Annotated in this window: 89 protein-coding genes and 1 pseudogene (1 of these 90 running past the window's edge); 23 read left to right on the top strand and 67 right to left on the bottom strand. The window is 40.1% G+C overall.

All coding sequences use genetic code 11. The features are described from left to right. Together ACH8E3_RS08515 and ACH8E3_RS08510 are read left to right on the top strand one after the other, a co-directional pair. Positions 1-837, top strand: the 3' portion of a protein-coding gene (locus ACH8E3_RS08515) for an FAD-dependent oxidoreductase (protein ID WP_458632196.1). Its footprint begins 705 nt before the window's first position; only the last 837 of its 1,542 coding nucleotides appear in the window; its start codon lies off the left edge, out of view; its stop codon occupies positions 835-837. Positions 838-914: 77 nt separating this feature from the next. Next, positions 915-1,079, top strand: a complete 165-nt coding sequence (locus ACH8E3_RS08510) for a hypothetical protein (RefSeq protein WP_458632203.1) — start codon at positions 915-917, stop codon at positions 1,077-1,079. A gap of 123 nt (positions 1,080-1,202) precedes the next feature. Here the strand turns inward: ACH8E3_RS08510 and ACH8E3_RS08505 are convergent, their stop codons facing one another. The 4 genes from ACH8E3_RS08505 to cidR all read right to left on the bottom strand — a co-directional run bounded on the left by ACH8E3_RS08505 (position 1,203) and on the right by cidR (position 6,326). Beyond that, a complete protein-coding gene (locus ACH8E3_RS08505; protein ID WP_458632195.1) occupies positions 1,203-3,092 on the bottom strand; it encodes an ABC transporter ATP-binding protein in 1,890 nt (629 codons plus the stop codon). Then, positions 3,089-4,816 (bottom strand): ABC transporter ATP-binding protein, encoded by a 1,728-nt coding sequence (locus ACH8E3_RS08500; RefSeq protein ID WP_458632194.1) that lies wholly within the window; start codon positions 4,814-4,816, stop codon positions 3,089-3,091. Before ACH8E3_RS08500 ends, ACH8E3_RS08505 begins: the two co-directional genes overlap by 4 nt. Then, positions 4,810-5,283 carry a MarR family winged helix-turn-helix transcriptional regulator gene (locus tag ACH8E3_RS08495; RefSeq protein ID WP_458632193.1) on the bottom strand — a complete coding sequence of 158 codons (474 nt, stop codon included), beginning with the start codon at positions 5,281-5,283 and terminating at the stop codon, positions 4,810-4,812. Before ACH8E3_RS08495 ends, ACH8E3_RS08500 begins: the two co-directional genes overlap by 7 nt. A gap of 137 nt (positions 5,284-5,420) precedes the next feature. Continuing rightward, on the bottom strand, positions 5,421-6,326 hold the full coding sequence (gene cidR / locus ACH8E3_RS08490; RefSeq protein ID WP_458632192.1) for a cidABC operon transcriptional activator CidR: 906 nt from the start codon (positions 6,324-6,326) through the stop codon (positions 5,421-5,423). A gap of 118 nt (positions 6,327-6,444) precedes the next feature. Between cidR and ACH8E3_RS08485 the strand changes: the two genes are divergently transcribed. Beyond that, positions 6,445-6,873, top strand: a complete 429-nt coding sequence (locus ACH8E3_RS08485) for a CidA/LrgA family protein (protein WP_458632191.1) — start codon at positions 6,445-6,447, stop codon at positions 6,871-6,873. Beyond that, a complete protein-coding gene (locus tag ACH8E3_RS08480) occupies positions 6,870-7,556 on the top strand; it encodes a CidB/LrgB family autolysis modulator (protein ID WP_458632190.1) in 687 nt (228 codons plus the stop codon). The genes ACH8E3_RS08485 and ACH8E3_RS08480 overlap by 4 nt, the downstream gene beginning before the upstream one ends. Here ACH8E3_RS08480 and ACH8E3_RS08475 read toward each other — a convergent pair. Further along, positions 7,553-8,530 carry a Gfo/Idh/MocA family protein gene (locus ACH8E3_RS08475; protein WP_458632189.1) on the bottom strand — a complete coding sequence of 326 codons (978 nt, stop codon included), beginning with the start codon at positions 8,528-8,530 and terminating at the stop codon, positions 7,553-7,555. The two genes, ACH8E3_RS08480 and ACH8E3_RS08475, sit on opposite strands and share 4 nt — an antisense overlap. 411 nt (positions 8,531-8,941) lie before the next feature. Here ACH8E3_RS08475 and gdhA point away from each other — a divergent pair, with 411 nt between their 5' ends. Next, positions 8,942-10,321 carry an NADP-specific glutamate dehydrogenase gene (gdhA, locus tag ACH8E3_RS08470; protein ID WP_458632188.1) on the top strand — a complete coding sequence of 460 codons (1,380 nt, stop codon included), beginning with the start codon at positions 8,942-8,944 and terminating at the stop codon, positions 10,319-10,321. Between the two features lie 162 nt (positions 10,322-10,483). Next, positions 10,484-12,340, top strand: a complete 1,857-nt coding sequence (locus ACH8E3_RS08465; RefSeq protein WP_458632187.1) for an LTA synthase family protein — start codon at positions 10,484-10,486, stop codon at positions 12,338-12,340. A gap of 181 nt (positions 12,341-12,521) precedes the next feature. Here the strand turns inward: ACH8E3_RS08465 and ACH8E3_RS08460 are convergent. After that, positions 12,522-13,408 (bottom strand): annotated as a pseudogene (locus tag ACH8E3_RS08460) (IS256 family transposase). Between the two features lie 161 nt (positions 13,409-13,569). Here ACH8E3_RS08460 and ACH8E3_RS08455 point away from each other — a divergent pair. The 3 genes from ACH8E3_RS08455 to ACH8E3_RS08445 all read left to right on the top strand — a co-directional run bounded on the left by ACH8E3_RS08455 (position 13,570) and on the right by ACH8E3_RS08445 (position 15,259). Next, positions 13,570-13,875, top strand: a complete 306-nt coding sequence (locus ACH8E3_RS08455) for a hypothetical protein (RefSeq protein ID WP_458632186.1) — start codon at positions 13,570-13,572, stop codon at positions 13,873-13,875. Between the two features lie 16 nt (positions 13,876-13,891). Further along, complete coding sequence (locus tag ACH8E3_RS08450) at positions 13,892-14,632, top strand: hypothetical protein (protein ID WP_458632185.1); 741 nt, start codon at positions 13,892-13,894, stop codon at positions 14,630-14,632. A 69-nt stretch (positions 14,633-14,701) separates the two neighbouring features. After that, on the top strand, positions 14,702-15,259 hold the full coding sequence (locus ACH8E3_RS08445) for a hypothetical protein (RefSeq protein ID WP_458632184.1): 558 nt from the start codon (positions 14,702-14,704) through the stop codon (positions 15,257-15,259). Positions 15,260-15,395: 136 nt separating this feature from the next. Here ACH8E3_RS08445 and ACH8E3_RS08440 read toward each other — a convergent pair whose 3' ends face one another. Further along, positions 15,396-16,328, bottom strand: a complete 933-nt coding sequence (locus ACH8E3_RS08440; RefSeq protein ID WP_458632183.1) for an alpha/beta hydrolase — start codon at positions 16,326-16,328, stop codon at positions 15,396-15,398. Positions 16,329-16,484: 156 nt separating this feature from the next. Here ACH8E3_RS08440 and fumC point away from each other — a divergent pair, with 156 nt between their 5' ends. Beyond that, positions 16,485-17,873 (top strand): class II fumarate hydratase, encoded by a 1,389-nt coding sequence (fumC, locus tag ACH8E3_RS08435; protein WP_458632182.1) that lies wholly within the window; start codon positions 16,485-16,487, stop codon positions 17,871-17,873. Positions 17,874-18,427: 554 nt separating this feature from the next. On the opposite strand, the gene cydC is transcribed toward fumC, so the two are convergent. From cydC to ACH8E3_RS08405, 6 genes are all read right to left on the bottom strand, one after another. Then, positions 18,428-20,227 carry a thiol reductant ABC exporter subunit CydC gene (gene cydC / locus ACH8E3_RS08430; RefSeq protein WP_458632181.1) on the bottom strand — a complete coding sequence of 600 codons (1,800 nt, stop codon included), beginning with the start codon at positions 20,225-20,227 and terminating at the stop codon, positions 18,428-18,430. Next, the gene (gene cydD / locus ACH8E3_RS08425) at positions 20,224-21,954 is read right to left on the bottom strand and encodes a thiol reductant ABC exporter subunit CydD (RefSeq protein WP_458632180.1); all 1,731 of its coding nucleotides are present in this window, start codon (positions 21,952-21,954) and stop codon (positions 20,224-20,226) included. The genes cydC and cydD overlap by 4 nt, the downstream gene beginning before the upstream one ends. Further along, on the bottom strand, positions 21,954-22,970 hold the full coding sequence (gene cydB / locus ACH8E3_RS08420; protein WP_458632202.1) for a cytochrome d ubiquinol oxidase subunit II: 1,017 nt from the start codon (positions 22,968-22,970) through the stop codon (positions 21,954-21,956). Before cydB ends, cydD begins: the two co-directional genes overlap by 1 nt. Further along, complete coding sequence (locus ACH8E3_RS08415) at positions 22,957-24,357, bottom strand: cytochrome ubiquinol oxidase subunit I (protein WP_458632179.1); 1,401 nt, start codon at positions 24,355-24,357, stop codon at positions 22,957-22,959. The genes cydB and ACH8E3_RS08415 overlap by 14 nt, the downstream gene beginning before the upstream one ends. A 313-nt stretch (positions 24,358-24,670) precedes the next feature. Then, the gene (locus tag ACH8E3_RS08410) at positions 24,671-25,153 is read right to left on the bottom strand and encodes a hypothetical protein (protein WP_458632178.1); all 483 of its coding nucleotides are present in this window, start codon (positions 25,151-25,153) and stop codon (positions 24,671-24,673) included. A gap of 334 nt (positions 25,154-25,487) precedes the next feature. Next, complete coding sequence (locus ACH8E3_RS08405; protein WP_458632177.1) at positions 25,488-26,243, bottom strand: YheC/YheD family protein; 756 nt, start codon at positions 26,241-26,243, stop codon at positions 25,488-25,490. Between the two features lie 227 nt (positions 26,244-26,470). Here ACH8E3_RS08405 and ACH8E3_RS08400 point away from each other — a divergent pair, with 227 nt between their 5' ends. Then, complete coding sequence (locus ACH8E3_RS08400; RefSeq protein ID WP_458632176.1) at positions 26,471-27,562, top strand: glycosyltransferase family 4 protein; 1,092 nt, start codon at positions 26,471-26,473, stop codon at positions 27,560-27,562. A gap of 123 nt (positions 27,563-27,685) precedes the next feature. On the opposite strand, the gene ACH8E3_RS08395 is transcribed toward ACH8E3_RS08400, so the two are convergent. The 4 genes from ACH8E3_RS08395 to ACH8E3_RS08380 all read right to left on the bottom strand — a co-directional run bounded on the left by ACH8E3_RS08395 (position 27,686) and on the right by ACH8E3_RS08380 (position 31,459). Then, positions 27,686-28,672, bottom strand: a complete 987-nt coding sequence (locus ACH8E3_RS08395) for a siderophore ABC transporter substrate-binding protein (protein ID WP_458632175.1) — start codon at positions 28,670-28,672, stop codon at positions 27,686-27,688. A 137-nt stretch (positions 28,673-28,809) separates the two neighbouring features. Then, a complete protein-coding gene (locus tag ACH8E3_RS08390) occupies positions 28,810-29,568 on the bottom strand; it encodes an iron ABC transporter ATP-binding protein (protein WP_458632174.1) in 759 nt (252 codons plus the stop codon). After that, positions 29,565-30,509 (bottom strand): iron chelate uptake ABC transporter family permease subunit, encoded by a 945-nt coding sequence (locus tag ACH8E3_RS08385; RefSeq protein ID WP_458632173.1) that lies wholly within the window; start codon positions 30,507-30,509, stop codon positions 29,565-29,567. The genes ACH8E3_RS08390 and ACH8E3_RS08385 overlap by 4 nt, the downstream gene beginning before the upstream one ends. Further along, on the bottom strand, positions 30,509-31,459 hold the full coding sequence (locus ACH8E3_RS08380; RefSeq protein ID WP_458632172.1) for an ABC transporter permease: 951 nt from the start codon (positions 31,457-31,459) through the stop codon (positions 30,509-30,511). Before ACH8E3_RS08380 ends, ACH8E3_RS08385 begins: the two co-directional genes overlap by 1 nt. Before the next feature lie 179 nt (positions 31,460-31,638). Here ACH8E3_RS08380 and ACH8E3_RS08375 point away from each other — a divergent pair, with 179 nt between their 5' ends. Continuing rightward, on the top strand, positions 31,639-32,622 hold the full coding sequence (locus ACH8E3_RS08375) for a C40 family peptidase (protein ID WP_458632171.1): 984 nt from the start codon (positions 31,639-31,641) through the stop codon (positions 32,620-32,622). A gap of 95 nt (positions 32,623-32,717) precedes the next feature. Here ACH8E3_RS08375 and ACH8E3_RS08370 read toward each other — a convergent pair whose 3' ends face one another. Both ACH8E3_RS08370 and ACH8E3_RS08365 read right to left on the bottom strand, forming a co-directional pair. Further along, entirely contained in the window at positions 32,718-32,960 is a 243-nt protein-coding gene (locus ACH8E3_RS08370; protein WP_458632170.1) for a Spo0E family sporulation regulatory protein-aspartic acid phosphatase, read from the bottom strand. 283 nt (positions 32,961-33,243) lie between these two features. Continuing rightward, positions 33,244-34,668, bottom strand: a complete 1,425-nt coding sequence (locus tag ACH8E3_RS08365; RefSeq protein ID WP_458632169.1) for a DNA-binding protein — start codon at positions 34,666-34,668, stop codon at positions 33,244-33,246. 260 nt (positions 34,669-34,928) lie between these two features. On the opposite strand from ACH8E3_RS08365, the gene ald reads away from it, so the two are divergent. After that, the gene (ald, locus tag ACH8E3_RS08360; protein ID WP_458632168.1) at positions 34,929-36,056 is read left to right on the top strand and encodes an alanine dehydrogenase; all 1,128 of its coding nucleotides are present in this window, start codon (positions 34,929-34,931) and stop codon (positions 36,054-36,056) included. Positions 36,057-36,076: 20 nt separating this feature from the next. Here ald and ACH8E3_RS08355 read toward each other — a convergent pair whose 3' ends face one another. The 3 genes from ACH8E3_RS08355 to ACH8E3_RS08345 form a co-directional block, all read right to left on the bottom strand. Then, positions 36,077-37,024 carry a 1,4-dihydroxy-2-naphthoate polyprenyltransferase gene (locus ACH8E3_RS08355; protein WP_458632167.1) on the bottom strand — a complete coding sequence of 316 codons (948 nt, stop codon included), beginning with the start codon at positions 37,022-37,024 and terminating at the stop codon, positions 36,077-36,079. A 56-nt stretch (positions 37,025-37,080) separates the two neighbouring features. After that, on the bottom strand, positions 37,081-38,082 hold the full coding sequence (locus ACH8E3_RS08350; RefSeq protein ID WP_458632166.1) for a glycosyltransferase: 1,002 nt from the start codon (positions 38,080-38,082) through the stop codon (positions 37,081-37,083). 64 nt (positions 38,083-38,146) lie between these two features. Further along, on the bottom strand, positions 38,147-38,761 hold the full coding sequence (locus tag ACH8E3_RS08345) for a TVP38/TMEM64 family protein (RefSeq protein ID WP_458632165.1): 615 nt from the start codon (positions 38,759-38,761) through the stop codon (positions 38,147-38,149). Positions 38,762-38,991: 230 nt separating this feature from the next. Here ACH8E3_RS08345 and ACH8E3_RS08340 point away from each other — a divergent pair, with 230 nt between their 5' ends. Further along, positions 38,992-39,834: a lipoate--protein ligase family protein gene (locus ACH8E3_RS08340; protein WP_458632164.1), complete on the top strand. Its 843-nt coding sequence runs from the start codon at positions 38,992-38,994 to the stop codon at positions 39,832-39,834. Positions 39,835-39,907: 73 nt separating this feature from the next. On the opposite strand, the gene ACH8E3_RS08335 is transcribed toward ACH8E3_RS08340, so the two are convergent. The 6 genes from ACH8E3_RS08335 to ACH8E3_RS08310 all read right to left on the bottom strand — a co-directional run bounded on the left by ACH8E3_RS08335 (position 39,908) and on the right by ACH8E3_RS08310 (position 48,896). Next, the gene (locus ACH8E3_RS08335) at positions 39,908-41,881 is read right to left on the bottom strand and encodes a beta-galactosidase (RefSeq protein ID WP_458632163.1); all 1,974 of its coding nucleotides are present in this window, start codon (positions 41,879-41,881) and stop codon (positions 39,908-39,910) included. 13 nt (positions 41,882-41,894) lie between these two features. Continuing rightward, positions 41,895-42,773, bottom strand: a complete 879-nt coding sequence (locus ACH8E3_RS08330; protein ID WP_458632162.1) for a carbohydrate ABC transporter permease — start codon at positions 42,771-42,773, stop codon at positions 41,895-41,897. 27 nt (positions 42,774-42,800) lie between these two features. Next, a complete protein-coding gene (locus ACH8E3_RS08325) occupies positions 42,801-43,730 on the bottom strand; it encodes an ABC transporter permease (protein WP_458632201.1) in 930 nt (309 codons plus the stop codon). Between the two features lie 276 nt (positions 43,731-44,006). Then, positions 44,007-45,683 carry a type 2 periplasmic-binding domain-containing protein gene (locus ACH8E3_RS08320; RefSeq protein WP_458632161.1) on the bottom strand — a complete coding sequence of 559 codons (1,677 nt, stop codon included), beginning with the start codon at positions 45,681-45,683 and terminating at the stop codon, positions 44,007-44,009. 299 nt (positions 45,684-45,982) lie between these two features. After that, the gene (locus ACH8E3_RS08315) at positions 45,983-47,929 is read right to left on the bottom strand and encodes a carbohydrate binding domain-containing protein (RefSeq protein WP_458632160.1); all 1,947 of its coding nucleotides are present in this window, start codon (positions 47,927-47,929) and stop codon (positions 45,983-45,985) included. Positions 47,930-47,933: 4 nt separating this feature from the next. After that, positions 47,934-48,896, bottom strand: a complete 963-nt coding sequence (locus ACH8E3_RS08310; RefSeq protein ID WP_458632159.1) for a peptidylprolyl isomerase — start codon at positions 48,894-48,896, stop codon at positions 47,934-47,936. Positions 48,897-49,134: 238 nt separating this feature from the next. On the opposite strand from ACH8E3_RS08310, the gene ACH8E3_RS08305 reads away from it, so the two are divergent. From ACH8E3_RS08305 to ACH8E3_RS08295, 3 genes are all read left to right on the top strand, one after another. Next, positions 49,135-50,898 carry a sensor histidine kinase gene (locus tag ACH8E3_RS08305; RefSeq protein WP_458632158.1) on the top strand — a complete coding sequence of 588 codons (1,764 nt, stop codon included), beginning with the start codon at positions 49,135-49,137 and terminating at the stop codon, positions 50,896-50,898. Between the two features lie 22 nt (positions 50,899-50,920). Next, positions 50,921-52,567 carry a response regulator transcription factor gene (locus tag ACH8E3_RS08300; protein ID WP_458632157.1) on the top strand — a complete coding sequence of 549 codons (1,647 nt, stop codon included), beginning with the start codon at positions 50,921-50,923 and terminating at the stop codon, positions 52,565-52,567. Positions 52,568-52,668: 101 nt separating this feature from the next. Beyond that, entirely contained in the window at positions 52,669-53,079 is a 411-nt protein-coding gene (locus ACH8E3_RS08295) for an exosporium protein C (protein WP_458632156.1), read from the top strand. A gap of 104 nt (positions 53,080-53,183) precedes the next feature. Here the strand turns inward: ACH8E3_RS08295 and ACH8E3_RS08290 are convergent, their stop codons facing one another. From ACH8E3_RS08290 to ACH8E3_RS08275, 4 genes are all read right to left on the bottom strand, one after another. Continuing rightward, a complete protein-coding gene (locus tag ACH8E3_RS08290; protein WP_458632155.1) occupies positions 53,184-54,305 on the bottom strand; it encodes an NADH-dependent flavin oxidoreductase in 1,122 nt (373 codons plus the stop codon). A gap of 128 nt (positions 54,306-54,433) precedes the next feature. Continuing rightward, positions 54,434-55,345: a glycine betaine ABC transporter substrate-binding protein gene (locus ACH8E3_RS08285; RefSeq protein ID WP_458632154.1), complete on the bottom strand. Its 912-nt coding sequence runs from the start codon at positions 55,343-55,345 to the stop codon at positions 54,434-54,436. Positions 55,346-55,354: 9 nt separating this feature from the next. Beyond that, the gene (locus ACH8E3_RS08280) at positions 55,355-56,191 is read right to left on the bottom strand and encodes an ABC transporter permease (protein ID WP_458632153.1); all 837 of its coding nucleotides are present in this window, start codon (positions 56,189-56,191) and stop codon (positions 55,355-55,357) included. Continuing rightward, on the bottom strand, positions 56,188-57,387 hold the full coding sequence (locus ACH8E3_RS08275; protein ID WP_458632152.1) for a quaternary amine ABC transporter ATP-binding protein: 1,200 nt from the start codon (positions 57,385-57,387) through the stop codon (positions 56,188-56,190). The genes ACH8E3_RS08280 and ACH8E3_RS08275 overlap by 4 nt, the downstream gene beginning before the upstream one ends. A gap of 265 nt (positions 57,388-57,652) precedes the next feature. On the opposite strand from ACH8E3_RS08275, the gene ACH8E3_RS08270 reads away from it, so the two are divergent. Then, positions 57,653-58,213 (top strand): GbsR/MarR family transcriptional regulator, encoded by a 561-nt coding sequence (locus ACH8E3_RS08270; protein ID WP_458632151.1) that lies wholly within the window; start codon positions 57,653-57,655, stop codon positions 58,211-58,213. 192 nt (positions 58,214-58,405) lie between these two features. Here the strand turns inward: ACH8E3_RS08270 and ACH8E3_RS08265 are convergent, their stop codons facing one another. From ACH8E3_RS08265 to ACH8E3_RS08230, 8 genes are read right to left on the bottom strand one after another with little or no spacing between them, the layout of a single operon-like run. Beyond that, entirely contained in the window at positions 58,406-59,086 is a 681-nt protein-coding gene (locus ACH8E3_RS08265) for a DUF4956 domain-containing protein (protein WP_458632150.1), read from the bottom strand. 23 nt (positions 59,087-59,109) lie between these two features. Continuing rightward, positions 59,110-59,817 carry a polyphosphate polymerase domain-containing protein gene (locus tag ACH8E3_RS08260; protein ID WP_458632149.1) on the bottom strand — a complete coding sequence of 236 codons (708 nt, stop codon included), beginning with the start codon at positions 59,815-59,817 and terminating at the stop codon, positions 59,110-59,112. 31 nt (positions 59,818-59,848) lie between these two features. Continuing rightward, positions 59,849-61,567 (bottom strand): CotH kinase family protein, encoded by a 1,719-nt coding sequence (locus tag ACH8E3_RS08255; protein WP_458632148.1) that lies wholly within the window; start codon positions 61,565-61,567, stop codon positions 59,849-59,851. A gap of 24 nt (positions 61,568-61,591) precedes the next feature. Then, entirely contained in the window at positions 61,592-63,028 is a 1,437-nt protein-coding gene (gene pelG, locus ACH8E3_RS08250) for an exopolysaccharide Pel transporter PelG (protein WP_458632147.1), read from the bottom strand. A gap of 2 nt (positions 63,029-63,030) precedes the next feature. Then, positions 63,031-64,443 carry a GT4 family glycosyltransferase PelF gene (pelF, locus tag ACH8E3_RS08245; RefSeq protein WP_458632146.1) on the bottom strand — a complete coding sequence of 471 codons (1,413 nt, stop codon included), beginning with the start codon at positions 64,441-64,443 and terminating at the stop codon, positions 63,031-63,033. 3 nt (positions 64,444-64,446) lie between these two features. Then, a complete protein-coding gene (locus tag ACH8E3_RS08240) occupies positions 64,447-66,294 on the bottom strand; it encodes a DUF2194 domain-containing protein (RefSeq protein ID WP_458632145.1) in 1,848 nt (615 codons plus the stop codon). Positions 66,295-66,296: 2 nt separating this feature from the next. After that, positions 66,297-67,190 (bottom strand): hypothetical protein, encoded by an 894-nt coding sequence (locus ACH8E3_RS08235; RefSeq protein WP_458632144.1) that lies wholly within the window; start codon positions 67,188-67,190, stop codon positions 66,297-66,299. Beyond that, positions 67,183-69,360 carry an NAD-dependent epimerase/dehydratase family protein gene (locus ACH8E3_RS08230; RefSeq protein ID WP_458632143.1) on the bottom strand — a complete coding sequence of 726 codons (2,178 nt, stop codon included), beginning with the start codon at positions 69,358-69,360 and terminating at the stop codon, positions 67,183-67,185. Before ACH8E3_RS08230 ends, ACH8E3_RS08235 begins: the two co-directional genes overlap by 8 nt. Before the next feature lie 449 nt (positions 69,361-69,809). Here ACH8E3_RS08230 and ACH8E3_RS08225 point away from each other — a divergent pair, with 449 nt between their 5' ends. From ACH8E3_RS08225 to ACH8E3_RS08215, 3 genes are all read left to right on the top strand, one after another. Further along, positions 69,810-70,835 carry a hypothetical protein gene (locus tag ACH8E3_RS08225; RefSeq protein ID WP_458632142.1) on the top strand — a complete coding sequence of 342 codons (1,026 nt, stop codon included), beginning with the start codon at positions 69,810-69,812 and terminating at the stop codon, positions 70,833-70,835. Between the two features lie 954 nt (positions 70,836-71,789). Further along, on the top strand, positions 71,790-73,256 hold the full coding sequence (locus ACH8E3_RS08220; protein WP_458632141.1) for an alpha-amylase: 1,467 nt from the start codon (positions 71,790-71,792) through the stop codon (positions 73,254-73,256). A 207-nt stretch (positions 73,257-73,463) separates the two neighbouring features. After that, on the top strand, positions 73,464-74,951 hold the full coding sequence (locus ACH8E3_RS08215; RefSeq protein ID WP_458632140.1) for a DHA2 family efflux MFS transporter permease subunit: 1,488 nt from the start codon (positions 73,464-73,466) through the stop codon (positions 74,949-74,951). Between the two features lie 76 nt (positions 74,952-75,027). Here the strand turns inward: ACH8E3_RS08215 and ACH8E3_RS08210 are convergent, their stop codons facing one another. Then, positions 75,028-75,351, bottom strand: coding sequence for a hypothetical protein (locus ACH8E3_RS08210; protein WP_458632139.1), 324 nt, complete (start codon positions 75,349-75,351; stop codon positions 75,028-75,030). A gap of 137 nt (positions 75,352-75,488) precedes the next feature. On the opposite strand from ACH8E3_RS08210, the gene ACH8E3_RS08205 reads away from it, so the two are divergent. Next, positions 75,489-76,442, top strand: a complete 954-nt coding sequence (locus tag ACH8E3_RS08205; RefSeq protein ID WP_458632138.1) for a TRM11 family SAM-dependent methyltransferase — start codon at positions 75,489-75,491, stop codon at positions 76,440-76,442. Here ACH8E3_RS08205 and ACH8E3_RS08200 read toward each other — a convergent pair. The 24 genes from ACH8E3_RS08200 to ACH8E3_RS08085 form a co-directional block, all read right to left on the bottom strand. After that, entirely contained in the window at positions 76,439-77,548 is a 1,110-nt protein-coding gene (locus tag ACH8E3_RS08200) for an MBL fold metallo-hydrolase (protein WP_458632137.1), read from the bottom strand. The genes ACH8E3_RS08205 and ACH8E3_RS08200 overlap by 4 nt on opposite strands. Before the next feature lie 22 nt (positions 77,549-77,570). After that, on the bottom strand, positions 77,571-79,748 hold the full coding sequence (locus tag ACH8E3_RS08195; protein ID WP_458632200.1) for a sensor domain-containing protein: 2,178 nt from the start codon (positions 79,746-79,748) through the stop codon (positions 77,571-77,573). A 218-nt stretch (positions 79,749-79,966) separates the two neighbouring features. Then, entirely contained in the window at positions 79,967-80,518 is a 552-nt protein-coding gene (locus ACH8E3_RS08190; protein WP_458632136.1) for a class I SAM-dependent methyltransferase, read from the bottom strand. Positions 80,519-80,761: 243 nt separating this feature from the next. Continuing rightward, positions 80,762-81,160: a hypothetical protein gene (locus ACH8E3_RS08185; protein ID WP_458632135.1), complete on the bottom strand. Its 399-nt coding sequence runs from the start codon at positions 81,158-81,160 to the stop codon at positions 80,762-80,764. A 79-nt stretch (positions 81,161-81,239) separates the two neighbouring features. Next, positions 81,240-82,595: a sodium-dependent transporter gene (locus ACH8E3_RS08180; RefSeq protein ID WP_458632134.1), complete on the bottom strand. Its 1,356-nt coding sequence runs from the start codon at positions 82,593-82,595 to the stop codon at positions 81,240-81,242. A 106-nt stretch (positions 82,596-82,701) separates the two neighbouring features. Next, positions 82,702-83,904 carry a DUF3999 family protein gene (locus tag ACH8E3_RS08175; RefSeq protein WP_458632133.1) on the bottom strand — a complete coding sequence of 401 codons (1,203 nt, stop codon included), beginning with the start codon at positions 83,902-83,904 and terminating at the stop codon, positions 82,702-82,704. 49 nt (positions 83,905-83,953) lie between these two features. After that, complete coding sequence (locus tag ACH8E3_RS08170; protein WP_458632132.1) at positions 83,954-86,509, bottom strand: DUF2339 domain-containing protein; 2,556 nt, start codon at positions 86,507-86,509, stop codon at positions 83,954-83,956. Between the two features lie 64 nt (positions 86,510-86,573). Continuing rightward, a complete protein-coding gene (locus tag ACH8E3_RS08165) occupies positions 86,574-87,113 on the bottom strand; it encodes a thermonuclease family protein (RefSeq protein ID WP_458632131.1) in 540 nt (179 codons plus the stop codon). Positions 87,114-87,129: 16 nt separating this feature from the next. Continuing rightward, positions 87,130-88,575, bottom strand: coding sequence for a DEAD/DEAH box helicase (locus ACH8E3_RS08160; protein ID WP_458632130.1), 1,446 nt, complete (start codon positions 88,573-88,575; stop codon positions 87,130-87,132). Between the two features lie 190 nt (positions 88,576-88,765). Next, positions 88,766-90,670, bottom strand: coding sequence for a family 20 glycosylhydrolase (locus tag ACH8E3_RS08155; protein WP_458632129.1), 1,905 nt, complete (start codon positions 90,668-90,670; stop codon positions 88,766-88,768). 82 nt (positions 90,671-90,752) lie between these two features. After that, the gene (locus ACH8E3_RS08150) at positions 90,753-93,488 is read right to left on the bottom strand and encodes an alpha-mannosidase (RefSeq protein WP_458632128.1); all 2,736 of its coding nucleotides are present in this window, start codon (positions 93,486-93,488) and stop codon (positions 90,753-90,755) included. 99 nt (positions 93,489-93,587) lie between these two features. After that, the gene (locus ACH8E3_RS08145) at positions 93,588-94,586 is read right to left on the bottom strand and encodes a glycoside hydrolase family 130 protein (protein ID WP_458632127.1); all 999 of its coding nucleotides are present in this window, start codon (positions 94,584-94,586) and stop codon (positions 93,588-93,590) included. Positions 94,587-94,657: 71 nt separating this feature from the next. After that, positions 94,658-95,977, bottom strand: coding sequence for a glycoside hydrolase family 125 protein (locus tag ACH8E3_RS08140; protein WP_458632126.1), 1,320 nt, complete (start codon positions 95,975-95,977; stop codon positions 94,658-94,660). Positions 95,978-96,009: 32 nt separating this feature from the next. After that, entirely contained in the window at positions 96,010-99,135 is a 3,126-nt protein-coding gene (locus ACH8E3_RS08135) for an alpha-mannosidase (protein ID WP_458632125.1), read from the bottom strand. Positions 99,136-99,140: 5 nt separating this feature from the next. Beyond that, entirely contained in the window at positions 99,141-101,438 is a 2,298-nt protein-coding gene (locus ACH8E3_RS08130; protein WP_458632124.1) for a glycoside hydrolase family 3 N-terminal domain-containing protein, read from the bottom strand. A gap of 28 nt (positions 101,439-101,466) precedes the next feature. Then, positions 101,467-102,384 (bottom strand): carbohydrate ABC transporter permease, encoded by a 918-nt coding sequence (locus ACH8E3_RS08125; RefSeq protein ID WP_458632123.1) that lies wholly within the window; start codon positions 102,382-102,384, stop codon positions 101,467-101,469. A gap of 23 nt (positions 102,385-102,407) precedes the next feature. Beyond that, positions 102,408-103,346, bottom strand: coding sequence for an ABC transporter permease (locus ACH8E3_RS08120; protein WP_458632122.1), 939 nt, complete (start codon positions 103,344-103,346; stop codon positions 102,408-102,410). 147 nt (positions 103,347-103,493) lie between these two features. Then, positions 103,494-104,969, bottom strand: a complete 1,476-nt coding sequence (locus tag ACH8E3_RS08115) for an ABC transporter substrate-binding protein (RefSeq protein ID WP_458632121.1) — start codon at positions 104,967-104,969, stop codon at positions 103,494-103,496. Between the two features lie 156 nt (positions 104,970-105,125). Beyond that, the gene (locus ACH8E3_RS08110) at positions 105,126-106,643 is read right to left on the bottom strand and encodes a response regulator transcription factor (protein WP_458632120.1); all 1,518 of its coding nucleotides are present in this window, start codon (positions 106,641-106,643) and stop codon (positions 105,126-105,128) included. After that, entirely contained in the window at positions 106,636-108,456 is a 1,821-nt protein-coding gene (locus ACH8E3_RS08105; RefSeq protein ID WP_458632119.1) for a sensor histidine kinase, read from the bottom strand. Before ACH8E3_RS08105 ends, ACH8E3_RS08110 begins: the two co-directional genes overlap by 8 nt. Before the next feature lie 10 nt (positions 108,457-108,466). Further along, positions 108,467-108,946 (bottom strand): transcription elongation factor GreA, encoded by a 480-nt coding sequence (gene greA, locus ACH8E3_RS08100; protein ID WP_458632118.1) that lies wholly within the window; start codon positions 108,944-108,946, stop codon positions 108,467-108,469. A 167-nt stretch (positions 108,947-109,113) separates the two neighbouring features. Continuing rightward, positions 109,114-110,292: an NAD(P)/FAD-dependent oxidoreductase gene (locus ACH8E3_RS08095; protein ID WP_458632117.1), complete on the bottom strand. Its 1,179-nt coding sequence runs from the start codon at positions 110,290-110,292 to the stop codon at positions 109,114-109,116. Between the two features lie 38 nt (positions 110,293-110,330). After that, entirely contained in the window at positions 110,331-110,747 is a 417-nt protein-coding gene (locus ACH8E3_RS08090; protein WP_458632116.1) for a helical membrane plugin domain-containing protein, read from the bottom strand. A 73-nt stretch (positions 110,748-110,820) separates the two neighbouring features. Next, a complete protein-coding gene (locus tag ACH8E3_RS08085) occupies positions 110,821-111,573 on the bottom strand; it encodes an SDR family NAD(P)-dependent oxidoreductase (RefSeq protein ID WP_458632115.1) in 753 nt (250 codons plus the stop codon). Positions 111,574-111,880: 307 nt separating this feature from the next. Between ACH8E3_RS08085 and ACH8E3_RS08080 the strand changes: the two genes are divergently transcribed. After that, positions 111,881-112,975 (top strand): PRK06851 family protein, encoded by a 1,095-nt coding sequence (locus ACH8E3_RS08080; protein ID WP_458632199.1) that lies wholly within the window; start codon positions 111,881-111,883, stop codon positions 112,973-112,975. 422 nt (positions 112,976-113,397) lie between these two features. Here ACH8E3_RS08080 and rlmN read toward each other — a convergent pair whose 3' ends face one another. Then, the gene (rlmN, locus tag ACH8E3_RS08075) at positions 113,398-114,495 is read right to left on the bottom strand and encodes a 23S rRNA (adenine(2503)-C(2))-methyltransferase RlmN (RefSeq protein ID WP_458632114.1); all 1,098 of its coding nucleotides are present in this window, start codon (positions 114,493-114,495) and stop codon (positions 113,398-113,400) included. A gap of 118 nt (positions 114,496-114,613) precedes the next feature. After that, positions 114,614-115,270, bottom strand: a complete 657-nt coding sequence (locus ACH8E3_RS08070) for a glycosyltransferase (RefSeq protein WP_458632113.1) — start codon at positions 115,268-115,270, stop codon at positions 114,614-114,616. Positions 115,271-115,343 lie beyond the last annotated feature (73 nt).

Below are 115,343 nucleotides of genomic sequence, written 5' to 3'. Positions count from 1 at the left end.
CATTTGGTGTCGGCTTCTCATTTCCCCTTCAGTGATGGGGGCGGATTCTTCTTCTCACGTCTGCATGCTGAGCGATCCTATGTGCTCGCTATGAAACCAGAGACGCCTTTTGCAGGTGGGATGTATATTAGCGTCGATGAGCCTACACGTTCTTTAAGATCTGCATCATTACATGGAGAACAGGTCGTTCTCATTGGTGGAGAAAGCCATAAGACGGGGCAGGGGATTTGCACCTACCGACATTATGAGAATCTAGAGGCGTTCGGCACGAAATTGTTAGGGAATCAAGGCATACCCTATCGTTGGTCGACGCAAGATCTAGTTACGCTCGATAAAGTTCCCTACATCGGTCAGATGACTTCCAAAGACGAAGGTATTTATGTCGCAACAGGATTTGCCAAGTGGGGTATGACAACGAGTGCAGTCGCTGGGAGATTAATTACGGATCACATTCAAAGCCGAGACAACCTTTACTCCGACCTTTTCGATCCATCACGCTTCAATGCCGATCCAAGCATTAAGAATTTTGTCGTTCAGAATGCCAATGTAGCCAAAGAAATGATTACGGGTAAGATTGGCATTGTATACACTACCGCAGATGAACTTGAGAAGGATGTTGGAGCTGTGGTGACACATCAGGGTAAAAGAGCTGGTGCTTACCGTGACACCGACGGCCATCTTCATATGGTTGATACGACCTGCACACATCTAGGATGCGAAGTAGAATGGAACGACGCGGAGCGTACTTGGGATTGCCCATGTCACGGTTCAAGATTCGGTTATGATGGAAGTGTTATGGAGGGGCCGGCACAAGAACCGTTAAAGAAACTAGTCTAGTATGATAACGGGATGAATGGGTTATTCTAACCATGTCATAACCGACAATATCGAGTGTTGGCAAAGGAGGAACCCTATTGGAACATCAAACCGATGATCAAGTCCGTAATCAGATGAATAAAGATGGTGATTCTCTTGCGGAGAGAAAGAAAATGGAGAATGGCGTGGATATTGAACCACAAGCAGATGAGTGGATCGCCAAGCCGATAGCTTATAGCGATACGGAATCCAAGAAAGTCTAAGATCAGAGTTATTTCACACAAAGAGACACCCCGAGCTTGGATGTTCCCCTCTGTAGTACAGAGGGACATTCCGGGCGGGGTGTCTTTCATTTATACCGTATAATATTCATTCATTTGGATGATTCATCCTACGTCTTGTTGAATGCCTTTGGAGAATTGGCTGTTATATAAATCTGCATAGAAGCCACCTTGATGGAGCAAGTCAATGTGGTTCCCCTTCTCAATCACACTACCATGATTCATAACGAGAATAAGATCCGCGTCCTTTATCGTAGATAATCTGTGGGCAATAACAAAGCTCGTTCTACCCTTCATCAATTCATTCATCGCCTTCTGAATGTGGATCTCTGTACGCGTATCCACACTGCTCGTCGCTTCATCCAGAATAAGAATAGACGGATTGGCAAGAATGGCTCTCGCAATCGTTAGAAGTTGCTTCTGACCTTGAGATATATTGGAGGCTTCTTCATTCAGTATCGTATTATAACCTTCTGGCAGTGTACGAATAAAATGATCTGCGTGTGCTGCCTTCGAAGATTGGATGATTTCCTCTTCTGTGGCACCTTCACGACCATACGCAATATTGTCCTTTATCGTTCCATTAAAGAGCCAAGTATCTTGTAGCACCATCCCGAACTTACTGCGGAGATCACCGCGCTTCATATCTGCAATATTGATCCCGTCAATCTTAATTGCTCCATCATTTAACTCATAGAAACGCATGAGCAGGTTAATAAGTGTTGTCTTTCCTGCACCTGTAGGTCCAACAATGGCAATCGTCTGACCTGGTCTTACATCAATATTCATATCCTCAATCAGGATGGCATCTTCCTTATATCCGAATTTCACATGTTCGAATTGGACTGCACCTTGTGGATACTGAATCGTCTTGGCATTCTGAAGTTCTGGAACTTCTTCTTCTTCATCCAACAATTCAAATACACGCTCAGCAGATGCAATTGTAGATTGGATGACATTGGCAATATTGGCTGTTTGAGCAATCGGTTGTGAGAACTGTCTTGTGTATTGAATGAATGCCTGAACATCACCAATTGTGATTGTCTTATTGGTAACGAATATTCCACCTACGACACTGACTAATACATAACCCAGATTACTAACCAGACCCATCAAAGGCATAATCATACCCGATAGAAATTGCGCCTTCCAACCCGATTCATACAGCTTTTCGTTGATCGTATCGAACTCTTTCATCGATTGTTCTTCCCTACCAAAAGCTTTGACAATGTTATGTCCTGTGTACATTTCCTCAACATGACCATTTAAATCACCTAAGGCCTTTTGTTGGCCCTTGAAGAATTTCTGTGATCTTGATGCAACACCTTTTACTACTAACACACTAAGTGGCAACGTTACGATGGTGATCAATGTTAACCATGGACTAATCGACAGCATCATGACAATAACACCAATAATAGTGACTACGGATGTAATCAGTTGGGTTAAACTTTGTTGTAACGTTGTACTGATGTTATCCACATCATTTGTAGCGCGGCTAAGGATCTCTCCATGTGTCTTGGAGTCAAAATATTTAAGCGGTAGGCGCGACAACTTACTATTAATCTGTGTACGCATATCCAGAACGACCTTCTGAGCTACCCCAGCCATCAAGTACTGTTGTATATAACTAAATATCGAACTGATAATATATAACCCAGCTAACAGCATCAATATATGAGTAATGAAATCGAAATCAATCTCCGCTCCGGGTACCATGATACCTTCGAACAACTTCGTTGTTGCCTCACCAAGTATCTTAGGGCTTACGATACTAAATAAGGTACTGAGAATAGCCATTAAAAGAATAAATGCTAAGACGACTTTCCGAGGTTCTAAATAACGGATCAATCTTCGTAAAGAACCTTTAAAGTTTTTTGCTTTCTCACCGGGTATGACCATGCCAGGTGGTCCACCAGGATGACCGCCACCAGGTCTTGGTCCGCCTCGTCTATTTCCATGTGAAGATTGGTTATTTCCATGATGATCACTCATGCACTTTCCTCCTCTGATAGCTGTGAGGATACAATTTCACGATAAACATCACAGGTATTCATCAATTCGCTATGTGTACCTATTCCGACAATCGTTCCTTCATCCAATACAATAATACGATCCGCATCCATTACTGTACTCACCCTTTGAGCCACTAATAGCACTGTAGCATCTGTCGTGATTTCTTTCAGTCCAGCACGAAGCTTAGCGTCCGTCTTGAAATCAAGTGCAGAGAAGCTATCATCAAACACGTAGACTTCTGGCTTACGTACAAGTGCACGAGCAATGGATAGTCTTTGCTTCTGTCCACCAGATACGTTACTGCCCCCTTGGGCAATCTCAGACAAGAAGCCATCCTTCATACTTGTTATAAATTCTGTTGCCTGTGCAATATCAGCGGCAAATTGAATCTCAGCATCGCTAGCATCTTGCTTACCGTAGCGTATATTATCCGCAATTGTTCCTGTAAAAAGAACCGATTTCTGTGGAACATATCCGATCTTAGCTCGTAATTGTTCTTGGGATAGCTCTCGAACATCTACGCCATCAATAAGCACTCTACCACTACTCACATCATAGAAACGTGGGATCATACTAAGTAATGTGGACTTACCTGAACCCGTACCCCCAATAATCGCTGTTGTCTCACCGGGCCCCGCTTCAAATGAAATGTGATGAATAGCCGGTTGTTCCGCTCCTGGATAGTGAAAAGTGACGTCCTCGAATTTCAAGAATCCATGTTCACGATTCGCTTGCTTAGGTTGTGCTGGATCATTGATTTCTGGAGCCATATCCAACACTTCGTTAATCCGTGTTGCTGAAGCAGACGCACGAGGGACAATAACGAAGATAACAGATAACATAATAAGCGAGAACATAATTTGCATGGCATATTGTATGAATGCCATCAACGAACCGACCTGCATCTCACCATTACTGATACGAATTCCGCCGAACCAAACGATAGCAATTGTTGCAAAGTTCATGACAAGCATCATAATTGGCATCATCGCCGCCATGATTTTATTTACTTTGATGGCTGTATTCGTTAAATCAACATTCGCTTCATTAAATCGCTTCGTTTCATAATTCGTACGATTGAACGAGCGAATCACTCGCATCCCGGTAAGATTCTCACGTAGAACACGGTTCAATGTATCTAATTTGACCTGCATCGCTTTGAATAAAGGTAGCCCTTTAAGTGCGATAATAGCGATTGACCCAAGCAACACTGGTATAACGAATACAATAACAAGAGATAGCTTAGCATCTCTATTGACCGCCATAATAATACCACCAATACACATCAGCGGTGCACTAACCATCATACGTAGCAACATGATTAGTACTTGTTGCACTTGGTTGATGTCGTTCGTAGTTCGAGTAATCAATGATGCCGTTCCAATCTTATCGAATTCCTGCAAGGAGAAATTCTGGACATGACGGAATACCTTACTACGTAATTTCTGCCCGAAGCCCACGGCTACTCGCGAAGAGAAATAACTTGCCGCAACAGACGATATGGCACCAACTGCTGTGACTAACAACATGATTCCACCAATCTTCCAAATATACGGGATATTCTCATGCACAATCCCTTTATCCACAATATCCGCCATCAATGTTGGTAAATATAGATCGGATAATGATTGAATGAAGACAAGTAGTAGTACAAGTGCAATCGGAAGCCGATAGGGACTTAAATTTTTAAATATTTTTAGCATAAATGTTCATCCCCGCTCTGGTTCAAGTTGGTATCTTTCTGCTCATAGAATTGGTAAGCCTTCGTTAAAAGCTCTATAAGTTGCTCACTATCATCTTGCCCAAGATACTGAATTAACTCATTCATAGATACTTCAGTCACTTGTATCGCATTCTGGATAACATCCTCACCCTCAGCTGTAAGCTTAATCCTAACCGCTCTACGATCTTTCTGATCCATAGTTCGTTCAATCCAGCCTTTGGTCTCTAACGAATTCAGTAACTGGGTCACGGTAGGTGAGGTCACCCCCAATAATCCGCTAATCTCGGACACTCTTATGCCAACATCATTTGCCTTTGCCGTCTTCTTAACATAGAACATTAGAATCATCTCGCTATGCTTAACACCTGAGATTGAACGGTTTCTATATTCCGCCTTGTTCAACCTCTTCATTGCTACAAACAACTTTTGAGCCGTTGATATTTCCATAATGAGAAGTCATAATCCTCCTTATATATAAATTAGATAGGTAACCAAACAATTAGGTTGCCTACGTATTATAAATCCATCCGAAATCCGATGTCAAGTTTAAGTTCTCATCTCAAATATAGAGCACGTGACTTCCACTACTCTTCCTTAGTATCACGATTGCCCGTCAGAATACTCTGTGTGAAATTTATCCATTCCTGTGCTGCAAAAGACTGATAACGTTCCTTACGCCAGATCATCCCCAATTGCCATGGGATTGTTGGATTCACAAGTGGGATGATGCGGATACGAGATTGATCTACTTCATCACAGATCGTCTCTGGAAGCAGGGCGATGCCTAGATTGGCAGCAACCATACCACTTATTAAATCCCACTGCGAGCTCTCATAGACAACATGTGGTTGAAATCCCAATCGAACACATTCAGTAATAATGCGATCGTGCATCGCAAAGTCTTCCCTGAATAATACGAATGGTTCGCCTTCGAGTGCCTTTAGTGAAACGGTATCTTGTTGTGCTAAAGCATGTGTTGGATGGACTAGCAGCATTAACTTTTCCTCCACAAAAGTAAACGAATGGAAGAGATCGAGGTTCGTCGGCAATACCGTCACACCTATATCTAACAATCCGCTCTCTACATCAACTTCTACTTTTTTAGCCCCATCCTCAAAGATTTGAATGGTGACATCGGGGTATTGTTCATGGAACTGTCCAATCACTTCTGGGAAGAAGCTAGAACCTACCATGGGGGGCAAGCCAATTCGGATATGTCCCTTTTTCAAGTTCTGTAAATCTTGTAGTTCAGATGAAAGGTTCTGGAAGGACTTCACAATCTGACGGCCTTGTTCATACATAATCTTTCCGGCGTCCGTCAATGCGATCTTTTTATTGGAACGATCAAATAATACGATATCGAATTCTTCTTCCATATTCTTAATCGTCTTGCTGATCGTTGGCTGCGTGATGTACAGTACTTCTGCCGCTTTCGTAAAACTCTTGTGGTGTGCTACTTCCATGAAATATTGGAGTTGCCGTATATCCATTGGTGGTTTCGCTCCTTATGTACATTCCATATTGGAATGATAGTCATTCTATATATTCATTTTACCTATGAAAGAATGTCATGTAAAATTTTCATTATAAATGAAAGGGGAGATTCACATGAGAAATATGCTAAAAGGAATCGTGCAGGTAGCAGCTTTAATGTGCTTCTCCATGCTGATGAATCAATTAACACACTGGCTAGGATGGAACATACCTGGAAGCATAGTGGGTATCCTAGTGATCTTCATATTGCTCGAGACACATATCGTGCGTTTAGAATGGATCGATATCGGAGCGACATGGCTACTAGCAGAATTACTTCTATTCTTCATTCCGGCAGCCGTTGGCGTGATGAAATATATTCCAATGCTTAAGAGTGATGGCCTTCAGATCTTACTTGTTGTCATCATGAGTACGTTTATTGTCATGGTCAGCACTGGCCTCATGGCAAGTAGAATTTCAAAGATTAGAAGTTCAAAAAAACAAGTGTCTACCACGAATAAAGTAGTATTCAACAAGAGCATTCGAAATGGAAGTGCTTCATGATGACTGCCGTACTATACCTTATCTTAACGCTTAGTGTTTATTATTCCGTTAAATATATTTATAAGAAATGGCCTAAAGTGTATCTGTCACCTTTATTGATTACTCCTTTAGTTCTTGTTATCTTCCTTCTCTCCGTAGGATTACCCTATGAATCCTATAATACCGGGGGACAATGGCTTACCAAATTGTTGCAACCTGCGACCGTCGCATTTGCTGTTCCTTTGTATAAGCATTTTAAAGTATTAAAAAAGCACGCCGTCGAGATTATCGTCAGCGTACTCGTTGGTTCTATTACAGCTATGATCTCATCTATCTTTCTTGCAAAATGGATGCATCTCAGCAATTCACTTGTCACCAGCCTCGTTCCACGTTCCATTACAACACCAATTGCGATCAACGTATCAGAGGTTATCGGGGGCGTTCCTAATATAACAGCCGTATTCGTCATCATGACTGGACTGCTTGGGACAATGATGGGGCCGTCTGTTGTAAGATGGTTTCATTTTGACAATGAAGTGGCTAGAGGGATCTTACTTGGTACAAGTGCTCATGGCATGGGAACATCACAAGCATTTGAGCTTAGTTCACTGAGTGGTACGATTTCAAGCATCTCTATGATTCTAGCTGCCTTAATCACCTTAGGTATAGCACCATCGCTCATGTCGATGTTACTAATACATTAATACTGAATTTTTACAGGTAAGCCTGTACTCGCAGATTCGAATGCTGCATGGGTAACCAATTGCGTCTTGAATGCATCGGCATAATTAGAACGTATGCCGGAGCAATCGCCTGATCGTAATGCTTCAATGAATGCGCTGCTCTCCACTTGATACGGATTACTCCTATTGCTATATGTCGTAGTCTTATTCTGTGTCGTAACCTTCAATTCGCCCACATTCCAATCTAGTATTCCCTCATCTGTGTAGAATGTGATTCCGGAGTTACCCACCTGAGGTGGGAGAACACATGTATTAGATACATTAGCAATGATTCCGCTCCTTAGTTTAAGCGTTACTGTTCCGACATCTGGTACACCCACATGATCATGTTGCTCATGTATCACACGATTACCATACATCGCATACACTTCTTCAACATCACCTAGACAATATCGCAGCATATCTACAATATGTGTTGTCTGTTCAATGAATTGTCCACCTGATCCCTCTTGACGTCTCCACCATGCCACACCTGGCATGCTATCCATCCATTGCCCTAAGGCCATACCGACCTTCTGCTCACGAAGTAATTGTCTCATCTGATCGACAGTATCATGGTACCGAAGATGATAGCCTACGGAGGTCATAAGTGATTTAGCTTCAATCTGTGTTAATAGATGACGAGGTAGTTCAGCATTAATTCCAATGGGCTTCTCCACTAGAAAGGGAATTCCCCTCTTAATTAATTCTTCTTCGATCACACCATGTGCCATCGGTGGAACACAGATATATACAGCATCCAGTTGTTCGGATTCCAACATCATCGTAAGGTCCCCGTATCCAATCGCTCCATATTTGCTGGCCATTTGTATCCCCTTGTCCACATGACTGCCACATATAGCTTGAAGCTTTACACCTTCCATAGCCATTAAGTGATCCGCATGAACTTGGGAGAACCATCCCGTGCCAATTATACCTATTCGCAATTGTTTCATATGATATCTTCCTTTCGACATTCATTGATATATTCATTTCATTCATTCTCTTTTTTAACGGCATAAACAGCATAAGTCACATCACTTTTATCATATAAATTATACAATTGAACTTACCTTGGGGATTTACATATTCATTCACTCACAGCATCACCTCGGGAATTTATACACATAATTATGTATTAATATACTCGGTCTCAACTTATTACTTATTACTATTGATAGCGCTATTATATCACGAAATTCCCTTGTATACCTTACGTTATTCAGGTTGCATAAAAGAAACCGTTACATGCCAATAAAAAAATCAAATGGCTAAATATCAAGTAATAGTGTTGTAGTACCCCTTAAAAAGTGTATAATTTCACTAACAAATAGAGAAAATAAAACGTATTGAGGAGAGATGCTATTATGACTTTTTTAAGGGTAAACGAACCATCTGAGGTAGTGGCTAAGCAATATGTGAATCACATGTTTGAAACGGTACAAATGAGAAATCCACATGAATTGGAATTTCATCAAGCGGTAAAGGAAATATTGGATTCTCTTGTTCCAGTGTTAGCGAGACATCCGAAGTATATCACAGGCGGCATTTTAGAAAGACTAGTTGAGCCCGAAAGACTTATCTCGTTTAGAGTACCTTGGGTAAATGATGTAGGTAAAGTAAGAGTTAGCCGTGGTTACCGAGTTCAGTTCAATAGTGCTATCGGACCTTACAAAGGTGGACTTCGCTTCCATCCATCCGTGAACTCAAGTATTATCAAATTTCTAGGATTTGAACAGACATTCAAAAACTCACTTACAGGTCAACCTATTGGTGGAGGTAAGGGTGGATCGGATTTCAATCCTAAAGGAAAATCAGATGGTGAAATCATGAGATTCACTCAAAGCTTCATGACAGAACTTTATAAATATATTGGTCCAGATACAGACGTCCCAGCTGGTGATATCGGTGTCGGAGCTAGAGAAATCGGATACATGTTCGGACAATACAAGAGAATCCATGGCGGTAACCAAGCTGGTGTTCTAACAGGTAAAGGAATTACTTACGGCGGTAGCTTAGCTCGTCCAGAAGCAACAGGTTACGGTACGGTATATTTCGTAAATGAAATGCTACAAGCTCAATCACTAACGATGGAAGGTAGCACGGTTGTCGTATCTGGTTCAGGAAATGTGGCCATTTATGCCATTGAAAAAGCGACTCAATTCGGTGCGAAAGTAGTTGCATGTAGTGACTCTGACGGTTATGTATATGATCCAGATGGGATCAACTTAGAAACCGTTCAAAGAATTAAAGAAGTCGATCGTGAACGTATCAGCGAATATATCAAAGAGCATCCAAACGCTACCTTCCATCCGGGGTGTGAAGGCATCTGGACGATTCCTTGCGATATTGCCCTTCCTTGTGCGACTCAGAATGAAATTGACGAGGAAGCAGCTAAATTACTTGTGAAGAATGGTGTAAAAGCTGTAGCTGAAGGTGCAAACATGCCATCTACATTAGCTGCCATTGATGTATTCCTTGAGAATGGTATTCTCTTTGGACCTGCTAAAGCAGCGAATGCTGGTGGAGTTGCCGTATCCGCACTTGAGATGTCTCAGAATAGTATGAGATTGGCTTGGACCTTTGAACAAGTGGATAACAAACTACATGAGATCATGATCGATATTTATAAGAACTGTGCTGAAGCAGCTGAAGCCTACGGATATGAAGGTAACCTTGTCGTAGGTGCCAACATTGCTGGATTCACTAAAGTTGCCGACGCTATGTTAGCTCAAGGTGTCATTTAATCATTTCTTAACCAAAGAAAGGCATTCCACAATCAGCACACATGCTGGTTGGTGGGATGCCTTTTTTGACTTCTTGAATTTGAGCGAGCATAATCATATGGGGGGTCTTTTTCTAAATTCCCTTTTGTTCTATTTATTAACCTTTGGAAGGAAGTTATGAATATGTCTTCTCCCATCTTATCTAAACCATTGTTAAGAAAACCTTTTGTATTATTCTCCATTATTCTATTGCTTAAGGGCTATTTGACGTGGGTTGTAACTTTTGGAGATCCACTTCCGTGGAAGCTATTTGTCACTGAACTTCCATTCATTTGGATCTTGTTCAGTCTAGTCGAATGGTTCGCTAGCAAGCGTAAGCTGAACTATTATATGATCATCAATCTATTGGTCACATCCATATTCTTTGCGGTTATTATGTATTATAAATATTATGGTGTCATCGCCACTTATCATGCGTTAGAACAAGTTAATCAGGTTACGGCAGTAAGTAATAGCGTCTTTTCCTTACTTGCTCCTTATTACTTATTTATCTTTACAGATATTATCTTGTTCTTTGGATTGTCCTTACGTAACAAGAAATTCAAAACCTGGAAGTCGCACATATCCATCCCTCGTAAAAATAAATGGATATCTATTGTATTTATAGCCTCATTCGTAGTATGCCTATTTAACGTTCTTCCTAATCGTGCAAGCATGAATGAAATTACACAAGCGCAAGAGATGGGCATTCTAAGCTATGAGGCATATACGATTCTATCGAAAGACGATACGCAGTGGACACCAAGGGATGAGATTACTCAAGAATCGATTGATCAGCTAAAAGAATCGACTTACGCTGTAGCCCCAGCCTACTGGCAGGTGGCACAAGGTAAGAATATCATTATTATTCAAATGGAATCCTTTCAGAACTTCCTAATGAATCTCACAATTGATGGACAAGAAATTACACCAACTATGAATCGCCTTGCTCAAGATGGCCTCTACTTCCCTAACTTCTATCAACAGGTCGGCCAAGGAAACACATCTGACGCAGAGTTTGTTGTGAACACTTCCTTCTATATTCCACCTAAGGGTGCTGCTACCCAGAACTATGCCAACAAAGAATTACCGAGCCTACCTAAATTATTGAAAGAGCTTGGATATGAGAGTGCCACATTTCATACGAATAATGTAGAGTTCTGGAATCGTAGAGAGTTATATGCGGCACTTGGATTCGATCATTATTATGCACAAGAATTCTTCGAGGGTGAAGATGTTGTGTTCTTCGGTGCTTCCGATGAAGTGTTATATAACAAAACCGCTGCTAAACTTCAAGAGATGGATGAAGCAGACGCACCATTCTATGCGCAAGTCATTTCGATGACGGCTCATCACCCTTTTACCATCCCAGAGGACAAATACCAAATGACATTGCCAGAGCGGTATGAAGATACATTCGTTGGGGATTATATCCGTTCACAGAATTACGCGGATTACGCACTGGGCCTGTTCATCGAAGATTTGAAGAAGAGCGGTGTTTGGGATAATAGCTTAATCGTAACTTATGGCGATCATATGGGTCTGCCTATGTATTCCTTAGAGCGTAAGGATAAAGAATTAATGCAAGAAATCTACGGACACGAATACAATTATGTAGATATGTTAAATATCCCACTAATGATTAACGGTACTGGTGTTGTTACACCTACCATTGTACCGTCATTAGGTGGGCAAGTGGATGTGATGCCAACTATCGCTAATCTGGTTGGCGCATCATTGGAAGATCAGATTCACTTCGGTGAAGATTTACTTAACCACAACGATAACCTACTACCCCAGAGATACTATCTTCCGTCCGGTTCCTTCATCAGTGACAATGCCTTGTTCCTTCCAGGTAACGGGTACGCCGATGGAACCCACTACCCTTTTGCCAGCGAAAAGGGCAATCCGCAAGATGCAACAGAAGCTGAATATGAACGAGCCTTGAAGCTTCTTCACTTATCAGATAGCTATGTTAGCCAGTTACCGGATCGGAAGTAGGATATATTGATAAAAGAGTGTTCGTATTTCATGACATCCGTCATGAATCACGAACACTCTTTTGTTCAGAATACATACCGATCTACAAATGATGTATAAATTATTATTAATTTCATGTGATTAGGAGGGAGCGTCAAGAAGTTTGTGTAAATGAAAATATACCTCTCTTGTAAAAGTTGGCTTAGTTTTTGTTAGAGAACATTGCTAGAAGTTCCGATCGAGCTTGATCAAAGCCAATGTGGCAACGGGTAGCAAAGCGTTGGTTGTAGCCCTCAAACTGTGAAACCAAGAACTTCTCTAAAGCTTCTTCATGTGGGAACTGTTCTTTACGCTTCGTATATTTCTTAATCTGTTTGTTAAACGATTCGATTAAATTGGTCGAATAAATACTTCTCCAGATGGGCTTAGGAAAGCTGTAGAACGTGAAGATATAGGGGTTGTCTTGTAGGGACTTAACAACCTTAGGATACATTGCATTCCACTTGTCACAGAAGGCTGTGAGAGCTAACTTACCAGCTTCATCATCTGATCGATAGACGGATTTGAAGTCTTCACAGATTCCTGCTCGATCGCACACGCGAACTTTATGAGCGATATTACGAGCTAAATGAACACAGCACGTTTGGTACTTGGCTTGCGGATAGCTCTCCTGAATCGCATTCGCAATACCTGTCGGTCCATCGGAGATAAACAGAAGGATTTGGTCCGTACCACGCTGTTTCACGTCCTGGAGAAGTTCTTTCCAGATGTAAGCTGATTCGGTTGGTGCGACAGCATACGTGAGTATTTCTTTGGAGCCATCCTCACGAATTCGCACGGCAATGTAGACGGCTTCCTTAGTGTGTGATTGGAACGCTTATATGTCACAACAGTCTGCTGCTTAAACTCTCCATTGTGATCTCGAGGAATGTTTAGCTGCAAGTCTCCATATTCGGTGTGAAGCGTACGAGGGTAGCCAACATTACGAGAGTTGCCTGAATTCGCACCAGTTCGGTCATATTTTTCATGGTCTAGAAATGCTGTAAGTTCGGTCTCTAGCAAATGGTTCATAGGGAAGACCTCTTTCATTGCGAATTTTGTGTGGTAACTCAATTCTATAAGAAAAGGTCTTCCTTTTTCTATTTATCTATTTACACATAATATTTTACGCTCTCAACTTTTCTTTACAACATATTAATAGAGTGATAACTTTAATACGTTTCCAATTACAATTATTAGGAGGAGTTTTAATGAAAAGGTATTTAGCTCTTGCCACTCTAGTTTTAGTGTTAGGAATTAGCCCATTAAGTATGACAGTGAAAGCGGAAGAAGGTCCCCTCCCTCTAGACAAAGATGCTATTAGACAACAAATTAACGAGGAACGTATTAACCAGGTGAATTATCATGTAAATGAATTTGAAAAATTAAATACTGAAGAACAAGCTACTTATTTAAATGAGTATGATATTAACATGAACAACGAACTATTAAGTAGGATCGATTCTCAAGACATTAAAGATGGGGTTAAAGCATTATTTGAAGGCTTAGTTAGATAATGCTTATATTTATACAATGGATGATAATGGTTTCGTTTATGATAAGAATGGTGAAGTTGTCAATACGTTGGACTTAAATCAATATCCAGCCACTTCAAATAAAAGTATCGGAATTCAAGCAGTGGATGGAACTATTCTTGGTTCTAATACCGGTGCTTTTGCTAGACAGGTAACTCCTGTTGGTTATAAAGGTATTCGAACAACTATTGCTTTACCGAGCTCACCGGATGGTTACAAAATTGAGGGAGGCGTACAATACAGCAATGCTAACAATAATTATACGGCAATTATTCGTCCCAAAGGCCTGGTGAAAAATGCCATTCCTGAAAATACTGGTGGAGTTCTTCCAGCAAGATATCTTGCAGGAACATCTCTTATAAGTAACCTTTTATACGATGCTACATCCTCACAATTTAAATATTTCGTTAATGGAACAACCGCTGGTGGAAGCCAATATATCTACTTCTATTATACAAAATCCCTAACTAGTACAGAACAGTCCTACATGTGTGTTAAGAGAGTTACGGCTTTAGCAAAAGAGAATTATACTGGTACGAATATAGAAAAAGTAACCGTAACTTATTCAGGAACGGAGGTAACACAAACCAACGGCACTACGGCTAATTTAGCTACCCTAAGCAGTCATGTTTATAACGGAAAAACATTTGGCACTTCTGATACACCTGCTTCCACCATAACCAAGTCGGGTAGTTTGCCAACTCAAACAATTAAAATAGACACCACTAATCTACAATAATAAATATAACCTTTGTAATCATTTGACGTTATATAATATAATCACGTTAAATAATGAGGAGAGATTAAAATGAGAAAGTCCCTATCAACTTTATCTTTACTTTTTTTAATGTTAATTTTCATAACTAACTCCGCAACTGCAGCGACTAGTAATGATTCCATTGTCAAAAGAGCAGAGAGTCTCTATAAGCCAACGCTCACGAAATTAAGCTTGGATATTATACAAGGTACAAATCATAAAAAACACACTTATAACTCCAAGTATATTCCACTAAAGGATTTGTTTAATGGTTACGTTGATTCATTATCATGGGATGGTAAGAAGAAAACTGTGGTAGTTAAGAATGAAGGGTCTGAATTAATATTTAATTTTTCCAACAATAAAATGACTGAATCAAGTAATCAAATTGTCATCCCATCCGATTGGATTCGCTTAACAAATGGCACTTCTGAAATTAATGCATCTGTCATCACCTATATCTTTGATAGATATGGCGAACCAGGAAAAGACCTAGAGAGGGATGACTGGAAAGAAAAACTGAACTTTTTAGATATAAAAGAAATGGATGGACTTTCAGGTATATCCGATGGATACCTTCATGTTGGAGTCGCGTATAACAAAAAGTAACTATCAGTATAGCTAACTCATAACTTTGTTCGTATAACATCGCTCATTTGCATCTTTTACAACTATATATAACCTTTATGATAAAAGAGTGTTCGTATTTCATGACATCCGTCATGAATCACGAACACTCTTTTGTTCAGAATACATACCGATCTACAAATGATGTTAACTTGTTACCATATCCTTCTTTATCTGCAAAATAGGCATTCCCATGCTGTGCATTAGGGACGGATAGCAATTCCTTATCATTCCCTGCGGCCGCATACAAGCGATGTACCATATCATAGGGAACGAATGTATCTTCATCACCATGAATGAATAGAATCGGAAGCTTCGATCGACTGACCTGATCCAAGGCAGATGCCTCGCCAAAGAAATAACCTGCTCTCAATCTACATACTAAGCTCGTTATCGGTATCAACGGAAATGCAGGTAGCTTATACATTGTCTTTAATTGGTAGGTTAGAATATCCTTCACCGATGTATAGGCACAATCAGAAACAATACACTTCACTTGCTCTGGCAGAGGTTCGCCACTAGCCATCAGTACAGTTGATCCACCCATGGAGATTCCGTGCAGAATAATCTGTGAATCTTGCCCTTGGCTGTCGATAATATAATCAATCCATTGCAGATAATCTTTACGATCATGCCAACCGAAGCCAATATAATGCCCCTCGCTCTGACCGTGTCCTCTATCATCTGGCATTAAGACATGATAACCTAACCCCTGATACATTTTGGCGAAGTTCGACATGTCCCTACCCTGTCCTGAATATCCATGTGCTAGAATCACGACCTTATTGGTATCTGACTGTGCTGGAACATAATAACCTGTTAGTTGCAAACCGTCATTCGATTGCATTCGAATCGTCTGCATAGGTTGCTCCTGCAACCAGTCTGTTGACGTTTCCCATGGATGGGCAGTCTTGATCAAGTTCGGATCAGCGCTGAGGAATTCCTTCTTCGTTCGTAATATACTTAGTTTGTATAGGTATAGGCTAGCTAATATCAGAATGATCATTAGAACCATTACGACAGCCATCGTAACCATAATTGCAGTCTTCATTTGGTTATGCTCTCTCCTTTTCCATTCAGTAACCTTATTATATAGTACCTATTATTATTTTCTTCATTCTATGATGAATAGCTTTTCCACTTCACCCCACAATTATGTTATATTGCCTATGTAGGTATGATTATGTTGGAGGAGGACGATGTGCAGATGGAATACAGAATTGAGAAAGATACAATTGGAGAAATAAAAGTGCCTGCGGACAAGTTATGGGCCGCTCAAACTCAAAGAAGTTTTGAGAACTTTCAAATTGGTACTGAGAAGATGCCAATGAATCTTATCCGCGTATTCTCTATTCTAAAGAAAAGTGCAGCCATAGCCAATGGCAAATTAGGTACAATGGATCCCATTAAGGTGGATGCCATCGTTGAGGCCGCTAACGAAATTATTGATGGTAAGCTGGATGAACACTTCCCACTGGCTGTATGGCAGACCGGTAGTGGTACTCAGTCCAATATGAACGTCAATGAAGTCATTGCCAACCGTGCCAATCAACTTCTAGCTCTGAGAGACAGTCCACTGCGCATTCATCCTAATGATGATGTCAACAAATCACAAAGTTCAAATGATACATTCCCAACAGCCATGCATATGGCTGCGCTCATTGCCGTAGAAGATCAATTACTACCATCTCTAGCACGGCTCAAACAGACATTCCACTCGCAAGTGGAGCAATTCCAAGACATCATTAAGATTGGAAGAACACATCTACAAGATGCCACTCCGATTACATTAGGTCAGGAAGTTAGTGGTTGGTATCGTATGCTTGAGAAGACGGAGACCATGATTCAGCAAAGTGTTGAATATGTGCGAGAACTTGCCATTGGTGGTACAGCCGTTGGAACGGGAATTAACGCCCACCCTAAATTCGGTGACATGGTCGCTGAAGAAATTAGTACAATTACGGGTAAGACGTTCACTTCAGCAAGCAACAAATTCCATTCGCTCACAAGCCATGATGAACTCGTCTATGTTCACGGCGCAGTGAAAGCGCTTGCCGCTGATCTTATGAAGATTGCCAACGATGTCAGATGGTTAGCCAGTGGTCCTCGTTGCGGCATTGGTGAGCTGATTATTCCAGCCAATGAACCCGGAAGCTCCATTATGCCCGGCAAAGTGAATCCAACACAAAGTGAAGCCTTAACAATGGTCGTATGCCAAGTAATGGGTAACGATGCGGCAATTGGATTCGCAGCAAGTCAAGGTAACTTCGAACTCAATGTGTTTAAACCAGTCATTATTTATAATTTCCTTCAATCCGTGGAACTCTTAAGCGATGCTATAAGATCATTCAATGATAATTGTGCCATTGGGATTGAACCAAATCATGCCATCATACAGCGTAATCTAGAGCAATCGCTTATGCTTGTTACAGCTCTTAACCCACATATTGGATATGAGAATGCAGCATCGGTTGCCAAGTTAGCACATCAAGAGGGTCTAACCCTGAAGGAAGCGACTTTACGAAGCAATCTATTAACAGAAGCTCAGTTCGATGAGATTGTAAGACCAGAGTACATGATTCATCCGAAGGAATAGTCATCGTATAGATCCCTAGTATTCAAAAGACCGTCCAGCAATGCTGGACGGTCTTCGTGTTGCTAATGCAATTAATGAACCCATATTGTAAAGCATTGAGCTGGTCCACTCCACCTGTTATGCGGCAACTAGCAAGCTATATTAACCCGCAATCCACCGCATTGTCAGTACATTAGTTGTAAAAAATGCACTTATTCGCGGGGAATGACGCCATTCACGATAAATAGTTGCATAAAGTGATGCTAAAATTCTCAAAACTGACAACTATGGTGGAATTCCAAAAATTAGATGCGCTCTATGCAACTAATATCTACTATTGTTAGGTTACCCTCAAATTAACTGTCCTTTTTGCAACTAAAGCGAGCACTAGCCAGATAGGACTTCTCGAGGTCAATGTTGGACATCATCGACCATATCGATGTCATCACTGAGCGTATTATCCATCACTGAGCGCCTTTATCCATCGTTCAGCACCATTGAGCACCATTGAGCACCATTGAGCACCATTGAGCACCATTGTCCACCGTTGATCATTGTCACTCATCGCAATACCCCTAAGCTTCAAAGAAAGACTTCGGTCGATCGAGATGATAAAGATTACGGTAACGAGGATAGTTCTCCATCAGTTCTGCATGCGTACCTCTCATCTCAATCTTCCCATGCTCCATAAAGATGATCTCATCCATATGTTCTGCGCCTACTAGATGATGTGTTACCCAAATCAGCGATTTGCCCTTAAGCGTCTCAAAGATCGTTGAGAGGAGTTCATTCTCCGTTCGTGGGTCAAGCCCAACGGTAGGTTCATCTAATATGACAACAGGCGTATCTTGAAGCAGAACACGCGCTAACGCGATACGTTGTCGTTCTCCACCTGAGAATCGTTGCCCTGTCTCATGCATAGCTGTCTTGTACCCTTTGGGAAGCGATTCAATCAGTTGATCCATTCTTACTTTCTTAGCTACTTCACGTATTTCCTCGTCAGACGCATCCATTTTACCCAATCGTATATTATTCGTTACGGATGTATCGAATAAATGCGGGCTTTGGTTCAGTACAGCAATGAGACTTGGTATATGCTCCCCAAATCGACTCGCATCGTTCCCCTGAATGGTTGCACTACCCTCTTGCGCAACGACCGCGCCTTGGATCAACTTCAACAACGTAGACTTCCCAGCACCGCTACGCCCTATGATAGCCACTCTCTTGCCTTGTGGAACATCTAGTGTGATGTCTTGGAAAGACCAGTCTAAAGCTTCACCATACCGATAAGAGGCATGGTCGATCTTGATATGTGTATCCATTCTAGCTTGTAACATAGCTTCTTCACTAATCGCTACCATAGAAGAAGGATTCCCAGTTGAATCAGCAACATCATGTTGAACATTTCCCGTATGCTGTTCACCTGCATCTCCAATCTCTGTCAAACGGTCGAAGGACCCCTGGTAACGCGGGATTTTCTCAACAGCATCGGATATGGGAAGAAAGGCATCCATTAATGGGAACGTCACAAGCACAAAGGCTGCAATCAAGGTTGAAGCAATCAACCCATCTTCATATTGCTGACCTGACCAGTAGAGAATACTCACTACAGCGATGCCCACGGTAGCCTGTCCTAACAAGTTCCGCCATCTCGACCAAGTACTCAACTTACGATCTATATCCGCTACTTCTAATTCATCGCCTTCGTATAGTTCTACGAATTGAGCTGGTCTACCGCTAATCACCCAATCACTCATACCCAATACAGCATCTGTCAGCGTCTGGTACAATCGACCACGCTTATGTTGTGATTGCTTGTTCTTCTTCTTAGTTAGCCACAATGAGATCCATGGTAGTACTAGAATAAGAATGAGAAGGTAAAGTGCCATAAACAATGCGAATTGCACATCAAATTGCCCCAGAGCGATAATAGATACGCTATACAAGACTAGAGCAACTAAAATGGGAAAGATCGTACGTAAGTATACATCCTGTAGCTTCTCAATATCCTCAGCAAGAATACCGAGAATATCGCCAGTACGGAATCGAGATGAAATAAATAACGCTTGAGGTTCTAGAATACGATATAACTGTACACGCATCTTCGATAGAATTCTTAGGATGGTATCATGTCCAACCAATCGCTCCACATAATGAACGACAGAACGACTCGTTCCAAACGTTCTAACGATAACGATCTGTACATAAACCATCAAGATATTCTCTGGCCGTAGGGCTGCTTTTGAGATGAGATAACCCGATGAGAACATTAGGCTACTCGCCGTGAGTAACGTCAAGGCACCCAAGGCTACAATGATTACAAACCGCCAGAAGTGCGAAGTAATATAAGGCTTCAACCATTCTTCACGTCTCATTGCACACCCTCCAACTGTGTCGTAATTAATGAATAATACACACCTTTAGTAGTTAGTAGTTCTTCATGTGTTCCGATCTCAGCGACCCTACCTTGATCCATAACAATAATCTGATCCATGTCTGGCATCCAGTGTAGACGATGCGTAGCTAAGAATACGAGCTTCCCTTCAAAAAGAGACAACATCGTCTCCTTCAGTTCATATTCGGTCTCAATGTCTAAATGTGCTGTCGGCTCATCTAACAAAATAACTGGACGATCGCTTAGGAAGGCGCGTGCGAGCGCTACCCTTTGGGCTTGCCCACCACTCAATGCTCGACCCCCACCACCAATCATTTCGGCATAACCGTTAGGTAATGATTTCACAAGATCGGCTAATCCAGCATTCATAATCGCTTGCTCCACTTGGTGCTGACTTGCCTCAGGTGTATAGAACTTCACATTATCCGATAGACTGCTGCTAAATAGATATGGACTTTGTGGAATATACGTCATTTGATTCTGCCACGCGATATCTGTCAGTGCAGAAAGCTCTTGTCCATTCAACTTGATGTTGCCTGAAGTTGGTCTTAGGAATCCACTTAGCACATCAATTAACGTTGATTTACCCGCTCCGCTCTCACCGATAATACCAATCTTCTTCATGCCATGAACGTGCATGGTCACATCTTGTAAAGAATGTGGACCATCCGCTTCATGCTGCACTTGAACTTTAGATAATGATAATTGACTGTTCTCATCCCAGGCATACGTAAATCCCACCGGTAAAGTGAGATCTGATTGTTCAATCGGCATATCGATGATAGCTTGAATAGCTTCTCCAGCCTCTTTCCCATTCAATGTAGCATGATAATCAGCTCCAACCATTCGAATCGGCATGAAATATTCTGGTGCTAACACAAGAATTGTTAACCCTGTTACAAGCATCATATCGCCATTGACCAGACGTAATCCTAGACTCACGGCAACTGAAGCTACCGATAACATCGTGAAGAAGTCTAATGCGAATGAGGATAAGAATGCCACACGCAAGGTCCGCATTGTGGCTTTTCTATAATCATCACTAACGGTCGCAATTGTACTGATATGAGATTTGCTTCGTCCTAAATATTTCAATGTCTCTAACCCACGTAGTGAATCCACGAAGTGGTTCGCTAAATTACGATAAGAGTGCATCTGACTATCCACTTGCTTACGTGATGACAGCCCGATAAGAATCATAAATACAATAAGAATAGGCATCGTTACTAATAGAATAATAGCCGACTGAACATCCTGCGTGAATACATATACGAAGATGACTGCCGGTATGATTCCCGTTGCAACCGTTCGAGGAATAATCAATTCTAAGTACACTCTAAACTTAGATGTCCCGTCTAACACTAACGTTACAATCTTGCCTGTACCTTGTGTCTTAGCGAACCGTGGCCCAAGTTGAAATAACTTGTCCATCAGTTGTTTACGCAATAACGTACCGGTATGCTCAGCATACCGGTACGTTATTTTGGTTTGCACAAAGTTAATAACATGTCGGAGGATAAATGCAAGCAGAAACATGCCTATTCTCTTATGTTGGTCCTGTAATGCCCCTCCGGCAAAGAGGGCAGATACCACTTCTGATAACGCCCTTGCCATCCACAGTATTGATATACTTTGCACTAAGGTCAGCAGTGCCACCGCCATTAGGACGGGTTTGATGCCTTTGAATCCTAATAGGTCACGACCCATTAGTATTCCATATGATCTTTCGCATTTACTCGTTTACTGAATACGTAGTAACTCCAAATCTGGTATCCAAGTACAAACGGTAGTAACGTCAGTGCAACAATGGACATGACCTTTAATGAATATTGTCCAGAAGCAGCATTGGTTATCGTCAAGCTAAATGCATCACTAATCGAGCTAACCATAACACGTGGGAACAATCCGATGAATATGGAAGCGAATAGCACAATGATCACAGCACCCGTCATACTGAAAGCCCAACCGTCTCTTTTGCGAGAAATAAAATATCCTGCTAAGAAATACACGATCACGCCTACAATAGAAGTCACACTAAGAATAGCACCACGTACTTCGAATAGATCTGTTACGTAATACGTCATTACAGCAAATCCAACCAAAAGAATAGCAAGTGGAATTAGTAGCTTCTTAGCCATGTCGCGTGCTCTATCTTGTAAGTCCCCTATGACTCTCAAGGTAGTGAACATTAATCCATGCACTAGACATAGAACGACTACTGTTACTCCTCCAAGCAAGGTATAACTATTCACGATATCTGTAAATCCTGCATTCATATTCATATCTTCTCCAATAGGAACCCCTTGAATAAGACAAGCGAATACAACACCGAATAATAAAGGTGGCAATAAGCTACCGAAGAAGATCACGACATCCCAAGTCTTCTTCCAAGTAACAGAATCTACTTTACCTCTAAATTCAAAGGCTACGCCACGGCCAATTAAGGCCAATAACACAAACACAAGTGCAGTATAGAACCCACTAAATAATGTCGCATACCAATGTGGGAAGGCTGCGAACATCGCACCCCCTGCAGTAATCAACCATACTTCGTTCGCATCCCAGAAGGGACCGATCGAGTTAATTAATACGCGACGTTCAGAATCATTCTTAGCTAATATGGCTGTAGACATGCCTACACCAAAGTCAAATCCTTCTAAGAAGAAGAAACCAATAAACAATACGGCAATCAACAAGAACCACAACTCATTAAGAGACATAATTAACCTCCTTATCAAATGGGTCGTGAGATTCTTCCACATGGGAATCCGAATCATTCGGACCTTTCTTAATGACACGAATGAACAAGTAAACCAATAGAATAGCTAACACCGTGTAAGCTAATGAGAATGTAATTAATGAGAACAAAATTTGACCAGCAGATACATTAGGAGAAATACTATCTTCCGTCTTAAACAATCCAAATACTGTCCATGGCTGACGTCCAATCTCGGTCATAATCCAACCTGCTGAATTCGCAATAAATGGTAATGATATAGACCATATCATGATACGTAGAAACCACTTATTCGTTTGATCTAGCTTTTTACGAGCAACGAGATATGCACCATACATACTTAAAAGGATAAGAACTGATCCCGCTGCTACCATAATGCGGAAACTCCAGAATGTTGTTCGAACGGGTGGAATATAATCCCCTGGACCGTACTTCTGTTCATACTCGGCTTGTAACTGATTCATCCCAATGACTTCACCAGAGAACTTACTATAGGACAAGAAACTTAGCAAATACGGAATTTGGAGCATCTTCCCATTCTCTTTCTCCTTCGGATCTATCGTTGCAAAGACGGTCCAAGGAGCAGGATCGGAGCTAGTGTCCCAAAGCGCTTCTGAAGCAGCCATTTTCATCGGTTGAGTCTCTACTAGATATTGTGCTTGACTATGTCCTACTAGAGCAACACCGATAGAGGACACAAGTCCTACAACAATAGCAATAATGAATGATTTCTTGAAGAACTCATAATCTTGACGTTTCAGCATTTTGTATGCACTAACACCTGTAACAAAGAAAGCCCCTGTCATAAATGCAGCTAGAACGGTATGTGGAATCTCCACTAATGCCTGCCCGTTCGTAATCAATGCAAAGAAGTCGTTCATCTCGGCTCGACCATTATTGATCTCAAATCCAACGGGTCTTTGCATAAAGGAGTTCGCGATTAGAATAAATACAGCAGACATAATCGTTCCTAATGATACTAACCAAATACATAACAAGTGAAGCTTCTTAGATAAACGTTCCCATCCGAAGATCCATATTCCCAAAAAGGTAGACTCTAGGAAAAAGGCTAGCAATGCTTCAATGGCTAGTGGAGCCCCGAATACGTCTCCTACGAATCTAGAGTAATCTGACCAGTTCATTCCGAACTGAAACTCTTGAAGTATTCCTGTTACAATACCTACAGCAAAGTTGATGAGAAACAAATGTCCCCAGAACTTAGCCATTTTCTTGTACACTTCTTTACCTTTGATTACATACATGGTTTCCATAATTGCGATCAATAATGCCAATCCAATAGATAATGGCACAAAAAGAAAATGAAACAGCGTTGTCGACGCGAATTGGATACGTGAGAGCATGACTGGATCCATATAATTATCCCTCTTTCTTATTTCAAATTTTCCATTATCTTATCACTCATGATTAATGATAATGATATTTTTCATATCTTTATATTTTGTCAGAGACTCAGAAAAGGTCATGTGATATTTATCACAGTTAGGGGTGAAAAATAGCCTGAATGTGAAGTTTGTCACACAATATTTAAAAATGACTTGTTACTATTAAAATATCTGGACATTTGTCCAACAAGTAACATGACATTATTTAGAAAGACAATAAAAAGGATCAGCTACTCTATTTTTGTAAAGTAACTGTTCCTATTATCTTTATTAATCTATCTGTTTAGGATTCGCGTTCCACAAAATATTTATTCGTCATATACCAAGCCTCGCCTTTATCCGTAGGGACCTTGCCTTTCTTCTTATCCATGAACACGATCTCTTTACACTTCGAACAGAACCACTTCGTCGTATAGTATTGCGAATAGGTGGTGTATGTCGTTCCACACTTACAATCCACTTTAAAGAACACCAAGTTCTCTTCATAGGCTTGAGATAGCTCATCATTCTTCTCTTGATCAGTCACAGTTATAGGTCTGATCATCTCGACATAATTGGAGAAACGATTCTGTACTTTGAAATCTGCTACAAGGTCTGGATTGAGTCCAAAAAACTCTTTACCTATCGCTGTTATAAATTTAGCATTCAATCTGTAGCATTCTAACCATTCTTGAATCTGTTTATTCGATAAAGGAACCGTTCCTTTGATACCGCTATTCAATGTATATGTCATGATAGTCAGATTCTCGTTGTCTTCGTAATACATTATATCTCGAACCTCCTAACTAATATCTAACTAAATGTACTACTTCTTGCATAGATAATCAAAAGGCTGAAAGAGGGTTGCGACCCTATTTATTCCTAAAAGACTTTAATAACTATGTACTAAGATAGAATAGACGAGAATATAGGTTGTGTTGCTACAGTAGATTCATATCTATAGTTCCTCAAATTATACGTCTAATATATCCTACTAATCAATACTTAAATATCATTATGATTTCAAAAAAAAGGAGTGTATCCCTCTTCTGATGATACAAAGGTAAGTTTACACTCTTCGTTATGGGTAGAATGCATCGCTGATTCATGTCTGATCTACATTAGGTATACATTCGTCTATAACTCATGACCTTTCGATACACTGATTTATCTGATAACTTGTTAAAAATATAGGGGTCGGGGCTCGTATTCACTTCTATAATCCATGGCTTCATAGATACATCAAGCCCTACATCGACACCAATCTGATACAGGCTAGGATATTGTTTTTGTAGACGCTTCGCAATCGTAACACCCAACTTCCTCATCTTTTCAAGGATAGCTTGTTGTTCCTTTAGCGTTAAGTGTGGCGATAGCAATTTCTCAATGGCAACGATCTTACCGCCACTATGATAGTTGGTTACAATTTTACCAGGATGCGCTACTCTCCCAATAATACCTGTTGTCTCCCAAGCTCCTTTACTATTACGTTGAACCATCACTCGAACATCAAATCTACGCTTATGATATCTCAGTAGATGTATACCCATCTGAACTAAATAACTTCGCTTCTTAGTGACCTTCAGCAATGAGTTATAGAAAGCATCAAAATCTTTAAAGTTCTTAGCATTCGTTTCAATCTGGTACGTGAATAAGGTCGTACCCTCCCTTTTCATTTCGGCACGAATCACTCCATTTCCATAAGTGCCCCGTTCTGGCTTAATATAAACCATGCCATGTTTCGTGATCATATTCCAAAGGGTCTTCTTCGTTAATTTAAGTGTTGTTGGGATATACCGTCGTATTTCTGGTTGCTGGATCAGCACATTCGTTTTGGTCCACTTACTTGTTACTGTCCTCACTTGTTGTCCTTTCATCGTGATCTCTCCCTTTCGGATATATAGATATATGGATAAGGTAACGATAACAATACTCACCTCATTTACCATTCTATTCATCCGTAAAAGGATTGGTATAGGTCGTTAATATGCCCGTACTTAAATATAATTTGAAGCTCATAGGATGCAGACTATACCTTTCACAACTAGAAACGCATATGTTAGTACAACAAAGTGGTTATTCATAATCGATTGGAGGAGAAGCTATGCATATTCTGATTGTCGCCCCGGAACAGATACCTGTACCTGGTAATGGTTCTGTGGAAATATGTATTCTAGCTATTGCGCGACAACTCGCTAGACATCATCAAGTGACCATCCTTAGTAGATCGTCATCTCATTTGCCCAAATATAGCAAGATAGGTTCCATCTCCATTGTGCGGGTGAATGCCACAAGCCAGTCCTCTTACATCTCTTCTGTATTACGTTATCTTCATGGGAAGAAATATGATGTTATTCAAGTTGATAACCGTCCTCATTATATGGCAAGAATTAAACAAGCTTTTCCACGTACTCCAGTGACACTAGTCCTTCATTCCTTAACTTTTGTTCCTCATCGTGCAGACATTACAAATTGTCTTCATAAGGCCGATCTCATTATTGCCAACAGTCAATCCCTACACCAGAAATTGGCTCACAACTTTCCTCAATCAGCTCACAAGATTCGTACGATACCTTTAGGTGTCGACGTCTCTCGGTTTCGCATGGTGAATGCATCACAGAAAATAAGCACGAAGAAAAAACACCATATCCCTAACCAGTTCACGATACTATTCGTCGGAAGAGTGATTCCGCGAAAGGGCGTACCTATTCTCATCGATGCGACATACCATGTACGCAAACAGATCCCTGCTCATTTGGTGATCGTAGGAAAGGGAACGACTTCTTATGTCAATCGACTTCGTTCGCAGGCTAGAAGATTAGGCATACCCATTAGCTTCTTAGGCAAGAAATCGCATAAAGCTATCCATTCTGTATACCATTTAGCCGATTGTTTCGTATGTCCCTCTCAAGAGCACGAAGCCTTCGGTTTAGTCAATGTAGAGGCTATGGCTTCTGGTGTCCCTGTTATTGCATCACGAAATGGAGGAATTCAAGAAATCGTGAAGCATGGCCATAATGGCTATCTTGTTGATTCTTACCATCACCCACAGGAGTTCGCTAACTATCTACTTAAATTGGCAAAGGATAAAGATCTACGCACACGTCTGGGTACCAATGGACGAAGTGATGTGCTTCAACATTTCACATGGGGCCAGACTGCACGTAAGCTTGCTTCTCAATACAGCCATTTATAGAAGTAACCATAGATCTCACAATTACAATATATAGAGAAAGGAGCTGTCCCTGGGTAGAATAATCTACCCAGGGACAGCTCCTTTTATGAACATCGAATCGCTCTTAAACATTATAGATCATACTTATTGAATGGCTTCACCAATTTGCTTAATCATTTCTTCCATAGATACAAGTCCACCACCGGATAAATACCAGTAGTTCGCATCAAGATAGACGATACGTCCATCTTTAAAGGCATTGGTATTCTTGACTAAATCATTCTCAACAGTCTCTTTAGCGGAAGTTGATGCTGCATCCGTCGTAGCTAATGCACTATCTCTATCCACAACGAATAGGTAGTCTGGATTCTTATCTTCAATAAACTCTGATGTGATCTTATCTCCATGTGTTGAGACCTTGATATTCGTGTCTGCTGGCGTAAATCCAAGTACATCATGAATAATTCCAAATCTTGAACCTGGTCCATAGGCACTTAGTTTGCCTTCATTAGACAATACAATTAATGCATTCTTTCCTGTTGCCGTTACTTTGTCGTGAATCTCAAGAATCGAAGCATCAATCTTTGCAATTTCCTCATCAATCTTTGCTTGTTTATCAAAAATCTGACCTAAATTATTCATATTTTCTTTGAATGATTCCACTAATCTCGTATTATCTACGCCTAAATAAACCGTTGGTGCAATCTTAGATAACTCTTTATAAGCATCTCTTTGTCTGGCTGAGATAATAATAACATCAGGAGAAAGAGCATTAATCTTATCGAATGCTGGTTCTTTCAGACTACCTACATTCGTGTATTTCGTATCTTCATATTTCTTAAGGTATGGCGGAATGTTTGCTTGTGGCACACCCGTCACTTCAACACCCAATCTATCTAGTGAATCCAGAATTCCAAAGTCAAATACAACAACCTTCTCTGGATTCGTCTTCAGTACAGTCTCCCCTAATTCATGCTTAATCGTTACTTCCTTGCTCTCTGCTACTTCTGTTGTTGGGGAATTCGTTGGTGCTTTTGAACTCCCTTGATTTGTATCATTATTGTTACCGCATGCCGCCACTAATACTGCCAGCATAACAGTCATCATTATCATCCATAACCCTTTTTTCAATTCAATCACTCCTATTATTTAATGGCCATGCTATTAAAATCATTGATGTTCACACCCTACTGGCGCCTTTACATAGGGTATGTCACATTATAATTCCCAAAGTTAATACAACTAATCAAGTTGAATGCTCCTATATACTAAGAAAAATACACGCATATCCTATGTTCATTGATGCACTCAATAGGAATATCCATCCCATATACGTCTTTGAGAACATCAGAATTGATGATGTCATGTGTAGCACCCTCTTTAACAATTCGGCCATTCTTAAGTGCAACGATATAGTCCGAATAGACAGAGGCGAAGTTAATATCATGAATAACGATAACGACCGTTTTCCCAAGTTCATGAACCATCCGTCTAAGCACTTTCATGATCTGTACGGAATGTTTCATATCCAAGTTGTTTAGCGGTTCATCCAATAGAATATAATCGGTGTCCTGCGCGATAACCATGGCAATATATGCTCTTTGATTCTGCCCGCCACTAAGTTGATCCAAATATTTATCTTGAATATCCTGTAGACCCATGTACTCAATGGCTTCATTAATAAATTTCCAATCTTCCGTGGTAAGGTTACCTTGTGAGTATGGAAATCTCCCGAAGCTTACCAATTCCTTGATCGTCAATCGGATATTGATATGATTCGACTGTTTGAGAATGGAGATCCGTTTCGCTAGGTCATTACTCTTCAGCTTACCTATATCATCCCCATCGATGAGTACTTCTCCCTGATCTCTCGTAATTAATCGACTAATCATAGACAATAATGTACTCTTGCCTGCACCATTAGGACCGATAAATGACGTAATTGCTCCCTTTGGAATCTGTACGGATACTTGATCAACGACCGGGATACCATCATAGTTCTTCGAAGCATTTCTGATCTCTATCACGATTTATTCTCCTTTAACAGAAGGTATATAAAGTACGATCCCCCAACAAAGTTAATAATGACGCTGAGCGTGGTGGAGAATGTAAATACCTTCTCAACAATGAACTGTCCCCCAATTAAAGCGATAATGCTAATTAGAATGGATCCCCAGATAAGATACTTATGGCGGTATGTCTTCAGAAATTGGTGTGATACATTCACAACTAATAGGCCTAAAAAGGTGATCGGTCCCACCAAAGCTGTCGCAACCGACATCAGTATCGCGATGACAACGAGTAGTCTTTTGACAACATAATCATAATTGACCCCTAGATTAACCGCATGATCTCTTCCTAAGGATATGACATCTAGATATTTAATGAATCTTAAAAAATAAAGGCTAACACCAGCAATCGCAATGATCGATATGATTAATACGTCTGTATTAATATTGTTAAAGCTTGCAAACATTTTATCTTGTAACATTAAGAATTCATTCGGGTCAATCAGTACTTCCATAAAAGATGAGACGCTTCCAAAGAAAGTTCCTAGAATTATACCAATGAGTAATAGAAAGTAAATATTCCTCTGGCCTTCCTTACGGAAGAGAATCTTGTAGAACACCCCTGAGAATCCAACCATTAACAATACGGATATGATAAAGTTTATATTTCGATCTGATGACGTGATATTTGCAGACCCAAAGGCGTAAATGATAAAGGTCTGAAACAACATATATAAGGAGTCTAACCCTAAGATGCTTGGTGTTAAAATACGGTTATTCGTAATGGTCTGGAACACAACCGTGGAGAATGCAATGGCGCCACCCGTTAAGATAATGGCTAATATCTTCTTACCTCTTCTTGGAAGAACATAATCCCAGTGTCCTCCTGCGTCATACATCAAGAATAATGCAATAAGTGCGATAACAATAACGAATAGAACGCTTAACTTCACCTTCATTATGCATATGCCTTTCTTCTAATAAGTAAGTAGATAAAGATCCCGCTTCCTAACACACCCACAGTAAGTCCGATAGATATTTCATAAGGATATATAATGAGACGACTTAGAATGTCACACAATAGAAGAAAGACCGCGCCCAAGAGTGCTGTATGAGGTAGAATTTTCTTCAAATGGTCGCCATGATAGATCGTCACAATATTCGGAATGATAAGTCCAAGAAAAGGAATAATACCAACCGTTAGTATCACGATAGAAGATATTGCGGCTACAATAACAAGTCCAATGTTTACAACTTGCTTATAATTCAAACCTAAATTCTTCGCGAAGTCTTCACCCATTCCAGCGATAGTAAAACGATTGGCAAATATGTACGCAATGATTACGAGCGGAATGCTAATATATAGCATTTCATACCGCCCTTTCAGAATGACTGAGAAATCTCCTTGGAGCCAAGATGACATATTCTGAATCAGATCGTTCTTATAAGCAAAAAAGGTCGTGATCGATCCTACAACATTTCCGAACATAATCCCAACTAACGGAATGAAAATAGCATCCTTATATTTCACTTTATCTAGAATTTTCATGAAGATAAAGGTACCAAGAAGTGCAAATAGGAATGAAACTAACATCTTCTCTAATGATGTAGCATTAGGGAACACCATCATAGCAATGAGGATACCGAACCTTGCCGAATCCATGGTTCCTGCCGTAGTTGGTGATACGAATTTGTTGCGTGTCAACTGTTGCATGATTAAACCTGCAATACTCATACTTACACCCGCTATAATAATGCTGATTAAGCGTGGTATTCGGCTAATAATCAAGGTTTCATATTGTCGTTCAGTTAGGTGAAATATTTCCATTGGCGATATGTCCTTCACACCAATAAAGATCGATATAACAGAACAAACAAATAGTATTAGAAGTAAATATCTCTTTTTCATATCAGTTCCTAACTCATCCTATCCTTTAGGGCTTTGTTATATCATGATGACGATAATGATATTCATTATCAACTGTGATGTCCATTTTAATTATACGATTTTACTGGGGATTGTCAAATATCAGAATATCAAAATTTAAAATTTATCGAATTCATTCATAAAACAAAGGTCACTTACACATGATACATTCATGGACGACACCGGTTGGATCCATCCGTAAATACTTCTGTGTCTCTACTACATTAGAATTGGAGCGTATATTTATGAAGCAACGAGCTACTATCATTCGCTATCTACTCACAATATTGATCTCTATCATGATTGTAGTGGTGTGCGTATCCTGTAATACGACCAAGAAGTACAGCGTTATGTCCGCAGACGAAGCTGTTACGTTAACAGACAAAGATCTGTATATTGATACGTTAGGAGTCACTTGGGTACCCCTACAATCTGTCGTTCAATCTCTAGGGCTACATATGAAGGATTCCAATCATGCCGTGACATTCGGTTACACAGACCCTATGTATGAGATTAATATAGGCAAAAGACAGGCTCTCTCGTTGGGTTCTTCTACCATGTTAGATGAAGCACCAACGCGTTGGAAGGGACAACCTTATATGTCACTCAACTCCCTTGCTGTCTTGCTTAATACGTCCGTCACATGGGATCAAGCTAATCATAAGATAGCAATATCTTCTCTACAGGATACACCCACTACCACATCTTCATCTGATCCTATTCAAGAGGATTCTATACGCATGCTAAGCACAACTATTGATAAGAATGCGTTTATCGCATATGCCAAAAAGTATCTATCCGTTCCCTATGAATTCGGAGCGCAACCTTATGATCAATCCAAAACGTTCGATTGTTCTTCATTTACCCAACATGTGTTCAATAAATTCAACGTTGATTTACCTAGACTAGCCAGAGATCAGGGACATGTCGGCGTAAGTACAACGAGAGATAAGCTAAAGCCTGGTGATCTTATATTCTTTACCGTTCCGGGCCGATTCAAAAGCAATTCAATTCCTGGTCATGTAGGCATCTACATTGGAAATGGACAATTTATTCATACTTGGGGACAACCTGGGGTGCAAATTAGTAGCGTGGATAACGGCTATTGGAGTAATGTCATTCTTTACATGCGTAGTGTAATCTGAGGTAAAAGGAAACAACCAACAAGAATAAAACAACCATCTCATAACGGTGTCGTGTCTAATCAACTAAAGGCGACACCGTTACACAATCATTAGATCTAATAATGCACTAGATTCATACGAAATGTATTGCGTGTGTGGGCTTTGGGATTGGAATACGTATCGAATGGTCTTGCTAATTTTTGTTGCGACTCTTTATTACGTATATATATATTCATGATGTGATCAAGTTGAACTGACTTTTTGATCACACGAACATCTTGGGTTCCATACATAGCAGCTAGTTTATTTAACTCCATACGTCTAAGTTCTATCAATCTATCTATTTTCTCCATGTCCATGTTACTCCCTCCATTCAACAGTTGTAAATTATAGATCACTAATAGATTACTATAGGTTACCAAATGTCGACTTTATTTTTATTACCCAATTATGTTCATTTGATAACAGGTTTGATTCTACTTATCACTATATATAAATAAAACCCTTCGAAAGGTATCTCGAAAGGTTCTACTAGGTTCACTATTATTATGTTAGAAAGCAAGTATCAAGTATCATGAGCCAGGTCCATGTGTTAAGGGTGTTACAATACTAGGATCGATAGGTTGTGCAATAAATATGATACTACATAAACCAATAATCAGTACTAACGAAGTCACCACTTTTTTCATGATTATATCCTCCTTTGATAATCTTCTCATACTCACTTATTTCTTCTGTTGTCGCAAAGCTTCTGAATGTCTCAAATAATGTCATAGAATCAACAATTTCACCATTCTTGCTCATACTAGCATAAAATGTAATAGATTGTAAAGTGTTCCTCATACCTTCTCTATAATTCTCGTTATTAAAATAGTATATGCCTAGTTGATAGCATAGATTCGCATAGCTCACACGATTAAAGACATGAGAATATCCATTAGTCAGAATTGGAAAGGGTCTCTTCTCGAATTCGTTTATAGCATCTTTAAAATCTTCCAAGGTGTCCTCTATCGTGTAGCTGTGTTGGTTGGCAGATTGTACTATTGTTAATAGTCCGGGAAGAATCTCCTTCGGATTATCTCGTAATAATTGACTATACTCTGCGACCATCTTCACATTACCCATACGGATCTCTAATGTGAATGTATTAGCAATCGACCAAAGACGGTATTGCTCCACAACCTGCAGCTCTGCCTCATCCAGCCCTTCAATATAACTCAAATCTGCATATAGACGGACATATTCCAGCGCTTCTTGGTATCGACCCTGATGCTCTAATGCTGCACCCTTCATCAATAGACCATATGCATAGTAGATCAATAAGGGCTTCTCGGTTAACAACGAATTGTAATCTCTCTTCTTAAGGCTTCTGTTCTTCTCGTTCTGTAATACGATGTTAGAGAGAATAATCATTTCGTCCGCATACTGCTGCACCTTCTTATAATTATCTATGTTGTAGTAAATATTCATGAGCTGATACAATGCATCCAACTGATAATTCTCAGCCAATCTTTTCCGGTAAGGAACAAACTGAAGTGTAGCTTCCATATTAATCTCTAAATCCAGTCCAAGAGAGGCTCTAAATATACGGTATTGACTAAGCGCTAGTCTCTCCGAATGTTGATATTTCTCATTCTCAGCAACACATTTGTAGAAGATGATAGACTCTTGCTTCTTCTCGGACATATATAATCTTTCTGCAATCGAGAAGATCAACGTCACGTAGGTAATGTTCTCCATTAATTTAGACAATACTTCTGTTATATAATCTTCCTTACCAAGTTCTGCACACCGTATAAGGAATGCACTAACCCTTCTGCCATTCGGTTTGCCGTTTACGAAGCACTCTTCCAGAAATAAGTCATATAATGCTCCCTCTTCATAACCAAGCGCCTTGGTTATTAAGTCAAATTGTCTTACCGATATAGGTTTGGGAGGATTATTATTTAGGATGGCACTAATCACACCCTTATTAATCCCTGACACTTGTCCAAAACTACTAAATGTATGTCCGTTACATGCTATGTAATTTAATAATTCCGTTCGAATCGTAGTTGAATGACTCACTCCATCACCCCCATTACCGATAGGTCACCTTCACACAAGAAATACTAATTAAGTATCATCTACTATATACTTACAATTATACGCAAGAATTGATGTATGGTCAATTAATAACTTACTGATTCTACCAAAGGAATTTATTATATATCCAAACCGTGAACAATCCTCACCATTCCTTTGTCATTAATCACCATACATTTATAATGATTAAACCATCATTTGCTTGTACAATATAATGATACCAACAGGAGAGGTGATCTATTGTGAGAATTGGAATTCCTAAAGAAATAAAGAACAATGAGAATCGAGTTGCCATCACACCCGCAGGTGTAACAGAATTTCTAAGACACGGCCATAGCATATCTATAGAACAAGGAGCAGGCTTAGAGAGTGGCTTCACTGATCAAGATTATGAAACAGCGGGCGCTACAATCATGGTAGTAGCGAAAGATCTATGGGATCAATCTGATATGATCATGAAAGTGAAGGAGCCTGTCTCCCTTGAATTTGATTATTTTCGTAAAGGACTACTTCTGTTCACATATCTTCATCTTGCGAATGAACCATCGCTTGCGAAGGCTCTTATGGATTCGGGTGTAACGGCAATCGCTTATGAGACGGTTACTGCTGCGGGCACCTTACCCTTACTTACACCCATGAGTGAGGTAGCTGGACGTATGGCGGTACAGATTGGAGCCCAACTCCTTGAACGTCATCGTAGCGGTAAAGGCATTCTTTTATCTGGCGTACCTGGGGTGACACGTGGGAAAGTAACGATTATTGGTGGAGGTATTGTTGGGACAAATGCTGCCAAAATAGCTATTGGGTTAGGTGCAGATGTCTCTATCTTGGATCTAAGCATAGGAAGACTACGACAACTAGACGACATATTTGGCAATCAGATTACGACGCTCGTATCCAATACTGCTAACATCGCTAACGCCGTAGCAGCAGCCGACTTACTTATCGGTGCTGTCCTTATCCCTGGTGCCAGAGCACCTAAATTAGTCAGTGAAGATATCGTCAAGACGATGGGCGCAGGTTCTGTTATCGTGGATGTAGCTATCGACCAAGGTGGCATTGTAGAAACGATGGACCGCATCACCACACATGATAATCCCACTTATATTAAACATCATGTCATTCATTATGCTGTAGCAAATATGCCTGCAGCTGTGCCACAGACATCTACTATTGCCTTGACCAATGCAACGCTTCCGTTTGCGTTACAAATTGCAAATCATGATATTCGTGAACTCTGTCTGGATCACCCTTCGATTGAAAGTGGCATTAATGTGATGAACGGCTTCATTACTCATCAAGCTGTCGCACAAGATCTTGGTCATGAATATATTCCAGCTAAGCGTGCTTTGGATAGTGCTTTAACATAAAGTAGTATCGATTGTAATGGCTATTTAGCCATTACAATCGCTATACCCAAAATAACAATACGAGCCATATTCATCATCAAAAAGTTCTGAACCGCTAATCCAAACGTATGCTTCTTGGTCTGTCTTTTCATAAACAATGCTATATTCTTCTTCAAAGGAATAAATGTGATTACAATCAATAGAACAATCCATGGACTGACTCCTAAGAAAATCAAGACGAACATATCCACAAACGAAACATAATAGATATAACGAAATAAGATCAAAGCGTATTCTTTACCAATATACACCGGTAACGTATATCTCTTGTTCTCAACGTCCTCTTCCATGTCACATATATTGTTAGCAAGCATAATATTGGAGATACCCAGAATAGCTGGAATCGAGATGAGAAAGATCAGTATGACTTCTAATATATTAATATCAAGACGTACAAATGGGTACTCCAAGGTCAATAACACAAGCCGATCACCCACATGAATATAGGTAGATACGAATATAATCACAAAGCCCATGAACAGACCAGAGAACAACTCACCTAATGGCATTCTAGAAATAGGGATGGGACCGAATGAATATAATATACCTACGCAGAAGGAAAGACCTCCCACTAGAAAAATAACGATCCCCGTATGAAATACCAACCACATTCCTGTACTTACCGCCGTTACAAATAACGTAATAATGACCGTTACTACTGTCGATTCTTTCAATCCGAACTTCACAATCGCATTGTGCTCTTGATATCCATATCCTTCACGTTTCTGCGCTTTCTTGAAATCATAATAATTGTTCATCGCTGTTGTGAATAGATCAAAGGTTAATAAGGATATAAACATCAATATGAAATTCGCAATTTGAAATTGTTCGAAGCGAAATACAACATACACACTCCCTAGAAAAAAGGGAATCATACTGGCTAGCTTCGTCTTAATCTCAACCAAGCTTAGGAAACTTTTTAATGTCATTAGATTAGGACCATCCTTTTAGTAAAATATCATATGAGCGACAGGATACTTCTCGCTTAGTGGCTTAACCATGTGTCGAAGAATTTACGATATCCTTCTTTCATAACACGATTTGAGAATTTCTCAAATCCATATGCACGATTCTCAAATGAGACTTTATGTGGGGAAGCTGCAGCCATATTCACCAACTCGAACCAATTCTGCTCATGACCAGAAAAGGCATGTTGAGAACTGATATGGTTATAGCAGGGATGTTCGGGTTTAACAATAATCTTACCCATCGCCAACGCTTCGGTTAGAGGCATAGCAAAGGTATCGAACTTAGAACAGCTCCAGTACACTTTCGAAGAATTCATAAGCATAAATATTTCGGATTGCGACAATGCGAACTGTAGCTTCACATTCGATGGAATGTGATATTTCTTCATACTTTCTTTATAACGGATGCCACCAAATACCATGATGACCTCCTTGTCTGGGTTCCTTCTTGCATATTCCAGAACAAGATCAGGGCGTCTGTTCTCTTCATCTCTTCCAATCCATAGAATGCGGTTATCGACAACTTGGCTTGGATCGAAATACCGTTTCGCTAAGGTCTCATCGAAGCCTATTGGAATAACATCCACATCCGTCACATCATATTGACGAGCGAACTCCTGTTTTAAGAAATCGGTCTGTACAATGGCCTTATCTACCATTTGATAGAAAGGCTTCATCATTTCATATCCTGTTAATGCGGGATCTGGAAAACTATGTGGAAACAGCACGCTGTTCTTTATGAACATTTTCAAATATGTAAATCCGGATACCGTATAAATAACATGATCGATCTGTTGCGAATGAATCTGATCTAGCACAATATCATAATTCACCAGATCACCCTTCTCATGTTCATATCCAGCAATCCAATCATAACTACTCACATGTCGTTCAGGAGAGATAAATACAATTTCCACACCCAATTCTTCACCTATACGCTTCAATCGATCGGCAAAAACGCGAGGACCTTGAGACTCCGCAAATTGTATCTTTCTCATCACTAATCCAACTTTTGTCATCTGCTGTTCATCCTATCTCCATTTAGAGTATATAGTAGTTATAGTGAAGTATATCAACCTATTATCACTTCGTTGACACGATTCTATTCTTAGTAAAGTAACCTTCGATCTTCTTGATAATTAGAAAAGATAATGCAATAAATAGTAGAACATATAACAACTGAATGGGATGATCAACGAAGCTCTGCAGATCATGTCCGATATAAGATACATAGAATATCATAATCCCTTTGCCTAATGAAACAGCCAACAAGAACAACCATATACGCATACGAGCCACACCAGATACAATATTCACGACTACAAATGGTCCTACAGGGAATATCCCTAGAAGAAATACATAACTAAATGCATTGCGCTGAATCCATATCATGCTCTTTGCGACATGAGGCTTCTGTGCCCATTTTTGGAAATAAGGAAGATAGGAAATACGTCTTACGATCAGGAAGGTCAACATACAACCACTAATCATTCCGATCCACGAATATAGAAATCCAAGCCACAATCCATACACAGCAGCATTCACACCTACAATAAGAAGTGTTGGTAATGGTGGGATAAAGGACTTCATAAATGTTAAAAGTATACCTGGAAGTGCCCCAAATTCTCGGTATCTTTCCAGAAATGCTGTTATATTCTCTTCTGACAATATCGACATGATATCTATTGCAGCTATCATTATATACACCTACCTATCTCACATATGTAGCTCTAACCTCTTGCTTAACTCGTCTCCATATCATAGCACATCTTATGTTAACCCATCATGGAAGATCACAACCTTTGCAACAACAATATGTTCAGATCGAATGCAACATTCAAACTATTTGTATGAAGGAAAGATCATCTGCTAGAATTAGACGAATGCATTATTTTTACCACACAGAACATAATAGGGGGGCTCTCATTGTGAATGAAAGCAACATTTCCATGCTAGATCACATGCTTATTCTAGATCGAATGAATGATATGACACAACTTGATCCATTATATCCATTTGCTCTGGATGAACTCCTCTGTAAACATACAGGTCAAGGTGGTCCTCCTATCTGTCATCTTTGGAGACACCCGAGGTCATTTATTATTGGAATGAGAGATAGCCGTCTAGAAGATGCCAACAAAGGACGAGAGTGGATAGCCTCGCAAGATTATCAAGTAGCTATAAGGAATTCTGGCGGAGCCGCAGTCCCACTCGATCTTGGTGTTGTTAATATTTCTCTGATATTACCGAAGGATAACGAAGCAGACCAACACTTTCACAAGGATTTCGAACTGATGTACACACTTATACAGAATGCTCTATTACATACAGGGATGAATGTAGATAAAGGGGAAATCGCAGGTGCTTATTGCCCAGGAGAGTTCGATCTAAGTATTGAGGGGCGAAAGTTCTGTGGTATAGCACAACGCAGACAAGCACATGCTTATATCATCCAAGCCTTCATTATTGCTGAAGGTTCAGGTCATAAGCGTTCTGAACTCGTAAGGGGCTTCTACGACCGGGCGGCAGGGGGATCACCAACTGCCAATTATCCATTCGTAACCGCAGATGCTACAGCAAGTCTTGAGGAACTAACTGGGATGGGTGCTAACACAGCTACAACATTTGCAGAATTGGTAAAGCATGTGATTACAGACTATCAGACGATACAAGGTATATCCCCTTTGACGGATGTATATCTACCCGAGGTGGAGCAGATCAGGGTTATGGTAGGAAACCTGCGCAATAGATATGAAATAAGTGACAATTAAAAAACACCCCCTAGATTGGCATTGGATGTACCTAATGGTTATCCAATGTCTATTCTAAGGGGTGCACTTATATCTAGAATCCGGTCTTAGGGATCTCCTTCGGTGCATCGCAGAACGGTTCCTGGCTTCCGCTTCGCACAGCATACATGTTATCATGTGCCGTTATCATCTCATGAACGAAAGGCACATAAGGTTGCTGGCACACATCATGCACACCAATCTGATAATTCTCGCCATCAAAACGGCCAAGAACAGACTGATCATTTAATTGGAAATAGTGTACGCCTACAATATTAGGATTGGCCGCTGACTGTTCCAGATAATAGCGATACGCTAATCCACGTTCCTCTTGTGTTGCTAAAGACCTTATACCAGTCGCAAGCATCCCCACATCGGCCGCACCGAAGTGAAATTCACCAATGATGATTGGCATATTGAGCTTATCCGCAATCATGCTCACAAGTTCCTCATCAGGCTTCATTTGGTATGCATTCAATGAGAATACATCGAAATGTTCACAACCCTCTAGTAATTCAGGTCTGGATATAAACGCATAACGCATCCCCATATTCAAATGATTTGGTGCAGCTTGACGGCATGCTTTAGCTGGAAGTTCGACATAACGTCGAATGAGTACTCGATCAAATCCTCTTAAATCCTCAAGGATCGTAACATTCTCATCTAGCCCCTTGGGAGGATCGACCAACAACTGTGCAAACATCTCGTAGGACGTATTCCAAGCTGTGTTCAATGCAGAAATATGATTATATTTCTGCTGTAACCATTCTATTAAATACTTCTTACTAATGAGTGACGAAGGACTCTTAAGGAGCATCACGCTTAGACATAACTCATCGACGAAAGCCCAATGAGGCTCATTCCTCATGAAATACCCCATCATTAAGCTGTTATCTTTGAATGCAACTAATTGTTGGGCGAATTCTATAGATCTCTGTTCAAAGGATTCATGAAACACATCCGGGAAATCCCGATATACGAGTTCTTCTGTACTTGGATAATTGTCCATAGGATACACAAAAGGCATTTGTGAATATTCAATGAACTCAGGGCAAGACCAATTCCCAATACTATTAATTCCCCAATCCAATAGACGTTGCTTCGTAATCACAGACCAACTATCTCGCCATTGCGGTCCAAACGCCTTAATTAGATTAGCAATATTGAAGTCATATCCATTCTCTGATAACGCATCTACAAATACTCCATCCGTAGGCAATGAATCCGGTAATAAGTGACTCATCTGACTAAGGGAGGTTTCACTTTCTGGTCTTATGCAGTCGATACCTGCGCTAAATAACGCATATCCAGCTGGATCAACTAACCACCATCGCTTCCCATCATGATGTGTACGAAAGAAACCCGTTGCCTCGAACTGTAATCCACTCCAGCCCCAATGCTCTGGCTTCACAGAGACATCTGCTGCTCTCAACTCATCCGTTAAGGAAGCAATCATCTCTTCTTCCGATGCCATCTTGCCTGACCAATCCTTATGTTTACATTGACCCATAGAATCAATATAAGGTGAGTTTATTAGATCGGATGCGATTGGCTCTCCACTCAGGATAATGTCACCCATCGTCCATTCTCTCTCACACACCGATGGAATCGTGCTAATGGTAACACCAGAGATATGGTTACGATCGATAGACTCATCTCCACGCAGAACGCATTGCATCATACCTGGGAATCTCTTCAGGAACAACTTCTCACCATTCACGACAGATAAGGGTACACAAATGGTTGTCTTAACATACGGCAATATACCGATATGCACTTCAATATATTTACGATTATGTTGGAAGGCGTTCTCCTCGAACGTTAGCAGAATGACAAGTACATCATGCGATTCATGATACACATCAAATTGGATGTATTCATACTTGTTCCACTCTATATCTGCAACAGAATTTAGTCTTAAACTTCCGCCATTCTTTGCCGCTTGTATCTTGCAACCATCCTCAATCTTCGTTATTGTCATGTCATCCGACTCCGGCAATAATCGTTCCGATATCGTTATATTCAACAACTATCCATCCCTCCTATTCTTTCACAGCACCCATGACGATCCCACCAACGAAGTACTTTTGTAAGAAAGGATACACCGCCAAAATAGGAAATGCCGTAATGAAGATTTGTGCTGCTTTCACTGACCTTTGCGACAAATTCTCTAAATCCTTAGGGTCCAAGCTGATTTTACTGAAATCTTGTTGTACTACGATCGTTTGAAGATAGGTAGCCAACGGGTATTTCTTCGAATCTGTCATGTAGATAAGTCCATCGAACCAAGAGTTCCAATGCCATACTAGCGTAAATAAACCGATGGTCGCGATGGCTGGTAATGACACAGGGAGATATACTTTCCATAATGTCTTAAAGAGCCCTGCACCATCTAGATATGCAGCTTCTTCAAGTTCGCGCGGGATTGCTTTGAAGAAGTTCATCATTAGAATCATATTAAATACACCAACGGCTCCTGGTAGTACTAGTGCCCATATTGTATTAATCATATTAAGATTAGAGATCATAAGATACGTAGGTACTAATCCTCCATTAAACATCATCGTAAAGACAAATACCCATATATATATATTTCTTCCTTTAAAATAAGAGTATTCCTTCGATAACGCATAACCCGCTGCTAAGATCAATGACATTCCGATCCCTGTACCTAGAATAGTACGGTAGACAGCTACCCACAAAGATCGCAAGAAATTGCTACTATTTAATGTCTTCTCGTAGGACTCAAGTGTGAAGTCTATCGGCCACAATCCAATAATGTTCGCATTCGCCGGTCCACGACCACTGAAGGACACTGCAAGAATATGAACCATTGGAAGAATACACAATAATGACAGAGCGATTAGAAAAATGGAGTTAAAAATATTGAAAACTTTATAACCCTTACTTTTGTGATACATGAGCGTCCCCTCCCTCGACTTTATAGATTACCACACGCGATAATTCGCATATTTATAGGCTAAACGATAAGAAAATACAACCATTCCGAAGCTGATCACTGATTTGAACAATCCAATCGCTGTAGCGAAACTAAAGTTACCTTCTAATAAAGCGTTACGATAGACAAACGTATCAATGATATCGCCTTCTCTATAGACCAACGGATTGTATAAGTTAAAGACTTGGTCAAATCCAGCATTCAGGATATTTCCCAGCTGAAGTGTTCCAACCACTATGATAATCGGCAACATACCAGGAAGTGTTATATTGAGGATTTGCTTCATTCTAGAAGCCCCGTCCACCTCCGCAGCCTCGTACAGCGATGGATTAATACCCGCAATGGCTGCTAAGTAGACGATTGCGCTGAATCCGAATTCCTTCCATATATCACTGACTACTAACGTCGTTCGGAACCAACTGCCTGTACCCAGGAAGAAGATAGGTTCTATTCCAAAGACAGAGGTTATGACGCGATTGACCAATCCTCCGTTAATGGACAATACATCAATTAGAATACCGCCTAAGATAACCCATGATAAAAAGTGAGGTAAATACACTAATGTTTGAACTGATCTTTTAAGTCCTATGTTGCGAATTTCATTCAACAATAATGCAAATATGACGGGTACCGATACGCCAAATGATATCTTTAGCACAGAAATGATCAGTGTGTTCCAGATAACATTCACGGAATCCTCAAATAGAAATAAATTACGAAAGTGAGTTAATCCTACCCATTCTGAATTCATAATACCAAGCCAAGGCTTATAATCTTGAAATGCAATAACCAATCCAAACATAGGAACATAGTTAAACAGAATAATTAGTATAAAAGCTGGTAAAATCAACATATGTAATGGCCACGTTCTCTTGATCCCCTTCTTGAACCTACCGAACCGACTTTCTGGTGCAGACATCTGAACAGGGATACCTTCATCCTTTTTTCCTGAAAATACAACTGACATGGTGTTCCTCCTTCCGACTATAAAGCACATTCATCCCATGATTTATCTCCTAACATTATTATAACGAGAGGCTATCTATCTTCCCATGTCCCAAATTTAACATCCATATGCTCGCTCTCAACTTCTTCTACACCAATGCAAATGACCCTGAAATAAGAAAGCTGCCAAGGAATATTACATTTCCCTGACAGCCCCCTTCATTAGAAATCATGACATCTAATGACTTGATTACTTTACACTATCGTACCAAGCATTCACTTCATCTTCGATTTCCTGTCCACCTTTGCTATACCAATCCTTCACAAGCGTGTCGAAATCTTCAATAGACTTATCCGTAAAGACAATTCGTGCGTACGTCTCAAGGACCATCTTATCTAAGCTTTCACCTTTACTTCTCATCGTCTTCGTTGGTGCACCTAAGAAAGCAGTAGGCGAATTTGATTCTCTTAAATCATAGTTAATGGAACCTGCTTTCAAAGTAACTTCATTTTGTGTAGCTGCCTTTTTCTCACCCACTGTAGTTGGAGTAGCCCCATTATGAAGTTTATTAGCAATAGCTGATCCTTTTAGTGGAATATCTGGTGTGTGCCAGAACAAGCTATATTTAGCTGGCGTAGGTCCCTTTTCAATAGGTGTAGGGAACTTCTTGGAGTCATATTCAGGTTCACCATTCACTAAAGCATAATCATACCCTTCAAAGTAACCATACTGGAAGTCGCCTGTCTCATAGACAACATCATAGATCTTATCGAAGTATTCGAAGAAACGATCCATATCCTTAAAGTTCTTGTTGAATACAACAACTTTATTCTCATTCAGTGTATTCATGAATCTTGCAGACTTCCCATCAGGTCCAACAGGTAGTGGATACACATCAATTTTGGCTTTATCATTCGTGCTGTACAAGCCATTAAGAGGCCATCCTTCTGACCAACTTGGTGCAGCAATCATACCTGCTCTACCTTGAATGAAACTTTCCGTAGCTTTGATAGGATCAAGTATTGGAGATTCCGCATCTAAGTAACCTTTGGAAGCCCATTCCTTCATTTTGGCTAGACCTTGTTTCATCTCAGGCTGAACGGAACCTAACTTCAGCTTCCCATCGATCTCTGTCCAAGATCCTGGGATTGCCTGTCCGGAATAAGCACCGAAGATAAAGCTGGCATCGGACATCCAGTTGGAGAAGTTCTCACGTGCTGAGAATGCAAATCCAATGGTATCTTTCTTTCCGTTGCCGTCTGGATCGCCATTCGTGAATGCGTCCATTACCTTCTCAAAGTCTTCTATTGTTTTTGGAGCTTCTAAATTTAGTGTATCTAACCAGTCTTGGCGAACCCATAATACTGGGTTGGTACCATCACCTGATGTGAAGATTGGCAAGCCATACAACCCATCTTCCGTCTTCAGCTGGTTCAATGCTTCGCTAAATTCTCCGTATAAACCTTTCATACGCTCAGTTGCATATTTCTCATAAGCTTCAGAGATGTCCATTACTTTACCAGAAGCAATGAGATCCGATACTAAAGATCTGTCCTGAACTATAAATACATCTGGTAATTCCTCATTTGTAGAAAGTGCAAGTCTAAGCTTTGTATGATAAGCAGTATTATCCGCCGTTGTCCATAGATCTTTAATGTCAATTCCAAGCGTTTCCTTCGCCCATTTGTTATGAACGTTGTTTGTGATATCTTCTCCATCAACGAATATAACATCACTGCCAATAGGTCTTGCCGTAGTGATCGTGATCGGTTGCTTCTCAGCCTCTTTATCTACCGATTCCGATGGTGCGTTAGTAGAACCATTTGAAGCTTGATTGTTGTTACCGCTTCCATTCCCACACCCTACAAATAGACTTAGCGCCATAATAACAATCGATGATCTAATGATACCCTTTTTATAATTCAATTTTCATTCCCCTCTCTGTGATTGGTTACATGTTAAGTATAGGAATTCGATGGTGCCTCTGTATATGCCAAAGAATAAACATCTATACATGAAAGAAAACTATTCTATCCTCAACACTGTACTAGTGATTGTACGAAAAGGGAATATCCCTGAATAAAAATGACTCCAGTTGTTATAAGCGAAGAAGGTTCGCTACGTGCGACCACAAATCCAAAAAGGCAGGTCAAGGATAAATCATCTTGACCTGCCTTTTTGGCACTTATTTATATCTTTTATCGAAATGAAATAGTAGTCCGATCTTATTGGACAATCACAAAGTCATCACCATAAGCATTTCCCGATCCTGCAGGCTTATAAAGATATATTGTAGCTGTCGTGTTACTTGAACCTGTTGTAAATGTTACACTTCCTAGTGTATAGCCTGTACTCGTGATAGTTACATACTTCTCTACCCCACCGTAATTTTTCACACCAATCCGTACAGGCTGAGCAGAGTTCGCTGTCTTGGCATATCCTGAGAATGTATACGTCGTATTTGGTGCTAGATTGACTATCTGCTCAGCTGAACCTTGACCACTGGATAATTGCAATGCGTATGCTCCACTTCTAGCATTATTGTTAACAACACTGGCTGTATTCCAATTGGTCCATGGTGACATATTTCCTGATTCAAGACCATCATTGGCAACAATATTCACTGTACCTGCTACACCAGATCCATTATAAGCCCCACGGTTTGGTGCAGTTGATGTAGACACTGCATTACCCCAATAATCCTTGCCGCCATTACTTGCTACTACAACACCAGAACCAATATCCGGTGATCCCGTTGCTAACTTGTAACCATCTACGGAATCACGTCCTACTCCACCAGTTCCCGGTTGTACCAGCATTGGATTGGCAATCGATTTATTCGCATCAGAAGGTTCACCAGCTGTATGTTGACCAAAGATAGTATTATGACTAAATTCGAAATTAGCTACATTATTTAATCCTTTCCAAGTCTCTGCTCCTTGAAGCATCCATATATTATTGCGGAACGAAATAGACTTGGTATAGCCATCCCAGCTTCCCACATCAATAGGCGTTGTGGTACTGCCCGCAGGAAGATAAATCGTATTATTGTACACTTGAGTATTCGTTGTCGGTCCAATTAAATGGAATACTCTCGCATAATCGTTCTGACTTATGTTGTATCTGATAATACCTCCATCATTCTTGGCTGATCCAGATTGACAGACTAGAATAAATCCACCATCATTGTCGTGGCTGTAATTGTATTGCACGATGGTGCGAGATTGACCATAATCAATATCGAAGCCCTGTCCATCTTTGGTTGTATGCCCATTAAAGGCCTCATTATACTGAATAATGGTATCATCCGCGTTCCATGCCCAGATGCCTGCATTTGGCGTTCCGGATCTCATATTGAATCCATTAACCGTGTTATATTGCACTATGGCACCTTGTGTGGACATCGGAACGATTCCGTCTCCACCAACATCGGATACATAGTTATTCTCTATAATCACATTCGTGCTTGCATACCAGTTATACGCTCCCGTACAACCGCTATCTGGACGACACCAATAATCCGAATTCACATCGATTCCAGTGCGATCGACACGAGGACCTACCGTATTACCATCGATACGCACATCATTGAACTTGGATTGCACACTACCTCCAATGGTTCGAATCTTAATTCCTCCGCTACCTCCACCATCCTTGACGTTGTTGCCGTACACGTCATGAACATTATTGCCAATCAAATAAATATGATTGAGTGTGCCACTGTCCTGATTAACGACATATATACCCATTCTTCTGGACGTTGCACCGTTGTTATTCGTGATTTCTAAATTGTTGATCTCCCAATATTGCTGATTGTATAAGTGAACAGCGGATTCATTCCCATTCCCATTGATGAATGGCAAATTGCCTGTTCCATAGGTGTTAATAATAATGGGCGCATTCTGTGTTCCACTACCCTTGGGCCATAGTCTTCCTGTCCAAGCTTGACCGCGTTTGAATAGGATCTGATCTCCCGGCTGAAATGTAATACTATTGACTTTATCCAGCGTTTTCCATGCTGTTGTTGTCTGCGTTCCTGAATTGCTATCATTCCCACCAGCTTGATCGACATAATATGTTGCTGCTGAGGCAGCAACAGCGAAGAAGATAACACCACATACGAACATGAATGCAGTTAATAATAAGCTTCTTAGTATATTTGAAATCCTCATCTTGTTAATCCTCCTCTATTAAATTGATTACTATATGTGATGCGATTTGTTTGATGTGAGCGTCGAACGAATCATCCTTATATCGCTGGATCACCTCCTCACGTACTTCTTCGAACATTCGATAACCTGTTACCTGTCTATCTGAAACCATGAGTATGAACAATGAATCGTTCTCTTCCATCACGTCGCTAATCTCTCCAACCTTCATTTCTGTGATTAAGCTATAGTAGCTATTTCGATATTTAGAAATATCTCTATAATTATTATCATCGATGATCTCTATTTCTGTTAAACCCATAGTTGATCGTTTGCGATTAAATTCTGTATTGAATGCGCTTACATTTATAGTCTTATGAATAATTCCACTCATTTCCCTTTCTGCTTCCGCACGGTTTCCTTGAATAGGTTGAATGATCTTATGGATTGTTATAGTATCTTGTTTACTCGCCAATACTCCACGATTCTTTAGATAGTATTCGAGAAGTGCATCTTCTGTAATCTCTAGTTCCTGTGCAATCCAAGCCAGTTTAAGTTCATTCATCATCATGGCATACCGGTAGTCATAATAGGTCTGCTCTGAATACTCCTTCGGACCGTATATGACTTGCTTGTCTCTTAGTGCAGTTGCTCTTCTATCGTTCTCAAGATCTAGCTCCTTCACAAATACCTTGTAAGAGTTGTCTTTCATAATGCCATAATCCATCGCTACCTGTTGGGTAGCCTTTACCATTCGTACCTTGTTCATCACCTCTCCATTGCGGACGTCCAAGTCTCCTTGTGTTGTCGAGTAGAGCTGTGAAATTAATTGCACTTCATTAGCTTCCACTGCAACTTCTTTGATAGAAGAGCTAATGTTATTATTCGCACCACTGCTGAGTGCCTTGATATCTCCTATACTAAGTAAAGTTGCTGTCACGATAATACCCACAATCACAATAGAAGCCATGGTGATTATCACCCTTTGCATAAAAGATATACCCTCCTTCCACTATGTGTTGTACTGTCCTCTGTCTATTTACAATTTGAACTATTTAAAAGATACCTGTCTGATCACTATATGTAAATGCCATAATATCAACATTTATACCCTCCATCATAACTAATACACGTCCTAAAAATTAATTATCAAATACGTTCCATTTTCTGATATTCTAATAGTGTCCATGCATAAAATGTCGTATGTTGTCCTGGTTCATATTTTACAAATGATAACGTTTATATCATGCTCGTTCAAAGGATGTGCAGAGCCGATCGTTAAATTCACCTTATTTCGCAAGTTACTCTTATTCTTTATTTCTGTGTTAGTTATCATCAGCATCTTGTTTACCATCATAGAGAAGGTCAGCCACAATGTTCTTCAGAGAACACTTCAAACGACTTCCCACAATCAATTGGAGTATTCCATGCAAGAGATGGAGCAGACTCTAAAGCAACTTGAGATCCTAATGGTTCTTCTATCAAATGATAGCAGTATTAAATCATATGGAAATTCCAAAGACTTCTCGCCTTATTTGAATAGCTTATTGCTGCGAAAAACGATTGAAGAGAAATTACTTACTCAAAGTTATGCAAATATAGTACAAAGTAATATCTCTGTGTATTGGCCTTCTCTTAATGAGGTTCTCTCGTCTCTAACGTATAGTCCTAAGAAAATCTACGACAAAGAACATTGGCAGGAACTTCCGAAGTTCAAATGGTTCATCAGTCGAGAGAATGGATTTGAATTACGCTATATTCTAGTTGATCCTTACACAAACGTTCCAGAATTAAAGAATGTTAACTATACGATCGAAACATCGCTAACGGTGAACTTTCTTAAGAATGTTCTTCGTAGTGTAGAAGCAACTGGGAATGGGTCATCCTTTTTCTATAATCCATCATCAGAACCTATATATGCTGATCATTTCAATGAAGCAGTGTACCAAGAAGTAAGGGCTTTATATGCTAGTGATCATTTCAAGGATGGAGATCTGAATCATCAAACGATCAAAATAGATAATAAAAGCTACCTTCTTCAAGCTGTATCTAGTACTTCTCTGGGCTGGAGCTTGGTTCAATATATTCCACTAGATGATTATCTGAAACCTCTTAATCTAACAAAAAAGATTAGCAAAGCGAGCCTATTATTCTTGATCGTCATTGGTAGCATTATGTATGTTATTCTATATCGAAATATTAAGAGACCGATTACCTATCTTGTCAGAAAGCTAGAGGCACTTGGCCGTGGTGAATACGATAGTCGTGTTCATTTGAGAGTGAATAACGAGTTCGATTACTTATTTGATCAATTCAACGATATGGCATCTCGTATTCAAATTCTTATAGAGGATGTCTATGAGGAGAAGCTTCGTTCTAGGGAAGCTGTCTATAAACAGTTGCAATCTCAAATCAATCCGCACTTTCTATACAACTGTCTGTTCTATATCGTTAGTATGGCCAAGAAGAATCCAGATGCGGTTACAGAGATGGCCCAAAACTTAGCCTATTACTATCGCTTTATAACAAAAAATAACTCTTATGAAATCCCGTTGAGTGAAGAACTGAAGTTGATTACAAGCTACTTATCTGTACAGACTTTACGGAATCCAAATATACATTATCAAATCGATATGGAAGAGTGCATGAAGCACTTATTAATACCACCGCTTATTCTGCAACCCATCGTGGAGAACTGCGTTGTGCATGGTATCGATAATAAGTTGGGATCTGGCATAATCACGATTAAGGGCTTAACTATTCAAGATGTTCATCACATCATCGTCGAGGATGATGGTTACGGTCTAACCCCTGAACAGATACACCATTTACAAGGTCAGCTTGAGAATAAATATAGAGATAATGAGATTGGATGCGGATTATGGAACATCGATCAAAGAATGAAACATCGATATGATCAAACCTCCGGTCTGACATTTGAAGTCTCCGAACTAGGTGGTCTTAAAGTTACTTTAAGTTGGACACGAATATAGATAAAGAAAGGGGAACTACACGATGCTGAACATACTTTTAGTTGATGATGAGGAATTCGTACTGGACTACCTTACTGATAATATCGATCAATCTACATTCGGAATAGATCGCATTTATAGGGCCAGCTCCGTCGACGATGCATTGAGAATTCTAGAAGAGACGCGTCTGCATCTGATCATCACGGATATTCGTATGCCCGAGAAAAGCGGTATCGACTTGTTAGCACATATTCGTTCACAACAGCAAGACATTAAAGTGATTATGTTATCTGGATATTCCGATTTCGATTATGCCAAGGAAGCTATTAGGCATGGCGCTTTCGATTATCTCCTCAAACCTGCTTCTCCTGAAGAAATAAACAGCAGCATTCATAGAGCTTTTGAAGCTATTCATAAAGAAGGACATCACGAGAACCAGTTAAGTCTAGCTAAACGAGCAATTGCGATGAATCATGATATTCAAAAAGAAAGACTATTGTTAGATTTCCTTCTTGGCAGAAAATTTACAACAAGCTCATTAAAAGATCGAATGACGGCATTAGGCATGCCCGATTTATCAAACACGCGTACAAAGTTGGCTATTCTACGCTTGGAGTCGGAGAACTCAAATGATACGCAAGAGGATATTGAATTGCTATCTTATGCGTTGTTAAATATGACTGAGGAGATTCTATTGGATGGGAATAGCGCCGGTTCCTCTCTTTGGTATTGTAGAGACCCTCATCAATATGTCGTTATCTTACTGACAGAGAGCATGTGGGAAGATGAAGAATGGCTTCGGAATAAATTCATGGTTCTTCAGCAGCAAGTAGATGTCTACCTTCATCGAAATGTATCTATACTGATAAGTACACCACAACCATTTACTATGCAAATGGATCATCTATATCGGGAGTCATTGAAACACTTTTGGAATACCATTGGATTCCATGTAAGAGCACTACAATTTATGGATGATAGTGCCCATACCGTAGATTATCAACCACTACAACAATTATATAAGCCACCATCCCTGTTAAACTTGATGCAATCTGGACAATGGCAGGAAGTAGAGACCAAGCTAGATCATATCTTTGAAGAATTAGATACGACCTCATTTCGAACACAAGATCATTTATTAGAGGTCTATTACTATATTTGTAATGCTTTCTCCTATATTTCGCATAAACAGGGCATCCGTCTCGCAGATCTAGTAGAGAAACCTGAGTATCTACGTAATGGCTATTATTTCCGCACAGCTACGCAATTAAAGAATTGGACGTTATCTTTGATTGTACAATTTCAGGGCAACATTGAAGATTCCCCTACCAAGGGACATTCGCATATTATTAGACAGGTGCATGCTTATATCAGTCAGAATCTTAATTCGGATGTTACCCTCAATACGATATCTAATCACGTGTATCTTCATCCCGTATACTTATCCAGATTATATAAGAAAGAGACGGGTATCAGTCTATCCGCCTATATTAGCCGCGTTCGCATGGAGAAGGCGATGTATTTACTTACGCATACGAATAAAAAAATATTAGAAATCTCTAAGGAGATTGGCTACAATAAGCCGCAATACTTCATTAGTTTGTTTAAAGAGCAATACCTTCTTACACCTAAAGAATTTAGAGATAGCCAATCTGAATATATGGAACTTGATCCTGATGACGAGCTGTAATATATTCTCTAGCATATATTTAAATATTTTACTATTGGTCTAATCTATTTGTTTCTCTTTTCATAGAATATAGTATCCCCTAAGAAAAGAGTTGATGATGTATGGCTAACATTTATGATTATAACGCAAACGTAGTAACTCCGATTACCAATGGTATGAACGTCAATGTACCACAGACACCTGCAGGAGTAGGACTCGCCGAGACTAGAGTATCCATTCCTAATAAAACGCCTAATTTCGTAGAGTTAAAGGCAACCATTGGTGTGGAGGCTACGGTATCAACAGGAAATATTCTATTTCGTATTTTCAGAGATAACGTACAAATATACTATGGATTGAAGTCGATTGGACTCACTACGGAGCCGTATTCCTTAATCACCCTACAAGCCATTGATAAAAATGTAGCCGCAGGTTCTTATGGATATACATTATCTATTGAGAAGTTCACTGCTGGTCTAACCGCTAAAGTCATTGGACCTTTAAACCTTGATGCTACTGTAATTACGTTGTAATCATATTTGAATAACTGAATAACTGAATAACTGAATAAGTAGACAATAAAAAGCACAGACATGGTTAACACCATATCTGTGCTTTTGTATTGATATGCAATGTATTAAACAACGGGAAACCAACCGGGTCTACCGACGATTCCCTTCCATAATGGATCAGGAACAACAAGTTGTTGTTGTGCACTTGTACTCACGGTTGTAGCAATATTGGCTTCATCGCCTGATTGAACTTTCTCTACCCAATGGGGTTCTACGATAATTTCTCTTCCTAGCGCAATCAAAGGTATACCTGTCTCCAAGGCCTTTATAGCATCATCTGCTGTATGGATAGATCCAACACCAATAACCGGAACTCTACCAGCCATACGATCTCTAATAAACGCCATACGTGATCGGCCATCTAACTCAACACCACGTCTTGGTTCAGCCCAGAAATCTAATGTAGAAATATGAATATAGTCTAACCCTTTCTCCGCAAGAGCATCGAGCAATACGAATGTATCCGCCATTGTGAAACCTAATTCCTCAGGCTCTTCTGGAGATAGGCGATATCCTACCAAAAATGGTCTGTCTGCATACTTTTCCACCGCTTGCTTCACAGCGTCAACCACAGCCAATGGGAAATTCAAACGCTTCTCTATCGTTCCACCCCAACTATCCTCACGCCGATTCGTATGTGCGGAGAAGAACTGATGAATCAAATAATTGTTAGCACCATGAATCTCTACACCATCATAACCTGCTTCAATCGCTCGACGAGTCGTTTCACCGAAATGATGAATAATCTCTATAATCTCTTCTTCATTAAGAGCTCGTGGAGTCACTTGGCCATCGTCCGTAGTTACTGCGCTTGCGCTAACGACATCGCGATTAGGTACAAGCTCAGGAGGACATAGGCGTCCACCATGGAATATTTGGAGTATAGCCTTAGAGCCCTCGTTCTGTATCGTGGTAGCTACTCTACGTAGGCTCGGGATCATCTCATCTCTATCCCCTGCGAACTGACCATGAAATCCCTGTCCGTTCGGAGATACATGTGTACATGCCGTAACGACCATACCCACACCAGCCGATCTATTCCTATAATAGTCAATCTCTGCATCAGAGATAGTTCCATCTATATTGGATGACCAAGTCGTCATCGGTGCCATAACTACACGATTCTTAACTTCCACTCCACTATCAAATGTATAAGATTCAAAAAGCGGTTCATACTTCGTTTTCATCACAATACCTCCATGATCGTTATTATTGATTACTGTAACTATTATAGTTACAATTCATGCAATAAGCAAATGTATCTCTTTCCACACAAAAAGGAGCGAATAAATTCGCTCCTACCTGTATTTGTGAATTACTCGATTCCAGCGATCCATTCATTGACCTTTGCTTCATTCGCAGCGATCCACTTCTTAGCAGCTTCTTGCTCGGACATACCCTCAGATATATCTACCATGACAGTCTCCATATCCGCTGGTGTCCATTCGAATTGATCTAAGAAACGATAAGCTTCTGGATGATCTTCTTTTAGACCCAGACGTACAAGGGTATGAATCTGTTCACTACCACCATAAGTGCCCTTAGGATCATCAAGATATTTCAAATCCATATCAGCGAACATCCAATGCGGCGTCCATCCTGTGATAATAATTGGTTCCTTTTTAGCATAAGCATCTTGTAGAACCTTTACCATTGCAGCAGAGGAACTCTCTAGAAGATTCCACTTGTCCAACTCATATTCCTTAATCGTTTTTTCTGTTTGTGTCATTAGACCTGCACCAGGTTCGATTCCCGTAATCGTATAATTAAGGGATTTCCCTATGTCTTCTTTTTTCAAATCTTCAATGGTTGTAATATCCATGTAACTTGGAACAACTAGTCCATTCTTCGTTCCATCAAGATTAGCACCTAGATCTTCAAATTTATCTTTATTCGGTTCGTAGTATATCTCACCATGCGTGCTTGGAATCCAGGCAGCCACCATAGCGTCTGCACTACCATCTGCAATTCCTATATACATAGGACCTGCATCAACCTGTAACATATTCACTTTATAATTCAATTTACTCTCAAGTACTTCCTTTACGACATTCGTACTGGCAATTTCAGAATCCCATGCAACATACGCTACGGTAATCTTCTTATCCTTCTTACCCTCGGTTGTATTACCATTCGTATTACTATTGCCATTCGTAGAACAACCTGCAAGCACCAACGTAATGGCCATAAACGCCATCAACAACATACTCATTTTTTTCTTCATCATATTTTACAATCACTCCTTCTTATTTTTCTTTGCTAATTTCTGCGTCATACGATCTAACATAATGGCAAGAACAACAACGGCTAATCCCGCTTCTGTACCAACACCTGTCTTCGCCTGCGTTACCGCTCTGTAGACATCGGATCCAACACCCTGTGCCCCGATCATGGATGCAATGACGACCATGGAAAGCGAGAGCATAATCGTCTGATTAATTCCTGCCATGATGGTTGGAATAGCAATTGGCAACTGAACTTTAATTAATTTCTGCATTGGCGTTGAACCAAAGGCGTCTGCAGCTTCTACCAAGTCCTCAGGAACTTGACGGATTCCCAAACTCGTCAACCTAATCGTAGGTGGAATAGAGAATATGACGGATGCAACCACACCAGGCACAACACCCAGGGAGAAGAATGCAACGGCAGGCAATAAATATACAAATGCCGGCATCGTCTGCATCAAATCTAGTATCGGCGTAAGCACACTCTGTACTCTTTTACTCCCAGCACATAAAATCCCTATCGGTACACCTAATGCGATGGAGATAAAGGATGCGGTTAATACTAAAGCTAGCGTATCCATCGTATGTTCCCAGTAACCCAGGTTAAGCACTAGTAATAATCCTAATAGGGTAAATGCACCCAGTCTAATTTTTCCAAGCCAATAGGCAAGGATCGTAAACAGAGCAATGACGACAAGTGGTGGTAAATAGTTGAACCCATCTGCTAGACCACTTACGACACCCCCAACTACCAACTTCACACCGTCAAAGAACGGTTCGAAATTGGTCTCTAACCAAGCTTCTAACGTTTCTACCCATTCACCAATGGGAATCTTGGGTATATTCATTGAGGGTCACCTGCTTCCAGCTCGTTATTTCCACTTAGAGCTGCCAGAACAGCACCTCTGATGACAATCCCAACTAAACGATGACGTTCATCAATAACGGCTACCGGGATTTTTGCACTACTTACAACATCAAATAGTTCCACTAAATGAACATCTGGAGACACGATTGGCGAATCTTTGATGATGATGTCCTCTAGCTTCTGACCTAAGCGAATCGCTGTTGAAGCATCTTCAGCTGTCACAACCCCTATGAGTTGACGACTCTTGTCTACAATATAAATATTCGATATTCCTCGCTCACGCATGAGTTGTAATGCTACCCTAGGGCCACGATCGATAGTAATCGTCTCTGCACGAATCATGACATGTGCCGCTGTAAGTACTTTTGATAAATCCACATTCTCCACAAAACGTTCAACATAAGAATTTGCTGGATTCATGAGGATTTCTTCCGGAGTTCCAATCTGTACAATGGCCCCATCCCGCATCAGTGCAATGCGATCGCCAAGACGTAAAGCTTCATCTAAATCATGCGTGATAAAGATGATGGTCTTCTTCATATTTGCTTGTAACTCTAGCAGTTCATCCTGCATGTCTTTACGTATCAATGGATCTAAGGCACTGAAGGACTCATCCATCAATAGAATCTCTGGATCATTAGCTAGACCACGTGCAAGACCGACACGTTGTTGCATTCCGCCACTAAGTTCGTCCGGTCGTCTATCTTCTAGTCCACCCAATCCCACCAAAGCTAGAGATTCCATAGCTTTCTTGCGCCGTTCTTCTTTCTTAACCCCTTGTACCTCTAGACCATATTCGACATTCTCTAGTATCGTTCGGTGTGGAAATAATGCAAATTTCTGAAAAATCATACTCATCGTTTTACGTCTAACTTGACGTAATTCTTCACGATTCATTTTCACGATATCTTTTCCATTAATAAGAACTTGCCCTGCTGTCGGTTCGATTAGACGATTTAACAATCGTACAACCGTTGATTTCCCACTACCAGATAGACCCATAATGACAAAGATCTCTCCAGGTTCAATGGAAAAGTTAACTCGGTTAACGCCTACTGTTAATTTCGTGTCCTTCGCTATACGCTCTTTGGACAACCCCTGTTCTAGTAAAGGAAAGGCTCTCTTCGGATCATTTCCGAACACCTTCGTTAATGCTTTCACTTCTATAATCGACATCTATCTTCCCCCGTTCCAAATCATCCGTAGCTGATTTATGCAACTACTATAGTGTAGGCTTCATAAAAAAATGGGTCAAAATGCAAATTTGGGCATATAGAGTGTACAGTTAAAACTTTACAAGCTTTAAGAACTGTATTCTCTGTTATTCTTACATTTCCTCCACAAGCTAGTACTTTACTTTTTAGATATTCTTTTCTACAATGGGTGCTGTGGATATTGTTTCCGCTTATCGTAGGTGTTATTCAAGGGAGAAGAGTACAACATGGCAACATTCGATGGATTAAATGAAGATCAGACTAAAATCATAGAGAAATCTCGTCAACGCGTTATGGATTCTATTGGAACAAACATGGATCTATACGGTATTACCATGTCCATTGGCCATTTGTATGGGAATATGTATTTCCATGATGGTCCCGTTACATTAGATGAAATGGGTGGAGAAATGGGCATGAGCAAGACGAGTATGAGTACGGGAATGCGTACTTTATTAGATTTGAAAATGATTAATAAAGTCTGGGGTAAGGGCTCACGGAAGGATTTATATGATGTAGAAAGGGATTGGCATCAGAATTTCGTGGATTACTTCTCCATTAAATGGCGTAAATCTACTGAAATGAACATCCATTCGCTAAACAAGTCATTATCAGAACTTAACAAGATGCGTGAAGAGAACATCGATAACGAACAACTACTATTACATCTCGATAAGGATATTGAGAAAATGAATCATGCTGTCCACTATTACAAATGGTTAGGTCGGTTCATTGATGCTTTAGAGACGGGTAAAATATATGATCTGATTCCACAAGAAGAGGAATAGTCACGACAACATAAATAGCCACTAACAAAAGGATCCCTCCCAAGTTAGCGGCTATTTATGTTGTCATTAAAATTGATTATAACGCATAAAATCATCTATTTTAAATGTATGATACTTACATGATGCTATATGCACTCGCATCCAATTCCCTACCATTCCAGTAATCCTATGTTAATAAAAAGATAGGTATCCTTATGGGGCATAGTCTCCGTTGTAACTAACCAATACGACATCTTTCACTCCCTCAAGTGAAGACAATTCGTTAACAAAGTTAGTATTGTCATCTCGTATCCTAAGCTCGACCGTCATTTCAGTCATATCTTTTCTTACCGTCTTCGATTTAAGCACATGCTTGGTTTTACGAAGCGCTATTTTTACTTGCTCACCCACATTTTCATTATATTGAATTATAAGCAGATAGGGAGCATCCTTCACTTTTCTACGTGATAGTAGAAATAATACTAAACAGATGGCAATAGATCCAAACACAGCAATTTGGTATATCTTAGCACCCGTAGAAATACCCACAGTAACTGCCCAAAATGTATACATGATATCCATCGGGTCCTTGACGGCTGTTCTAAACCTAATAATACTTAGTGCCCCTACCATCCCCAGCGAGAGGACGATATTCGTACTAATCGTCATAATAATTAAGGTTGTAAGCATCGTCATAATGACAAACGTTACATTATAATTATGACTATACACGACACCACGAAATGTTTTTTGATAAGTCCAATAAATCAACATACCTAATACAAATGAAATGATTATTCCATACATTAGTTCTACAATTGAAACCTGCTTAAATGCATCAAACTCAAGAACACTTTTCTTAATAATATCTGAAAAATTGATTACATCCCCCATATTAAAGAACTCCCTCCGTACGACTAATCTGCGTACATCTTTCTCTTTTCTTTGCAAATAACATACTTTGAAATGGTTGAACGATTATGTGACGACATTTGCAAAAGACCGTATACAAAATCGGGTAAAAATTGATTGTATTTGACCTCTAGGATGGTTTTTGGACCTTCTATTGATTCTACCGTCACAAGATCGCGATCAAATATATCAAAGGACTGCATACTCCCAGACAGGCACTTATCAAACGTAATACGCACATCGCCAATTGGATATATATACGCTTCTCGGATGTAATCAACAACGACGGCTGGTTTCATGTATCCATGCTTCATATCGAAATAAAAATCTTTCATAAGCTGGATGTCCGATTGGTTCAAGAACTCGATATCACCGTTCATTATTTGGTCGTATTGACTTCTAGAAAGACTAGCCGATTCCTTAGCAATATAATCATGGTACTTACTCTTGCGTTCAAGCTTGATCACTTTATCACTTTTATTGTAGATACGAATTCTATATTTTTTGCGTTGAAAGACCCCATTATTTTTATCGATTAAGGCTGCTTCAAGCACGTTATCAAAATATAAGCTGCGAATATGGTAACCTTCCTTGCCAATCGAGTTATTGTCCATCGCAAGCACTGAGCTTATACGACTTTGAAGTCCATTATACTCATGATTATGAATATAGTATTTCATTTCGTGACGCAGTTTTTTCCCTGCAAATTGCATAGTTTACTTGTCCCTTCCTCTATAGCATCCTTTAATCCACATAGAATTGTCTTACACCAAAAAATTTATTGCCTTCTATATCCTCATACACATCAAACCCTACACCCTCATTACCTTTGGCATCCTCAACTGTAACCTTCCAAAAATATTTGCCTTCAGAAAGATCCTGTACCGATACAGACAAATCCTTTGTCTTAACGTCCTTAATCAAGTTCGTAAAAGAAGGATTCCGTGAAATCTGAAAATGATATACCAAATCATCTTCCTGAAGATCATATGAAGCATCCCAATTGAAGATAGTCGTTGTGTTATCCTGTAAGACATCCCCCATATAAAAAGGTTGTGGATTCTCAAGTATCTCCTTAAATTTAATTTCAGATATTTCCGGTAAGTTCTTCATCAACTCCAAATCTTTCTTGAATTCTTTGATTGGACTTGATAGTTCTTCCAAATCCGGCTGACGATGAACAAACTCGGAGACAATTGGCGTGTACGAATCAATGAATGCAGAAGTTCGCTCTTTATTGATAATGAGCTTTAATGCCTTCATTTTATCTATCAATTGTTGCACATTATCTGGGTTTTTAAAGAATCGTTTTTGTAATGTATTTCCCCAATAATTAGAGATCCCTCTTTGCCATGGTGCTCGTCTTTTGGAGGATTCTTCATCGGAGTCAGAATCGCCCCAACCGCCATCATAGTCCCATGGAAGGAAGAACCACTTATTGGAATTCAAAGGAGAATACAGTAAAAAGTTCTGATTAATCGTATCATAATTATCCATGAGAATATTAACAGCCATCCATGTTAGGAAATTATCACGATCGAAGTGTTTGTCAAAGACCTCATCAAAAGGAAGAGATACGTTATTGATATCCTGAAGCATCTTAAGTAGCTTCTCATGATCATGACTTCCTTTCACTTCTAGAATTTGATTAAACTTATCCTCATCAAACGTAGGATCATCTGTTTTCTTCAAGGCATCCTGATACAAGAGAAATTCAAAACTAGTCGCTTTGTATAAATGTCCTTTTGAATCTAAGCCATGTGATGCCAAAAATGTTTTGTTAGGTTGTTCAATCTGCGTATATAGACCATAATCCACAAATTTAGCATTTTTTCCACTCGTCTGATCCTTTACATATAAATGAACAAACTGCGTCCTTAAGCTTGTGAAATCAGGTACTAATTTGAAATAATCAAAGCTTAGTTTATTTCGCATTCGTGTAGAATCAAAAGCATGTTTCACTAGATTGATCGTTTTTTGATCGCGCCACAATCCTGCATCATCATATAATTTTATTTTGAATGACTTTTGTTTAGCTCTAATTGTTGATTTACCTCTTATTGATATTACACCGTTAGCATGTGTATCCGTGTAACCAAAAAGCCCACTAGCTGGACCTTCCTCTGTCCCCTGCTGTAAAATGACGTCCAATACTTTTTCCTCTGTATTTTGTTCAACACGATTAATGCTATTGAACTCATTCCACGAAAGTGGCTTCTCCGCAGTAAGATTATCTTTCGTTACTGTTAAATAAAATTTAGTGACTTCCTCCTCACTGTCATTAAGATATACGCTGCGATCCTCTACCAATTTCGTACTAGACGCAGCCGCGAATTCAGTTTCGCTCAAAGACTCCTTAACTGGCATAGTATCCTCTTCACCTACTGCCGTACAACCGATAACCATTATTAAACCAATGGCAATTGAGCACGTTAGCGAACATGCTCTTATATACTTGTTCATAGTTACCCCCTTAAAGAAATACATTTATTCCACCTTCTCACTCTGTTTCAACAGCCTAGTGTATTTATTATCATCCTCTATCACAACAAGCGGTTGTGAACTAAAGGTAAAGTAACTTAGATTACGAAGTAAATAGATAAGTCTTCCTAATGCAAGTAATAAGGTAAGGAATGAGGCGCTGAAGAAGGAGAATCCTTGCTCTCCGATGGCTACAGAGATCAATGTCAATCCGGTATTTAACACTAGGAACACTACCGCAAGCCAAACTGCTCCTTTTCGATCATCAAAGTAGAGTAAAACAAGGGTCACAATACTGAAAATGATATAAGCGAAAAAACCCAGAACAAGAATATTAAATATGTCAACTTGAGTAGATGTAAATCCGATGAAAGGTAGAAAACGAATCCCCAGTGCAATGGCAATTATAGAGAAGATAAGCTGAACACCCATAATCATAGATAACTGTTGCATAAGAATCTGGTACATTCCATGCATCGCTCGTTTAATATCAGTAATAGATCCCTGATTCAAAATTGCATTATAATAACTCCGAAATTTAGGGTAAAAGATAGTCTCTAGCGATACTACAAACATAATGAGTGTAGGAATAGCCGATATGAATGCATAATATACAGCAATATCATATTCCGGAGCCATTAGAAAAGCACCTCCTACTGTTCTCCCCTTTGGTCCAAACCATTGTACGAATTGATGTGAATATAATCCGATAGCCGTTAAGGTCCCTATGGCAATAAGCGAAGGATACTTGCGAATATAGGCGAAGAAAGAAAAACTGGGAAGTTGCTTATCTGTCTTAAAAAATTGTTCGATTTGAATCATTAACATACCCGCAGTAACAAAAAAGCCTGTGTCAATCGCAAAAATTATGTGAGCGATATTATAGCTATCAAACCATCTCAGAACAACAATGACTAGTAGTAATGAAATACACGTACCAGTAACAAAAGAGATTACAATTTTACGAATTTCCTTCATTGCCGTTATAAATATAGTCTGAGTCCAGATTGTAATAAGTATTATATACATCACAAAAGATGATACCTTTTCCATAAAAGGCAAATCAGCTAGAATTAGAAATAGAAGTGCCGGTATAATCCCAATCAGATAATTAAGTTTCAAGCTACCACGAAAGGAAGCTAATAATGCTCCGTAATATCCCTGATAAATAAAATCGGAGATCGCCCTCGTAATAAACATAGAGAATAGATTGGTTATAATGTAAGAGAATGTGAAAGCATACACAACATAAGCCATGAAAAGCTCACGATCAGTAAAAGAAGCGTCATTCCTGACCAAAAGCCACTGTACGATTGTAATGAGAAGAATACAGGAGAGCATAGGACCCACTGTTACAAGAGAAGAATAAGTGAATGCCTTCGCATTGTTAACTAATCCGCGTTTGTCAAAAAGTTTCTTTAGTTCAAACCCAATACCAGCCATGTTTACACCTCCCCATGCTTATCATATAACTCAGTATAATAGTTAATAAATGCTTCATTCGTATACCTTTCACGAACTCTTCTAAGCCCGTTATCCCCATACTCACTGCGCATCCGTTCGTTACGACATAATGTTATTAGTGCTTGTCCAATTTGTTCATAGTTCATTACAGGAACAACAATACCCGCTTTGCCATAATCGTCATCCACACCATATAAAAGTTCCTTGCAACTTCCTACATCAGTCGTAACAAAGGGCTTACCAGCCGCCATACCTTCAAGAATTGCCAGTGGCTGACCTTCGCTAATACTTGTCAATGTAAGAATATCCATTTTTCCGATATAATCCTTAATATTAATACTTCCTGTAAACACGACATCCTGTAACTGAAGCGAATCTACTAAACTTATACATTCTTCGTAATACTCTTGGTCTTCTTCATGTGGTCCCATGATATAAAACATAGCTTCTGGAATTTCATATTTGACGATTTGAAAACTATGAATCATCGTCTTGATATCCTTAATAGGCACTACGCGTACGAAGCCTCCTATCCATATCGGTTCCTCTTTAGGTTTAGTTGGGATATCTATGAAGCGCTCTACTTGAACCCCATTCGGTGTAATCGTGATCTTACTCTCGTCACAGCCAAGTTCAATCTGAATTTCCTTATTTCGTTGGAACAGCGTAATCACGTTATCCGCATATTGATATGCACATGATGATAAAGAGTAGAAATATTCAATCCATATATTCTTGAAATATCCTTTTACCCAATCAGCCTTAATGATTTCTTCTTCTCGCTCCCTAGAATAAATACCATGTTCCGTCAACACCATCGGCTTATCATATAAATACTTCCCAAGACTGGCTATAACACCGGCGTAACCAGTCGAAACTGCATGGTATATATCCGCCTCTGGAACCGAATCACGCACAGTAAGAAGCAATGGTAACACCATTGATCGTACCGTCCAGAACATTTCCGTAAACGGTATTTGTTCATATTTATCTTCACAAACTTCACTAATAAGATCAAAAAAATCTTTGCTCATTAGAAAATCAGCCGCATTGTTTAAGCTATCATCCCGAAGTATATCAAACAACGATTTCCAATTTATGTTATTATCTCCACCTAGCAATGATTTGAGTGAGGCCTTATGCGTATCATTAAGCTTAATATGTTGACCCCACTCGCCTTTCACTCTTAGATAATCGTCCAAGAATACTTCCTTAACCTCAATAACATTTGTGGGTAGTTCATATTTAAACATTCCTTCTTGCTTTCTTTCAGCACATATCGCGTAAATAATGAATTGATGCTGTGGCATATTGTTAATGAGAGAATGAATCCAGCTCGATACTCCGCCCATAACATAAGGATAAGAACCTTCTGCTACCATACAAATTTTCAAATTTCACCCTCCTAATCCAATCAAGAAATGCTCATTTTCAACTTCAACTAGATATGTTTCATCATCTATTCTCTTAACATTGCAATACTGCTCACGCGTGATCTTCTTGTCTGTTCGGAGATAGTAATATAATTTCCCACCAATGTAATGGTTGATATATCCCTTGATTTGATCTTCGCTATATTCAAAATGTGGTTCACTCACAATATAACGTTCTACTGCAATACTGGCTTCCGTAGCCGTCGTATTTCTAAGCCAACCGTATTTGTCCTCCGAAATATCGAGGAATTGAGTGAACATTTCGTATAACTGATCCCACGTAAAAGGATAGCTCCGTTCTCGATCCAATATATCATCTGGGTGAATAAAGTGAGAGAATACCCCAATAGAAGAAGTTGCATTGACCATTGCCCATAAATTAAATTCATCTTCTCTAAATCCTGAAGTAATACGAGGTAACTCTACAATGCCATCCTCTGCAACCTCAAATTCCTGCACATAAGAAATATTACGCGGATCCTCGCTATATACAGATGATATCGACTTCAATTCTGGCCAAGCCGCTTTTAACGCTTCCCTACCGTCATTACTCAAGGTATTGGATGGTGGTACATAATTATGAACACTGTAATTTGGTAATGAATCACTTACAAACTTTAATACCGTTCGAATAGATTCCTCCATATTCGAGGTTGAAGGCCATACTTTGTAACCAAATTCCTTACTCACCCTTGGGTTATTAGTGAATGATTGATGATTATAACCATGAATCCCAATTTCTCCACCCCGTTTTATGAGTTCTCTTCCAAAGGTAATCAAGTTGATATTATCGGAATTTGAATGGATTTCAAAAGGAGGATCTACCTTGTCAGTGTAGCTTTGAATCACAAGACCAGTGTATTTCAAGCCAAATTGGCTACCTGCTCGAACCATGTCTGGCCACCAAACCTCTTTAAAGAATCTCACCATGCTCCTCTTGTAGGTTCCATAAATATCTTTGTTGAATCCCAACGGCATTGGGGCTGGAAAATCATCAATATACATTAGCTTGACATTTATAACAGGATAAATATTATCTTCCTTTAACATACTAATGGCTCCTGACAAAAAACCACGGCTAGTCTTTTCTTGAAGCATCGTACCATTAAAAACGATAAATCTACCTTTGCCGTAATCGATATCCCATAATAGGGGCTGCTCATCTTCCGCACTGGCGTGGACTCGGCTCTCAGCGTTAAGTTGGATCTGTAACGAAGTATTCTCAATAAGATTGGGCGAGAATTCGCCACCCTTATAGTTAATAAGCACATTGCTTTTCAGCACCAACCCATTGGTTAACGCATAATCCCCTACCTCATCAATCCCAAGCTTACGGTGTATTCGATAGAAAGAGCCATCCGCATTCGGCGTGGTCGTAAACAGCATTCGACCTCCCTTTTCCACAAACGTTTCGATCCATTCATTATTATGAAGACTATTTAACTCTTTAAATGCCATAATAACGCTGTCGTAACCTTCACCAGTGCCGCTATATTGTTCAATGCTTGCTACATCATGCTGCTTCTTCATATAAATTAGCATTTGATCCGTATTATCCTTTATTCTGACACTAAAAGGGTCTTGAGGATTATAAAGAACTAATATATTTTCTTCATTTAACAAGCTAACTTCTTCCTTGGATAATCCATTAACTTCCCCATTTGAACTGGGAGATACCCACCTATTAATCTCCCCTCCGTAATTAAGTAATGGTTGTGAACGAGTTGCTTGAATGACCATGGCCATAAGAAGTACAAACACTAAAACAAAATATATTTCCTTCGTAAATTTAAACTTTGATTGCTGCTTCATCTTTATGCACCTTTAACTGACCAATACCGGATAACATTCAAGCCAGTATTGGATACACGTATTTTTGATACTTTCAACTCTTCCAGCGTTTCATAGAAGGAATCTTTCATTCTCAAGGAGTAGTATAAGTTCAGGGTTGCTAAATAGGCGTCTTCATTATCCGGATAGCTTTGACGAAATAACTTACTATAACGTAGTCCCTCATCATAGCGCCCTAGCTCAATTTCACTTAATATTAACTCAGCAAATACATTTTCACTCTTTAATTCCGTATTTAACAGATGATCTAACAATTTAACGTAAGTAAGGCGATGCGACATTTGCATGCGTGAGTCCATAAATCCACTCAACATATATAACTGAATCGCATTGGCATAATGCAACATAATGTGAGGGTCATTACTCTCTCGTTCATATTGCACCGACCATTTCTGAATCTCTAATAACATCTTGCGTTTTATTTCCATCAAAGCCGTTACGGCATAGTGAGATGTTTCCGTGTCCTCGTTGCTTGCAGCATGTTGTAACAATGGCGTAATCGTATCGTCCATATCCTCTTTTAATACATCAAGTAGTAACCTTCTTCTTGTTGCAAGATCATTAATGAGAAGGACCTCTTCTAGAGGTGCCCTATTCGTTTCCCTTTTTACATTTATCTTCTCAAACGTGTTGTCTTCTCTCTGATTTCTTTCAATTAAATCAGAAAAACGGCTAGTCTCCGAAGAATTCTCCATTTTTCCTGCCATCTCACGCAACAGTGATAGAAGGAGTCCAAAGAATGGAATGAAGAGGACCATCAATGCAATTAATATTAGATCACGATCATCTCTTCTCCATTGTACGACCATATAAATTAAGGCAACTATATAGTATCCAATTAGTGTGATCTCAAGCATATATTTCTACCTCACTAATTACTCTTGTCACAATTCCGTTCTCGATCAAACGCTGCACAACAATATCAGCTTCTTTAATATTAGAATTCGATAATAGCAATACCAAGTTGTTTTCCATCATTCCAAGATAATCGGAATCACGCAGTACGGTTGTAATTTGCTCTGATAGAATTTTAATAGGAAGTCCGTCATGTATGACCTGTAGCAATACAAAATCACTATTATACTGCTGTTTGGCACTAGATTTCGATTCTAGTACCTGGAGAAAAACAGATGATTTAAGAACTGATGTATCTTCCACAAAACGTTCATTTCGTGTTATAACAGCATGTTTGAATGCTCGAGATAGCGATCCCGAAATCAACTCGACAGACACTTTAAATACGTTCTCAAAGCTTAGATTAAGCTTTGAGAATGACGGATCATATACCGACACAACAGCTACAACCTTCTCTTCATGCAGAATAGGCGCTACGAGCATTGGCTCATCTGGGTTCATGCTACGATTAACAAATAGTCTTTCTTTACTCAGAACTTCTTGTATATATGTGTGATCGGACACTCTCATTGTTTTGGGTAAGTTAAATCCCGAAACGTTCGAACTAATCATTAACCGCAGGAAGTCAGAATCATTTACTGAATATATTGATATTCGTTCAACATCCAGCAAGTTCGACAGTACGTTAACAGATGAAGTAACAACTTCCTCTGGCTCTAAGCTCTCCAACGTTTTAATGATGCCATAAATACGACCTATACTATCCTTACTATTAATCAATTGATGCTGAAGCTCATCTTTTACCGCACGTGTATCTGTATAGACTTCTTTCAAAAAGGCATATTTCTCATTCACCATTTCAAGTTCACTATTATGACGCACATGATCTCGGCGACTCTTATCCGAAACGAACCCGACGATAAGACCGAAGAATAAATAGATAGCTATCATAAATAGTACTTCTGGATCATAAAAGAGCGATATCCATTCTCGACCTTTACTTATACTCTCAAATATAAATAATCCGGAGGCTAAAACGGCTGACAGTGCTGATTGTCTGGTGCCATATATAATTCCAAGTAAAATAATATAAATCAGCTTAATATCTATGCTCGTATACATAAGAATTTCTGTACCAAACAGCGTTATACTTGCAATGACTGCAAATGCCAATAAGTTCTCCACATACGGTTTTATTGTAGATATCAAACCAGTCATATTCATTTTTTTATCTTCCAAAAGCTTTGGTTGTGAGGCTTGTTGTGATTGCTTGAACCAATCGTGTGTCTTACTAAGCCCTTCTTCCAAACTGTAGATCGGTACCCAATCCAAATCTTGTTTAATTCGAGTGTTATCTAAACTAGACTTGTAAATATCACCTTCACGTGGCTGCAAGTAATTCACTTTACTGACTTGTTTCAAACTTCCCAACACTTCTATAAGTTGATTGATACTTGTCTGATTATTGGTAGATAGATTATATACTCCAGTTACATCGCTCTTAGTTCCTCGATAAATACCATCAACCACATCCTCAACATAAATAAAGTCCCTTGTCTGACCGCCGTCTCCATACACATTTATGTCTTTGCCATCACGCAAACGATCCATAAAAATAGAGACAACTCCGCCTTCCCCAAGACTTCCTTGTCGAGGTCCATAGACGTTGGAGAAACGAAGACACAACGTTTTCAACCCATATAACTCATTCCATTTCTCACAATAGTATTCTCCTAATTTCTTATTAATCCCATAGGGTGACACGGGATTTCCCTCATGTTTTTCCGAGAGAGAGACCTGATCATACGGCCCATATATCGCTGCAGATGAAGCAAATATAAACTTGGAGACATCCGCTTTATGAGCCAAATGAAGCATATTCACAAGACCGAGAATATTAGACTGTGTATCCAGTTGAGGTCTTTTTAAAGATGTAACAACATCCACTTGAGCAGCAAGATGTACGACAATATCAGGCGATATACTTCGAAAAATCTCTTCGCATTTTTTATCTTCAACACTTAGTTGATAAAATTTATGCGGTACTGTCACATTTGATCTTTGACCTGTAATTAAATTATCAATAATGTATATGTTATACCCTTCCTTGTAAAATCGCTCTGCAACAAATGAACCGATGAAACCACAACCACCTGTAATTAATACATTCAATGATTACTCCTCCTTCAAAGTAGACAATCCAAAAAAAGGTTGCGCTATCTTAACAAAAAATAAACACTACTTAGCGTAAGTACCACTTTATTCTAGGTTGTTAATGAAATAGGATATGGTAATGGAAAACATAACCAATGAAAATCATATTCTTGATTTGGACTTGGAATAGAAAGGGTTTCCTTTTACGTAGATTTAGTAGTCTTGTACAGCGTATGAGGGTTCTAGCGAAGTAATTTAATTGCAGTCAAAGATAATTTCCCTAAAATCGACACTATGTAATATCAATTTACATATTATAGTATTACTCTAATTCAAAAGACCTATTATATGCAACCCTTTTTATAAATTAACCCAAAGTTTAATTAACACTTCCCCGAATCTTTGGTAAAACGTGGTATAGTATTCATTATAATCAAATATTATCATTAGTTTTTTGGAGGTCTTACATGAAAAAAAATAAAAAGGTGAGTACATTAATTATATTTATAGCTATTTTTGTATTACTCGGATCGTCGTCAACAGATTCAAAAAAAATATCTCCTGGGTACCGATTAGTTGTTTATTATGGAATACCAGAAGGCGTTAATAATCTATGGGATATTGATAAAGCTGCGAAGGTTTTCAGTGAGTATGATTACGTCGTATTTGGAGATAAACTCCAATTGTCAGATAATGTCCATTTCCAATCAACTAAAGAAATTATAAGCAAAATCAACAAAGACAAACCATCCGCAATTATATTTGGCTACGTTGATTTGGGTGTTACTACGGACAACTTATCCATGAATGTCATTAAAGAAAGAATTGATCAATGGAAGTCCATTGGGATTAAAGGTATCTTCTTTGATGATGCCGGATATGATTACAAAGTCAGTCGAGCTAGGTTTAATGAAGCGGTCAAATATGTGCATAGTGTTCAATTATCCGCCTTTATCAATGCTTGGCATCCTGATCAGGTCATGGGGAGTGCTATTCATCCCACATATAATCCGAGTGGGGAGAAAACCGCGCTTGGGCGTAACGATTATTATTTGCTTGAGGACTTTCTTCAATCAACTGATATTACTAAAGCAAATAGTCCTAGCGTATTCACGCCTACTTTTAGACAAAAAATAGATAAAGTTCTTCATTATAGAAAAACTATGGGTGTACGTCTGTTGAGTGTCAGTGTAATGGATTACACTTCTTTTTCTTCAACAGCGGTTAGGAAATTTTTCCGAATGAATGAATCTGCCGCAGGAATTTTCTCATTAGACGGTTACGGTATCGCCCCCTTAGATTATAGTTCTTCAGAAGTCAGTGAGGATAAAGTGACTAGTCATCCGTATATTTCTAACTTTATGGAATATTACAATGTGAATGTACAATATATTTCTAAATATGGAGATAAGGATTTTGCAAGCAAACACTTTAGGCTTCATTCAGTAAAAGGTAAACACTTTTACAATTATCCAGCTACTGCGGAATATTAAACACTGGCATTTTAAGATAATAGCTTACCAATATCCAATATTTAAACAATGGATGTAGGTATAAGAATGCCACCGCAAAACTTGTGATTTCAATTTTATAAAATTAATTTTAAAAAATAAGGATGAATTCCATTCAATTCCAAATGGAAATTATCCTTATTTACGTTTTTATCGGTCTATTTAACTTCATAAACGTCAATATTCTTTTGCGGTTGATAGCAAATATGGCTGCTGTCTCTCGCAAGTGCATGCCAACATCACCCAAGTTAGATGAAACTTCGTTCCCTTGTCAATGTTTTAATTCTCTATCCTTCGCTTCACTTTATAGCTCCTTTTGAAATACCTCTTTTTCTTTATGTGTGTTGATTTGATGATTACAGAATAGATTTTATCTTCATTAACAGTATCTATTCTCATATCTGTTTGGACTCTTCTACCGTCATATCTAAGAATTAATAGAACATACCAATAGAAAACAGTACGTTGCAAAGGTTATCGTGACAATATTTATTCTGCAATACTTTTTTTAAAAGAAATCCACGAGATCATTGATTTGGAATCATGATGAATACCCACTGAATCTGATACCTTTATCATACGAAAAACAGGCATCTTTCGCATCAATATATTGTATGAAGGAAGCCTCTGAGACGAGATCTATACATGCAGAAAATAAAGCTTTCTGCACGAAGTAGCGAAGGTAACGCGATTCTCCTATAGAAGGCGGAGCGTTCCGAAAGGCAATCCATGATCAAAGCAGCATCCTTTATTTAATATAGAAAAAATCATTAGTCTTTGCCAATTGTTAACTAAATAATCTAATAATACTAATGGAGACGTTATGGTTAATTACCATAGATTTTGGGGCAACCTCTACTATATACAAAGCAAATATTTCTTGCCATTCAAATAATATCCTACAAGTTAATATCAGTGACAAAGGAGATACTATTCATGAAACGTAACCAAACGATGATGCAGTTCTTTGAATGGCATATTGATCACGATGGAACACACTGGAACGCACTTCAAGAAGTCGCTCCGCAATTAGAATCAAAAGGCATTACTGCAATTTGGATTCCGCCTGTTACGAAGGGGCTATCCGTTCATGATACAGGTTATGGGGCTTATGATCTCTATGATCTAGGCGAATTTGATCAAAAGGGATCGGTTAGAACCAAGTATGGTACAAAAGAAGAACTGATGAATGCGATCTCGGCTTGTCATGAACACGGTCTTGTCGTTTACATAGACTTGGTCATGAATCATAAAGCGGGAGCGGATGAAAAGGAGACTTTCCAGGTCGTTGAAGTGGATGCTAACAATCGCACACAAGAAATATCAACACCATTTGATATCGAAGGCTGGACCAAATTTACATTTCCAGGCCGACATGAACACTACTCATCATTTCAGTGGAACTTTGAACATTTCAATGGCACAGATTATGATGCACGTACAGAACGTGTTGGCATCTTCAGAATATTAGGTGACCATAAGCACTGGAATGATCAAGTAGATCATGAATTGGGCAACTATGATTACTTAATGTTTGCGGATATTGATTATAATCATCCACAAGTCACATCTGAAATGATAACGTGGGGCAAGTGGCTTGCAACAACATTGTCTTGTAACGGTTACCGCCTTGATGCTATCAAACATATAAACTATGAATTTATCAAACAATTTGCACAACAAATGGTACAAGAACGAGGAGATGACTTTTATATCGTTGGCGAGTTCTGGAATCCAGATCTTGCGGAATGTCAGCAGTTCCTAGATACGATCGATTACGCCATCGACTTGTTTGACGTATCTCTTCACTATCGATTTCAAGCAGCCTCTCAAGCGGGAAGAGACTTCGATCTTAGAACTATTTTTGATCATACACTCGTTCAGTCCCATCCTATGAATGCTGTTACTTTTGTAGATAATCATGATTCACAACCTAATCAAGCTCTTGAATCGTGGGTTCAAGATGCGTTCAAACCGTGTGCTTATGCTCTTATTCTATTAAGAAAAGATGGATTTCCCGTGATATTCTATGGGGATTACTATGGGATTGGTGGGGACAATCCTCTGGATGGGAAACAATCCATCATCGATCCGCTACTATATGTTCGTTACCATAAAGCGTATGGGGAGCAACATGATTACTTCGATCACCCAAATACGATAGGGTGGGTTCGTCTTGGCATACCTGAAATTACAGCCTCCGGGTGTGCCGTTGTCATATCGAATGGTGATCCTGGAGAGAAACGGATGTCTGTTGGCGAGCAACGTGCCGGAGAAGTCTGGATCGATTATACACGCAATAGACAGGATAACATTACTATAGAACGGGACGGTTACGCTACATTCCCTGTTCATAGTGGTAGTATTTCTGTATGGATTAATTCAGAACAGGATACTCTTTAATCTCTTCTATCTATCTTGATCCAACACACTCCTTATACTTTACCATTCAAAAATAGTTTGACATTGGTTCAAATTTAAGTAGAATAAATTAGGCGCTGACTGTATGGTTCTTCAAAGTACCCAGTAGTCATTAGCGTCTGTTTATGGATTTCTTTACGATCATAGTCCGTGAATCAATCAAAATTAGAAACGGAGAGTGATCATTACATGTCTAAATCACATGTCGCAACAACCCCACCGGAGTTCTCAATCAAAACCATCATTGCTCCGCTTATGGCAGTTATTTTAGGAATGATTATGGTTATTCTGGATAGCACAGTTATCAATGTAGCTATACCTAACCTACAGCATTATTTCAATGCTAATCTAAAAACAATACAGTGGAGTATTACTGGATACACATTAGCATTAGCTGCAGTTATCCCATTGGCTGGTTGGCTGACGGATCGATTCGGTACGAAGCGAATATTTCTCATAACCATAACATTATTCACGCTCGGATCTGCGCTTTGTTCGTTAGCTCAGACGTCGGAGCAACTGATTCTATTTCGAATTATTCAAGGCGTTGGAGGCGGCATGGTCGCCCCCATTGGAATGGCTATGGTCTTTAGACTTGCACCGCCCGACAAACGTGGATCAGTCATGGGTGTGCTTGGTATTCCGATGCTACTTGCTCCTGCAGCTGGACCTATATTATCAGGATGGCTAATTGATATTGCCTCCTGGCATTGGATATTCATAATTAACGTACCGATTGGCATCGCAGCTATTATCGTAGGATTGAAATATTTACCTCAATTTGAGAGCAAGAAGGCCCCCTCTCTTGATATTCTCGGCATGATTCTTGCTCCAATCGCCTTTGCTATGCTAGCTTATGGTGTCAATGAAGGTGCTGCCGATTGGTCATCCCCAAACACCAAAATCGGATTGATCGTTGGTGGCGTTGCTCTTATTCTCTTCATTATCGTGGAACTAAGACTGAAAGAACCTTTATTAGAACTTCGTGTCTTTGGCTCTTCTGACTTCACACGAGGTGTGCTCCTATCTTGGATTATTCAGGTAGCGATGTTCGGTGCCATACTTATGATTCCCCTATATCTACAGAACGTAAGAGGATTTACCCCTCTACAAAGTGGGTATACCACACTTGCTCAGGCCATGGCTTCGATGGTATTCATGCCTATCGGGGGAAGGTTATTTGATAAATGGGGAGCTCGCCCGCTCGCTATAACCGGTATCACTATGGTATCTACAGCGTTGTTCCTACTATCCCAGATTAACTTAAACACTTCGATTAGTATGATTGTTATCCCGCTTGTTCTCATGGGTGGTGGCATGGGTCTAACGATGATGCCTTTAAATACGCATATCTTGAACTCTGCACCACGAAGACTTGTGCATCGTGTTACACCATTAACATCGGCAACTCAACAAGTCGTTACATCCTTTGCTATTGCTGGGTTGTCCGGGTATCTTACTTCACAGATTCAACATTATAATTCCACGCCGGGGACACCTCAAGAGATGCTAACTGGATCGACATCTGCATTTGCTGACGTATTCTTCTTAACAGCCTGTATCGCCGTTGTTGGTTTACTATTGAGTACTATTCTACGCAAACCACGAGTGAAACAAGATGATGTGATGGAAGATCACAGCGATATGCCTAATGCCAAGACAATGATTTCACATTAAATATATAACATAAGAGGATATCCTACATACCAACACAAATGGTAGTAAGACATCCTCTTTATTGATTACACACTACCTATTTATTGAGAATAGACACTGTATAATGAATCGCTTCAAGCACTTCTTTTACAAAAGGGATATTCTCCTTCTCCCACTCCTGCGGACTATCCATACCATATTCATCAACATATTCTAATAACTGTGAGGCAACTCCCTGAAGAGATTTACCTTTCATATCCGATTTCCCTCTTAACACTTGGATAGCAAGCTTCATCGCTGTAGATGTATCTTTGATAAAGGGATATTCATCCCTCTCCCATGCCTTGGCATTATCCATATCATATACTGAAATCCACTTCTCTATTAATTGGGCTGCTTGTTTCTCGTTCATTTGACTCATATTAGGTCACTCCACTCTTATAATCTATTCATTTTAACATGCTCGTACCTATTGTTCTATTTTTTTTGCTTTTCTAAGCTTTTATAGATATGGTGTAAAGGCAGTACAATTTCACGTACATAAAGGATGGGTTATTATTGATTACTGAGAGCCAAGATTCAACTTATATATATACCTTTGCATGTAGTAAAGATGAACATTCCTTATGGGAGTTGGAGATGCGCTCTTTGTTCAGTCAGGAGACGTCGTCATTCATTATAAAGAGTACTATTTGTATAGATGTCAATCGTAGCCCCTTTGTAAAAGAGAAGGTAGAAGTCATGTATGAAGGAAACAACCTGCAGGATATCTTGAAGCAAGTAGAGGCTATCGTACTGGATGAGGAAACCTTCAAAGTGATCTATGTTAAGATCAACGACCTAACACAAGAAAATAAGATATCCTATGAGGACAGACGACTTATTGAGAGAGACCTTGGGTTACATATCGATGGAGAGGCTGATGTCCACCATCCCGATCATACGTTTGGAATTGTGACATTTGAGGGCCGATGGTACTTCGGAAGGTATCACAAGAATGATGCAGTATGGTTTCATCATATGAAAAAACCACGTAATTATTCTATTGCACTTGGGACGCGACTTGCACGAGCGCTAGTAAATATCGCTATTCCCAATCCAACAGGAATTCGATCGATTGATCCATGCTGTGGAATAGGTACGGTATTGGTTGAGGCACTTTCCATGGGCATCGATATCATAGGACGTGATTTCAATCCACAAATTGTCCAGGGTGCCCGTGAGAATATCAATCACTTTGGATATCCTTGTGAGATTACTTATGGGAATATCGCTGACATTTCTCAATCTTACGATGTCGCCATCATTGATATGCCATACAATCTATTCTCATCAACCACACCAGAGGAACAACTATTCATCCTCCAACATGCTCGTCGTATTGCAAGAAGAGTAATTATTATTACAATAGAGACGATAGATGACATGATCATAGATGCAGGATTTATGATTACCGATCGTTGCGTAGCTAAAAAACGGGCGTTCACTAGACAAGTTATTGTATGCTCTTAATTTCTCCACCAAGTAGATGTTGGATAATCCGATGATCCAATCCTTACCTGTTCTCCAATTCTAGGCGTAGAGATTGCGATACGCTTATCTTTGGCAGCCTTTAATGCGCGTTCTGCTGGGTCAGTCCAGTCATGAAATGCCAAGGTGAACGCACCCCAATGGATTGGAATCATCAGTTTCCCTCTCACATCTATTTGCGCCTGGACCGTTTCCTCTGGTGTCATATGAATTCCTGCCCAACGTTCATTATATTGGCCACACTCCATCATTGTGACATCAAATGGCCCATACCTTTCCCCGATGTCCTTGAAATGAGGGGCATAGCCCGAATCTCCACTGAAAAATATCTTCTGCGATTCACCTTGGATCACCCAAGAACACCACAGTGTCTTATCATTGCCCAGTGGTCTCCTTCCAGAGAAATGTCTGGCAGGTGTACTTACCAAGGTAAGCCCTTCGTACAATGCATGTTCCCACCAATTCAATTCTGTAATCTGCTCAAGAGGTATACCCCATCTAACTAAATGAGCACCTACACCAAGGGGAACGAAGAAATGTTTGACTCTATCCTTAATTGTTAGAATACTACCATAATCTAAGTGGTCATAATGGTCATGGGATAACAGAACTGCATCAATAACGGGTATATTCTCCAACTCAATCGGTAACACGGTCTCATATCTTTTCCCACCTATCCATGGGAAAGGTGAAGGGGCCCTACCAAACATGGGATCTAGTAATAACGTGCTTCCATTCAATGTAATGAACAACGTCGAATGACCGAACCATGTAATCGTAGCATCCTCTTCTGCCTGTAGCCTGAGGGGATATTGACTATCAATGGGTAGTGGCTTGTCTGGCCTTCCATTTGGGTTCCCTCTGAGAAAGTCCACAAGCATAGACAGGAATCCTGCAAAGCTTGTATCCATAGAAGTTGGTATCGGATTGATAAATTTACCTTTAGCGTAATTGGGTAAAGAATTATCCTTATCATACATTTCCTTAGAAGACAGCGCACCTAATGACGGGTAATATCTGAGTACAACGTACACTACTATAGATACCACCGCCACAATACTTACTAAGATGATTATGCTGGTCTGCATGATGAATTACCTCGATTCCTATCTATTTCACTTGATGTTCAATCCATTGCGGTACATCCTGCACAGGGATTGGCTTACTGATGAGATATCCCTGAATCCGATCACAGCCTAATTGTTTCAATACAGAACGTTGATCCTCTGTCTCCACACCTTCACCAACGATCTCTAATCCCATTTCATGTCCAATCGCAATAATAGCGTTGGTAATGGATACATCTCTTTTATGATCCGGCACACCATCGATAAACAACTTATCAATTTTCAATGTCGTTATAGGGAGTTGTTTCAAATAACTTAATGAAGAGTACCCTGTGCCAAAGTCATCTAAGGCAATTGCGATTCCTTTAGCCCTTAGATACGCTAATTGGGCATTGTTCTTATCAAAAGATTCCATGATCCTCGATTCTGTTATTTCTATTTCTAGATACTGAGGACTAAGGCCTGTCTCATCTAATATATTTAATACCATATCAGTGAAATCCTCTTGTAACAGCTGAACGACTGAAATATTAACAGATACACGATATCCCTCATATCCTTGATTGTGTAAGTTCTTCATCGCGTAACATGCCGTTCTGAGAACCCATTGCCCAATGGGAATGATTAAGCGGCAATCCTCAGCAATGTTTATGAACGTTAAGGGAGACACGAATCCAAGCACCGAACTATTCCATCGTAATAACGCCTCGAATCCCCATATCTCCCCTGTGCGAATATCGAGTTGTGGTTGATAATAAAGTGATAACTCTTCATTATCGATAGCCATCCTCAGATGTTTCTCTATGACGATTCTATGATTGAAGGAGTCTTGTATTTGTTGATTGTAGATCACATATTTTCCTTTTCGAATCTCTTTAGCCTTATACATAGCCACATCTGCATTCTTAAGAAGCTCATCTTCATTTAATCCATGTTCTGGATACTGTGCGACACCCATACTCAATGAAATATGTACTTTACTGTCACCAATTAGAAATCCAAGGTTAAATTGTTCCATACAGCACTCTGCATAATGAATGATATCTTGATCCATTTGAATATTGGTAAGAAGGATCACGAATTCATCTCCGCCGAAGCGATAATGGGATGCGTTACCGTCTGTTATACTACTTAGCCGCTTACCCACTTCGATCAACACTTGATCTCCAAATGCATATCCCATCGTATCATTAATTGCCTTGAAATTATCAATATTCAAGAAGAAGAGCGCTGCTTTACCGTTCTTGTTCTGATCCATATAAGTGCGGAACACATCACTTAGCGATAATCGGTTCGGTAATGCTGTTAATGCATCTTTATAGACTAATTCAACCATTTTCTTCTGGGATTGCTTCAAGAGTTCAATATCCGAGATTGACCCCGTCATTCGATAAATCTCTCCGTTATCATCCCATAGAACCTTACCTCTCAAAAGGAAGCATTTATAAGTACCATCAGAGAGTAAAAGTCTCACTTCACACTGGTAAAAATCACTTTTACTTATTTGATGCTCTTTCACAGCATCCATATATACTTCAATATCATCTGGATGTATGTGATCTGTTTTAATCTTATTATTATCGCATTCCTCCGCATTGATTAATAATAATTCGTGCCACCGTTGTGAATAATAATATTCATTGTTACGATAGTCGATATCCCAAATCCCATCATTCGTTGCATTGGTGATAAGAAGATATCGTTCTATATTCTTCGTGATGTCTCGTTGGCTTTCGATCAATTTATGTTCCGTATCCATTTGCTCGCTTACATCTATCATCGATCCAACTAATCTTGAATTCATGCTATTAGGATCTCGTACCACTGTACCTCTAACGCGAAACCACTTATAATCTCCTATTTTAGTCTTCAAACGATATTTACTATCATAATTTTGCGTCATACCCTCTAAACACAGCGTTCTATACACATGTTCAGCTTCAATATTGTCCGGATGAAGAATGTCCATCCAACCGCCACGAGATTCGTTAAGTTCATCCTTGTCGTAACCTAATATCTCATACCAATGATCTGAGAAGTAATATTCATGGCTCATCAAATCGAAGTGCCACACAACAACACCAGAACTTTTCGTCGCCAGAATGAAATCGTCATTTATCTGTGCTAGTCTATTCCTTGTCCTCTTCACTTGTTCAACATAATATACAAGCATTCCTATGAAGCTAACTAAGATTATAAAAATAATATATAGGGTCTCCATTATTCTCACTCAACTCTCTCCTGCTATAATCCCATGCTGTCATTCTCGGGTGCTAAATCACTTGATGTATAACAAGTTAGAACAATTTAAGTCAATTAAAATATATATTCGACATGCTCTATTATTGTTTCGTTAACATATCATCATCTTCCTGCTTTACAAATGAAAAAGTCGCCTGAATCAATTGACTCAGACGAACACTACAACCTATTCACTTTTCATGTCTTTCGATATACATAAATTTTCGTTCGATAGAAATCACGGCATGTGATTACGCGTTCAGGTTGCCAGTCAGGAATTGCAAAACATACACTGATAACTACAGCATCATGCCGCAGTTGATCCTTAAATAGTTGACTTAATCTCATCATTGCTCCTGGATATAAGTAACATAACACCACTTGTGCATCGTCATAGGAATAATGATATAGATCTCCACGTATAAAGGAAACATTATCTACTTTTTTCAGCCTTATTATCGCTCTGGATATCCATAATGGAATAGAGGAGTTCTCTATCCCAATCACCTGAGAGCCAAGCTTCCTTCGTGCTATATCGAGTGCAAGTGTTCCCCAGCCTGAACCAGCTTCTACAATTAGCCCTCGTTCATCCAATCGGTTGATCTCAGCAATAACGGCTCGTCTAACTACACTTGATGAAGGCATCGGTGATATGCCATTCTTCCAGCTAGCATAGACAATAGACATCACTGCCCCTAGTACAGCCAACATGAGTAGACCCGTGATGACTTGGGATAGCGTTCCCGCCATGTATGATATCCCCCAATATGTTAATTATTATAGACTTATCGATATTTATCATAATGTTCTTGCGTGACCATCTTCTTTTCCAATGCTCTCTTAGGATGGATTAGAAACATTGGACTGAGGACCAAAAAAAAAATGAGAATAGATAAAAGAAGATTGCCATTTCCATGGCTGCACCTGGCGTCTTTGCAGCTTGTAGCATCCATATGCCCAGGGCAACTAATGCAAACATTAAGATCACATAGGCTATAATGAAATAGGACTTTTTATACTCACCTTTAGAATCGGATTGATCTTCATAACCATGTTCTCTCTAACCACAAAGCTCATTATAAAAACAAGAATATATAAGGCCATGGATTGCCACCCAAGTGGCGTATCCCAAGTTAAATAGAGAAAAGGTATGTACGTATACATCGTTAACATCACCAACATAATAAAGACATTAATACTGTTCACTCTGATCCCATTATCGCCAAATTTCAACCATATGGCATACAGTAGCAAACATATGACGAGTACAGAAGATACACTAGCTAAGAACCATGTTAAATTTTCTGTTGCCGCTCCAAAGAGGATGGAGAATACAACAGCAAGTCCTACCACATTAGGGATATTTGTTTTCCCAATCGGCTTTCGATCCATTGTAAGGTCCCCCCTTTGTATGATATATGTCAGATTGATAGGTCTTAACCTTTTATATATGAATTGAAACCACATGTGTTCAGTTGAACTTAATAACGCCTGATGAATGTAGGAATACGAATATGATTAGGATCGGAGCTACGTATCGCAATATGAACAACCAGATGCGGAACCATCTTGCGGTAAGACCCGCTTCCTCAGCAACACCCTTATAGTAATATCCTACAAATATTGTGACAATCAATCCGCCAAGTGGCAACAACACATTCGATGCGAAGAAATCCATCCAATCAAAAATCGCTATTCCACCAAATGTTAAGTTTGGCGTGACCCCTAGAGACAGTGCCGCAGGCACACCTAATATGAACGTTCCCATGGCGATCATCCATACTGACCGCTTTCTACTCCATCCAAAACGATCCATGGTATAGGTTACCGGCACTTCCAACAAGGATACCGTTGAGGTTAATGCGGCAATGGCCAGTAGAATAAAGAACATTCCTCCGAAGAAGGATCCAAATGGCATCGCAGAGAAGGCGGCTGGCAGGGCAACAAAGACGAGACTTGGTCCTTCGTCTGGAGCTATTCCAAAGGAGAAGGTCGTAGGAAATATAATTAATCCAGCAATGAGGGCATAAATTAGATCACCCGCACCGATAGCAAGCGTAGCTGCCCCGAGTGACTGACCCTTCCTAACGTAAGTACCATATGTAATCATTGTTCCCATCCCAAGAGATAGCGAGAAGAATGCATGACCTAGCGCAACGAGTGTAGACTCCGCATTCAACTTAGAGAAATCAGGGTTTAAGAAGAATGATACGCCTTCACTAGCACCTGGCAAGGTTAAGGAACGTACCATTAATATGATTAATAGAATGAGCATCCCTGGAATAAGGAATTTATTAAACTTCTCAATCCCTCCGGAGATTCCCTTGACTACGACAATCCCAACAAGCACCAATACAGCGAATTGCCATGCAATTGGTGTATATCCTGACATGAACTCACTAAATTGAAATGAAAAATCTGAACCTGATGTGAATTTACCGCTAAATGATAATACGGCATAATGAAGCGTCCAGCCTGCCACGATCGCATAGAAGGACATAATGATAAAGGGTGCAATGACGGAGATCATGCCAAGTCTACCCCACATTTTACTTCCACTTAGATTGACAAAGGATGATGATGCACTTCCCCTACCGCCTCGCCCAATCGCAAGCTCTGCTAGAAGAACGGGTAATCCAATTACAACTAGACAGACGATAAAGAGGATGAAAAATGCAGCTCCGCCATATTGTCCTGTAATATACGGGAATTTCCACATATTCCCTAGGCCCACTGAACTTCCGATTGCCGTAAGTATAAATCCAGATGATGAGAACCGCTCATCATTTGCTGTAGACAAACTATGTTTGTTAGATTTCAAACTCATGACTTCCTCCCAATGATGTAAAACCTTGCGCTCAAGGCTAAACCTTCTCTATTTAATCTCAACATTATACTAGACGCTGACATATACGTATAGTTGTAATGTATTCTTACTTGGACGGAGTTATTTTCTTCACTAGCAAGACAATCAGCATTAGTGATACTAAGATAATCACCACATTGAACCATATCTTCGCTTGCATCCACCAAGGTGCTGGTCCTTCGCTTGTTGGAGCGTCTTGTACAATCTGTTGTGCTTGGAACTTACCCACCCTTACATCCTCATGCTCGATATACGTTTTGAAATTCACAATATCATATTCAGGCTGGATCGCATCAGATTTGCCATACCATAACTGATAAGGACCCGCTCCTATATCCTCAAATACTATTTTGTCCACAATGTAGCCCATTTCAAACGCTGTAATATCCAAAGGCAAGTTATCGTGATTGTTTAGTTCTATAGTGATATTTGAGCTTCTAGTCGGTGTTTCAAGCATGATTGTATTGTTTGTAATCTGTTTATCTTTGAAATTCAATTGATAAATATCTTGTGAACCAGCTGTTGTCATCCTTACATCTTGATCATCGTATACCTTGTAAGATCTCTTATAATTATTACTCTTAGTCGATAACTGCAATTGGGTTACTTGAAGTCGGCTCTCATTCTTTACGATAATATGAGTAACCTTATCTACCTGTTTCATTTCATAAGACGGTTTACCTAACTTCTTATAGTCAATCCATTGTCTTTCTTGCGTGTTATGGATTAATTGTAGAGTCGGAAATATCAGTTTCTCTACATTGTTAAGAACATTCAGGCGATAATATTCATACTTATACTCCGAACCGAGTTCGATCGTATTCTTCACCAACTGATCCGTTCGGTACAGATCACCCTGATCAATGAATTGCCATTGGTGTCCGTCATAACTTCCGTACACTTTAATGCGTTTCAGGAATGTTTCCTCTGGTAACTCTACAGATAGAAGATTACCGCGAATATCCTTATGTTCTGCCTCTGGGGTAATCTGATAATCCAATAACATATTGCCATCTTTCATAGCGGTATGAACTAAGGAAGAGGTATACTTCTTGGTCATGTCCTTCGCCAGCCCATAACCGCTATCAATATAATAAGGTACGAACTGCCCTTTTTTATCAACAATTCGAAGGTCACTTAAATCTCCATTTGCTCCTGCATATACCTCTTCATCTAAGAATAGTCCATGATATGGGTCGGTACCCTGTAAATCGATGCCCTTTGAGAACTGCCAACCTTGTTGCTCTACCGGGGAGTCTGCAACAATCACATTTCCCCCTATACACCCCCACATTAAGAACATGATCACAACAAGCGCACTAGTCCTTCGAATCCACACGTATCTGCACATCGTCATTGTTCTCCCCCATTCTGCTTGATACTGTCTGATAACCATAAGAGATACCAAGTAGTACAAGCCCAAATGTGAAATACGCAATAATTGTGCTTCCCGTCGATAAGAAACTTAAATCATATAAGATTAGTTTCCCGGTAGCGACAAGCGTCAGACCCAATCCTAAGCGTCTAATATATACGTAACGATAACGGAACCCAAATGCAATATAGACAATAGCAAGTAATAAATACAGCAAGCTAAATAGTAAACCTATCTCCTCCAATTGGAATTGAACGACCAGAAAAGATGTTAATAACCCCAGTAAGTAAACACCCATAATCATCGGATATAGCTCGATACTCTTATATTGCTGACGAATCAATGCAATCAGCACATCTCGGATACTGAAGAACACCAATAGGTTAATGCCAACTAATATACCTAACGCTATATATTCGGTTGCCGTATTATAGCCATAATTAGAATGTAGCACTGGCGTGCTTAATGTAATGATGAGACAGAATAAGTATCCGATTACGTATAGCGCTAGCGTGTAATACTTCACGACACGATCATACAACACTGTAGCTTTGGACAGCGCATAGGCAAGTCCAATGGTTATCGTTGCAATAAGTAACAGTCTATAGAAGTCGTAATGGCTGAATTCCCACGGTACCCAATGTTGATATAGATTTCCCATCTCGTACATCAGATAGAACCAGACGTTTAGTAATGTAATATATTTAAACACGGTGACGAGTTGGGCTTCTATAGGACGACTATAGAGATTGGCTACTTTTGTATGCTGCTGTATAGCGTAATACCATGTCACTAACAGCATGCCAACCGTAACAAAGCTATATTTCAGATCAAAGTAATCACCAGCGTAGCCAATGACATTGATGAATATGTCAAAGATAAAGAATGATCCTAAACATAACGCTAGAATCCCCCAGCCCGCTCTTTCCAACGTCTTAAATCGATTAAGACTTCCATAGATCGTTAATAACACACCTTCTATAAGCCAACCGATAGATACCCACTCGGCTCCGAACTGGAACGGAATCATAAGCACGGCAAAAGTGAGTGACGTGGCGTAGAACAGCAGGATCGTCTGCTTCTCTTGTTGCATATACTTCTCCATAAACCTGCCCAATCCAAAATAGACCAAGCAGAAGACTAATGCCAGTAGACCATGGTAATTATCCCACTCGGCTGCAACAAACAAGATATATAATGCAGAACAACTAATGAACGTATTTAAAGCTAATAAGGAGAAATCCCACCATGATAACTTGGATAATTGCTTCAGCGGATAACCCAGTGTGATGCCTAGGTACATCATAAACGTCACCACGACATACAACATGCTTATAGATTGGCTATTAGATAGCCCGATTAAAGCGATCATACAAGGAACGTTGAATAAGAAACTGATGTAATTGACAATGACCCAACGCTTACGAAAAGAAACGAGCAATATCGATACATTCAATAGGATCAAGTAACACATCGCTATATAAACAGCCTTGCCCTCAAGTCCGAACGCTCCCATGTAGGAGAATAGCGGTAGATAACCACCCACCAGACCGAGTGAAATAATGGTCTTTGAATGATACCTTAATGCCAACAGTACGGCTGTGAGCGACACTAGAACAGATAGTCCCAATCCCGCATATATATTTATAATATCTAGTAAAAAGTAGCTATAAAAGATCGATCCGTACAGGACGGATATTCCGCCACCCAGTAAGCCCAACGCAAAGGTTTGTTTCTTCTTACGGAATAACCATTCTCCACCTACGAGCATCAGCACACCTAATAAGAAGAAGGTGCTTGCCTTCATGTATCCGTTAAACCAACCCGAATACATCATTTTGAAGCTGGTTCCGACGGCTAAAATGATCAGTAGTATAGCTACCTTATTCAACCAATTTAATCCAATTTTCATCTCAAATTGATTCTGTTTTATTCTTCTTTGCATGACTTCTTCCGTCACTTCTTCTGAAGCAAGTTGGTCGAGACCACTCTTCACTTGTTGTTGTAGTCTTTTCTCGTCAGCAATCAATCGCTCACGCTGGATCATCATCTTATGTTGTAATTCATTTGAGATTTGGGCAATCTTCCCGGTCATTTCTTCCTTATCTTCATTCAAATGATGTGTTGCTCTCTCATACATACGGTGAACGCCTGTCTTCGCTTGATGCTCAAATGCATTCAACCGATTCACATGCTCACCTGAATTACGCGCAAAGTATGTATCTAGCTTCTCTTGGGTTACATGGATGATATTTAGCTTTTCGTTCATGATTTGCTCGGATAGAGCCGTTCGAATCTTTACATTCTCTGTCTCTAAACGTCCCGCCTTTTCCTGCAATGTCGTTAGGCGAAGCTGATATTCCTTCGTTTTCTCTCGAAGTTTCTCATTCTCAATCATGACATCTTGCGACTCATATTCACGAACTAAGGCCTGAACCTCTTTGCTCAATTTGTTCTGGCTATCTTGTATATGGAATAAGCGATCTTTGAACTCCTTCATATCATCCCTCCGATGGTTCTAACGGGTAATATTTACATTTTACTATAGATCATCGGTAAATAGATTAATAATTAGAAATCACATTATTCCATAATCCAATTTGATTATTCTGTGCTTCACGCTTCAGATGTGAGAACTTCTCTGAATATAAGATGTCTGGGGGAATGGACATCGTATTCGCATAACCTTCCATAATCAATGTTTCATTGAACATGACTGGGTCATCTTCAACAAATACAAAGCGTAACCATCGGTCATATTTATCTGTCTCACGCACATCTTTAAATAAATACACGGTCTTCCCCTCAAGATGTTGTGTGCTAAAGTCACTTGCCTCTTGCCCATAATACCCGACTTCACCAAATACTTCAGGTGTGTTGATCCCAATCAATCGCACTTTATGTCCAGAGACGGTCACGAAGGTATCGCCATCAACAACACGTTTGACCACTTCCATCTCGTACTCCTTATCTAACAATTCAGGGTAATCCCTATCCATTTGCATAGCAAACGGGGACTGACCTATAACGTCTTCAGTCCCCGTGTTCATACATCCTGATATGATAATTGAGAGTGCTAGAACGATATACAGATAAATTCTCATCGTTATCCCTCGTTTACTACTTATTCGCCACATGCACTTTTAACAGTTTACCCTTGATCGTCGTATCCTTCATCACTTGAAGAACAAGTGGTCCCTTGCCGTTCAATATTTCAACATACGATACATTATCTTGAATCGTAATAATACCAATGTCGTCTGATGTAACACCTTCAATTTTGGCTAGCGTGCCTACAAAGTCTACAGCTCTTATCTTCTTTTTCTTTCCACCGTTGAAATATAGCTTCGTGATATCCTTGTTTAATTGCTTATTCTTTTCCTGTTTGAGGGTTGGCTCAATCCCGATCTTCGTTTGGAAAGCTTCTCTGTTCTGTTCAACAGCCTCTTTAGCAGGAGGATTCATTTTTGAGATCGCAAATCCAATATATCCTTCAATTTCACTAAGGAACTTCTCTTCATAAGGCGTTACGAATGTGATCGCTTTACCTGTCTTCCCTGCACGACCGGTTCTACCTGTACGATGTACATAACTTTCCTTCTCCATCGGTAGATCATAGTTGATCACATGGGTGATATTATCAATATCGATTCCTCTAGCAGCTACATCCGTAGCAACAAGATAGCGGAATTGCCCTCTTCTAAAGTCATTCATGACTTCAAAGCGATCCTCTTGGAGCATGCCCCCATGGATTTTGGCACATGTATAGTTGGCATTGGTTAATTGTTCGTTGACTTGATTCACATGCTCTTGTGTGCGACAGAAGATAATACAGCTATCGGGATTCTCAACCACCGTGATATCTTTAAGCAGCGAGAACTTCTCGGATTCCCTTACTTCATATAAGGAATGCTTGATCGTATCTGTCGTGATACCCGTAGATTTAATCTCAATGACCGCAGGGTTATTCATATATTTATAGCACAGTTTCTCTACATCATGCGGTAACGTTGCGGAGAATAACATCGTCATTCGTTGCGTAGGTAGCTTTTCAATAATAGACTCTACCTGCTGAATGAATCCCATGTTCAACATCTCATCGGCCTCATCAATGACTAGATATTCTATACGATCAAGGACAAATGTTCCTCTCTCGATATGGTCTAATACACGCCCAGGAGTACCCACAACGACATGACTCTTCTGCTTCAACTCTGCTGATTGTTTCGCATAAGGTGATTTTCCATAAAGGGGTGTTGCCTTGATCCGTTTATATCGTCCGATGTTCGTAATATCCTCGTTCACTTGGACAGCCAATTCACGCGTAGGTGTAAGGATAAGCGCCTGAGGCTTATTCTCCTTCCAATCCACCATGTCACAGATCGGAATACCGAAGGATGCCGTCTTTCCGCTTCCTGTCTGAGACTTCACGACAAGATCCTGTCTCTTCAATGCCATCGGGATGACTTCATGTTGTACTTCTGTGGGTTCATTATAACCAAGACCTTCAAGCGCTCTTGTAATTTCTTCACTAAGTGTATATTCTGTAAAACCTTGGTTGCTCATGTTTCGACCTCTTCTATTATAGATTATTTACCGTATGGACATATGTTTCCACGAATCAACTAACACATATACTCTATTATACTCGAAAAGAGGAGATTATTTCAGTCTAGTTATATTTATGCACATAGACAAATAATCGACCTACACTTATAGGTCGATTATTTGTATGATTTATTAAGGACAGCAACACTTAGATTAGCATAGATGCCGTTACAATCGTCTGATATGTTGCATTCACATGAAGCGGTGCCGTTGGTACGCCATTCAGGTCAAAGATCAAACGCTCTACTTCTAGCTCTTCCAGGACAGGAACATGTCCTTGTACATAATCCATCAGGCGATCGCCTGTAGATTGGATACGAGCCTTTAATCCGCCATAACGGATATCGAGCACTTCCCAACCAAATGGCTTATAAGTGAGCATCCACATGCTACGATTAGCTAATCGTAATGCTTCCACTCGGGCAATCAATTCTGGCAATTCCGTATTCACAATTGCCTTCAACTCGTCTAGCTGTTTCGCATCATAACTTCGCTTGATCCGTATGCCAAGGGTTGATTTCAATGATAGAACGCTAGCCAATTTCTCATAGCTATCGAATAGCTCATGATACGGAGATGGCATAGTCTCTTTGGTAGCTTGCCATTTATTCGCCATATTATCATAATAGCCAGGAAGCTCCGCTTCGATGTCTGCATCCATATGTCCATCGAATAATCCCATCAATAAGTCTTGCCATAGCAGATACTTCGATGGGTTAGCCATCCAATGGTTACCTTCTTCTACGGTCGGAACTTCATCCATATATTTCAGAGAGATCAACGGTTCAAATAAGTCTAACCCCGTACAAGCCTTCAAACGTCTGGCTAGATGTTCGTCATCCACTTCATCTCCATAGCCATGTTCCGCAAATAATTGTAGACCGGCTAAGATGACATAGTGGTTCGTCTCATTCCCGTTGTCTCCCCAAGCAGTTGAGAATACTTCTTTGAGTCCTTTATTCTTAGCTGCACGTAGTGCTGGATGGCTGGTCTTCCACGTCTTCCCGTAGTTGGGAGCGATCGAGTTCCACATGTGAATACCGCCTGCGAAGATCGGTTGTGATCCAAACTTCTCGTGCATATCATAAATCTTCTCATAACCTTGTTCATCACCCCGACCATAATCCCAATAGACGAACTGAACACCATCTGGAATCTTGCTCATATTGTCATCAGAGAAGTCTGCATTCACGTTATATAAATGTCCCTGATAATCGTTGGCCAGTAGGTTGAAATACATGTCACTCCATATCATCGGCTGCAGATCGTATTTACGAGTAATCCCTAATACTTGTTGCACATGCTCGTTCATAATTTCGAACCGGTCACGGAAACCATGCTGTCTTAGATAACGTCCTAACCCGACTTGGAAAGCTTCATCCATACCGATATGTATTCGCTTCGAACGGAATGTCGCCGCTGCTGTCTTGATCATTTGTTCAATAAATTCATAGGTTTTCGGCTCACCAGGTAATAGTGTATCGTTATGATCTTTGATCTGTTCAGCATAATGCCATTTCAGTGCATGAGGGAGGTGACTTAGTGTCTGTATGCAAGCAATCATCTCGATACCGAATAGATCGGCGTAATCGTCGCATTCACGTAGTTCCTCTACTGTATAGCGACCACGCATATAACCGAAGTATGGAAGTTCTTCTATCTCATAGGTATCTTCGGTGTACATCATCAAGCCATTCAGACCCATTACTGCCATATAACGAATGAATTGCTTCACGGTCTCTACACGCATGACGCCATTGCGGGATACATCTAACATCGTGCCATTGAAGTCAAATCTCGGCTGTTCCGTGATATCAAAGTTATCCGATTCCTTGGCATGTTCTGCGAATAAACCTAGCGCACGATAAAAGTGAATCTTATTCTCATATTGAATGCGCCCTTTGCCATCCTTAAGGGAAACAGTCAGCGGTCCTTCAGCTTGAATCACATCTATACTTATACCGTCTGACTGAAGTTGTAAACCTAACATATCTACTAGCTGCGCTACACCATCCGTCAATTCCTTGCTTAATCCGTTAAAAGACACTTGCATGGTTCATACCTCCCTTGGAAAAAAGGCTCTTCTCCTTAGCCTGATTAGCTAAGGAGAAAGCCTAGTATATATCCTGATTGAATTAGCGTTTGATACCTATGGTTACAATCTCACAAGGCCCAGTCGATACGGAAACTTCTCCCGCAGCCTGACCTGCGATTGGCTCTTGCGACTCTTCAAGAATCGTTGTTTTATAGAAGTGCTGATGTGGAACTTCTGATCTGAAGTTCAATTGTGACTTATCGTTACTCATATTGTACCAACGGAAGAGCACATCGCCTGTATCCTTATTCATCTTCATGGATGAGAAGGCCAATGCCTTGGACTCCCACTTATAAGGTGTGTACGTTGGTGTGATTGATCCTGTGTGAACACCTGTCTGACATAATGTCCAAGGAATCTGGAACTGATAAGCCTCAGCATAAGCACCCGATGTCAGTCCGTCACCCTGATGTGGAATCAATTCCATGTGTACTGTATGTTCACCAATACATTGGGCCTCTGGTGTTGGGAACAAGCCCCAGTCACCAAGCTCGCCCACGCTGCGTAATAGTGTGATTGCAATCGTATTGCGTCCATCACGCAATACTTCATATTCGTTCAAGCCCAGGTTAGCTACTGTCAATCCAGCTGTATCATCGGATAGATCAACGAATGCTTGCTGGTGCTGTGTATTGCTCGGATTGCTCCATTCTGGTGCTGGCTCGTTATCACGAACTGGAACCTCAAACATCGAATCCACATGATGTATAGCCGTAGTTATATCGGTTGGGAACAATGCCCGAACCCGATGATCTTTGGCTTGGTTATTCAGGTTAGTCTCGATGTGTACACCTTTACCATCACGCTCTAGGGAGATGATTGTACGAATCTTCAAGGTAACCATTTCACTTGAACGTTGCGCCTTACGCTCTGGATAGTAGACAAGTGCGCGCTGCTCTTCATCCAATTTCTCATCCGCAGATACTGGAATCTCCCAATCATGTGAGATCTGGATAGAAGCGCGATACGGTGTATCTTCTACGACAGTGATCTGAGCCGGAAGCCCCTTCGTCGTAAGCGTCTTCTCCCCTACAGGTTGCATGTACATATATTCGTTACCGATATCTCCAGTATTCTCATATACGTTCAGATCACGATAAATGCGACCTGTGGACTTATCTGTCAACGCAAATGATCCATCGTCTGCGATCTCGACCTTCATTCCTGCGTTCTCCATCATGCGATCCCCAGCTAGCAAACTACTTGTTGTTGAAGCTGATGCAGTCTCCGATTGGCGTACCCATGCATAGGAACGTAGACCAAGTGCTGGAATATGACTCGCTTGGAATGTCAATTGCACTCGACGACACATATAGGGCTGACGGAATTGATCAACCGGTAGATCATAGCCGAACAATAAGCCTAGATCAACTACGGTGACATCTACCTTGTTGCCTTGCTCATCTACAAGTACACGACCAGAAAGATCAACATTCTTCATGCGACTTGCCGTTTCTTCAAGTGTAAATCCTTCACGCAAGTATAGACGCTCAGCATCTAATTCCAGCGTAACCGTACCACTTCTATCCCAACCGGTTGTATTCATAACAACCAATGGAAGTGCATCTTCTCCAAATGCTGCGAAAGCAGTTGTATCTACTGCGTCGGCAATCATCCGTTTGCTATCGTCAACAATGGTCTCAGCTACATCACGGCTCTTCGCAAAGCGTGTAACCATTTCACGGTGAACTTCATCAACACTACATCCACAAATACTGTCATGCGGATGATTCTGCATTAATGTCTTCCAAGCATACGTAAACAAATGATGTGGATAATCTTGTCCTAACATATGAGCGAATGAGGCAAGTGGCTCGGCTACCTTCTCAAGTATCGCCTGACCTTCTTGGTTCATCTGCTTCAAGTAGACGCGAGCTGAAGCGGTATTTACAAGCGTACCCCATCCATCTGTTCTCTGACTACGTAGTTCGCCTTTGACAGATGACAGATTGTCGCGATCCATCGCTTTCTCCGTTGCCTTCAAATAATCAGGGAAATTGGAATGAATAAATTCAACATCTGGATATAGCTTCGAAGCCATTTCGATCGCTTCCGGCAAATCAAGTTGTACCGGCTGGTGATCACATCCGTTCATGAATAACAATTCTCCAGTTGATGCATATTTCTCAGCATCGGCAAGCTTCTTGTCCCAGAATTGTTTGGACTCCTCTTCATTGACAGGTACCTCATTACCGTTGGAGTACCAGTTAGCAAATAGAATACCAAGAACTTTAGAACCGTCTGGACCTTCCCAGATCAATTCGGAGAACGAAGATTCATATCCCGTATCCGATACCATATTGTTGAATCCCGTCGGCTTCACGCCACGTCCGAAGAATGCATTGGTGATGCCAGATTGTAACATCAGCTGTGGTGTCTGGCCTACCAATCCGAAGGTATCAGGGAAGTAACCAATCTTCGCAATCTCTCCGTAGCGCTTCGCATCTTGGTTACCGATCTGCATGTTCCGCACATTCGCTTCTCCACTTGTTAGGAAGGCATCCTGTAATATATACCAAGGACCAATTAACAAACGTCCTTCTGTAATATGACGTTGCAATCGTTCCTGATTCTCTGGGCGCACTTGTAGATAGTCTTCAAGAATAATGGTCTGTCCATCCAGAAAGAAACTTTTAAACTCACTGCCTTGATCTAACTTGTCTAGCAAAGCATCGATAAGCTGAATGAGACGCACATGATGCTTCTCGTAAGGTAGGTACCATTCTCTGTCCCAGTGTGTGTGGGAGATGATATGTGCTGTTCTTTTATCCGTCATAATCCACGTTTCTCCTTCTCATTTAACCTATATTATTAGAAGAGAACATCAACCTACGTTCGGTCGATATTCTCTCTGATGTGCTATTTGTTCAATCGATTATGCTTCTATTTCTAAAGGGAACTTCTCCATGTAGCTAAGCAACTCGTCCACCGTTGTGAACGCCAATCCTGTTACCGTATCCGCACAACCATAATAAACAGCAATACGTCCAGTCTCAGCATCTGTTAGTGCCGCACAAGGGAATGTTACGTTTGGAACATCACCAACACATTCGTACAAAGTCTCAGGCCCCATGATGTAGTTGCGTGAACGTCCGATCACTTTCCAAGGCTCATTAATATCAAGTAGGGCACAGCCCATACGATATACAAATCCATTACATGTGTTAATAACACCATGGTAGATCAACAACCAGCCTTTATCTGTTTCAATCGGAACCGGTCCCGGTCCAATCTTCTTAGACTGCCAAGCCGAAGCATCTCCATCTACTGTGCCCATCACATAACGATGTTTACCCCAGAATGTAAGATCAGGGCTCACACTATAGAAGATATCTCCGAATGGTGTGTGACCCGTATCGCTCGGACGGCTAACCATCGCATAATTACCATCAATTTTACGAGGAAACAACACACCATTACGGTTATAAGGTAGGAATGCATTCTCTAATTGGTGGAATGTTTTGAAATCCGTTGTATAAGCGATTCCGATCGTTGGACCATGATATCCATTACACCAAGTGATGTAGTATTTATCTTCCATCTTGATAACACGTGGATCATAACGGTATTCGCGCTTTATGATCTCCTCGTCACCTTCAAATTGGATCGGTTCATGATTGATATTCCAGTTCACACCATCATCACTGAATCCAGCGAAGATATCCATGCTAACGGATTTGGAGTCACAACGGAATACACCAGCAAATTTACCTTCAAAAGGAACAACTGCCGAGTTAAACACACTGTTGGAATTAGGAATAGCATCCCGTTTGATAATTGGATTGGCACTATAACGCCAGATTGGTGCATTCACATTCTCAGGCTTGTCCTGCCAAGGGATGTTCGACAAATTGTCTCCGATAATTTTACTCATTTAGAATTCTCCTTTGTGTTAGAAAGATTTATAATTTCGCTTCTATCTGGGTTTCGCTTGCATAGACTCGCTTAGAGTATACCTTGTTTCATTGCCTGATACACTAACTGTGAGAATAGACTGTTCGACCACGCAAACCATTTACGCGTAAACATCGTTGGATCATCCACGTGGAAACCTTCATGCATGTATCCTGTTCCAGCATCCGTATTCTCTAGCATAGCAATCATCTCAAGCTTCTCTTCGGCTGTCTTCGCTGTAATCCCTTGCATAGATAACGCCATATGCCAGATATAGTTCTCAGGTGTATGTGGGCTACCAATTCCTTTGGCATGTTTGCCTTCGAAGTAGAATGGATTCTCCTTACTTAGAGCAAAACGTCTCGTATTCTGATAAATTGGATCATCTGCATTCACATACCCAAGATAAGGAATAGACATGATACCTGGAGTACCCGCATCATCCATTAGACAATGGTTACCGAATCCATCTGTCTCATAGGCATAGATTGGACCAAATTCAGGATGACGATAAATACCGTATAACTGAATACCGTGGTCCACTTCCAATTCTAATTCCTTCAGCTCTGCCAAGAAGTCCAAATCACGGAATACCCATTCAGCGAATTCTTGCATCTGACGTAACGTAACCACTGCGAACATGTTACCAGGGATGTTGTAATGGAAATCGCAGGCATCGTCACTAGAACGGAAGCCCGACCAGATCATACCTGTGTAGTTGACGGGCATACCCAATCCTTTGTTGCGAAGGGAGTCCTCTGGAATCCCATTATCTCTGATGAATCGGTAAGGAGATTGTTCCGCATGATGCTGTTCTGTCTTGAACAGATCCACAATAATTCTCATTGCCGATTTGAACTCAGAATTGAAAATATCTGTTAATCCTGTTTCTTTCCAATACGTATAGGCTAAACGAACGACGAAACATAAGGAATCGATCTCGAATTTACGTTCCCATACCCATGGGGACATATCTGTTTCATCCTTCGCATTCCAATGCCAATCGTTAGCAGTCTCGTTAAATGCGTTAGCATAGGGGTCAATATGAACATATTGAATATGACGGTTAATAAGTCCCCCAATAATACGTTGTAAATCAGAATCATTCTTAGCAAAGGGTACGTATTGAATCACTTGCTCTACGGAATCACGTAACCAAGAAGCTGGGATATCGCCTGTAATGACAAAGGTTGTTCCGTCATCCATCAGTTTCGTTGTCGTCTCAAGAGTGTTAGGGAAGCAATTCTTGAATAATTGCAATAGTTTCGGTCGATGAGCCAGCTTTTCTTCAGCTTCGGCCAGTACTTCTTGTATAGCTACCGGTAATGTAAGCTCAGGCATCGATATTTTTGGAAGTCTAAATTGTTCCATAGTAGTCTCGCTCCTTAATGATATACATATTTTTAGTAGTTAATTTTAATGGTCTTGATCTCATACGGGGCGAATTGCAATTCAATCCGACCATCCTCATGTTCTATCTTGTCTATCTCTTGCTCCAAGGCATTGGACACGAAGATGTCAGAACATGACTGCGGCCAGTTCAGTTCTACCGATTCTCGTCCACCAGTTGATTCATAGAAGCGCAAGATACTTCCCGTGCCGTCTTCGGACGGTTTAACCGTATCGAGAATAACATGTTGTCCCAGGAATTGAATCAAAGACTGCATACTCGGAAGTGCACCTTGCTTAAGCTTAGATTCCACAACAACAGGAGCATGGTTCAGTTCAGCTGCTTTTCTGAGTGTATGAGCCTCACGCCAGTCTTCCATATGAGGGTAGAGCGAGTATGTGAATTCATGCTCGCCCAAATCGGCGGTTAAATCTGGCCATTTAGGTGCACGTAACAATGATAAGCGAATAGTACTACCTTGAATATCATAGCCATACTTAGAATCATTCAACAGACTGACGCCATATCCTCTTTCTGATACATCCGCAAAACGATGTCCACAAACCTCATACTGTGCCTGCTCCCAGCTTGTATTACGATGAGTTGGACGTTCCAACGTGCCGAAAGGAATTTCATACGTCGCTTTGTCCGTTACTACATCTACAGGGAAACCAACCTTGAGCAATTTATGAGATTCATTCCAGCTAACTTTCGTCTTGAAATCAATGCGCTGATCATGATGATATAGAATCATGTCTTGTGTAATCTCTGATTGATTCAGCTTCCAGCGGAAGCGCAGCACATCCTGAATAGTTCCGGAGCTAAGAAGTTTCATCTCCAGAAGCTCAGCATCTCCGGCTGGTTGCTCTTCATACCGCGTATCAATATCCCAGGCATCCCAAAGCGTAGGACGGTCATGGAAGAAATGCAAACGGTTCGCAATTTCTCCAGACTTAATCGTTTCCCGGTTAGCTGTTTTATCAAACAGGCTAACAATTTCACCACGATTATTGAAACGTATAGAGTAGAATTCTGTCTCCCACTCTTTTTTCAAACTAACTTCACACTGAGTACCCGCATGGACAGAAGCAGTAGAACCTTTTTCGTCCACGTTTCTCAGCCAAATCGTCTTATAACCAAGTGCAGGAACGTTAGGTACACGTATCCAAACCGTAGTCTTAGCTTCCGCTTCATTAGCTGTGATATCCATATCGAGACGGATTCCTTCTCCGTCATAAGCAGCTTGTCCAGTCAATTCACCCTCATTAGCAATTTCAATGACGGCATCTCGTGACCAGCCAAGACTGTTGAATATGATATAAGGCGTACCTTCGCCCTCTGTATTCACTTGTCCAGCTAATACTTCCAAACCTTGAGCAAGCCCTTTATTTCCATGTTCATAAATTTCCGCATATTCCTTCATTGAAGTTACATACGATTCTGTAATTGCAGAACCCGGAATAATATCATGGAATTGGTTGAGCAAAATAAGTTTCCAACCGTCATGCAATGATTGGCTTACCTCAAGCTTCTGCTGCGGCTCCATTTCTGGAGCTGCAAGTGTGTTCCACATTTCAGCCTCACGATATAGAATTTCAGACTTCCGGTTATTCAGTTTATTGCGACCATGTGTTGTATAAGTTCCCCTGTGAAGTTCTAGATATAGGTCTCCATGCCACTCTGGGAGCTGCGGTGATGCTTCTGTAATACCAGTGAAGAAATCTGCGGCATTACTATACTTGCTCGCTGGTTGTCCAACCATTAGCTCTGCACGATCAATGTACTCCAACATTTCGCGAGTGGCACCACCGCCACCATCTCCATGTCCGTATAGCAACATTTGCTCGTTATGCTTTGCCTTCTCCCGGAAGGATTGCCAATGATCATGTACATCTTTTGGCAGTGTATTCTCATTGACACCATGATTTAGAAAGGACAACATCGGTGTTCCATCGATTCCAACCCAGTGGAATAAATCATATGGGAACACGTTCGTATCGTTCCATCCCAGCTTTGTCGTCATGAAATACTGAATACCGCCGTGCTTCAGAATCTGAGGCAGTGATGCGCAGTATCCAAACGTATCCGGTAACCATTCGATCTCAGAGGTCATGCCGAACTCTTCTTGATAAAATCTCTGCCCATACAGCATTTGGCGCATTAGAGATTCACCGCTTGGAATGTTCAAATCCGGTTCAACCCACATTCCACCAACGAGCTCCCAGCGGCCTTCTTTAATTCTTTTCTTCACTCTTTCATAAAGTTCAGGATCGTTCTCCTTTAAGAAAGCAAACAATAGGGGTTGGCTTTGAGCGTATTGATACTCTGGATACTCATTCATGAGCGCATCTACTGTTGAGAAAGTTCGACTCGTCTTACGAACCGTCTCCCGTACTGGCCATAACCAAGCGATATCAATGTGTGATTGCCCAACCATGTGGATCGTACCCTCGGCATGTCCGCCGATCTCCCCAGTTCTCTTCTTCAAATTTAACTCTATTTCCGTAACGAGGTTGCCCTTCCGAATGGACGCTTCATCAAGTGCTACAAATTGATCCATCGCATTATACAACACCTCGATAAGGCGTGTACGACGGAAATCCTGCTCCGGCAATAAGACCGCGGAATCACGAATAACAGTTACCGTATACATCAAACTTTGTACCGGGCGATTAACACTAACGATCGAACTTTGAATAGAGCGAATTGGCGGTTGAATAACCGCCTGCTGATTCAACGGATCCACCGGCTCGGGAATAGGATCGAACAATTCAATTTCAAGTTCTAATGGACGTCCTACAATGTCCGCACCTAATGTAACAAATGTATGATTGCGATCTAAACCTTGATATGAATTGCCGTTTATACGAAGTATCCCTTCGCCGCCAGATTGAAATATCAATCCGATATGAGATTTCAGCCAATCTTGCGGAATCTCTAAGCGGGAACGGAAAAAGTATGTTGTTCCTTGTTTACTTGGAAAAAGGTCAAAGTCCCCTCCCTCCGTATAAGGTGCCAAGTTATCGTACTCTCCTGGCAGTTTATATATGGATGATATGATCTCCCAATCGCGATGTTCACGCTGATCCAACCATTGCGAATCGGACAATTCCCGAATAAAACGTTTAATCCGTTCCATCTATATTAATCCTCCTGCACAATTAGATTTACGCTTAATGTATCATTCACGTGTTTACCTACCAGCACACGGAACTCTCCAGGTTCTACGACCAGTTTATAATCCGAACCAATATACTGAAGCTGTTCAGCTCCAACTGTGAACTCAACCAATTTGCTCTCTCCTGGAGCCAACGTCACCTTCCGGAAACCTTTTAGCTCTTTAGCTGGTCTAGTTATAACACTGAATGTATCAGAAATGTACATCTGTACTACCTCTGCACCTTCGCGATCGCCAGTGTTTCTTACCTCTACCGTAACGGTCGCTTCACCATCTGCAGCTATCATTTCTGGTTGAACACGGAGATTAGAGTAACTAAACTCTGTGTAGCTCAACCCGTAACCAAACGGATAGCGGGGTTGTGAATCGTCTTCCAGATAACGTTTACCTCTCGAACGCTTCCCATTGTAATAAACCGGGAGTTGACCTACATGCTTCGGTATAGAGATCGTCAATTTACCTGATGGATTCTCATCACCAAACAAAATATCTGCAATAGCATGTCCACCCTCTTGACCCGGATACCAGGCTTCAAGAATCGCATGTGCATGATCCTCAATCCATGGTTCCGCAATCGGACGACCGTTTATATAAACAACCACGATGGGTTTACCAAGCTTATGAATTTCTTGAATCAATTCAAGCTGAACCCCTGATAGCTTCAAAGACATACGGTCTATGCCTTCCCCGCAGTCCATATCACTCCATGAATGATCTGTCACCTTCGAGGCACCTGTCTTTAAGTCAATGCTACCTTCACCAAAATCACGCGCGCTAGAACCTCCAAGAACCATAACTACCGTATCTGCCTCTTTTGCACAGTCCAAAGCGTAATCAAATCCTTCTTTGGAATCATGCTTAATCCGGCATCCTGGCGCATAAAGAACGCGTTCCGGTTCCTCAGCGATCTTACTACGAATACCTCCAAGAACAGTCGTCACCCTTGAGTTAGGTTGCGGTGAAGTATAGTCTCCGAGCTGATTGTAGCCTACATCCGCATTGGGTCCGATGACAGCAATCTTACCAGACTCTTTGGATAGAGGAAGGATCTTACCTTCATTTTTCAACAGAACAATGCCCTCACCGGCAATCTTCCGAGCAAGTGCAATGTGCTCTTCACTACCGATTACTTTGGATGCTTTCTTTGGATCGGCATACGGGGAATCAAACAATCCCAGTTTGAATTTCAGATTCAACACACGACGAACTGCAGTATCAACTATCGATGTGTCTAGTTTTTCCTGACGTACAGCTTCTAGCAAGTACTTCCCGAACATTTCACCAGACATCTCCATATCAATACCTGCAGAGATTGCTTGTACTGCTGCATCCATCCCGCCTTCAGCGGTATCATGGCCTGTAGCCAGCATATCAATGGCACCACAGTCGGTTATGACCATACCGTCAAATCCCCACTCTGTACGGAGAATATCCTGTAAAAGCTCACTATTCGTCGTACAAGGCATACCATCAATCTCGTTGTAAGCTGGCATGATCGATACTGCGCCTGCTTCCACCGCTTTCTTAAACGGAAGCATATCAACTTCAAGCAACTCTCTCTTGCCCATATGAACAGGGCCAGCATTTCTACCGCCCTCTGAGCTACCGTAACCTACAAAATGCTTCAATGTAGCGACGACACTATCATCTTGATTCAGAGATACTCCCTGAAGTCCTTCCACAGAAGCGACAGCAAGCTCACTGATCAGATACGCATCTTCGCCAAAGCACTCTTCAGTCCGACCCCAACGAGGGTCACGCACGACATCAAGAACTGGAGAATAAGTAACCGCACCCCCTTGGCTCCGTGTCTCCCGTGCTACAGCACGACACATTTCACGATACAGATCCACATTCCAAGTACTACCGAGACTTAGCGGTACTGGGAATACCGTAGCACCAATCGCCATATGTCCATGTGAGCATTCCTCTCCGATCAAGATAGGAATACCCAAACGAGAATTTTCTATTGCATAACGCTGAATTTCATTCACTGCCTCAGCGCCTTCTGCTGGAGAGAGTCCTGTCTCAATCGTGACACCCGTCCATGGATCAGCGCGTAGCACACCATATAGCGAGCCCACACCCCCATTGTCCACTTGTTTCTTGAATGCTTCCGTGAGTGTGATTTTACCGTTTATATTCTCATAAGTCTGCCATCCAAATGGTTGGATCAATTGGCCGACCTTCTCTTCCAAAGTCATCAGACTGAGCAAATGTTCCACCCGATCTGAAATAGAATTGTTACGATCCTTGTAGATCATAGTTACCTTCTCTCCCTCTGTGAGAATTTTATTCTTTAACAGCCCCTACAGTGAGGCCTTGGATGAAATAACGTTGGAAGAACGGATATGCGAAAATAATAGGTAACGTTGCTAGAACTACCATCGCCATTCGTGCTGTGTCTTGTGGCAAAGATCTCAAAGCTTCTAATGCAAGCGGACTATTCTGCGCGTTCTGCATAATGAATTGCATACTGGTCTCGATGCGCATTAACATAGATTGCAACGGTACGAGATTAGGACTATCAATATAGAGTAACGCATTAAACCAGTCATTCCAGTAACCAAGCGTGCTAAACAAACCTATCGTTGCTAGACCCGGAAGGGATAGCGGAAGTACTAATTTGAGGAAAATACGAAACTCTCCAGCTCCATCAATTGTCCCCGATTCGATAATAGCATCAGGAACACTCGTGCTATAAAAGGTCCGCAAGATCATAATATAAAAAGCATTTGCAGCCAGTGGAAGAATCAAAGCCCAAATCGAATCTTTGAGACCCATTAGTTGTGTAACTACGATATAAGTCGGAACAAGTCCGCCATTAAACAACATGGTGAAGAAGGCGAAAAAGGAGAAGAAATTACGATATTTAAAACTTTTACGCGAAATAGCATAGGCATAAAAGGACATAATCAGTAAGCTAACGATAGTACCTACGACTGTGACAAAAATAGTCACCCCGTATGAACGCATTAACGTATCGCCCATGTCGAATACATATCGGTATGCTTCCAGGCTCCATTTCTCTGGAATTAATCTGTAGCCATTACTGGCAAGCGATTTCTCATCTGTAAGGGAAATAATGACCACAAACAGAAATGGAAATACGCATAGAAAGGCAAAAATGCTAGCTATGAGGTTAAACGAAATATTCATCGGTTTTGATAAATTATGAAAATCCCGTTCTTTCTTTTTTCTTCGAGACATACTACTCACTCCCTTCGATATATTTAGAACAAGGCGTTATCCTTGTCGAACTTGCGTACGATATAGTTAGATGCCATAACTAGGGTGAATCCTACAATAGATTGGTACAATCCAGCAGCTGCGCTCATGCCAATCTCACCCGTTGTTTTGAGACCACGGTAGACATAGGTATCGATAACATTTGTTACTCCATACAAAGTTCCAGAGTCTCTCGGCACTTGAAAGAACAAGCCGAAGTCTGCATAAAATATTTTCCCAATTGCTAATAACGTCATTATCGTGATAATTGGTCTAAGAAGCGGTAGCGTAATACTTCGAATTTGTTGAAGCTTGCTGGCGCCATCAATCATAGCTGCCTCATATAATGATTTATCGATTCCCATAATAGATGCTAGATACACAACGCTGTTATATCCTACTGCTTTCCATAAATAAACAAACACTAAAATAAACGGCCAATATTTCGATTCCGAATACCATTGAACCGATGGGATGCCCAAAGATTCAAACAACCCGTTCAGTAATCCTCTTTCCGAGCTTAAGAAGCTGAATGTGAAATAACCAACAATGACCCATGATAAAAAATATGGAAGAAACATACCTGTTTGGTATATTTTCGAAAGTCGCTTATTAGTGATTTCTGACAACACAACCGCTAACAATACGGATAAAGCCAACCCTACAAATATAAAAACAATGTTATAGAGTAGTGTGTTTCGTGTAATTATAAAAGCATCCTCTGTGCTAAATAGAAATTTGAAGTTATCAAGTCCAACCCATTTACTATTTATAATACTCGCCCAAAAACCATCACGGTGGAAACGATATTCCTTAAAAGCAATGATCGTACCAAACATTGGAAGATAGGAAAATAAGAGGAACCAAAGCGTGCCGGGAAGAACCATCAATAACATAATTTTATTCTTTACGACATTTCTAAAAAACTCTCCGACCAATCTCATGTTTTATCCCTCCTGAAATTAACAATTTACAGTATCACCCATTTCAAGTTATATAACTTAAGTAACAAGGATGGCTTCAAAAGTCAAATGAAAAAGACCGGGCAAAAGGCTATCACCCGCCCGACCTTCTCATTAATTTGTGGTTACTTATTTCACTGAAGCTCTCCACTCATCGACTTGTCTTTGCACTTCTTCGATAATTTTATCCAATCCAGCAGTTTTAAATTTCTCATTAGCTTTAGCCAGATATTCCTCTGGATCAACAGTTCCTGTCATCAACGGAGCCCAGAATTCTTCTTTCACATTCTGAACCGAAGCGAGTTCTGTCGTCACTTTAGAAGTGTCGAAGTTAAAGCCAAGCAACGGAGCGTTAACACCCGCATCATTAAATTTCTTGAATTCATCCCATTTATTCTCTGGGTCTCCTTCATTTAGGTAAGTAATTAGAACGTTACCAAGTGAGAATGTAGGCATATCGTAATTTTTCGATGTTTCCAAGTTCTTCATCACGTTATCACTAACCTTTTCATAGTGAACGCCTTCAATACCAGAATCGATCAAATTACGTAGTTTTGGATCTGTATTTAATAAGTTAAGGAACTCCATTGCTTTCTCTGGATATTGCGTGTTAGCAGAGATAGCTTGCATAGAACCCATTACCGACCAGTTATAAATAATTGACTCTGTGGCAGGTGTGGAAACAATTGGATACCCCTGGCTTACAGACCATTGATTGTCAGCAAAAGGCTGACTTGCCGCACGGTCTACCAACCACTTACCAGACTTCAACAGATCATCCGCTGAGGTAGTCGTAGCCACTTCAGGTGAAACGTATCCCGCTTGATAGTACTTGCGAACTGTTTTTAATGTTTCTTTTAATTCTGGTGTCTCCAAAATATTAACGACTTTATAATCTTCCGTGTCCATATATACTGCCATTGGTAATTTCTCAATCACGTAGTCAAATGGCATAGAAGGCACGAAATCCTTTACCATAGCGTAAGGAGTAACGTCTGGTTCATTCTCTTTAACTGTCTTCAACAAAGGTTCCAAATCTTCGAAAGATTTCACAGATGAAATATCCAAGTTGTATTTATCAAGTAGCTCTTTGTTGAAACGGTATACCTCTAATGCCGGGAGCTCTTTATTAGCTGGCACTCCATAGTTATGTCCATCTACTTTCGAACCTTCTAGGAACGCAGGATCAAGCGCAGCTACAATGTCTTTACCATGCGTTTGTAGCAAATCATCTAGTTCCATAAACGCACCTTTACGTGCATTTTGCACATAATCAAATGCCCAAGAAGATGTAAATAGAATATCCATCGGCTCACCAGAAGCAGCATTAACCTGCATTTTCTGAGAATAATCGCCGTAATCGATCATCTTCATGTTGATGGTTGCGTTGATTTTTTCTTTGGTATATTTGTTGACTTCCGCCATAACTTGATCCATATCTTTTTGTGGAGGACCAATTGTGTACCAGATTAATTCAACTGGCTTCTCAGATCCTTCAGATGAATTCTTTGATGCATTGTTATTTCCCCCACATGCACTAACTAATAGTGTAAGCGCAGTCAGAGACGTTAGTAGAAGAGACAACTTTTTCTTTCGTTTTATCATGGTTGAATACCCCCTATTAATTAACCTTGAACATGTTGTGATTGCTTTGTTTCAAGGACTACCTTAACTGTAATATATGAAAGCACTTTCAAATAGAAGATAAACTAAATAAATCATGTACAAAGTAAAGAAAGGGTCTTGAAATTATACACATCCTCACAGACCCTTATATTCCTTCGGTGAAATTCCAACATATTTCTTAAATTGTTTATAGAAGTAACCTGTCTCCCAGTACCCTACAGTCCGTGAGATCTCTTGCACCTTCATCTGAGTTGATCTTAAGAGGTCCTTAGCCTTCTCAATTCGATAACGATTAATATACTCCGCAAAAGACTCCCCAACCTCCTTGTTGAATAGGTGCCCTAAATATACAGGGTGGATGTTATACAATTCCCCAAGCGTCTTCAGTGATAGGTCCTTATCATAGGACTCATCAATATATTTCAGTACTTGCGAAACGATAGGACTCTTCATATCATGAGTTAGAGAATCCACGGTAACTGTCACAACGTCTTTCATAATATCGATCAGTTCTTCAATGGAAGAAACATAACGAATTTGATCCAAATATTTCTGGTACATATCGGATAAATCTGTATGTTGAATCTCTTCTAACTGCATCTTGAATCGAATGATCCATTCCATTGCGACATCTTGGACATAGCTGGGGGAGATGCCCTCAATTTGTTGAATCGTTTTGAAGTCTTCTTCAACGAGTTGTATTAGCTCCTCTTTATTCTTCCCCATCATTAGCTTCACATATTCATTCCAATTCATATGAAGATGACGTTCGGAATTCGATTCGCGGTCCTTGATATCTTCATAACTTATCATGTCCCGATTCGGGAAAATCATGAAATATTCTTGCACTTTTTTTGCATTGGTATAACTATCGTGTGCTCCTTGTTCTGTCTTCTCTATGCTTCCTGAAGCTAAATGTATTGCATAGTGATCTGATAAAAGACTTATTAGCTCCGTATGTGTAACTTCCACGTCAATCTTCCCTTGATCAAGATCGTCGAAGCTAAATACCAATCCAATATCTCCATCCATATCACGAAACGCAATGATGTTATCATATCCATTCAATGCACTTAAGATGGATTGGAAGACTTCATCATTAGAATGTTCCAAGCGTAATAACGAGACTAATACATGCTGTGTATGTACTGCGATGCCAAGCATATCTACACGTTCCTTAAATTCTAATGGGCTGATTTGTTTTCTCATCCAACGATTTATCACATGATCTCTTAGAATCATCATGCTGTGTTCATTTACACCATGTGTTTCGTTCGAATTATATAATTTCTCAACAATCAGATTCAGAGTCGCTTCGAACTCCTCTATATTGATTGGCTTGAGCAAGTAATTTTCAATGCCAAGTGTTAATCCTTCCTTCACATACGAGAATTCATCATAGCCACTTAATACAATGACCTTGAGTTGCGGTAGATACTCCTGTACAGAGCGAATAAGATCTAGCCCATTCATCAAAGGCATAGAAATATCGGTAATAAGTATATCAGCTGGTGTTGTTTGTAGCGCCTTCAACGCATCTAAGCCGTTCTCAGCATGTCCAATGATCTCCATGCCAAGTTCAGCCCAATCGATAATATCGTATAACCCTTCAATGATAAATGGTTCATCATCTACAATAAATACTTTATACATCGTTTGTTCCTTCTTCCTGTAGATTAGGGAATCTCACACTTACGATCGTGCCTATCCCTATATCGCTATGCATATCAACCCCATAAGGGTCGCCATACAGCAGTCTCAGTCTTTCATGTATACTTCTAATCCCGAACGATTCTGAGTACTCGTCTGGATTCATTAGTCCTTCTTTGATATGCTCTAACTTCTCTGGTTGAATACCCTTCCCGTTGTCTCTTATGATAACAAGAAGGTCTTCCTTTTCTCTTACCACTACGACTGAGATTTGATTATCCGACTTATCTGTTCTCATGCCGTGAAGAATATAGTTCTCTATAACGGGCTGCAAAGTCATCTTCAGCACGACCTTGTCTTCTAGTACCTTGTCACATACGATTTGATATGCGAACTTGTCCTTGTATCTAATTCGGAATAATTCTAAATATAGACGGCAAGCTTCAAGCTCATCCTTCAACGTATATCGTGGTTTCTGTTGAACATAGCTTTTGAACAACACAGAAAGACTATAGATCATTTCCCCAACATCCTTAGCCCCATGTGAGATGGCACGCATGCGAATGACTTCTAACGTATTGTACAAGAAATGAGGATTAACCCTTGCCTCTAATGCTGTCATTTCTGTATGTTTCTGTTTGATCTCCGCTTTATAGACTCGATCAATATAGAGATTAAGATCTTCCAACATATCGTTAAAGCTCTTGGATATTTGCCCTAGTTCGTCTTCCCTAATATCCTTAATTCGAGCTTGCATATCCCCATTCTTCACTTTCCTTGTGAACTTGATGATATTCTGAATTCGCTTGGCAAAACTGCTAATGAATAAAGACGAGATCACAATAGCAAATAATATACACACCATACTGACCATAAGGATCATGTTCCGTAATCCACGGTAAGTCATAGCCAGTTCATCCTTGGTAACCCGACTAATAACAGTGAATCCGCCGTGCGTATCCGTTAACTTCGTAATCGTCATACCCTCTATCTCTAAGTCGCTCTCATACAATGTGTTTACCTGATCAACATAAGGATACTTTTGACCATAAAAAGTTTCTGACGAATCAAATATGACGTCCCCATTACTCGACATCACCATTATTGATCCCTTTAAGTTATCTTCATAATGGCTCAATGTATCATTTATACCCTTGGTATCGAAGTACACAAGTAGCTGACCAATATTACGAAGTAAGGCTTTATTGTTAATAGGAACTCGTACAGAGAACATGGGTGTATCGACAATATCAACGGCTTTTCTTATCCATATATTAGGCACAGATACATCCATGCTTCCTTCGACATACATAGCCTCAGGAACAAATGATTGTGCGGCATTGGTGGGAATAATCTCAAGTCCTTTATTCTTATAAGCGTATAGGTGCTGCTGTTCCACACTATACAACATTAGACTGACAATACTCGGATCATCCTCGACCTGATTACGAAAGAAACGGACGGTATCTCCAGGTGCCCCAGTCTCCGTATAGAAGCGATCCAGTCGATGCTGTACATATTCATCGTACGTATGTTCTAGAAAGTAAGATGTATTATAAGTGAGGTCACTATCTCTATAAATATCACGCATCATGATTTGAACAGAGTCGTATTTACCCATAATGTAATTACTTACCGATTGAATAGCCTCCTTCTGAATATCCAGCTGTCTTTGGACTGCTGATCGAGACATCACCTGAAACATCAGAAAGGAGAGTGTGATAATAGTAGCAATTGTAGTCAATGAAAACAGCAAAATTATTCTCATAAACAAGTTGTCTTTGAGGTATGTTCTATACATTTTGCTAATTAACATGTTCTCACCATCACATTATTTTAATTTCAAGCAGTTCATATTTGATAATGCCCATCGGTGCGGTTACATGGATGACTTCGCCGACCTTTTTGCCCATCAATTCCTTGCCTAAAGGACTTTCATAGGAAATCTTATTGTCCAGAACATCTGCTTCTGCCGGACCAACGATTTGATACTCTATTTTTTCCGAATACTCCATATCATTTAGAATGACAGTCGTACCCACATTGACGATGGATAGATCAAAATTGGTTGCATCAACCACAACAGCTTTGGTTAACATTTTTTCTAATATCTTTATTCTTGTCTCCATGAAAGATTGATCATTCTTCGCAGAGTGATATTCACTATTTTCCTTTAGATCGCCGTAACTAATCGCTAGTTTAAGTCGTTCTGCTAATTCTTTGCGTTTGACCGTTTTAAGATCTCTAAGCTCATCCTCCAATTTTTCTAGTCCTTCTTGCGTTAATATCACTTCATCTTTAGCCATGTTTACAACTCCTATTTTCGTTTCTCATTGTAATTCTAACCTATATTCTACTAGGACTGTTAATTAACATGCCGATGAGCCTAATAAATCATACAAAAACAGCAAGCCAAGGTGGGATTCTCCCTTTTTGACTTGCTGTTTCTTGTCATGGTATACAGCGTATGGTTCTAATAAGCCAGACTGTACAGTGCCTTAATATGTGATAAATATCGGATGTTGCTTGCTTCTTTCATGAGTGAAGCCGGCATTCCCTTTAGCGGCGTTGCGTTAGCACCTACCGTTGCAACTGCGTCTTTACGACCCAAGCTTGCTAGTGTACCCGAATCAATCGGAGCAAATGAATCCATCGTTTTGTTATTCAACATCGCGAATAAGTTGTAACCGACAAGTTCACCCATCTGCCAAGCAATTTGAGCTGTAGGTGGATACGGACGTCCATCCGGAGCAAAGAATACCGCACTATCTCCAACAACAAATACATCGGGGTGGGAAATCGATTGAAGATGTTCATTTACAGTTGCTCGTCCACGATTCACTTCTAATCCAGATTCACCTACGAGGATATTTCCTTGTACGCCACCTGTCCATACAAATGTGTTGGCAACAACCTTTTGTCCATCTTTCAGATCAATGACATTGCCTTCCACATTCGTTACAGGCAGACCTGTTAAGAATTCAACACCACGGGATTGAAGACTTGTTGTTGCACGCTCAATTAAATGATCAGGCAATACAGGCAGGATCTTAGGACCCGCTTCAACAAGCTTTAATTTCACCGTTGCAGGATCTACACCATATTTCTTAGCTAATGCTGGTAATCCATCGGCAATCTCACCAACTAGCTCAACACCAGATAATCCACCACCGCCAATGACAATCGTTCCATCCGCTTCATTCTTGGTCTTAGCAAATTCACGAATACGATCTTCAATATGCTTGTGAATATTATTCGCATCTAATGTTGATTTAAGAACCATACTATTCTGTTCTAGTCCAGGAATACCAAAGAACGCCGTTTGACTTCCTAATCCTACGACTAGCGCATCGTATGTTATTGTCGAACCATCGAAGAACTTAATCTCCTTCTCATCGACGGAGAATGATTTGATCTTGCTGATCTTAAGGTAGATATCTTTTCCTTTAAATAACTTATCTAATGGCATAGCAACGGCTTTTTCAGCAACATTACCTGCTGCTAGACGGTGCAATTCTGTAATAATCTGATGTGTTGGTGTCTGATTGATGACTGTTATTTGCGCCTCAGCCTTATTCATGTATTTACGTAGAGTTAAAGCAGTTAGAAGTCCACCATAACCCGCACCTAATATAACTATATGTTTCGACATCGCGTGTCCTCCGCTCTTATTAAGTTAATGTATATGGGTTATTTCTTACTGCGTTCTTCGCTAACTTGAAGATAAGCATTTACGAAACGAAACATCTTTTGAGCTTGGGGATCTTTGAGCATCTTTAACAGACCAAAAACACCAATCGCTTCTTGGCTGACTTCTGCACGTTCCTTAGCTTCAATAACGTTTGCTGCCATATTTTTCACGGATTCTTTGACAGGTCCCACTACCTCTGTTATTGCTTCTACGGTATCACTCTTTAATACATCATCCGTAGCCACAGAGTGCGCGAAGTCATATGACTTCGTCATGATATTTACGATCTCTGTCAATTTAGGCAATTGATCAATTAAAGTGACAAGAGCTTGTTGGACCTCTGGTTGCAACAACTTCTCAAGTACATCATTAGGCTCGCTGTTTGTAGAAACGGGCTGCGATTCTTCTTCTAGCATAACTAATTCTCCTTTACAATAACAATATTCACTGCTCAAGTAAAAATGGATGTGTACAATACTTATTGTACCATTACTTCGCTGTTACGCCACCATCAACTGGGAGCTCAATACCAGTAATGTAGGATGATGAATCACAAGAAAGAAACAGCACCGCCTGTGCTACTTCTGAAGCTTGTCCAACTCTTGGCAATGCGGTTTGAGACAAGAAGAACGCAAGCATTTTATCATCACCAACCATATCTGTTGTCATTGGTGTTTCAATGAATCCAGGATGCACAGAGTTAACCCGAATATTAAATTTACCGTAATCTACTGCTGCTGCTTTGGACAGCATACGAACTGCTCCTTTGGAAGCTGTATAAGCACCTGCTCCACTTCCACCTGTAAGACCAGCAATGGAAGAGATATTCACAATAGAACCACTGTTATTATCTTTCATGGATGGAATAACATGCTTCATACCTAGGAAGACACTTGCCACGTTAATATTCATAACCTTGTTCCATTGATCCATCGTTGTATCCAGTAAGTTAACTGCTAGAGAAATACCAGCATTGTTAACCAATACGTCAATTTTGCTATATTTCTTGATGGTAGCTTCTACTACTTTGATCCAATCTTCTTCTGAAGCCACATTGTGTGCGAACGATGTTGCCTCACCACCATTAGCTGTGATTTCTTGTGCTACCGCTTGAACAGCCGCTTCGTTGATATCTGTCAATACAACGATAGCTCCCTCTTTAGCAAGAAGCATAGCTTCCTCACGTCCCATACCACTACCTGCACCTGTTACAATGGCTACTTTCCCATTCATTACTCCCATATTTGTTCCTCCTAAAAATAATATAATAGATATTCAAAAGATTCTGATTATCACTCTAACTTTCATAGTGGTCTCTATAATTTATTAAAGTATGATTGAATCGTTTTTATACAACATATCACAAATTTCAACAAATAAAAAATTTAACTTAAAAAGTTTACATACCCCACAAAACCACCTTAGATAAGGTGGTTTTGTTCTTAGCACGTGATTCTTTGATCCAATTTCATCTGAGTTGCACATAATCTTATGGGGAATAATACGATGTATGATGACCGTGACATTAGCCTTGAAAGGTGTGAGTGAAATGAATGAATACATCTTGAATTATTATGCAAATGGCAATACCGCTCGGGGATTTACAAGCTTGTTAGAATCATCATTACAAGGACTAGAACTTGTTATCGTTCTTCAAGGTCCACACGGCAGTGCAAAGTCCAACTTTATTAAAAATATAAGTGATCAGTTGGTAAGCCATAAGGTTGATGTATGGTTACTTCATTGCCCAAGAGATAATACCTCACTGGACGGACTAATTGTACCAAGTTGTAAAATGGGTATCGTCGTAGAATCCATTTTCCAGGAGATGCATTCCACAGTTGCAGATACAATCATACAATATGTGGATTTAGGAAAGGCCTGTGACATAGATCAAGTAGCTCTTCACGTGCCTGTAATCGACGAATTGAAGGAACGAATCTCTCAAGCATATGACAACGCCTATGCTGGATTTGCCAATGCTCTTCGTATTCATGATGAATGGGAAGAACTATACATCGCGAATATGGATTTCGATGCAGCCAATGTGTTAACTACTGAATATACGCAACTCTTGTTCGGTGATGGTAAGCTTGAGAAGACGAGCCGCGTAGATCATCGATTCCTAGGTGCCGCTACGCCTGAGGGGGCAGCTGACTTCGTTCCTAATCTGACAGCAGGCTTGAAGAGATATCTTCTCAAAGGTCGACCTGGATCTGGGAAGTCAACGATGCTCAAGAAATGGGTTGAGATCGGGATTGAGCGCGGATACGACGTGGAGATTTATCATTGCGGATTCGATCCAAATAGTCTAGATATGCTGATTGTCAGAGAGCTTGGATTCGCTATCTTTGACAGTACATCTCCGCATGAATATTTCCCCGATCGTGACACGGATGAGATTGTCGATATATACGCTCGGTGCATTAAACCTGGAACGGATGAAGAATTAGCGGATGTTATCCTTCGTGTTAGTCAGAGATATAGCTCAGCCATGAAACAATCTATACAGTATCTAGCAGAAGCTAAATCTCTTCAAGATGAAATTTCGAATATTTATACACAATTCATGGATTTCAGTGTCGTAGATCGGTTAACTAACGAGCTCCAAGAAGAGATACAATTGAAGTTGAATAGGGAATGAATCTCATATTGCATCCTTAGGCTAACAAACGTCCTTTAACTTCAGAAGAGCCTCAAAGATCAATGTAGTTCTTGATAATCATATACGTCTTATGTATGAGATCTTAACTATATAGTTGCTTTTACTGCATCTAAACTTGACTAGCATCTCATTTAGTTCGGTTTAGTTGCACAGTATACATCTATATTAATGAAAGACTTTCATTTTTCACTTATGTTCAATTCTAACTGCAACATTTACAACTATATCTCTTTGAAAGTCTTTTATTCCAAAAGTAACTGTTGTTTATTCAATTATTTAATCTTCATATACCATTCATTCAGAACTTCTTAACTATTATAGTTAAGTAAGGTCCTGGACTGTTGTCCAGGACCTTGTAAATTATATTTACATAGAAGCGATAATTGCCTCAGCTCCACACCTCACCCCAAAGCAAATCGATCTTGATCGGTGAGCTCTTCTTCTGATTGCTTCATTTGCTTACTTCTTAACTGCCCACAAGCGGCATCAATGTCTGCGCCATGTTCCAATCGGACGGTACAGTTAATATCTTGTTTCTTCAACGTATCATAGAAGGCTAAGATCACTTCCTGATCGCTTCTTTGATATTGACTGTGTTCATCCACTGGATTATATGGAATCAAGTTCACACTTGCGAAATCCTTCTTGTCCTTAATGAGTTCCGCTAGTTCCAACGCATGCTCTTTATGATCATTAACGTCTTTAAGCAGAATATATTCGAGCATAATCCTCCGATTCGTCTTGGATAGATAGTACTCCACCGCTTCCATCAACCTCTTGATCGGATAAGCACGATTAATCTTCATGATCTGTGTACGAAGTTCATCATTGGGTGCATGTAACGAGATCGCTAAATTCACTTGCAGATCAGCATCGGTAAATTCAATAATCTTATCAGGCAGACCGCTTGTTGATACTGTAATTCGCTTCGCACCGATAGCTAGCCCCTTCTGATCTTTAATGACCTGTAGGAAATCCACAAGATTAGTGAAGTTGTCGAATGGTTCACCAATGCCCATGACAACAACATGACTCACCTTTTCATCGTGTTGTGCTTGATCGAGATGTTGTTGCACTTTCATAATTTGTTCCACAATCTCACCGCTCGTTAAATCTCGACTCTTCTTAATCAAGCCACTTGCACAGAAGCTACAACCAATGTTACATCCCACTTGTGTTGTAACACATACGGCTAAGCCATATTTCTGTCTCATCAATACGGTCTCAATTAGATTTCCATCCTCTAAATTGAACAGAAACTTAATCGTTCCATCACTGGATTCTTGCCTAATGTGTTCGGATAAGGTCTGGATCGTGAAGTGATTGGATAACAATTCAATACATGATGCATTCACATCCACCATTTCGGAGAAATCCGTTACTCGCTTGCGATATAGCCAGCCCCATACTTGCGATGCACGGAATGTTTTATGCCCATGTTCCATGAGCCATGTTGTCAGTTGTTCAAATGTTAATCCATAAATGGATGGCTTGTTCATGTCATTTCCTCTTTTCAAAACATAAAAATATAGTCTATTTAAAGTTACTATAGCTATTAATGGCCATAGAACCTTAATTGTCGCAAATTTTTATTATTAACACAAGAGGAGTATCACGTTACTTCTTCGATTTCTTGAACTGCTTCATGATCCCATCGGATAATAGATCAGCAAACATAATCATATGTGTTTCCCCTTGATCATAGGCAAGGATGTCTGCATGCCATTCTTTCTTGATGCGAGCTGATACTTCGACAGTAATCAATTCTAGATGTGTATAGAAGAACTTCTTAATCTCTTTCTCAGACCACTTCGGATTCATCGTACTTAAGAATTGTGCAAGTTCATCCGCATTGCTATACCATTCCTTATTATACTTTTCTAGATCCATCGGATTGTTATTCTTCGCAGCATCTAAGACCTTCGCCGCAAGGAGAATATGCTCTCGGAGTAATTCTGCCAGTTGGTTCCCTATTTCCTCACCATAATAAGGCTTAAATGAGTTGCCAATATCCTTTTGATTCTTTAAAAGTCTTGTGGCTACGTCATTGCGGTCTTCCATGTCAGACAGCGCACTAACCATATAGTTCCTAGTCCATACCATATGATCGATCCATAATCTTCTGAAGTCTCCTTTTAACTGTGCCTCTTCGGGAGTCAGACATTTCTTATCTCCTCGTTGATACGCGTTCCGAGAAGCCTCCACATGCAGTGGTGTAGCGCATAGCATAACAATAATGCTACATAATATTACATTTCTGATTATCTTATTCAATGTATTGTTCTCCTTTATGGGAGCGTCAAGAAGTTTGTGTAAATGAAAATATACCTCTCTTGTAAAAGTTGGC

It is taken from the genome of Paenibacillus sp. CMAA1364 (assembly GCF_054373195.1).
The sequence above is the reverse complement of the archived record's forward strand: the minus strand, read 5'-3'. Positions and strand labels throughout refer to the sequence as shown.

Excerpts from the sequence above, each read along its gene's own strand:
- ACH8E3_RS08405 (WP_458632177.1), bottom strand. The coding sequence starts at position 26,243 with ATGAAAGGACAACAAGTGAGGACAGTAACAAGTAAGTGGACCAAAACG.
- ACH8E3_RS08410 (WP_458632178.1), bottom strand. The coding sequence starts at position 25,153 with ATGTATTACGAAGACAACGAGAATCTGACTATCATGACATATACATTG.
- ACH8E3_RS08295 (WP_458632156.1), top strand. The coding sequence starts at position 52,669 with ATGGCTAACATTTATGATTATAACGCAAACGTAGTAACTCCGATTACC.
- ACH8E3_RS08280 (WP_458632153.1), bottom strand. The coding sequence starts at position 56,191 with ATGAATATACCCAAGATTCCCATTGGTGAATGGGTAGAAACGTTAGAA.
- ACH8E3_RS08315 (WP_458632160.1), bottom strand. The coding sequence starts at position 47,929 with ATGAGGATTTCAAATATACTAAGAAGCTTATTATTAACTGCATTCATG.
- pelG (WP_458632147.1), bottom strand. The coding sequence starts at position 63,028 with ATGGCTGGTATTGGGTTTGAACTAAAGAAACTTTTTGACAAACGCGGA.
- ACH8E3_RS08495 (WP_458632193.1), bottom strand. The coding sequence starts at position 5,283 with ATGGAAATATCAACGGCTCAAAAGTTGTTTGTAGCAATGAAGAGGTTG.
- ACH8E3_RS08375 (WP_458632171.1), top strand. The coding sequence starts at position 31,639 with ATGATACATTCATGGACGACACCGGTTGGATCCATCCGTAAATACTTC.
- ACH8E3_RS08330 (WP_458632162.1), bottom strand. The coding sequence starts at position 42,773 with ATGTATCACAAAAGTAAGGGTTATAAAGTTTTCAATATTTTTAACTCC.
- ACH8E3_RS08235 (WP_458632144.1), bottom strand. The coding sequence starts at position 67,190 with ATGCTTGAGATCACACTAATTGGATACTATATAGTTGCCTTAATTTAT.
- ACH8E3_RS08355 (WP_458632167.1), bottom strand. The coding sequence starts at position 37,024 with ATGACATTAAAAAGTTTCCTAAGCTTGGTTGAGATTAAGACGAAGCTA.
- ACH8E3_RS08155 (WP_458632129.1), bottom strand. The coding sequence starts at position 90,670 with ATGCAAGTGTCTTTTAACGGATTAAGCAAGGAATTGACGGATGGTGTA.
- ACH8E3_RS08300 (WP_458632157.1), top strand. The coding sequence starts at position 50,921 with ATGCTGAACATACTTTTAGTTGATGATGAGGAATTCGTACTGGACTAC.
- ACH8E3_RS08480 (WP_458632190.1), top strand. The coding sequence starts at position 6,870 with ATGATGACTGCCGTACTATACCTTATCTTAACGCTTAGTGTTTATTAT.
- ACH8E3_RS08120 (WP_458632122.1), bottom strand. The coding sequence starts at position 103,346 with ATGAGATTGGTCGGAGAGTTTTTTAGAAATGTCGTAAAGAATAAAATT.
- ACH8E3_RS08125 (WP_458632123.1), bottom strand. The coding sequence starts at position 102,384 with ATGTCTCGAAGAAAAAAGAAAGAACGGGATTTTCATAATTTATCAAAA.
- gdhA (WP_458632188.1), top strand. The coding sequence starts at position 8,942 with ATGACTTTTTTAAGGGTAAACGAACCATCTGAGGTAGTGGCTAAGCAA.
- ACH8E3_RS08350 (WP_458632166.1), bottom strand. The coding sequence starts at position 38,082 with ATGACAAAAGTTGGATTAGTGATGAGAAAGATACAATTTGCGGAGTCT.
- ACH8E3_RS08135 (WP_458632125.1), bottom strand. The coding sequence starts at position 99,135 with ATGGAACGGATTAAACGTTTTATTCGGGAATTGTCCGATTCGCAATGG.
- ACH8E3_RS08370 (WP_458632170.1), bottom strand. The coding sequence starts at position 32,960 with ATGGACATGGAGAAAATAGATAGATTGATAGAACTTAGACGTATGGAG.
- ACH8E3_RS08195 (WP_458632200.1), bottom strand. The coding sequence starts at position 79,748 with ATGGAGACCCTATATATTATTTTTATAATCTTAGTTAGCTTCATAGGA.
- ACH8E3_RS08095 (WP_458632117.1), bottom strand. The coding sequence starts at position 110,292 with ATGTCGAAACATATAGTTATATTAGGTGCGGGTTATGGTGGACTTCTA.
- ACH8E3_RS08225 (WP_458632142.1), top strand. The coding sequence starts at position 69,810 with ATGAAAAAAAATAAAAAGGTGAGTACATTAATTATATTTATAGCTATT.
- ACH8E3_RS08190 (WP_458632136.1), bottom strand. The coding sequence starts at position 80,518 with ATGGCGGGAACGCTATCCCAAGTCATCACGGGTCTACTCATGTTGGCT.
- ACH8E3_RS08445 (WP_458632184.1), top strand. The coding sequence starts at position 14,702 with ATGAGAAAGTCCCTATCAACTTTATCTTTACTTTTTTTAATGTTAATT.
- cidR (WP_458632192.1), bottom strand. The coding sequence starts at position 6,326 with ATGGATATACGGCAACTCCAATATTTCATGGAAGTAGCACACCACAAG.
- ACH8E3_RS08210 (WP_458632139.1), bottom strand. The coding sequence starts at position 75,351 with ATGAGTCAAATGAACGAGAAACAAGCAGCCCAATTAATAGAGAAGTGG.
- ACH8E3_RS08255 (WP_458632148.1), bottom strand. The coding sequence starts at position 61,567 with ATGAACAAGTATATAAGAGCATGTTCGCTAACGTGCTCAATTGCCATT.
- ACH8E3_RS08465 (WP_458632187.1), top strand. The coding sequence starts at position 10,484 with ATGTCTTCTCCCATCTTATCTAAACCATTGTTAAGAAAACCTTTTGTA.
- ACH8E3_RS08400 (WP_458632176.1), top strand. The coding sequence starts at position 26,471 with ATGCATATTCTGATTGTCGCCCCGGAACAGATACCTGTACCTGGTAAT.
- cydC (WP_458632181.1), bottom strand. The coding sequence starts at position 20,227 with ATGAGACGTGAAGAATGGTTGAAGCCTTATATTACTTCGCACTTCTGG.
- ACH8E3_RS08110 (WP_458632120.1), bottom strand. The coding sequence starts at position 106,643 with ATGTATAAAGTATTTATTGTAGATGATGAACCATTTATCATTGAAGGG.
- ACH8E3_RS08290 (WP_458632155.1), bottom strand. The coding sequence starts at position 54,305 with ATGAAAACGAAGTATGAACCGCTTTTTGAATCTTATACATTTGATAGT.
- rlmN (WP_458632114.1), bottom strand. The coding sequence starts at position 114,495 with ATGAACAAGCCATCCATTTATGGATTAACATTTGAACAACTGACAACA.
- ACH8E3_RS08270 (WP_458632151.1), top strand. The coding sequence starts at position 57,653 with ATGGCAACATTCGATGGATTAAATGAAGATCAGACTAAAATCATAGAG.
- ACH8E3_RS08505 (WP_458632195.1), bottom strand. The coding sequence starts at position 3,092 with ATGAGTGATCATCATGGAAATAACCAATCTTCACATGGAAATAGACGA.
- ACH8E3_RS08440 (WP_458632183.1), bottom strand. The coding sequence starts at position 16,328 with ATGAAGACTGCAATTATGGTTACGATGGCTGTCGTAATGGTTCTAATG.
- ACH8E3_RS08240 (WP_458632145.1), bottom strand. The coding sequence starts at position 66,294 with ATGAAGCAGCAATCAAAGTTTAAATTTACGAAGGAAATATATTTTGTT.
- ACH8E3_RS08185 (WP_458632135.1), bottom strand. The coding sequence starts at position 81,160 with ATGGATCGAAAGCCGATTGGGAAAACAAATATCCCTAATGTGGTAGGA.
- ACH8E3_RS08200 (WP_458632137.1), bottom strand. The coding sequence starts at position 77,548 with ATGCAGACCAGCATAATCATCTTAGTAAGTATTGTGGCGGTGGTATCT.
- ACH8E3_RS08160 (WP_458632130.1), bottom strand. The coding sequence starts at position 88,575 with ATGAGCAACCAAGGTTTTACAGAATATACACTTAGTGAAGAAATTACA.
- ACH8E3_RS08265 (WP_458632150.1), bottom strand. The coding sequence starts at position 59,086 with ATGGGGGATGTAATCAATTTTTCAGATATTATTAAGAAAAGTGTTCTT.
- ACH8E3_RS08260 (WP_458632149.1), bottom strand. The coding sequence starts at position 59,817 with ATGCAATTTGCAGGGAAAAAACTGCGTCACGAAATGAAATACTATATT.
- ACH8E3_RS08455 (WP_458632186.1), top strand. The coding sequence starts at position 13,570 with ATGAAAAGGTATTTAGCTCTTGCCACTCTAGTTTTAGTGTTAGGAATT.
- ACH8E3_RS08115 (WP_458632121.1), bottom strand. The coding sequence starts at position 104,969 with ATGATAAAACGAAAGAAAAAGTTGTCTCTTCTACTAACGTCTCTGACT.
- ACH8E3_RS08285 (WP_458632154.1), bottom strand. The coding sequence starts at position 55,345 with ATGATGAAGAAAAAAATGAGTATGTTGTTGATGGCGTTTATGGCCATT.
- ACH8E3_RS08085 (WP_458632115.1), bottom strand. The coding sequence starts at position 111,573 with ATGGGAGTAATGAATGGGAAAGTAGCCATTGTAACAGGTGCAGGTAGT.
- cydD (WP_458632180.1), bottom strand. The coding sequence starts at position 21,954 with ATGGGTCGTGACCTATTAGGATTCAAAGGCATCAAACCCGTCCTAATG.
- ACH8E3_RS08215 (WP_458632140.1), top strand. The coding sequence starts at position 73,464 with ATGTCTAAATCACATGTCGCAACAACCCCACCGGAGTTCTCAATCAAA.
- ACH8E3_RS08220 (WP_458632141.1), top strand. The coding sequence starts at position 71,790 with ATGAAACGTAACCAAACGATGATGCAGTTCTTTGAATGGCATATTGAT.
- ACH8E3_RS08305 (WP_458632158.1), top strand. The coding sequence starts at position 49,135 with ATGATAACGTTTATATCATGCTCGTTCAAAGGATGTGCAGAGCCGATC.
- ACH8E3_RS08145 (WP_458632127.1), bottom strand. The coding sequence starts at position 94,586 with ATGAGTAAAATTATCGGAGACAATTTGTCGAACATCCCTTGGCAGGAC.
- ACH8E3_RS08325 (WP_458632201.1), bottom strand. The coding sequence starts at position 43,730 with ATGTCTGCACCAGAAAGTCGGTTCGGTAGGTTCAAGAAGGGGATCAAG.
- ACH8E3_RS08140 (WP_458632126.1), bottom strand. The coding sequence starts at position 95,977 with ATGGAACAATTTAGACTTCCAAAAATATCGATGCCTGAGCTTACATTA.
- ACH8E3_RS08500 (WP_458632194.1), bottom strand. The coding sequence starts at position 4,816 with ATGCTAAAAATATTTAAAAATTTAAGTCCCTATCGGCTTCCGATTGCA.
- ACH8E3_RS08380 (WP_458632172.1), bottom strand. The coding sequence starts at position 31,459 with ATGAAAAAGAGATATTTACTTCTAATACTATTTGTTTGTTCTGTTATA.
- fumC (WP_458632182.1), top strand. The coding sequence starts at position 16,485 with ATGGAATACAGAATTGAGAAAGATACAATTGGAGAAATAAAAGTGCCT.
- ACH8E3_RS08385 (WP_458632173.1), bottom strand. The coding sequence starts at position 30,509 with ATGAAGGTGAAGTTAAGCGTTCTATTCGTTATTGTTATCGCACTTATT.
- ACH8E3_RS08165 (WP_458632131.1), bottom strand. The coding sequence starts at position 87,113 with ATGAGAATTTATCTGTATATCGTTCTAGCACTCTCAATTATCATATCA.
- ACH8E3_RS08130 (WP_458632124.1), bottom strand. The coding sequence starts at position 101,438 with ATGATCTACAAGGATCGTAACAATTCTATTTCAGATCGGGTGGAACAT.
- ACH8E3_RS08475 (WP_458632189.1), bottom strand. The coding sequence starts at position 8,530 with ATGAAACAATTGCGAATAGGTATAATTGGCACGGGATGGTTCTCCCAA.
- ACH8E3_RS08485 (WP_458632191.1), top strand. The coding sequence starts at position 6,445 with ATGAGAAATATGCTAAAAGGAATCGTGCAGGTAGCAGCTTTAATGTGC.
- ACH8E3_RS08105 (WP_458632119.1), bottom strand. The coding sequence starts at position 108,456 with ATGTTAATTAGCAAAATGTATAGAACATACCTCAAAGACAACTTGTTT.
- ACH8E3_RS08345 (WP_458632165.1), bottom strand. The coding sequence starts at position 38,761 with ATGATAGCTGCAATAGATATCATGTCGATATTGTCAGAAGAGAATATA.
- ACH8E3_RS08275 (WP_458632152.1), bottom strand. The coding sequence starts at position 57,387 with ATGTCGATTATAGAAGTGAAAGCATTAACGAAGGTGTTCGGAAATGAT.
- ACH8E3_RS08150 (WP_458632128.1), bottom strand. The coding sequence starts at position 93,488 with ATGACGGATAAAAGAACAGCACATATCATCTCCCACACACACTGGGAC.
- ACH8E3_RS08415 (WP_458632179.1), bottom strand. The coding sequence starts at position 24,357 with ATGGATCCAGTCATGCTCTCACGTATCCAATTCGCGTCGACAACGCTG.
- ACH8E3_RS08080 (WP_458632199.1), top strand. The coding sequence starts at position 111,881 with ATGAATGAATACATCTTGAATTATTATGCAAATGGCAATACCGCTCGG.
- ACH8E3_RS08170 (WP_458632132.1), bottom strand. The coding sequence starts at position 86,509 with ATGAAGGAGTTCAAAGATCGCTTATTCCATATACAAGATAGCCAGAAC.
- greA (WP_458632118.1), bottom strand. The coding sequence starts at position 108,946 with ATGGCTAAAGATGAAGTGATATTAACGCAAGAAGGACTAGAAAAATTG.
- ACH8E3_RS08450 (WP_458632185.1), top strand. The coding sequence starts at position 13,892 with ATGGATGATAATGGTTTCGTTTATGATAAGAATGGTGAAGTTGTCAAT.
- ACH8E3_RS08180 (WP_458632134.1), bottom strand. The coding sequence starts at position 82,595 with ATGAGTTTGAAATCTAACAAACATAGTTTGTCTACAGCAAATGATGAG.
- ACH8E3_RS08310 (WP_458632159.1), bottom strand. The coding sequence starts at position 48,896 with ATGCAAAGGGTGATAATCACCATGGCTTCTATTGTGATTGTGGGTATT.
- ACH8E3_RS08090 (WP_458632116.1), bottom strand. The coding sequence starts at position 110,747 with ATGCTAGAAGAAGAATCGCAGCCCGTTTCTACAAACAGCGAGCCTAAT.